The 111,558-nt window shown below is 70.6% G+C and carries 103 protein-coding genes and 1 tRNA gene (2 of these 104 only partly in view); 59 read left to right on the forward strand and 45 right to left on the reverse strand.

Going from position 1 to position 111,558, the window contains the following annotated elements; all coding sequences use genetic code 11:
- From dxs to ACEJ41_RS04425, 5 genes are all read right to left on the reverse strand, one after another.
- Positions 1-200: the 5' end (the start) of a 1-deoxy-D-xylulose-5-phosphate synthase gene (gene dxs, locus ACEJ41_RS04405; protein WP_374013577.1), read on the reverse strand. It extends 1,729 nt beyond the left edge of the window; only the first 200 of its 1,929 coding nucleotides appear in the window; the start codon lies at positions 198-200; the stop codon falls past the left edge of the window.
- Between the two features lie 163 nt (positions 201-363).
- On the reverse strand, positions 364-1,014 hold the full coding sequence (locus ACEJ41_RS04410) for an HNH endonuclease (RefSeq protein WP_374013578.1): 651 nt from the start codon (positions 1,012-1,014) through the stop codon (positions 364-366).
- Positions 1,015-1,066: 52 nt separating this feature from the next.
- Positions 1,067-1,543: a hypothetical protein gene (locus ACEJ41_RS04415; protein ID WP_374013579.1), complete on the reverse strand. Its 477-nt coding sequence runs from the start codon at positions 1,541-1,543 to the stop codon at positions 1,067-1,069.
- A gap of 32 nt (positions 1,544-1,575) precedes the next feature.
- On the reverse strand, positions 1,576-2,133 hold the full coding sequence (locus ACEJ41_RS04420) for a lipocalin family protein (protein ID WP_374013580.1): 558 nt from the start codon (positions 2,131-2,133) through the stop codon (positions 1,576-1,578).
- 149 nt (positions 2,134-2,282) lie between these two features.
- A tRNA-Phe gene (locus ACEJ41_RS04425) sits at positions 2,283-2,358 on the reverse strand.
- 152 nt (positions 2,359-2,510) lie between these two features.
- Between ACEJ41_RS04425 and ACEJ41_RS04430 the strand changes: the two genes are divergently transcribed.
- A complete protein-coding gene (locus ACEJ41_RS04430) occupies positions 2,511-2,984 on the forward strand; it encodes a DUF6491 family protein (protein ID WP_374013581.1) in 474 nt (157 codons plus the stop codon).
- 66 nt (positions 2,985-3,050) lie between these two features.
- Here ACEJ41_RS04430 and ACEJ41_RS04435 read toward each other — a convergent pair whose 3' ends face one another.
- From ACEJ41_RS04435 to ftsY, 3 genes are all read right to left on the reverse strand, one after another.
- On the reverse strand, positions 3,051-3,326 hold the full coding sequence (locus ACEJ41_RS04435) for an oxidative damage protection protein (RefSeq protein ID WP_374013582.1): 276 nt from the start codon (positions 3,324-3,326) through the stop codon (positions 3,051-3,053).
- A gap of 9 nt (positions 3,327-3,335) precedes the next feature.
- Positions 3,336-4,391 carry an A/G-specific adenine glycosylase gene (mutY, locus tag ACEJ41_RS04440; RefSeq protein WP_374013583.1) on the reverse strand — a complete coding sequence of 352 codons (1,056 nt, stop codon included), beginning with the start codon at positions 4,389-4,391 and terminating at the stop codon, positions 3,336-3,338.
- A 65-nt stretch (positions 4,392-4,456) separates the two neighbouring features.
- On the reverse strand, positions 4,457-5,671 hold the full coding sequence (gene ftsY / locus ACEJ41_RS04445) for a signal recognition particle-docking protein FtsY (protein WP_374013584.1): 1,215 nt from the start codon (positions 5,669-5,671) through the stop codon (positions 4,457-4,459).
- 140 nt (positions 5,672-5,811) lie between these two features.
- On the opposite strand from ftsY, the gene rsmD reads away from it, so the two are divergent.
- From rsmD to ACEJ41_RS04480, 7 genes are all read left to right on the forward strand, one after another.
- Positions 5,812-6,420, forward strand: coding sequence for a 16S rRNA (guanine(966)-N(2))-methyltransferase RsmD (gene rsmD / locus ACEJ41_RS04450; protein ID WP_374013585.1), 609 nt, complete (start codon positions 5,812-5,814; stop codon positions 6,418-6,420).
- A gap of 40 nt (positions 6,421-6,460) precedes the next feature.
- Positions 6,461-6,964 carry a pantetheine-phosphate adenylyltransferase gene (gene coaD, locus ACEJ41_RS04455; protein WP_374013586.1) on the forward strand — a complete coding sequence of 168 codons (504 nt, stop codon included), beginning with the start codon at positions 6,461-6,463 and terminating at the stop codon, positions 6,962-6,964.
- Between the two features lie 26 nt (positions 6,965-6,990).
- A complete protein-coding gene (locus tag ACEJ41_RS04460) occupies positions 6,991-7,494 on the forward strand; it encodes a hypothetical protein (RefSeq protein ID WP_374013587.1) in 504 nt (167 codons plus the stop codon).
- Between the two features lie 57 nt (positions 7,495-7,551).
- On the forward strand, positions 7,552-7,833 hold the full coding sequence (locus ACEJ41_RS04465) for a YfhL family 4Fe-4S dicluster ferredoxin (RefSeq protein ID WP_374013588.1): 282 nt from the start codon (positions 7,552-7,554) through the stop codon (positions 7,831-7,833).
- Positions 7,830-9,575, forward strand: a complete 1,746-nt coding sequence (ggt, locus tag ACEJ41_RS04470) for a gamma-glutamyltransferase (protein ID WP_374013589.1) — start codon at positions 7,830-7,832, stop codon at positions 9,573-9,575. The genes ACEJ41_RS04465 and ggt overlap by 4 nt, the downstream gene beginning before the upstream one ends.
- Before the next feature lie 61 nt (positions 9,576-9,636).
- Positions 9,637-10,527: an MBL fold metallo-hydrolase gene (locus ACEJ41_RS04475; protein ID WP_374013590.1), complete on the forward strand. Its 891-nt coding sequence runs from the start codon at positions 9,637-9,639 to the stop codon at positions 10,525-10,527.
- 93 nt (positions 10,528-10,620) lie between these two features.
- Positions 10,621-12,360, forward strand: coding sequence for a glycoside hydrolase family 9 protein (locus tag ACEJ41_RS04480; protein WP_374013591.1), 1,740 nt, complete (start codon positions 10,621-10,623; stop codon positions 12,358-12,360).
- Here the strand turns inward: ACEJ41_RS04480 and ACEJ41_RS04485 are convergent.
- Positions 12,357-13,838 (reverse strand): aminotransferase class III-fold pyridoxal phosphate-dependent enzyme, encoded by a 1,482-nt coding sequence (locus tag ACEJ41_RS04485; protein WP_374013592.1) that lies wholly within the window; start codon positions 13,836-13,838, stop codon positions 12,357-12,359. The two genes, ACEJ41_RS04480 and ACEJ41_RS04485, sit on opposite strands and share 4 nt — an antisense overlap.
- A 122-nt stretch (positions 13,839-13,960) precedes the next feature.
- On the opposite strand from ACEJ41_RS04485, the gene ACEJ41_RS04490 reads away from it, so the two are divergent.
- The 5 genes from ACEJ41_RS04490 (at position 13,961) to thrC (ending at position 20,909) form a co-directional block, all read left to right on the forward strand.
- Positions 13,961-14,392: an Lrp/AsnC family transcriptional regulator gene (locus ACEJ41_RS04490; RefSeq protein ID WP_374013593.1), complete on the forward strand. Its 432-nt coding sequence runs from the start codon at positions 13,961-13,963 to the stop codon at positions 14,390-14,392.
- Positions 14,393-14,447: 55 nt separating this feature from the next.
- Positions 14,448-15,503 carry a tRNA preQ1(34) S-adenosylmethionine ribosyltransferase-isomerase QueA gene (gene queA, locus ACEJ41_RS04495; RefSeq protein WP_374013594.1) on the forward strand — a complete coding sequence of 352 codons (1,056 nt, stop codon included), beginning with the start codon at positions 14,448-14,450 and terminating at the stop codon, positions 15,501-15,503.
- 639 nt (positions 15,504-16,142) lie between these two features.
- Positions 16,143-18,644: a bifunctional aspartate kinase/homoserine dehydrogenase I gene (gene thrA, locus ACEJ41_RS04500; protein ID WP_374013595.1), complete on the forward strand. Its 2,502-nt coding sequence runs from the start codon at positions 16,143-16,145 to the stop codon at positions 18,642-18,644.
- Positions 18,641-19,570, forward strand: a complete 930-nt coding sequence (locus tag ACEJ41_RS04505) for a homoserine kinase (RefSeq protein WP_374013596.1) — start codon at positions 18,641-18,643, stop codon at positions 19,568-19,570. The genes thrA and ACEJ41_RS04505 overlap by 4 nt, the downstream gene beginning before the upstream one ends.
- 49 nt (positions 19,571-19,619) lie before the next feature.
- Complete coding sequence (thrC, locus tag ACEJ41_RS04510) at positions 19,620-20,909, forward strand: threonine synthase (protein WP_374013597.1); 1,290 nt, start codon at positions 19,620-19,622, stop codon at positions 20,907-20,909.
- Between the two features lie 611 nt (positions 20,910-21,520).
- Here the strand turns inward: thrC and ACEJ41_RS04515 are convergent.
- The 4 genes from ACEJ41_RS04515 to queG form a co-directional block, all read right to left on the reverse strand.
- Positions 21,521-22,030: a phosphatase PAP2 family protein gene (locus ACEJ41_RS04515; RefSeq protein ID WP_374014065.1), complete on the reverse strand. Its 510-nt coding sequence runs from the start codon at positions 22,028-22,030 to the stop codon at positions 21,521-21,523.
- 73 nt (positions 22,031-22,103) lie between these two features.
- Positions 22,104-23,261, reverse strand: coding sequence for a glycosyltransferase family 4 protein (locus ACEJ41_RS04520; protein WP_374013598.1), 1,158 nt, complete (start codon positions 23,259-23,261; stop codon positions 22,104-22,106).
- 84 nt (positions 23,262-23,345) lie between these two features.
- Positions 23,346-24,704 (reverse strand): exodeoxyribonuclease VII large subunit, encoded by a 1,359-nt coding sequence (xseA, locus tag ACEJ41_RS04525; RefSeq protein ID WP_374013599.1) that lies wholly within the window; start codon positions 24,702-24,704, stop codon positions 23,346-23,348.
- A gap of 83 nt (positions 24,705-24,787) precedes the next feature.
- The gene (queG, locus tag ACEJ41_RS04530; RefSeq protein ID WP_374013600.1) at positions 24,788-25,894 is read right to left on the reverse strand and encodes a tRNA epoxyqueuosine(34) reductase QueG; all 1,107 of its coding nucleotides are present in this window, start codon (positions 25,892-25,894) and stop codon (positions 24,788-24,790) included.
- Between the two features lie 82 nt (positions 25,895-25,976).
- Here queG and ACEJ41_RS04535 point away from each other — a divergent pair, with 82 nt between their 5' ends.
- From ACEJ41_RS04535 to ACEJ41_RS04560, 6 genes are all read left to right on the forward strand, one after another.
- Positions 25,977-27,461, forward strand: a complete 1,485-nt coding sequence (locus tag ACEJ41_RS04535; RefSeq protein WP_374013601.1) for an NAD(P)H-hydrate dehydratase — start codon at positions 25,977-25,979, stop codon at positions 27,459-27,461.
- On the forward strand, positions 27,458-27,943 hold the full coding sequence (gene tsaE / locus ACEJ41_RS04540) for a tRNA (adenosine(37)-N6)-threonylcarbamoyltransferase complex ATPase subunit type 1 TsaE (RefSeq protein ID WP_374013602.1): 486 nt from the start codon (positions 27,458-27,460) through the stop codon (positions 27,941-27,943). Before ACEJ41_RS04535 ends, tsaE begins: the two co-directional genes overlap by 4 nt.
- Before the next feature lie 75 nt (positions 27,944-28,018).
- Positions 28,019-29,503 carry an N-acetylmuramoyl-L-alanine amidase gene (locus ACEJ41_RS04545; protein WP_374013603.1) on the forward strand — a complete coding sequence of 495 codons (1,485 nt, stop codon included), beginning with the start codon at positions 28,019-28,021 and terminating at the stop codon, positions 29,501-29,503.
- A 100-nt stretch (positions 29,504-29,603) separates the two neighbouring features.
- Positions 29,604-31,418 carry a DNA mismatch repair endonuclease MutL gene (gene mutL, locus ACEJ41_RS04550; RefSeq protein WP_374013604.1) on the forward strand — a complete coding sequence of 605 codons (1,815 nt, stop codon included), beginning with the start codon at positions 29,604-29,606 and terminating at the stop codon, positions 31,416-31,418.
- Positions 31,397-32,359, forward strand: coding sequence for a DUF1684 domain-containing protein (locus ACEJ41_RS04555; RefSeq protein ID WP_374013605.1), 963 nt, complete (start codon positions 31,397-31,399; stop codon positions 32,357-32,359). Before mutL ends, ACEJ41_RS04555 begins: the two co-directional genes overlap by 22 nt.
- Before the next feature lie 32 nt (positions 32,360-32,391).
- Positions 32,392-33,300 (forward strand): TraB/GumN family protein, encoded by a 909-nt coding sequence (locus tag ACEJ41_RS04560; RefSeq protein ID WP_374013606.1) that lies wholly within the window; start codon positions 32,392-32,394, stop codon positions 33,298-33,300.
- A gap of 34 nt (positions 33,301-33,334) precedes the next feature.
- Here ACEJ41_RS04560 and rnfB read toward each other — a convergent pair whose 3' ends face one another.
- The 3 genes from rnfB to ACEJ41_RS04575 form a co-directional block, all read right to left on the reverse strand.
- The gene (rnfB, locus tag ACEJ41_RS04565; protein WP_374013607.1) at positions 33,335-33,781 is read right to left on the reverse strand and encodes an Rnf electron transport complex subunit RnfB; all 447 of its coding nucleotides are present in this window, start codon (positions 33,779-33,781) and stop codon (positions 33,335-33,337) included.
- A 50-nt stretch (positions 33,782-33,831) separates the two neighbouring features.
- Positions 33,832-35,913: a methionine--tRNA ligase gene (metG, locus tag ACEJ41_RS04570; protein ID WP_374013608.1), complete on the reverse strand. Its 2,082-nt coding sequence runs from the start codon at positions 35,911-35,913 to the stop codon at positions 33,832-33,834.
- Positions 35,914-36,060: 147 nt separating this feature from the next.
- Complete coding sequence (locus ACEJ41_RS04575) at positions 36,061-36,510, reverse strand: DUF2147 domain-containing protein (protein ID WP_374013609.1); 450 nt, start codon at positions 36,508-36,510, stop codon at positions 36,061-36,063.
- 207 nt (positions 36,511-36,717) lie between these two features.
- Here ACEJ41_RS04575 and apbC point away from each other — a divergent pair, with 207 nt between their 5' ends.
- From apbC to ACEJ41_RS04600, 5 genes are all read left to right on the forward strand, one after another.
- Positions 36,718-37,791 carry an iron-sulfur cluster carrier protein ApbC gene (gene apbC / locus ACEJ41_RS04580; protein ID WP_374013610.1) on the forward strand — a complete coding sequence of 358 codons (1,074 nt, stop codon included), beginning with the start codon at positions 36,718-36,720 and terminating at the stop codon, positions 37,789-37,791.
- A gap of 95 nt (positions 37,792-37,886) precedes the next feature.
- Complete coding sequence (dcd, locus tag ACEJ41_RS04585) at positions 37,887-38,462, forward strand: dCTP deaminase (protein WP_374013611.1); 576 nt, start codon at positions 37,887-37,889, stop codon at positions 38,460-38,462.
- A 722-nt stretch (positions 38,463-39,184) separates the two neighbouring features.
- Positions 39,185-40,768, forward strand: a complete 1,584-nt coding sequence (locus ACEJ41_RS04590) for a serine hydrolase (RefSeq protein ID WP_374014066.1) — start codon at positions 39,185-39,187, stop codon at positions 40,766-40,768.
- A gap of 75 nt (positions 40,769-40,843) precedes the next feature.
- Complete coding sequence (locus ACEJ41_RS04595) at positions 40,844-41,191, forward strand: GFA family protein (RefSeq protein WP_374013612.1); 348 nt, start codon at positions 40,844-40,846, stop codon at positions 41,189-41,191.
- Entirely contained in the window at positions 41,188-41,964 is a 777-nt protein-coding gene (locus ACEJ41_RS04600; protein ID WP_374013613.1) for a DUF4349 domain-containing protein, read from the forward strand. Before ACEJ41_RS04595 ends, ACEJ41_RS04600 begins: the two co-directional genes overlap by 4 nt.
- A 49-nt stretch (positions 41,965-42,013) precedes the next feature.
- On the opposite strand, the gene ACEJ41_RS04605 is transcribed toward ACEJ41_RS04600, so the two are convergent.
- The 3 genes from ACEJ41_RS04605 to ACEJ41_RS04615 form a co-directional block, all read right to left on the reverse strand.
- A complete protein-coding gene (locus tag ACEJ41_RS04605) occupies positions 42,014-44,188 on the reverse strand; it encodes a methyl-accepting chemotaxis protein (RefSeq protein WP_374013614.1) in 2,175 nt (724 codons plus the stop codon).
- A 413-nt stretch (positions 44,189-44,601) separates the two neighbouring features.
- Positions 44,602-44,895 (reverse strand): hypothetical protein, encoded by a 294-nt coding sequence (locus ACEJ41_RS04610; RefSeq protein ID WP_374013615.1) that lies wholly within the window; start codon positions 44,893-44,895, stop codon positions 44,602-44,604.
- A gap of 134 nt (positions 44,896-45,029) precedes the next feature.
- Positions 45,030-45,938, reverse strand: a complete 909-nt coding sequence (locus ACEJ41_RS04615) for a peptidylprolyl isomerase (RefSeq protein WP_374013616.1) — start codon at positions 45,936-45,938, stop codon at positions 45,030-45,032.
- 152 nt (positions 45,939-46,090) lie between these two features.
- Here ACEJ41_RS04615 and ACEJ41_RS04620 point away from each other — a divergent pair, with 152 nt between their 5' ends.
- Both ACEJ41_RS04620 and ACEJ41_RS04625 read left to right on the forward strand, forming a co-directional pair.
- Positions 46,091-46,456, forward strand: coding sequence for a PadR family transcriptional regulator (locus ACEJ41_RS04620; RefSeq protein ID WP_374013617.1), 366 nt, complete (start codon positions 46,091-46,093; stop codon positions 46,454-46,456).
- Positions 46,453-47,373 (forward strand): sensor domain-containing protein, encoded by a 921-nt coding sequence (locus ACEJ41_RS04625; RefSeq protein WP_374013618.1) that lies wholly within the window; start codon positions 46,453-46,455, stop codon positions 47,371-47,373. Before ACEJ41_RS04620 ends, ACEJ41_RS04625 begins: the two co-directional genes overlap by 4 nt.
- A 99-nt stretch (positions 47,374-47,472) precedes the next feature.
- Here the strand turns inward: ACEJ41_RS04625 and ACEJ41_RS04630 are convergent, their stop codons facing one another.
- Complete coding sequence (locus ACEJ41_RS04630) at positions 47,473-48,720, reverse strand: polyhydroxyalkanoate depolymerase (RefSeq protein WP_374013619.1); 1,248 nt, start codon at positions 48,718-48,720, stop codon at positions 47,473-47,475.
- A gap of 104 nt (positions 48,721-48,824) precedes the next feature.
- Positions 48,825-49,535 (reverse strand): deoxyribonuclease V, encoded by a 711-nt coding sequence (nfi, locus tag ACEJ41_RS04635; RefSeq protein ID WP_374013620.1) that lies wholly within the window; start codon positions 49,533-49,535, stop codon positions 48,825-48,827.
- 158 nt (positions 49,536-49,693) lie between these two features.
- Here nfi and gpmA point away from each other — a divergent pair, with 158 nt between their 5' ends.
- On the forward strand, positions 49,694-50,443 hold the full coding sequence (gpmA, locus tag ACEJ41_RS04640; RefSeq protein WP_374013621.1) for a 2,3-diphosphoglycerate-dependent phosphoglycerate mutase: 750 nt from the start codon (positions 49,694-49,696) through the stop codon (positions 50,441-50,443).
- A gap of 147 nt (positions 50,444-50,590) precedes the next feature.
- Positions 50,591-52,153, forward strand: coding sequence for a phospholipase D family protein (locus ACEJ41_RS04645; protein WP_374013623.1), 1,563 nt, complete (start codon positions 50,591-50,593; stop codon positions 52,151-52,153).
- Positions 52,154-52,330: 177 nt separating this feature from the next.
- Here the strand turns inward: ACEJ41_RS04645 and mfd are convergent, their stop codons facing one another.
- Positions 52,331-55,906 carry a transcription-repair coupling factor gene (mfd, locus tag ACEJ41_RS04650; protein WP_374013624.1) on the reverse strand — a complete coding sequence of 1,192 codons (3,576 nt, stop codon included), beginning with the start codon at positions 55,904-55,906 and terminating at the stop codon, positions 52,331-52,333.
- 57 nt (positions 55,907-55,963) lie between these two features.
- Positions 55,964-56,503, reverse strand: a complete 540-nt coding sequence (locus tag ACEJ41_RS04655; RefSeq protein WP_374013625.1) for an N-acetyltransferase family protein — start codon at positions 56,501-56,503, stop codon at positions 55,964-55,966.
- Between the two features lie 80 nt (positions 56,504-56,583).
- On the opposite strand from ACEJ41_RS04655, the gene ACEJ41_RS04660 reads away from it, so the two are divergent.
- Positions 56,584-57,498 carry a cation diffusion facilitator family transporter gene (locus ACEJ41_RS04660; RefSeq protein WP_374013626.1) on the forward strand — a complete coding sequence of 305 codons (915 nt, stop codon included), beginning with the start codon at positions 56,584-56,586 and terminating at the stop codon, positions 57,496-57,498.
- Positions 57,499-57,507: 9 nt separating this feature from the next.
- Here the strand turns inward: ACEJ41_RS04660 and ACEJ41_RS04665 are convergent, their stop codons facing one another.
- Positions 57,508-58,356, reverse strand: coding sequence for a 23S rRNA (adenine(2030)-N(6))-methyltransferase RlmJ (locus ACEJ41_RS04665; RefSeq protein WP_374013627.1), 849 nt, complete (start codon positions 58,354-58,356; stop codon positions 57,508-57,510).
- A gap of 28 nt (positions 58,357-58,384) precedes the next feature.
- On the reverse strand, positions 58,385-59,074 hold the full coding sequence (locus ACEJ41_RS04670) for a response regulator (protein WP_374013628.1): 690 nt from the start codon (positions 59,072-59,074) through the stop codon (positions 58,385-58,387).
- Positions 59,075-59,210: 136 nt separating this feature from the next.
- Here ACEJ41_RS04670 and rlmD point away from each other — a divergent pair, with 136 nt between their 5' ends.
- Positions 59,211-60,524, forward strand: coding sequence for a 23S rRNA (uracil(1939)-C(5))-methyltransferase RlmD (gene rlmD / locus ACEJ41_RS04675; RefSeq protein ID WP_374013629.1), 1,314 nt, complete (start codon positions 59,211-59,213; stop codon positions 60,522-60,524).
- A gap of 555 nt (positions 60,525-61,079) precedes the next feature.
- Here the strand turns inward: rlmD and epmB are convergent.
- Positions 61,080-62,132 carry an EF-P beta-lysylation protein EpmB gene (gene epmB / locus ACEJ41_RS04680; protein WP_374013630.1) on the reverse strand — a complete coding sequence of 351 codons (1,053 nt, stop codon included), beginning with the start codon at positions 62,130-62,132 and terminating at the stop codon, positions 61,080-61,082.
- Positions 62,133-62,238: 106 nt separating this feature from the next.
- Here epmB and efp point away from each other — a divergent pair, with 106 nt between their 5' ends.
- From efp to folE2, 8 genes are all read left to right on the forward strand, one after another.
- Positions 62,239-62,805, forward strand: a complete 567-nt coding sequence (gene efp, locus ACEJ41_RS04685) for an elongation factor P (RefSeq protein WP_374013631.1) — start codon at positions 62,239-62,241, stop codon at positions 62,803-62,805.
- Between the two features lie 121 nt (positions 62,806-62,926).
- Entirely contained in the window at positions 62,927-64,267 is a 1,341-nt protein-coding gene (locus ACEJ41_RS04690; protein WP_374013632.1) for a TRZ/ATZ family hydrolase, read from the forward strand.
- A gap of 245 nt (positions 64,268-64,512) precedes the next feature.
- Positions 64,513-65,247: a bifunctional 2-polyprenyl-6-hydroxyphenol methylase/3-demethylubiquinol 3-O-methyltransferase UbiG gene (ubiG, locus tag ACEJ41_RS04695; protein ID WP_374013633.1), complete on the forward strand. Its 735-nt coding sequence runs from the start codon at positions 64,513-64,515 to the stop codon at positions 65,245-65,247.
- Positions 65,248-65,287: 40 nt separating this feature from the next.
- Positions 65,288-65,968: a phosphoglycolate phosphatase gene (gph, locus tag ACEJ41_RS04700; RefSeq protein ID WP_374013634.1), complete on the forward strand. Its 681-nt coding sequence runs from the start codon at positions 65,288-65,290 to the stop codon at positions 65,966-65,968.
- 80 nt (positions 65,969-66,048) lie between these two features.
- Complete coding sequence (locus ACEJ41_RS04705) at positions 66,049-66,639, forward strand: hypothetical protein (protein WP_374013635.1); 591 nt, start codon at positions 66,049-66,051, stop codon at positions 66,637-66,639.
- Positions 66,636-67,331 carry a hypothetical protein gene (locus ACEJ41_RS04710; protein WP_374013636.1) on the forward strand — a complete coding sequence of 232 codons (696 nt, stop codon included), beginning with the start codon at positions 66,636-66,638 and terminating at the stop codon, positions 67,329-67,331. The genes ACEJ41_RS04705 and ACEJ41_RS04710 overlap by 4 nt, the downstream gene beginning before the upstream one ends.
- 41 nt (positions 67,332-67,372) lie before the next feature.
- A complete protein-coding gene (locus ACEJ41_RS04715; RefSeq protein WP_374013637.1) occupies positions 67,373-68,098 on the forward strand; it encodes a phytoene/squalene synthase family protein in 726 nt (241 codons plus the stop codon).
- A gap of 199 nt (positions 68,099-68,297) precedes the next feature.
- Positions 68,298-69,236 carry a GTP cyclohydrolase FolE2 gene (gene folE2, locus ACEJ41_RS04720; RefSeq protein WP_374013638.1) on the forward strand — a complete coding sequence of 313 codons (939 nt, stop codon included), beginning with the start codon at positions 68,298-68,300 and terminating at the stop codon, positions 69,234-69,236.
- Between the two features lie 41 nt (positions 69,237-69,277).
- On the opposite strand, the gene ACEJ41_RS04725 is transcribed toward folE2, so the two are convergent.
- From ACEJ41_RS04725 to ACEJ41_RS04735, 3 genes are read right to left on the reverse strand one after another with little or no spacing between them, the layout of a single operon-like run.
- Complete coding sequence (locus tag ACEJ41_RS04725; RefSeq protein WP_374013639.1) at positions 69,278-69,442, reverse strand: LiaI-LiaF-like domain-containing protein; 165 nt, start codon at positions 69,440-69,442, stop codon at positions 69,278-69,280.
- Between the two features lie 32 nt (positions 69,443-69,474).
- Positions 69,475-69,885, reverse strand: a complete 411-nt coding sequence (locus tag ACEJ41_RS04730; RefSeq protein WP_374013640.1) for an HIT family protein — start codon at positions 69,883-69,885, stop codon at positions 69,475-69,477.
- Entirely contained in the window at positions 69,882-70,580 is a 699-nt protein-coding gene (locus ACEJ41_RS04735) for a dienelactone hydrolase family protein (protein ID WP_374013641.1), read from the reverse strand. Before ACEJ41_RS04735 ends, ACEJ41_RS04730 begins: the two co-directional genes overlap by 4 nt.
- Before the next feature lie 211 nt (positions 70,581-70,791).
- Between ACEJ41_RS04735 and rimO the strand changes: the two genes are divergently transcribed.
- Positions 70,792-72,153, forward strand: a complete 1,362-nt coding sequence (rimO, locus tag ACEJ41_RS04740; RefSeq protein ID WP_374013642.1) for a 30S ribosomal protein S12 methylthiotransferase RimO — start codon at positions 70,792-70,794, stop codon at positions 72,151-72,153.
- Positions 72,154-72,169: 16 nt separating this feature from the next.
- Here the strand turns inward: rimO and ACEJ41_RS04745 are convergent, their stop codons facing one another.
- The 4 genes from ACEJ41_RS04745 to ACEJ41_RS04760 form a co-directional block, all read right to left on the reverse strand.
- Positions 72,170-72,565: a VOC family protein gene (locus ACEJ41_RS04745; RefSeq protein WP_374013643.1), complete on the reverse strand. Its 396-nt coding sequence runs from the start codon at positions 72,563-72,565 to the stop codon at positions 72,170-72,172.
- A gap of 6 nt (positions 72,566-72,571) precedes the next feature.
- On the reverse strand, positions 72,572-73,582 hold the full coding sequence (locus ACEJ41_RS04750) for a DegV family protein (RefSeq protein WP_374013644.1): 1,011 nt from the start codon (positions 73,580-73,582) through the stop codon (positions 72,572-72,574).
- A 192-nt stretch (positions 73,583-73,774) separates the two neighbouring features.
- Positions 73,775-74,278 carry a transcription elongation factor GreB gene (gene greB, locus ACEJ41_RS04755; protein WP_374013645.1) on the reverse strand — a complete coding sequence of 168 codons (504 nt, stop codon included), beginning with the start codon at positions 74,276-74,278 and terminating at the stop codon, positions 73,775-73,777.
- A gap of 42 nt (positions 74,279-74,320) precedes the next feature.
- Complete coding sequence (locus ACEJ41_RS04760; RefSeq protein WP_374013646.1) at positions 74,321-75,880, reverse strand: helicase HerA-like domain-containing protein; 1,560 nt, start codon at positions 75,878-75,880, stop codon at positions 74,321-74,323.
- 149 nt (positions 75,881-76,029) lie between these two features.
- On the opposite strand from ACEJ41_RS04760, the gene ACEJ41_RS04765 reads away from it, so the two are divergent.
- From ACEJ41_RS04765 to ACEJ41_RS04775, 3 genes are all read left to right on the forward strand, one after another.
- Complete coding sequence (locus ACEJ41_RS04765; RefSeq protein WP_374013647.1) at positions 76,030-77,595, forward strand: transglycosylase SLT domain-containing protein; 1,566 nt, start codon at positions 76,030-76,032, stop codon at positions 77,593-77,595.
- A 47-nt stretch (positions 77,596-77,642) separates the two neighbouring features.
- Positions 77,643-78,794 (forward strand): GDSL-type esterase/lipase family protein, encoded by a 1,152-nt coding sequence (locus ACEJ41_RS04770; RefSeq protein ID WP_374013648.1) that lies wholly within the window; start codon positions 77,643-77,645, stop codon positions 78,792-78,794.
- 238 nt (positions 78,795-79,032) lie between these two features.
- Positions 79,033-80,403 carry a class II fumarate hydratase gene (locus ACEJ41_RS04775; RefSeq protein WP_374014067.1) on the forward strand — a complete coding sequence of 457 codons (1,371 nt, stop codon included), beginning with the start codon at positions 79,033-79,035 and terminating at the stop codon, positions 80,401-80,403.
- 45 nt (positions 80,404-80,448) lie between these two features.
- On the opposite strand, the gene ACEJ41_RS04780 is transcribed toward ACEJ41_RS04775, so the two are convergent.
- From ACEJ41_RS04780 to ACEJ41_RS04795, 4 genes are all read right to left on the reverse strand, one after another.
- Positions 80,449-81,168: a hypothetical protein gene (locus tag ACEJ41_RS04780; RefSeq protein ID WP_374013649.1), complete on the reverse strand. Its 720-nt coding sequence runs from the start codon at positions 81,166-81,168 to the stop codon at positions 80,449-80,451.
- A 73-nt stretch (positions 81,169-81,241) separates the two neighbouring features.
- Positions 81,242-82,243, reverse strand: a complete 1,002-nt coding sequence (locus ACEJ41_RS04785; protein WP_374013650.1) for an ABC transporter permease — start codon at positions 82,241-82,243, stop codon at positions 81,242-81,244.
- Positions 82,240-83,130 carry an ABC transporter ATP-binding protein gene (locus ACEJ41_RS04790; RefSeq protein WP_374013651.1) on the reverse strand — a complete coding sequence of 297 codons (891 nt, stop codon included), beginning with the start codon at positions 83,128-83,130 and terminating at the stop codon, positions 82,240-82,242. Before ACEJ41_RS04790 ends, ACEJ41_RS04785 begins: the two co-directional genes overlap by 4 nt.
- Complete coding sequence (locus ACEJ41_RS04795; RefSeq protein ID WP_374013652.1) at positions 83,127-83,492, reverse strand: GntR family transcriptional regulator; 366 nt, start codon at positions 83,490-83,492, stop codon at positions 83,127-83,129. Before ACEJ41_RS04795 ends, ACEJ41_RS04790 begins: the two co-directional genes overlap by 4 nt.
- 356 nt (positions 83,493-83,848) lie before the next feature.
- Here ACEJ41_RS04795 and ACEJ41_RS04800 point away from each other — a divergent pair, with 356 nt between their 5' ends.
- The 11 genes from ACEJ41_RS04800 (at position 83,849) to recJ (ending at position 96,498) form a co-directional block, all read left to right on the forward strand.
- Positions 83,849-84,412 (forward strand): glutathione peroxidase, encoded by a 564-nt coding sequence (locus ACEJ41_RS04800; protein ID WP_374013653.1) that lies wholly within the window; start codon positions 83,849-83,851, stop codon positions 84,410-84,412.
- Between the two features lie 95 nt (positions 84,413-84,507).
- Complete coding sequence (locus ACEJ41_RS04805; protein ID WP_374013654.1) at positions 84,508-85,440, forward strand: FKBP-type peptidyl-prolyl cis-trans isomerase; 933 nt, start codon at positions 84,508-84,510, stop codon at positions 85,438-85,440.
- 31 nt (positions 85,441-85,471) lie between these two features.
- Positions 85,472-86,839, forward strand: coding sequence for a UDP-glucose/GDP-mannose dehydrogenase family protein (locus ACEJ41_RS04810; RefSeq protein WP_374013656.1), 1,368 nt, complete (start codon positions 85,472-85,474; stop codon positions 86,837-86,839).
- A gap of 17 nt (positions 86,840-86,856) precedes the next feature.
- The gene (locus ACEJ41_RS04815) at positions 86,857-87,087 is read left to right on the forward strand and encodes a SlyX family protein (RefSeq protein WP_374014068.1); all 231 of its coding nucleotides are present in this window, start codon (positions 86,857-86,859) and stop codon (positions 87,085-87,087) included.
- Positions 87,088-87,171: 84 nt separating this feature from the next.
- Entirely contained in the window at positions 87,172-87,870 is a 699-nt protein-coding gene (locus ACEJ41_RS04820) for a DUF2058 family protein (RefSeq protein WP_374013657.1), read from the forward strand.
- A 92-nt stretch (positions 87,871-87,962) separates the two neighbouring features.
- Positions 87,963-88,715 carry a 4-hydroxy-tetrahydrodipicolinate reductase gene (gene dapB, locus ACEJ41_RS04825; RefSeq protein ID WP_374013658.1) on the forward strand — a complete coding sequence of 251 codons (753 nt, stop codon included), beginning with the start codon at positions 87,963-87,965 and terminating at the stop codon, positions 88,713-88,715.
- Between the two features lie 185 nt (positions 88,716-88,900).
- Positions 88,901-90,037 (forward strand): glutamine-hydrolyzing carbamoyl-phosphate synthase small subunit, encoded by a 1,137-nt coding sequence (gene carA / locus ACEJ41_RS04830; protein ID WP_374013659.1) that lies wholly within the window; start codon positions 88,901-88,903, stop codon positions 90,035-90,037.
- Position 90,038: 1 nt separating this feature from the next.
- A complete protein-coding gene (gene carB / locus ACEJ41_RS04835) occupies positions 90,039-93,281 on the forward strand; it encodes a carbamoyl-phosphate synthase large subunit (protein ID WP_374013660.1) in 3,243 nt (1,080 codons plus the stop codon).
- Positions 93,278-93,754: a transcription elongation factor GreA gene (gene greA, locus ACEJ41_RS04840; protein ID WP_374013661.1), complete on the forward strand. Its 477-nt coding sequence runs from the start codon at positions 93,278-93,280 to the stop codon at positions 93,752-93,754. Before carB ends, greA begins: the two co-directional genes overlap by 4 nt.
- A gap of 36 nt (positions 93,755-93,790) precedes the next feature.
- Positions 93,791-94,738, forward strand: coding sequence for a phosphoglycerate mutase (locus ACEJ41_RS04845; RefSeq protein WP_374013662.1), 948 nt, complete (start codon positions 93,791-93,793; stop codon positions 94,736-94,738).
- A complete protein-coding gene (gene recJ / locus ACEJ41_RS04850) occupies positions 94,735-96,498 on the forward strand; it encodes a single-stranded-DNA-specific exonuclease RecJ (RefSeq protein ID WP_374013663.1) in 1,764 nt (587 codons plus the stop codon). Before ACEJ41_RS04845 ends, recJ begins: the two co-directional genes overlap by 4 nt.
- A gap of 40 nt (positions 96,499-96,538) precedes the next feature.
- Here recJ and ACEJ41_RS04855 read toward each other — a convergent pair whose 3' ends face one another.
- From ACEJ41_RS04855 to ACEJ41_RS04865, 3 genes are all read right to left on the reverse strand, one after another.
- Entirely contained in the window at positions 96,539-97,615 is a 1,077-nt protein-coding gene (locus ACEJ41_RS04855) for a DUF1176 domain-containing protein (protein WP_374013664.1), read from the reverse strand.
- Positions 97,616-97,625: 10 nt separating this feature from the next.
- Complete coding sequence (locus tag ACEJ41_RS04860) at positions 97,626-99,572, reverse strand: diguanylate cyclase domain-containing protein (protein ID WP_374013665.1); 1,947 nt, start codon at positions 99,570-99,572, stop codon at positions 97,626-97,628.
- An 88-nt stretch (positions 99,573-99,660) separates the two neighbouring features.
- Positions 99,661-100,866: an acyltransferase family protein gene (locus ACEJ41_RS04865; protein WP_374013666.1), complete on the reverse strand. Its 1,206-nt coding sequence runs from the start codon at positions 100,864-100,866 to the stop codon at positions 99,661-99,663.
- A gap of 182 nt (positions 100,867-101,048) precedes the next feature.
- Here ACEJ41_RS04865 and ACEJ41_RS04870 point away from each other — a divergent pair, with 182 nt between their 5' ends.
- The 3 genes from ACEJ41_RS04870 to ACEJ41_RS04880 all read left to right on the forward strand — a co-directional run bounded on the left by ACEJ41_RS04870 (position 101,049) and on the right by ACEJ41_RS04880 (position 104,585).
- Positions 101,049-101,936 carry a LytTR family DNA-binding domain-containing protein gene (locus ACEJ41_RS04870; RefSeq protein ID WP_374013667.1) on the forward strand — a complete coding sequence of 296 codons (888 nt, stop codon included), beginning with the start codon at positions 101,049-101,051 and terminating at the stop codon, positions 101,934-101,936.
- A 139-nt stretch (positions 101,937-102,075) separates the two neighbouring features.
- Positions 102,076-103,629, forward strand: coding sequence for a fumarate hydratase (locus ACEJ41_RS04875; RefSeq protein WP_374013668.1), 1,554 nt, complete (start codon positions 102,076-102,078; stop codon positions 103,627-103,629).
- 320 nt (positions 103,630-103,949) lie between these two features.
- Positions 103,950-104,585: a glutathione S-transferase family protein gene (locus ACEJ41_RS04880; protein ID WP_374013669.1), complete on the forward strand. Its 636-nt coding sequence runs from the start codon at positions 103,950-103,952 to the stop codon at positions 104,583-104,585.
- Positions 104,586-104,652: 67 nt separating this feature from the next.
- Here the strand turns inward: ACEJ41_RS04880 and arsC are convergent, their stop codons facing one another.
- From arsC to ACEJ41_RS04895, 3 genes are all read right to left on the reverse strand, one after another.
- Entirely contained in the window at positions 104,653-105,009 is a 357-nt protein-coding gene (gene arsC / locus ACEJ41_RS04885; protein ID WP_374013670.1) for an arsenate reductase (glutaredoxin), read from the reverse strand.
- The gene (locus ACEJ41_RS04890; protein ID WP_374014069.1) at positions 105,009-106,133 is read right to left on the reverse strand and encodes a phospholipase A; all 1,125 of its coding nucleotides are present in this window, start codon (positions 106,131-106,133) and stop codon (positions 105,009-105,011) included. The genes arsC and ACEJ41_RS04890 overlap by 1 nt, the downstream gene beginning before the upstream one ends.
- An 80-nt stretch (positions 106,134-106,213) precedes the next feature.
- Entirely contained in the window at positions 106,214-106,699 is a 486-nt protein-coding gene (locus tag ACEJ41_RS04895) for a DUF456 domain-containing protein (RefSeq protein WP_374013671.1), read from the reverse strand.
- A 235-nt stretch (positions 106,700-106,934) separates the two neighbouring features.
- Between ACEJ41_RS04895 and ACEJ41_RS04900 the strand changes: the two genes are divergently transcribed.
- Positions 106,935-107,144, forward strand: coding sequence for a cold-shock protein (locus tag ACEJ41_RS04900; protein WP_374013672.1), 210 nt, complete (start codon positions 106,935-106,937; stop codon positions 107,142-107,144).
- Positions 107,145-107,265: 121 nt separating this feature from the next.
- On the opposite strand, the gene ACEJ41_RS04905 is transcribed toward ACEJ41_RS04900, so the two are convergent.
- Together ACEJ41_RS04905 and ACEJ41_RS04910 are read right to left on the reverse strand one after the other, a co-directional pair.
- Positions 107,266-107,730 (reverse strand): glycine zipper 2TM domain-containing protein, encoded by a 465-nt coding sequence (locus tag ACEJ41_RS04905; RefSeq protein WP_374013673.1) that lies wholly within the window; start codon positions 107,728-107,730, stop codon positions 107,266-107,268.
- Between the two features lie 130 nt (positions 107,731-107,860).
- Complete coding sequence (locus ACEJ41_RS04910) at positions 107,861-108,295, reverse strand: hypothetical protein (RefSeq protein ID WP_374013674.1); 435 nt, start codon at positions 108,293-108,295, stop codon at positions 107,861-107,863.
- An 88-nt stretch (positions 108,296-108,383) separates the two neighbouring features.
- On the opposite strand from ACEJ41_RS04910, the gene ACEJ41_RS04915 reads away from it, so the two are divergent.
- Together ACEJ41_RS04915 and ACEJ41_RS04920 are read left to right on the forward strand one after the other, a co-directional pair.
- Positions 108,384-109,178 (forward strand): ThiF family adenylyltransferase, encoded by a 795-nt coding sequence (locus ACEJ41_RS04915; RefSeq protein ID WP_374013675.1) that lies wholly within the window; start codon positions 108,384-108,386, stop codon positions 109,176-109,178.
- Positions 109,179-109,618: 440 nt separating this feature from the next.
- A protein-coding gene (locus tag ACEJ41_RS04920; RefSeq protein WP_374014070.1) for an alpha-2-macroglobulin crosses the window boundary here: on the forward strand, positions 109,619-111,558 show its start. The gene runs 3,031 nt beyond the window's last position; 1,940 of the gene's 4,971 nt are visible here — the first part of the coding sequence; its start codon is at positions 109,619-109,621; its stop codon lies off the right edge, out of view.

The raw sequence follows: 111,558 nt of genomic DNA on the forward strand, positions 1-111,558 counted from the left end.
TCGTAGAGCCAGTGCAGGGCCACGGTCAGCTCGACCACGCCCAGCCCGGCGCCGAAGTGGCCGCCGCTGCGGCCCACCGACTCGATCAGGTAGGCGCGCAACTCCTCGGCCACGGCCGGCAGCTCGGCCTCTTCGAACAGGCGCAGGTCGGCGGGCGTATCGATGCGCGACAGGCGCGGATAGCGGGCGGAATCGATCATTGCAACGGGCGCCATACGGGCGGCCATTGTCCTCCCCGGGGCCGTGACGGGGCAAGCAAGACGGTTCAGGCACGTAGCCCGTGCGCCGCCATTGCCGCTGCCGCCGCGGAGCGTTGCGCCGTCGGGGCCAGGGCGCCTTTCGCGCCGCCCCGGGCCATGAATGTTACGCCACCAGCTTGGAGCGCTTGGGCAACTGCGCCTTCAGGAAGGCCATCTGGTCGGCCAGGATGCTGCGGTTGGACAGGATCAGGTGCTCGATCCAACTGGGCCGGTACGGCACCGCCAGCAACGGCATGCGCGCCTGCTGCGGGGTGCGGTCGCTCTTGCGCGAGTTGCACTGGACGCAGGCGGTGACCACGTTCTCCCATACGTCACGGCCGCCCCTGGACAACGGCTTGACGTGATCGCGGGTCAGGTGCGGGCGGGCGAACTGGCGCCCGCAGTACAGGCACAGGTGCGCGTCGCGCGCGAACAGGGCGTTGTTGGACAGGGCCGGTGTGGGGTCCAGTGCACGCGGATGGGCCTGGCCGCGGGTGGCGACGATGGGATGCAGGTCGATGAAGCTGCGCGCGCCGCTGGCGCGGGCGATGCCGCCATGCACGCGCAGGCAGGGCACGCCCAGGGTCCAGGCCACCGCATCGCGCGCGTAGAGGCAGGTCGCATCCTGCCAGTGGATCCAGTCCATCGCACGCCCGTAGGCGTCCAGGGAAAGCACGCGCAGCGCCGGTGCCAGGGAGCGCACCGGAGAAGTCGATACGGCCGGTGCGGGCGCCCCGGTGCGGATCAGGCCTGACGTGGCTGTGTCCGTCTCCATCGGGAAAACAGCTTATACCCGATCGATGGCGGTTTGGGTACGCGCACCCGGCTCAGCGCAGCACGCCGTCCAGGCCGGGGGCAGGGTTGATCGAGCTGCGGTAATCGACCTCGAACTCGCGTTGCTTCCTGGCCTCCTCCGGCAGGGCCTGGACCTTGCCTTCGAGCCGGTAGGCGAGGGTGCGGCGTGCGGACAGCGCATCGGCCACCACGATCCGGGCCACGCCCTCGGGCTTGAACGTGGCCTTGACCACGTCGGCCGAAGTCGGGCCGATGGAGATGCCCGGGGTGGCGCGCAGGGTGCCGGCCGCCTGCTCGTCCACGCTCAGCGCAAGTTGCAGCCCCTCGAAGCGCATCGAGACGCTGCTGAAGTTGTGCAGGCGCAGGTCCACCACCCAGTCGCCGTTGGCCTGTACCGCCACCTGCTGGATCGATACCGATGGCGGAGACACCCGGCGGGTGTTCTTGCCGCACCCGGCGAACAGCGCAACAACCATGGCCAACGCGAACAATTGCAGGAAACGCTTCATGCAGCCTCCGGATCGCCGAGTGCGGCAGGATACTACGGCGCAGCCGGCGGCTCGCGCAGCGGGGCGGCGATCACCAGCGGTGCCAGGTCGTAGCCCATCGCCTGCGCGCGCGTGCGCAGGCGCTCGAACAGCCCGCGATCCATCGACGGCTCGCGCGACAGGATCCACAGGTACTTGTGCCCCGGTTCGCCGACCATGGCCCACTGGTAGTCCGGGTCCAGCTCAAGCACCCAGTAGTCGGCCCATACCAGCGGCAGCCAGGACAGCCAGTCGGGCACGAAGCGCACCTGCAGCCGGCCCGGGTGCCCGTCCACCGTGCGTGCCACGCCCAGCGCTTCGTCCATCTTGCCGTCGCGGTTGCGGCAGGCGTTGCGCACCCCGATGCCGCCATCGGCACGGAGGGTGTAGGCCACGGTCAGGTCGCTCGCGCAGCGGCGCTGGAACGACACCGGCAGATGCGCGATCTCGTACCACTGCCCCGCATAGCGCGACAGTTCCAGTTCCGGCACGGCGGTCACCGGAATCCGGGCCAGGGCCGGCGGCGGCAGCATCGCCAGGCACAGCACAAGCAGCAGCGGAATGACACGCATCGTGGCCTCCGGTGGCGGCAAGGGGGCGGATGCTAGCACTGCGGCGGTAAGGAACCGCTGGTGGGTGCGCGCCTTCGATCCTGCACGCACTTGGGAGAAGAACAAAAAAAGGCGCCCATGGGCGCCTTTCTTGCAGGTCCTGATGCAAATGGTGGCCGGGGAGGGAATCGAACCCCCGACACGGGGATTTTCAATCCCCTGCTCTACCAACTGAGCTACCCGGCCACGCGCTGCGGGCTTGGCCGCGGCGAGGGGCGGAATGATAGCGGGGAGCGCCGAATCCGACAAGCCGTGCGGCGGCGGGGGCGGCACCGGGATTCATCGCACGTCTGTGGGGCAGGGTGGATGATCGGTGCATTCCCCCTGGAGGGCGTTCGATGAACAAGATGCGCGTGATCCTCTTGCTGGCCGCCGCTGCCGTCATTGCAGGCTGCGCCGGCACGCCGCGGATGAGCGATGCGGACCGGCTGGCCTTGTACCAGGCGCATGCGGGCGAGCCGGTGCGCGGGTTCTCGCTGTTCGGTGGCCTGTATGGCTGGTCGCCGCTGGGCAACCGGGCGATGGTGGTGTGGACCCGGCCCAACCAGGCCTGGTTGCTGGACCTGGCCGGCCCTTGCTACGACCTCGACTACGCCACCGCGCTGGCGATCTCCAGTTTCGGCGGCCGGGTGCAGGCGCGCTCGGACAGTGTCACGCCGCTGGGTTCGATGGTCGGGCAGGTGGGGCGGGTTCCGTGCCGGATCGACCGGGTCCGCCCGGTGGACGCCAAGGCGGTGAAGCAGGCCGAGCAGGACGTGCGCCAGGCCAGCGTGCAGCCACGCCAGGCCGAGGAAGCCAGCGGCGCCGAGTGATGCCTGCGCGGGTCCAGGCACGGTGGGCGTGTGCGCCTGCGTGCGCCCTGGTGCGCGGCGCGCTGCTCAGTTGCCGGTGGGGGGCACGTAGCCGGCCGGCGCTTCCGCACCACCGCCGAACAGGAACTTCTCCATCTCCCCTTCCAGGAACGCGCGGTGCTTGGGGTCGCGTGGGGACAGGCGGTTCTCGTTGATCAGCATGGTCTGGTGCGCAAGCCACGCGGCCCAGCCGGCCTTGCCGATATTGGCGTGGATGCGCTGGCCCAGCGGGCCGGGCCAGGGGATGAAGTCCAGGCCTTCGGCGTCGCGTTGCTGGTACTGGCAGAAGACGGTGCGGGACATGGCGTGGGCTCAGAGGGAATCGAGCAGCTTGCGGATCGGCGCCGGCAGGCCCAGTGTGGCCAGTTCGTCGCGCGCGATCCAGCGCAGGTCCTCATTGTCGCCCACCCGGTCGCGCGGCGCGACCTTGCGCAGGCGCAGTGCACGCAGGTGCAGCCGGTAGTGGCTGAAGGTGTGGACGATGGGCGGCAGTTCCTCGGCCGCGTCGTAGTCGCCGTGGGCCTGGTGTGCGAACCACTGGCGCATCAGTGCATCGGTGTCGGCTTGCGGCAGGGTCCACAGTGAGGCCCAGATGCCGGTAGGCGGGCGTCGCTGCAGCAGCAACTGGCCGTGGGTGTTCTCCAGCAGCAGGGCTACCGCTTCGCGTTCTGGCAGGGGCTTGCCGGGACGCGGCGTGGGCAGGGTATCCACCCGGCCTTCGCGCAGGGCGATGCAGTCAGCCTGCACCGGGCAGTGCAGGCAGGCGGGATTGGCGCGGGTGCACAGGGTCGCGCCGAAATCCATCTGCGCCTGGGTGTAGTCGGCCATGCGCCCGGCCGGCACGTGTTCCAGGTGTGCCTGCGCCAGCAGCCACAGCCGTTTCTCCACGGCCGGGCTGCCGGGCCAGCCATCCACGCCGTGCAGCCGGGCGAGCACGCGCTTGACGTTGCCGTCGAGGATCGCGCAGCGCTCGCCCCAGGCCTGGGCGAGGATCGCGCCGGCGGTGCTGCGGCCGATACCGGGCAGGGCGTGTAGGGCCTCGAACCCGCACGGCAACGCGCCATCGTGTTGCGTCACGCACAGCTTTGCCGCCGCATGCAGGTTGCGGGCGCGGGCGTAGTAGCCCAGGCCGGCCCAGTGCGCCATCACCTCGTCGGTGGAAGCGGCGGCCAGGTCGGGCAGGGTCGGGAAGCGCTCCACGAAGCGCAGGAAATACGGAACCACCACCGCGACCTGGGTCTGCTGCAGCATGATTTCCGACAACCACACCCGGTATGGCGTGCGCGGATGCTGCCAGGGCAGGTCGTGGCGGCCGTGGCGATCAAACCAGGCCAGCAGGCGCGGCGGGTAGGCGGAAGGCTGGCTCATGCTGGCCGCAGGGGTCCGGGGCCGGGTCGCCGCCGCAGGCAGGCCGTGCTTGCGCGGGCCGGCACCTAGGCGCCCAGCGCCTCGGGCAGCAGTGCGTCGACGAAGGCTTCGGGGTCGAACACGCGCAGGTCTTCGGGCCGCTCGCCGATGCCGGCATAACGGATCGGGATGCCGAACTCGCGCGCCAGCGCGAACAGCACGCCGCCCTTGGCGGTGCCGTCCAGCTTGGTCACCACCAGCCCGGTGACGCCCACGGCCGCATGGAACTGGCGCAGCTGGCTGAGCGCGTTCTGGCCGGTGGTGCCGTCGATCACCATCAGCACTTCGTGCGGTGCGGCCGGGTCGATCTTCTGCAGCACGCGCTTGATCTTGCCCAGCTCGTTCATCAGCCCGACCTGGGTATGCAGGCGGCCGGCGGTATCGGCGATCAGCACGTCGGCGCCGCGCGCACGAGCCGCCTGCAATGCGTCGAACGCGACCGAGGCCGGGTCGGCGTCCTGGCCCTGGGCGATCACGGTGACGCCGTTGCGCGCGCCCCAGGCCTGCAACTGGGCCACGGCGGCGGCGCGGAAGGTGTCGCCGGCGGCCAGCATCAGGCCGTGGCCCTCTTCCTTGTAGCGTCGGGCCAGCTTGCCGATGGTGGTGGTCTTGCCGACGCCGTTGACGCCCACGGTGAGCAGCACGAATGGCTTGGCGCTGCGGTCGATCTGCAGCGGGCGGGCCACCGGCTGCAGCATTGCCACCAGGTCGGCACGCAATGCGGCCAGCAGCGCCGCAGCGTCGGCGAACTCGCGGCCCTTCATCCGCTTGCGCAGGCCCTCGACCAGGGCGGTGGTGGCGGTGACCCCGACGTCGGCAGTGAGCAGGGCCGTCTCGATCTGCTCCAGCAGATCCTCGTCCAATTGCGGGTTGCCGGAGAACAGGCCGCCGAAGCTGCGCGCGAAGGCGCTGTTGCGCAGCCGTTCGCGCCAGCCCGGCTTGCCGGGCGCGGCCGCCGGCTGCACCGCCTGGCCGCCATCGACCACGGTGCCGGGGCTGTCCACGCTGACGGCCTGGCTGGCATCGGCCACGCTTTCCAGAACCACCACCGCCTCCGGTTCCACGCGCACCGCACCGGCGGCCCGGTCGATGCCGCCATCGGCGGGGACCGGCCCGGCGGGGGTGTCCGTAGCCGACGGCGCCTGCGGAAACGCGGCCGCCAGTTCGTCGGCGCTCAGGCGCCCGGAAGCGGGGGGAGTGGAGCCGGATTCGGGCTTCTTGCGGCGGAAGAAACTGACCATTGCACGCGGATGTCGGACAATGCGCACATGCTAGCACCGCACCCTGCGCCCGCCCCTGCACATGGGGTCCAAGCCGCCTTGCCCGCACCCTGGCGTGCACCGGGTGCGCCGTGGGTTGCACGCCGCAGGGGGGCGCACCGATGAAGCGGCGCATCGCCGGCGGCAACGCGGCAGGTGCGCGGGCGGGCGCTGGCGGCAGCGTGCGCATCATCGGCGGACACTGGCGCGGCACGCGGTTGCCCGTGCCTGATCGGCCCGGCCTGCGTCCCACCTCCGACCGGGTCCGCGAAACCCTGTTCAACTGGCTGATGCCGGCCCTCCCCGGCGCGCAGGTACTCGACCTGTTTGCCGGCAGCGGTGCACTGGGGCTGGAGGCGGTTTCGCGTGGCGCCGCGCAGGCCACCCTGGTGGAGCGCGATGCGCAGCTCGCCTCTAACCTGCGCACGCATGTGCAGCGGCTCGGCGCGCAGGACCGGGTGCGGGTGGTGGAGGACGATGCCCTGCGCTGGCTGGCGCAGGCTTCCGGGCCGCCATGCACCATCGCTTTCGTCGACCCGCCATTCGCCGACGGGCTGTGGCAGGCGGTGTTGCCGGCGTTGGCGCCGCACCTGGCACCCGCGGCGTGGGTCTACGTGGAATCCCCGCCTGCGCTTGCGCCGCCGCTCCCGCCCGGCTGGCAGCTGCACCGCGAGCTGCAGACCGCGCAGGCGCGGGCGGCGCTGTACCGTGGCCCGGAGGCGGGACGCTGATACACTCGACAGTACCCGTCCGGCCCCATAGAGCGTCCGAGTGGTCAACCGCCGCACCGCCGTCTATCCCGGCACCTTCGACCCGATCACCAACGGCCACATCGACCTGGTCGAGCGCGCCGCGCCGTTGTTCGACCGCCTGATCGTCGGTGTCGCGGCCAGCCAGTCCAAGGGCCCGACGTTGCCGCTGGAATTGCGCGTGCACCTGGCCCGCGAGGCACTGGCCGCGCATCCGCACGTGGAGGTGCGCGGCTTCGACTCGCTGCTGGCGCATTTCGTCCGCGACGTCGGCGCCGGCGTGCTGCTGCGCGGCCTGCGCGCGGTGTCGGATTTCGAATACGAGTTCCAGATGGCGAGCATGAACCGCCACCTGATCCCGGAGGTCGAGACCTTGTTCCTGACCCCGGCCGAGCAGCACAGCTTCATCTCATCCTCGCTGGTGCGCGAGATCGCCCGATTCGGAGGCGATGTCTCGGGTTTCGTGACACCAGCGGTGGCCGCGGCCCTGCGCGATGCCAGGCGGGGCGATGCAGTTTCCGAATGACACTTGAGAACAACGGGAGGTTCCACATGAACAAGACCACGCGCGCCCTGGCGCTCGCCTGCATGCTGATGCCGCCGCTGCTGCTGACGGCGTGCAAGAACGAGGTGCCGGTGACCAACGCGGCGTCCGAGAAGCAGGCCCTCAGCGCACCTGCCAAGGACGACGATGCGGCATGGAAGGCCTACCTGCCTGCAGTTGTGCAGGAAAACATGGGCACCATCACCAACAACCCGTTCCTGTACTACCTGCCGCCGGAATCGGACCCCGAGTTCGATGCCAAGTACGAGCGCCAGGTCGAGGCGGCCACCACCGCCGTGGGCCGCGGCATCCAGAAGAACAACATGCTGGCGTTCGGCTCGCCGGCATCGGCCAGGATGGCCGACATGATCGAGGTCGCGTTCAAGGACGTGCCCGCCGACACGCTGGAGGGCGTGCGCATCCTGTTCATCGGCGAGGCGGCCGACAACGACCGGGTCCGGGCCGTGCTGGCCCCCACCGGTGCCGAGTACGTGTTCATCGAAGCCAAGTAACCGTCCCAGCGCCCGGCCAATCATGGCCGGGCGCCTGCGGGACGGCCGTGCCCCCGCATGTCCCTGAAGATCAACGAACTCTGCGTCAACTGCGACGTCTGCGAGCCGGCCTGTCCGAACCAGGCCATCTCGATGGGCGAGACCATCTATGTGATCGATCCTGCCCGCTGCACCGAGTGCGTGGGGCATTTCGACGAGCCGCAATGCGTGGTGGTCTGCCCGGTTGAATGCATCGACCCTGATCCGGAACACCCGGAAAGCCAGGAGATGCTGCTGGCCAAACTGCTGCGGCTGCGGCAGGAACATCCCGAACTCCATCTCGACGAGGCGGTTCCATGACCCTGTGCGTGCGGCTGTTGCTGGCCTTGCTGTTGCTGCCTGCCGTGCCGGCATTGGCCGACTCCGCGGGGCAGCGGCCCGCGGGCGCGCCACCGCAAGGCGCGGCCATCGCCAGCGCGCATGCGCTGGCCACCGATGCCGGGTTCGAGGTGCTGGAGCAGGGCGGCAATGCCTTTGATGCAGCCGTCGCGGTGTCGGCCGCGTTGTCGGTGGTGGAGCCGATCAGCTCGGGCCTGGGTGGCGGCGGCTTCTTCCTGCTGCACCGGGCCAGCGACGGCCGCGACGTCTTCCTGGACGCGCGCGAAACCGCGCCAGCGGCCGCCACCGCCGACCGCTACCGCGACGCGGACGGGAAGCTGGATCGCGAGCACTCGCAGAATGGTCCGTGGTCGGCGGCCATTCCCGGCCTGCCGGCCGCGCTGGTGCACCTGGCCGGCGAATACGGGCAGTTGCCGCTGTCGGTGAGCCTGGCACCGGCCATCCGCCTGGCCCGCGACGGCTTCCCGGTGTACGAGCGGCTGGAGCGTGGCTATGCGGCGCGGCGCGAGGTCATGGAGCGTTACCCCGGTACCCGCGCGGTGTTCCTGGCCGGTGGCCAGCCGCCGCGGGTCGGGCAGACCCTGCGGCAGCCGGACCTGGCCCGTACCCTGGAAGCGCTGGCCGCGCGCGGTTTCGACGGCTTCTACCGCGGCCAGGTGGCGAAGGACCTGCTGGCAGGCGTGCGTGCGCAGGGCGGGCAGTGGACCGCGGCCGACCTGGCCGGCTATGCAGTCAAGGAACGCGAACCGCTGCGCTTCGGCTACCGCGGCTGGGAGATCGTCACCGCGCCGCCGCCGTCCTCCGGGGGCGTGGCCCTGGCGCAGATGCTGCAGGTACTGGCCGGCTGGGACCTGTCGCGGCAGGCGCCGGCGCAACGCGCGCACCTGACCGTCGAAGCCATGCGCCGTGCCTTCCGCGACCGCACCTTCTACCTGGGCGATCCGGACTTCGTGCACGTGCCGGTGGACGTGCTGACCAGCCCGTACTACGCCGCCGGGCTGCGCGCGACCATCCACCCGGACAAGGCAACGCCCAGTGACGTTTTCTCCGGCCGGCCCACGCCGCTGGAGGACGAGGAAACCACCCACTTCTCGATCATCGACGCGCAGGGCAACCGGGTCGGCGCCACCCAGACGGTGAACCTGCTGTTCGGTTCGGGCCTGGTGCCGCCGCGGACCGGGGTGCTGCTCAACAACGAGATGGACGATTTCGCGTTGCTGCCCGGGCAAGCCAACGCCTTCGGGGTGATGGGCTTCGAGGCCAATGCGCCGGAGCCGGGCAAGCGCCCGCTCAGCTCGATGACCCCGACCTTCATGCTCTCGCCGGACAAGGTGGCGGTGCTGGGCACGCCGGGCGGCTCGCGCATCATCACCATGGTGCTGCTGGGCGTGCTCGGCTATGCCGACGGGCTCGGCGCACAGCAGGTCGCGGCGCTGCCGCGCTACCACCACCAGTGGTTGCCCGATGTGGTCCTGGCCGAGTCCGGCGCGTTCGATGCGGAGACCGCTGCGCGGCTGCGCGGCATGGGCCATGTGCTGCAACTGCCGGGGGATACCGTGTCCGGGCGTGGCTCCAGCCATTCATGGGGCAACCTGCAGACGGTGGCGCTGGACCGGCGCACGGGCGAGTTGAGCAGCGGATCCGATCCGCGCAACCCGGGCGGGAAGGGCGAAGTGCGCGCGCTGGAAGCTGCGGGCAAGTAACGCGTCGCGTGCGCAGTGCAGGGTTCCGGATTCTTAACCGCGGCGGCGCTAGCATTTGCGCATGAAACTCTGGTCCATCCGCGGCAATTCGCAGAAGCTCGACGGCGGCTCGATGTTTGGCAACGCGCCGCGGGCGATGTGGGAAAAGTGGGCCACGCCCGACGCGCACAACCGCATCGACCTGGCCTGCCGCGCGCTGCTGGCCAGCCCGCTGGCAGGCAGGACGGTGTTGTTCGAGACCGGCATCGGCGCGTTCTTCGAGCCGCGCCTGCGCGAGCGCTACGGCGTGCAGGAAGACCGCCACGTGCTGGTGGAGTCGCTGCGCCAGGCCGGCTTCGAGCACGAGGACATCGACGTGGTGGTGCTCAGCCACCTGCATTTCGACCATGCCGGCGGGCTGCTGGCGCCGTGGGCGGAAGGGCGCGCGCCGGAACTGCTGTTTCCCAACGCCACCTACCTGGTGGGTGCGGCGCACTGGGAGCGGGCCCGGAACCCGCATCCGCGCGACCGCGCCAGCTTCATCCCCGAACTGCCCGGGCTGCTGCAAGCCAGCGGGCGGCTGGAGATCGTCGATGGCCCGCGCTCGCGTGCGCTGGGCGACGCGGTGCGCTTCAGCTTCAGTGATGGCCACACCCCGGGCCTGATGCTGGCCGAGATCGCCGGGCCGCGGATGGTCGGCGGGCATCCGCACGGCGGGGTGGCGTTCTGTGCCGACCTGATCCCGGGGCGCTCGTGGGTGCACCTGCCGATCACCATGGGCTACGACCGCAATGCCGAATTGCTGATCGACGAGAAGCGCGCGTTCCTCGAGGACAAGCTGGCCCGCAACGTGCGGCTGTTCTTCACCCACGACCCGGAATGTGCGCTGGCCGAGGTGGTGCGCGCGGACAACGGCCGCTTCGGCACCGCGCACGAGGTGGCCGAACTGCGCGCGCGCCCGCTGGCGGCCTGAGCGGCAGCGCGCAGCCAGGCGCGGACCGCACGGGTTGCAGCGCGGCGCCGATGCAGCCAGCATCGCCCTGTCATCCACGTACAGGCCGCAGCCGTGCATCGACTCCCGGACATCCTCCTGTTCACCGCGCTGACGACGCTGGCCGTTGCCGCGCCCGTGGCCTGCAGCGCGCGCGCCGTCGCCACGCCGGCGATCCATCTCAACCAGCTCGGCTTCCTGCCCGGCGCCAGCAAGGTGGCGGTGGTCGAAGGCATCGCCGGCGGGCGCTTCGAAGTGGTGCGCGAGCACGACGGTGCGGTGGTGCTGGCCGGCGACCTGGCGCAGGCATCGGTGTGGCCGGCGTCGGGACGCGCCGCGGCGGCGGTGGACCTGGGCGCGCTGGATGCACCGGGCCGCTACCGGGTGCGGGTGGGCGGCCACGTCTCCGATCCGTTCCCGGTCGGCGCCGATGCCTATGCCGCGCTCGGCGACGCCGCGCTCAAGGGCTATTACTTCAACCGCACCGGTACCGCGCTTGCGCCCGAACACGCGGGCCGGCATGCGCGCGCCGGCGGGCACCCGGATACCCAGGTCAGGATCCACGCATCGGCCGCATCTGCGGCCAGGCCGGCCGGCAGCGTGATCTCCGCGCCCGGCGGCTGGTACGACGCCGGCGACTACAACAAGTACGTGGTCAATTCCGGAATCACCACGCATACGCTGCTGGCGGCCTGGGAAGACTTTCCCGAGGTGTTCGGCGGGCGCGACATCGGCATCCCCGAAAGTGGCGACGCGGTGCCCGACCTGCTCGACGAGGCGTGGTGGAACCTGCGCTGGATGCTGGCGATGCAGGACCCGGCCGACGGCGGCGTGTACCACAAGCTGACCAACCTGCGCTTCGACGGCATCGTGATGCCGGATGCGGCGCGCGACAAGCGCTACGTGGTGCAGAAGAGCACCGCCGCCGCGCTCGATTTCGCCGCGGTGATGGCCCAGGCCAGCCGCATCTACGCCGGTTACGAAGCGCATTTCCCGGGCGTGCCGGCGCGCATGCATGCGGCGGCCGAGGCGGCCTGGCGTTGGGCACAGGCCAACCCCGACGTCATCTATCGGCAGCCGAAGGACGTGTCCACCGGCGCCTATGGCGACAGCCACCTGGATGATGAGTTTGCCTGGGCCGCGGCCGAGTTGTTCGTGCTCACCGGTGACGAGGCCTATCTGCGCGCGTTCGATCGCCACGCCGCCGAACCCGGCGTGCCGGCGTGGGCGAACGTGGGCGGCCTGGCATGGGCCACCCTGGCACGCCATCGCGAACGCCTGCCCGATGCGGCGCTGCGCACGCGGGTGACCGATGCGGTGCTCGGCCTGGCGCAGCGGCTTGCAGCGCAAAAGCGCGATTCGGCCTGGCAGATCGCGATGCAGCCGGAGGATTTCGTCTGGGGCAGCAGCGCGCAGGCGCTCAACCAGGGGCTGATACTGGTCCAGGGCTATCGCCTAGGCGCGCACCGCGATTACCTGGACGCTGCGCAGGCGCAACTGGACTACGTGCTCGGCCGCAATCCGCTGGGCGTGTCCTTCGTCACCGGGCATGGCGTGCGCACGCCGATGCAGATCCACCACCGCCCGTCGATGGCCGATGGCATCGACGAGCCGGTGCCCGGGCTGCTGTCGGGCGGGCCGAATCCGCGCCAGCAGGATGCCCGCGACTGCCCGGTGGCGTATGCATCGTCGCAGCCGGCGCTGTCGTGGATCGACCACGACTGCAGCTACGCCAGCAACGAGATCGCGATCAACTGGAATGCGCCGCTGGTGTACATGACGGCGGCGATCCAGGCGTTGACGCCGGCGCCCTAGCCGCGCTGCGGCGCCTCGCGCAGCGCGCGGCCGACCAGGCCCAGCAGCAGGTCCAGCTCCTGCGCATCGATCCCGAAGTGCGGGGTGAAGCGCAGCGAGTTCTCGCCGCCATGGATGACATTGGCGCCGTGGCGGCGCAGCCACTCCTCGATCGAGCCGGCGCCGTAGCACTTGTACCGCGGCGCCAGTGCGCAGGAGAACAGCAGGCCGGTGCCCTGGACCCTGGTGATCGCGTCGCCCAGCTCGTCCTTCAGCTGCTCCAGCCCGCGCAGGGCCTGCGCACCACGCTCGCGGATGTTGTGCCGCAGTTGCGGGGTCAGCAGCTCCAGGGTGGCGCAGGCCACCTCGAGCGCGCGCGGGTTGGTGGTCATGGTGTTGCCGTACACGCCCTTGCGGTACAGGCCGGCCGCATGCGCGGTGGCGGCCAGCACCGACAGCGGAAACTGGGCCGCGTTGAGGGCCTTGGAATAGGTCTCCATGTCCGGCGGCTCCACGCCCTCGAAACCGGGGTAGTCCACCAGCGACAGCACGCCATGGGCACGCATCCCGGCCTGGATCGAATCGACCAGCAGCAGGCTGCCGTGGGCGCGGGTCAGTTCGCGCGCCACGCTGTAGAAGGCCGGGGGCACGGCCCGGCCCGGGTCGCCTTCGCCCATCACCGGCTCCAGGAACACGGCCTCGATGAACCAGCCCCGCTGCTGTGCGTCGGCGAAGGCCTGGCGCAGCGCGGCCTCGTCGTACGGCGGGATCACGATCACCGAGTCCTCGCCGCGGTAGCTGGCCAGGTGTTGCACGTAGGCACGGCGGCTGGAATCGGAATACAGCCCGGGCCGGTCGGTGCGGCCGTGGAAGCTGCCCTTGACCACGACCCGCTTAATCACGGCGCCGGCATGGCGTGCCCCGGCATCGGTCTGCAGCTTGGCATTGATGTCGGCAATGCGCGCAGCCAGGCCCACCGCTTCGGAGCCGGAATTGAGGCACATGAAGCGCGCGAACGGGCAACCGCCGCGGGTATGGCCGATCTCACGGCGCAGCGCCCCGGTGAAGCGGCGCTGGGCAAGGTTGGGCGTCATCACGTTGGCCATCGGCTGCGGCCGGGCCAGTGCGTCGAGCACGCTTGCCGGGGTGTGGCCGAAGCCGAGCATGCCGTAGCCGCCGGCGTCGTACACCACCGCGCCCTTGAGCGTCACCACCCAGGGGCCGCGTGCGGCCAGGGCGACATAGGGGCTGACGCAGTCGTCGGGATAGAAGTTCACCAGGTCCGCCTGCATGGCCTGGACCTGGTCGGCCTCGTCCATGTCGAGCAGGTCGGCATCGGTGTGGCGCGCGCGCGCGTAGGCGTCCGCGGCAGCGGCGATGGCTGCGGCCAGGTCCGGATGCGAGGCCGCCAGGCGGATGATGTGGGCATCGTCCAGGCCGGTGGTCAGGCGCTGGCCGTGGTGGGCACGCAGCGGGGCCAGCGGGGCGAGGATGGACATGGGGTGCTCCTCAGCGCGGGTATGCCTCCATTATGTGCAAGGTATCGTCGTTTTACAGATATGATCCGCGCAATGAACGGGCAAATGTCGTCGAATCGACGAAACCCATGGTGGCCGGCGGCATGAAGATCACCGAGGCCGACGTGCAGCTGCTGTCGCTGCTGCGCGAGGATGCGCGCGCATCCACCGCGCAGATCGCCCGCCGCCTGGGCCTGTCGCGTACCACGGTGCAGAGCCGGATCGACCGGCTGCAGCGCCAGGGCGTGATCCGCGGCTACACCGTGCGGATCGACGACGGCGTGGAGCATGCGCGCATCCGCGCCCACATCATGATCACCGTCTCGCCCAGGAAGATGGCGGCGGTGGTCAAGGCGTTGCATGCGATCCCGGAGGTGCGCACGCTGCAGTCGGTCAGTGGCCCCTACGACCTGGTTGCGCTGGGCGTGGTCGGTGACGTGGGCCAGATGGACGTGCTGACCGATCGCATCGGCGCGGTCGACGGGGTGGAGCGCACGTCCTCGGCGATCGTGCTGTCCACCAAGTTCGAGCGCTGAGCGGGCGCGCCGCCGCCGCTACAATGGCCGGCTCCCGCGCGCGCCGGCCGCTGCCTTGAAGACATCCGATTTCCAATACGACCTGCCCGAGGAACTGATCGCGCAGGCGCCTTTGCCGGAACGCTCGGCCAGCCGGCTGCTGCTGGTGCCGCCGGCCGGTGGCGAGCTCGCCGACCTGCAGGTGCGTGACCTGCCGGGCCTGCTGCAGCCGGGCGACCTGCTGGTGTTCAACGACACCCGGGTGATCCCGGCGCGCCTGTCCGGGCGCAAGGACAGCGGTGGCCAGGTGGAGATCCTGATCGAGCGCTTGCTGGCGGATGCCTGCGCGCGCGCGCAGGTGCGCGCCAGCAAGTCGCCGCGGGCTGGTACGCGGATCCGGCTTGATGGCGGGGGCCATGCCGAGGTGCTCGGGCGCGAGGGCGAGTTCTTCGTGTTGCGCTTCGAGGTGGATGCGCCGCTGGAGCAGTGGCTGGTGCGGGCCGGGCAGTTGCCGTTGCCGCCGTACATCCGGCGCGCGCCGGACCGCGAGGATGCGGCGCGCTACCAGACGGTGTTCGCGCGGCGCGATGGTGCGGTCGCGGCGCCGACCGCGGGCCTGCATTTCGATCCGCCGCTGTTGGAGGCGTTGCGCGTGCGCGGCGTGGAGACGGGGCGGGTGACGCTGCACGTGGGTGCCGGCACGTTCCAGCCGGTGCGGGTGGACGATGTGCGCGCGCACACGATGCACAGCGAGTGGCTTGAGGTGGATGCGGCGCTGGTGGAGCAGGTGCGGCGCACGCGGGCTGCCGGTGGCCGGGTGGTGGCGGTGGGGACGACGGTGGTCCGTGCGCTGGAGAGCGCGTGGCACCGGGGCGAGGATGTGGCCGATGGCGGTGAGTTGCGGCCGTTCACGGGGGAGACGCGGATTTTCATCTATCCGGGCTATCGCATCCGCAGCGTGGATGCGCTGGTCACCAATTTCCATCTGCCGCAGAGCACGTTGCTGATGCTGGTGTCGGCGTTTGCGGGCAAGGAGCGTGTGCTGGAGGCTTACCGCCATGCGGTGCGGCAGCGTTACCGGTTCTTTTCCTACGGCGATGCGATGTTGTTGTGGGGGCAGGCGTCGTCTTGAGCGGGTGCGGCGGTCGTGTCGGGAGTGTGCCACTTCATAAGCGCTCCACTTCGGAGACGGCCACTTCGGACGGAGCCGCGCCGGTGCCGGGGTATCGCTCTCCCCTCGGGCGGGCTTCCTGCCCGCACTCGGGGTCGCGGCACATCCATGTGCCGCTTGCCGCGATACCCCGGCACCGTCGCGTCTTCGCGGCGTTGGGTGGGTGGGGTTCGTTGGGGTGTGCTTGCGGCGATGAGGTGGCACCGACGCGTCTTCGCGGGTGTTGGGTGGGTGGGGTTCGTTGGGGTGCGCTTGCAGCGATGAGGTGACACCGTCGCGTCTTTGCGGGTGTCGGTTTCCTTGGAAACGGAAGGACATGTGGCACTGCAGCACTTGACAGGGAGGCATGCCATCGTGTCCCCTTGCAGGCCATGTCGAAGCCTTGCGCCAGCTACCTGCGATCCGTTCCGCCGCTGCGGCGGCAGGGCGCGTGCGCGCCGGCCATCGGCATCATCACGATTACCGCCACCGGCATTATCTGCCCGGTGCGGTCGGTCGTGGTCGAGTAACCAACGAAACCACGGCCCCGCACCCGAATCCCGGGCGCGGGTACACCCGCTTCCGGATGCGCGTGCAGGGCCTCGAACCCGAGGTCCATCCATGTCGTCGTCCGCCGCCGCAAACGTTCCTTCCGACGCCGCACCGGCGCGTACCGTGGTGCACAAGTTCGGCGGCACTTCCGTTGCCGATGCCGACCGTTACCGCCACGTCGCCACGCTGCTGCGTGCGCGGGGGGAGACGCTGCAGGTCACCGTGGTCTCGGCGATGAAGGGCGTGACCGATGCGTTGATCGAGCTGGCGCAGGCTGCGGGGGCGGATGCGCCGGAGTGGCGCGGGCGCTGGCAGTTGCTGCGCGAGCGGCACCACGAGGCGGCCGGGTCGCTGCTGGGCGAGGGTGCGGGGCCGTTGCTGGAGTGGCTGGACCAGCGTTTCGAGGAGCTGTTGCGGGTGCTGCAGGCGCTGGGTGTGATCGGCAGCCTGCCGGAGGAGGTGCTGCAGCGGGTGCAGGGGCTGGGCGAGGTGTATTCGGCACGCCTGCTTGGCGAGTACCTGTGCGCGCTGGGCGAGGACTGCGCGGTACTGGATGCGCGCGAGGTGCTGGTGGTCAGCCATGGCGAGCTGGGCGTGGACGTGGACTGGGAGCGCAGCGCGCAACGCCTGCAGCAGTGGCGCCAGGCCAATCCGCAGCGGCGGGTGGTGGCCACCGGCTTCGTCGCCCGCGATGGGCAGGACCGCATCACCACCCTGGGCCGCAATGGCAGCGATTATTCGGGTGCGATCTTCGCCGCCCTGTTCGAGGCCGACGAACTGCATATCTGGACCGACGTGGATGGCGTGCTGTCGGCCGATCCGCGGGTGGTGCCCGAGGCGGTGCAGCTGGAGTCGCTCAGCTACGACGAGGCCTGCGAGCTGGCCTATTTCGGGGCCAAGGTGGTGCATCCGCAGACCATGGCGCCGGCGATCGAGCGCGGCTTGCCGATCATCATCCGCAACACGTTCCATCCCGATCATCCGGGCACCCGCATCGCGGCCCGGCACGACGTCAACGGTCCGGTCAAGGGCCTGACCCTGAGCCCGGGCCTGGCCCTGCTCAACCTGGAAGGGACCGGCCTGATCGGGGTGCCGGGCACGGCCGAACGGGTGTTTGCCGCGCTGCGCACCGCCAAGGTGTCGGTGGTGATGATCTCGCAGGGCTCGTCCGAGCATTCGATCTGCTGCGTGGTCAAGCAGGCCGACGCCGAACGTGCGCAGGCTGCGCTGGCAACGGCGTTCACCCACGAGCTGGCCGGCGGCCAGGTGCAGCGGGTGCAGTACCTGCCGGGGATCAGCGTGCTGGCGGCGGTTGGCGATGGCATGGCCGGGCAGCCGGGCGTGGCCGCGCGCCTGTTCCAGTCGCTGGGACGGGCGCAGGTGAACATCCGCGCCATCGCCCAGGGCTCGTCCGAGCGCAACATCTCGGTGGCCATCGACAGCGAGCAGGCCACCCGCGCGCTGCGTGCCGCGCATGCCGGCTTCTATCTTTCGCCGCAGACCTTCGCGGTGGGCGTGATCGGGCCGGGCAACGTGGGTGCCGCGCTGGTGGACCAGTTCCTGGCAGCGCAGGGGCCGTTGCTGACGCGCGCCAACCTTGACCTGCGCCTGCGCGGCATCGCTTCCAGCCGTCGGCAGGTGCTGGACGTGCGCGGCATCGGCACCGACTGGCGCGAGCGCCTGGCCAGCAGCGAGGAGCCCGCCGACCTGGACCGCTTCACCGAGCAACTGCTCGACTCGCACCTGCCGCACATCATGATCGTGGACTGCAGTGCCAGTGCCCAGATCGCCGACCGCTACCCGCAGTGGCTGGCCGCCGGCATCCACGTGGTCACGCCCAACAAGCAGGCCGGCGCAGGCCCGCTGGCGCGCTACAAGGTCATCCGCAAGGCTGCTGCCGCCAGTGGTGCGCGCTTCCGCTACGAGGCCACGGTGGGTGCGGGCCTGCCGGTGATCTCCACCCTGCGCGACCTGCTGGACACCGGCGACGTGGTGACTTCGATCGAGGGCATCTTCTCCGGCACCCTGGCCTGGCTGTTCAACAAGTACGACGGCAGCGTGCCGTTCTCGCAGCTGGTGGCGCAGGCGCGCGCGCAGGGCTATACCGAGCCGGACCCGCGCGAGGACCTGTCCGGCACCGACGTGGCGCGCAAGCTGGTGATCCTGGCGCGCGAGGCCGGCTGCGACCTGAGCCTCGAGGACGTGCAGGTGGAAAGCCTGGTGCCCGAAGCGCTGCGCCAGGCCAGCGTGGAGGATTTCATGGCGCGGCTGCACGAGGTCGACGCCGGCTTCGCCACCCGCCTGGCCGATGCCCGCGCGCAGGGCAGCGCCCTGCGCTACGTGGCACGCCTGGATGGGCAGGGGCGCGCCAGCGTGGGCCTGGTGGAACTGCCGGGCAGCCATGCCTTCGCCAACCTGCGCCTGACCGACAACGTGGTCCAGTTCACCACGCACCGCTACTGCGACAACCCGCTGGTGGTGCAGGGCCCGGGTGCAGGCCCGGAGGTGACCGCGGCGGGCGTGTTCGCCGATGTGTTGCGGGTGGCTGCCGGTCGCGGGGCGCGCCTGTGAGCCCGGCCCAGCGCGATGCCACCGCGTTCTCGCCGGCCTCGGTCGGCAATGCCGCGGTGGGCTTCGACATCCTGGGCTTCGCCCTTGCCGGTGTCGGCGACACGGTCACGGTACGCCGCATCGCCGAGCCGCTGGTGCGCATCTCCGCCATCCGCGGCGCGCCGTTCCCGCTGCCGCTGGAGGCCGAGCGCAACACCGCCGGCAAGGCGCTGATCGCGATGCGCCAGGCGCTGGAGCTGGAATACGGCTTCGAGCTGGAAATCGAAAAGGGCATCGCCCTGGGCTCGGGCATGGGTGGCTCGGCCGCGTCGTGCGTGGCCGCGCTGGTGGCGGCCAACGCACTGCTGGACACGCCGCTGACCCGGCATGCGCTGTATCCGTTCGCGATGGCCGGCGAGGAAGTGGCCAGCGGCGGCCGCCATGGCGACAACCTGGGCCCGATGCTGCTGGGCGGTCTGGTGCTGGCCACCGCCGACCGGCTGGTGCGCATCCCGGTGCCGTCCGCGTGGCACAGCCTGGTGGTGCATCCGGAGGCGGTGCTGGAAACCCGTCGCGCGCGCGACGCGCTGGCTGGCAGCTATGCGTTGAAGGACTTCGTCGCCCAGAGTGCAAACCTGGCGCTGGTGCTGGCCGGCTGCCATGCCGGCGATGAGGTGCTGGTCCGCGAGGGCCTGCGCGATGTGCTGGTGGAGCCGCGGCGGGCACCGCTGATCGGCGGCTTCGACCTGGCCAAGGCGGCGGCGCTGGATGCCGGTGCCATGGGTGCAAGCATTTCCGGTGCCGGGCCCAGCGTGTTTGCCTGGTTCCCCACCCGCGACGATGCGCTGGCGGCGGCGCCATCGGTGCAGGCTGCGTTCGCCAGGGCCGGCTTCGACAGCCAGGCCTGGGTGTCGCCGCTGGACAGCCCCGGCGCCGCGCTGCTGTAACGCCTGTCGCGCACCCACGATCCAAGACAACGACGATACGGAACCGACCATGGAATTCATCTCCACCCGCAATGCCTCCCCGCCGGCGTCACTGAGCCAGGCCATCGCCGCCGGGCTGGCACCCGATGGCGGCCTGTACGTGCCGGCCAAGTTGCCGGCAGGGCGCGCGCTGGAGGCCGGTGCAAGCCTGGCCCAGACCACGGCCTCGCTGCTGGCGCCATTCTTCGAGGGCGATGCACTGGCCCCGGCGCTGCCGGCCATCTGCGCCGAGGCGCTGGATTTCCCGGTGCCGCTGAAGCCGCTGGCAACGCCGGGTGACCATGTGCTGGAGCTGTTCCATGGCCCCACCGCCGCGTTCAAGGACGTGGGCGCGCGCTTCCTCGCGGCCACGCTGGCGCGTATCCGCCACGGGCAGACGCAGCCGCTGACCATTCTGGTGGCCACATCCGGCGATACCGGTGCAGCGGTGGCGGCGGCGTTCCACGGCCAGCCGGGCCTGCGCGTGGTGGTGCTGTATCCGGATGGGCGGGTATCGCCGCGCCAGGCGCACCAGTTGGGCTGTTTCGGCGACAACGTCAGCGCGCTGCGCGTGGCCGGCTCGTTCGACGATTGCCAGGCGCTGGTCAAGCGCGCGCTCAACGACGCGGAACTGCAGGCGCAGGTGCCGTTGAGTTCGGCCAACAGCATCAGCCTGGGCCGGCTGCTGCCGCAGATGAGCTATTACGCGCACGCGGCGCTGAGCCACCACGCGGCCACCGGCAAGCGCCTGAACTTCGTGATCCCCACCGGCAACCTTGGCAATGCGCTGGCCGCGATCCTGGCCCGCGCCCAGGGCGTGCCGCTGAATCGCATCGTGCTGGCCACCAACGCCAATCGGGTGCTGCCGGAGTTCTTCGCCGGCGATGCCTACGTGCCGCGCGCCAGCCTGGCCACCACCGCCAATGCGATGGACGTGGGCGCGCCGAGCAATTTCGAGCGCCTGCGCTGGCTGTACGCCGGCGACGATGCGGCGTTGCGCGCGGCCTACACCGCCATCTCGGTGGACGATGACACCATCCGGGCGACCATCCGTGCCCGCTGGGAGCGGCATCGCGAGGTGTTCTGCCCGCACACTGCCACGGCGGTGCATGTCCTGCAGACCTTGCGCGGGGACGGTGCCGATGGCGATTGGGCAGTGGCGGCCACCGCGCATCCGGCCAAGTTCGAGGCAGTGGTCGAGCCGCTGGTCGGGCACGCGGTGGAGGTGCCGCCGGCGCTGGCCGAGTTGCTGGCCCGTCCGGCCCATGCCACTCCGGTGCAACCTGAGTACGACGCCCTGCGCGCGCACCTGCTGGGCTGATCGCGGAACGATCAGGACGGACGCCGCTGCAGTGCTGCGGCGCTCGGGCGCGTTGCGTGCGGGCACTGGTCAAGGCACTGCGACAGGTTCTGCTGCACGCTGCAGTGTCAGCGGAAGCGGAAGCGGAAGCGGAAGCGGAAGCGGGAAGCGGAAGCGGAAGCGGGAAGCGGGAAGCGGAAGGGCGGGGGGGCTTGGTCGCGACGGCGCGGTGCGATGCCTGCTGCCGCTCATGTCCCCCGGCTGCAGCCTGCGGCCGCAGCCTCCTCCTTGACTTCCCGTCAGCAGGCATCGCACCACGCCGTGTCACGATCATCGGCCGCCGTATGTAGGAGCCGGTCTTGCCGGCGACCTGCCGCATGCAGGAGCCAGTCTTGCCGGCGACCTGCCGCATGTAGGAGCCGGTCTTGCCGGCGACCGCGGTGCAGGGACTTCCCGTCAGCAGGCATCGCACCACACCGTGTCACGATCATTGGCCGCCGCCTGTAGGAGCCGGTCTTGCCGGCGACCGCGGTGCGGGGTGGTGTGTCGCGATGCCGCAGCCTGCGTCGGGTCGCCGGCAAGGCCGGCTCCTGCAAGACGTCCACGCCCATCGGCCGCCGTGCCCGTCCGCTTTATCCGGGAGCCTGCGCCAGGGCCGGAACCAGCGGGCCCAGCCAAAGCGAGGCCCCTGCCAGCAGCGCGCCGATGCCGGTGGCGGCCAGCACGTCGCTGGGATAGTGCAGGCCCAGCACCACCCGCGATACCGCCACTGAAGCGGTGAATGGCACCAGCACCATCGCCAGCCACGGGTAGTGGGCCAGGGCCACGATGGTGAACGCCACCGCGTGCAGGGTGTGTCCGGAGGGAAAACTGAACTCGTCCAGCGGCGCCACCCAGGCGCGGATGCGGCCGTCGGCGGCGAACGGGCGCGGCCGCCGCGTCCAGCGTTTCAGGCCCTTGTACAGCGCCAGCGCCACCAGCCCGGTGAGCGCCAGTTGCAGCGCCGCGGCCAGCCCATCGCGGCCGTCCCCCAGCATCATCAGGCCCATCAGCGCGTACCAGAACGCCCCGTCGCCCAGGCGGCTGACCAGGGAGAAATAGCGCCGTACCGCGCACCGTGCGCCCCAGCGGTTGGCCTGCATGCACCAGCCATGGTCGCGCGCGTGCAGCACCGCGGCGCGACGGCGTGGTGGCGCGCCGGCGGCCACGGCCGGTTCAGGCGGCGAGGGCGGCATCGTCTCCTCCCCGGCGGACCAGGGCCGCCAGCAATGCGTCGAAATCGGCTGCGACCTGTTCCGGCCGCAGCCGCAGGACTGCCTCGCGCGCCGCCCGGCCCATCGCGCGGCGCGCTGGATCGTCGCCGGCCAGGCGCAAGGTGGCCGCGATGAAGCCGCCCTCGTCGTCCACCCGCGCGCCATGGATGCCGTCGCGCAGGTGCTCGCGCGCCGCGCCCGAGTCGAAGGCCACGGTCGGCACGCCGCTGGCCATGGCTTCCAGGGTGACGTTGCCGAAGGTTTCGCTGCGGCTCGGGAACAGGAACAGGTCGGCGCTGGCGAAATGCCGCGCAAGGTCGCCACCGCGGCGGGTCCCGCAGAACACGAAGTCCGGGTTGGCACGCTCCAGTGCCGCGCGTGCGGGACCGTCGCCGACCCACACCATGCGCGCATCCGGGCGCCGCGTCTGCAACGCGCGGAAGGCGCGCACCGCCAGGCCCAGGTTCTTCTCCGGGGCGATCCGGCCGACGTGGATCGCCACCAGGGTCGCCGCGCCCGCGCCCCAGGAACGGCGCAGCCCGGCATCGCGCAGGGCCGGTGACAGCTGCGCGGTGTCCACCGCGCGCGGCAGCCGCTGCACCCGCTGGAATCCGCGCGCCTGCAGCAACAACAGCAGTTCCTCGGTGGGCACCAGGGTGGCGTGGGCGCGGTTGTGGAAGCGGCGCATCCAGGCCAGCGCGGCGCCTTCCAGCCAGGGCATGCCGTAGTCGCGCATGTAGTGGTCGAAGCGGGTGTGGAAGCCGGAGGCCACCGGGATGCCCAGGCGCGTGGCCGCGCGCAGCGCCGACCACCCGAGCGGACCCTCGGTGGCGATGTAGACCGCATCCGGTGGACGGGGCATCCAGTGACGCACCAGCTGGCCGCTGGCCGGCAGGCCCAGGCGCAGGCCGGGATAGCGCGGCAGCGCCGCGCCACGGGTGCGCAGGGTGGCGATGGCCGGTTCCCGGCCGGCCTCGTCGCCGGTCTCGCCGGGCTGGTGCGGGCGCACCACTTCCACCGCGTGGCCGCGCGCGCGCAGCCCCAGGGCCAGGCCCTGCACGGTCAGGGCGACGCCGTTGACTTCGGGCGGGTAGGTCTCGGTGACGAGGGCGTAGCGCATGCGCGGCAGCTCCGGTTTCGGGCCAGCCTGCATCGCCTGCATGCAGCGCCGGTGACGCTGCGATGACGCTTGTGTGACGCGGCCCTAGTCGCTGCCTTGCACGGGCGCCGGCTGCACCGCGTCCACCGACAGCAGCAGCGAACCGTCGCTCAATCGTGCCTGCAGGCGCGCGCCTGGCGTGGCCTGGCTCACCGACTGGACCAGGCTGCCGTCGGCTGCGGTAAGGATGGTGTAGCCGCGGGCGACCGTGGCCAGCGGGCTGCAGGCTTCCAGTGCACGCGCCAGCGCGCGCAGTTTCAAGGCATCGCGCTGGAGTACGCGTGCGATGGCTGCTTGTGGTCGCGGCCGCAGGCGCTGCAGGCGGGCCTGCGCCTGTGCCAGCCGGCGCAGCGGATGGTGCGCGCGCAGCACCGCGGCGGCATGCCGCAGGCGTGCCTGTCGCTGCTGCAGGCGTTGCCGCCACAGCGCGTCGAGCCGTTGCCCCAGCGCCTGCTGGCGCTGCCGCAGCATGCGCAGGCGGGCCTGCGGCGAGTGCGCCTGCAGGCGCAGCCAGGCGCGGTCGGCGCGCTGGATTGCCTGGGCCAGGCGGTGGCGCTGCGCGGCCTGCGCGCGTCCATGCAGGCCACGCAGGCGCGTGCGCAGGTCCTGCGCGTCGGGCACCAGCAGTTCGGCGGCCACCGATGGCGTGGGTGCGCGCAGGTCGGCGGCAAAGTCGGCCAGGCTGAAATCGGTCTCGTGGCCCACGGCCGATACCACCGGCACCGGGCAGGCGGCGATGGTGCGGGCCAGGTGCTCGTCGTTGAACGCCCACAGGTCCTCGAGCGATCCGCCGCCGCGTGCCAGCAGCACCGCGTCGTAGCGGCCGCAGGTGCCGGCGCGCTGCAGCAAGTCGGCGATCTGGGCCGCGGCGGTGTCGCCCTGGACCAGGCTGGGCAGCACGTCCACCTGCAGCAGCGGCAGGCGCCGCGACAGTACGCTGAGCACGTCGCGTACCGCCGCGCCGGTCGGCGAGGTGATCACGGCAAGGCGGCGCACATAGGCGGGCAGGGGGCGCTTGCGCGCCGGGTCGAACAGGCCTTCGGCCTCGAGCCTGGCCTTGAGCGCGTCGAACGCGCGGCGCAGCGCGCCCTCGCCGGCCTCTTCCAGGTGCTCCAGGATCAGCTGGCAATCGCCGCGCGCCTCGTACAGGGTGAGGCGCCCGCGGCCGAGCACCTTCATGCCCTCGCGCGGCACGAACATGAGCCGCTGGCTCTTGGGCTTGAACATGGCGCAGCGCACCTGCGCGCGCGCATCCTTGAGGGTGAAATACAGGTGCCCGGAACCGGGGCGGGTGACGCTGCCCAGTTCGCCTTCGACCCACACCTGCGGGAATGCACTTTCCAGCAGGTCGCGCGCCAGCGTGTTGAGCTGGCTCGGGGTGAGGACGGGATTGTGCTCGGACATCGATGCGCGTGCGGGGCGGCGGGACAGGATAGCGCGGGGTGTGCGCATCGGGCGGACCTTCCGGGGAAGGCGCGCCATCCTGGTCAGGATGAAGCCCGTTGCCCTTCCAACCGCGCCAGCGCCCACTGCACGTGCTCGCGCACCAGGGCGGAGGGATGGTCGCGGCGGGATGCCAGCGCGGCCAGGACCCCGGGAGTGGATGGTGCGTTGCCCAGGGCCACGGCGATGTTGCGCAGCCAGCGTTCATGGCCGCTGCGCCGGATCGGGCTGCCCTCGGTGCGGCGCAGGAATTCCTCCTCGTCCCAGGCGAACAGTTGCGCCAGGCTGGCGGTGTCCAGGTTGTTGCGGGCGCGGAAGTCGGGTTCGTCGGTGCGCTTGGCGAACTTGTTCCACGGGCATACCAGCTGGCAGTCGTCGCAGCCGAAGATGCGGTTGCCGATGGCCGGCCGCAGGTCCTCGGGAATGGCGCCCTCGTGCTCGATGGTGAGGTAGGAAATGCAGCGGCGCGCATCCAGCCGGTACGGCGCGATGATGGCGCCGGTGGGGCACACCTCGATGCAGCGCGTGCAGGTGCCGCAGTGGGCGCTGGCCGGTTCGTCCACCGGCAGCGGCAGGTCCACGTAGATCTCGCCGAGGAAGAACCAGGAGCCGCCGTCGCGATCGATCAGGCAGGTGTGCTTGCCGATCCAGCCAAGCCCCGCGTTGCGCGCCAGCGCGCGCTCCAGTACCGGCGCCGAATCCACGAATACCCGGTGCCCGAACGGGCCGATCTCCTGCTGCACGCGCGTGGCCAGCGCCTGCAGGCGGTTGCGCATCAGCTTGTGGTAGTCGCGCCCCAGCGCATAGCGGGCCACGTAGGCGCGCTCGCCGTCGCGCAGGGTGTCCCAGGCCTCGTCGCCATCGTTGCGGCCGTAGTCCAGGCCCACCGAGATCACCCGCACGGTGCCGGGCACCAGCTCCGGTGGCCGCGAACGCTTGTCGCCGTGGCGCGCCATCCATTCCATGGTTCCGTACAGGCCACGCGCAAGCCAGTCGCGCAGGTGCTCTTCGTCCGGGCCCAGTTCCACCCCGGTGATGCCGCAATGCTGGAAGCCCAGTTCACGTGCCAGCGCGCGGATGCGCCGTGCCACCGCCGCCGGTTCGAAGGCCGCGGTGCGGTGCGCCGGTGCATCGGGCAGGTCGCTGGACATGGAACGGGACTCTCGCGGTCGGGCACGTGGAAATCCACCCGGTTCCTGCTGCGCCAGCGGTGGGCGCGCTTAGAATCCGTGCATGGACCACCCCGACGCATTGTACGCCGCCGCTTCGGCGCGCCAGCTCGACCGCCTGGCCACCGCGGCGCTGGGCGGTGACGGTTACGTGCTGATGCAGCGCGCAGGCCAGGCCGCATGGCGCACGCTGCTGCAGCAGTGGCCGCAGGCGCAGCGCGTGGTCGTGGCCTGCGGCAGCGGCAACAACGGCGGCGACGGCTACGTGCTGGCGCGGCTGGCGCTGCAGTCGGGCCGCCAGGTGCGGGTGGTGCGCGCGGCCGATGGCGATCCGCGCACGCCGCTGGCCCGGCGCGCGTGTGCCGACTACCTGGCTGCCGGCGGCCAGGTGGACCTGTTTCCCGCACCACTGGACCAGGCCGACGTACTGGTCGATGCGCTGTTCGGGATCGGACTGGAGTGCGCGCCGCGCGCGCAGTCCGCAGCCCTGATCGCCGCCCTCGACGCCGCCGCCGCACCGGTACTGGCGCTGGACGTGCCCAGCGGCGTGGATGCCGACCGCGGCAGCGTGCCGGGCGCGGCACTGCGCGCGCAGTGCACCGTGCAGTTCATCGTCGCCCATGCCGGCCTGTACACCGGCGCGGCGCTGGACCACGCCGGGCAGTTGCTGCTGGACCATCTGGACGTGGACGCCGGCCACTGGGCGGATGCGGCGCCTGCGGCGGCCACGTTGCTGCACGCCGGGCACCTGCGCGCCTGGTTGCCACCGCGTCCACGCGACACCCACAAGGGGGCATCCGGCCGCGTGCTGTGCGTGGGCGGCGACCACGGAGGCGGCGGAGCGGTGCTGCTGTGCGCCGATGCGGCACTGCGCTGCGGCGCCGGGCTGGTCACGGTGGCGACGCGCGCGGCGCATGTCGCCGGCTTGCTTGCGCGGCGGCCCGAAGCGATGGCCCGTGCAATCGACGATGCCGATGCGGTGCAGCCGCTGCTCGATGCCGCCGATGTCATCGCCTGCGGGCCCGGGCTGGGTACCGGACCCTGGGGTGCGGCGCTGTACCGGCATGCATTGGCGTGCGGGCGGCCCCTGGTGCTGGACGCCGACGCGCTGAACCTGCTGGCCGCCGATCCGCGCCCGGTTGGCGATGCGGTGCTCACCCCGCATCCGGGCGAGGCCGCGCGCCTGCTCGGAACCGACACCGCCAGCGTGCAGCGTGACCGCTACGCCGCTGCCGCCGCGCTTGCCGCGCGCCATCGCTGCACGGTGGTGTTCAAGGGTGCCGGCACGATAGTCGCTGCGCCCGGGCAGGCCCCATGCGTGCTGGGCGCGGGCAACCCCGGCATGGCAACCGGCGGCATGGGCGACCTGCTCACCGGCGCGATCGCGGCGATGCGCGCGCAGGGCTTGCCCGCCTTCGAAGCGGCATGTGCGGGCGCGCTGCTGCACAGCCTGGCCGGCGACGCCGCGGCCACCGACGGGCAGCGCGGCCTGCTGCCCTCCGACCTGCTGCCCTGGATGCGGCGCCTGGCCAACCCGGAGACCGAATGATGCAGATCATGCTGGCCGACCCGGAGGCGACCGACGCCCTGGGCCATGCATTGGCCGACACCCGGCCGCAGCCGGCGGTGGTGCACCTGCGCGGCGACCTGGGCGCCGGCAAGTCCACCCTGGCACGCGCGCTGCTGCGCCGGCTGGGCGTGCAGGGACCCGTGCGCAGCCCGACCTACACCCTGGTGGAGCGCTATCCGGTTCCCGGTGGCGAGGCGTGGCACCTGGACCTGTACCGGATCGGCGACGCCGGGGAGCTGGATTTCCTCGGCCTGGACGGCGACGAGGCCACGCTGTGGCTGGTGGAGTGGCCCGAACGCGGTGGCCAGGGCTTGCCCCACGCCGATCTGCGGATACAGCTGGCCCAGGAAGGGCAGGGCCGCCTGGCCCGGCTCGAGGCGGCGTCAGCGGCGGGTCGGAGCTGGCTGGCCGCACTGCAGGAAGCGGGCCGCTTGCAGGGACTTGTTGCCACGCCACCCTAGGAAGGTGGCACAGGTTGCGGATTATTAAGGGAAAACCTCTTGCAATCACCGGAAAGCGGTGCTTGAATCCGCTGCATGCGCCTCGAAATGGCCCGGATCGGACGGTGGTGGGCGGGCTTCGTGCTCGCCGCCGGCGCATGCCTGGGCACCGCCTCGGCCGGCGAGATCGACACCATCGTGGTGGAGCAGGGCGCAGCCGGCACCCGCGCCGAAGTGCGCCTGCAGGGGGCAGGCAGCTACCGCACCCTGTCGCTGACCGGGCCTCACCGGCTGGTGCTGGACCTGCCTGATTCGCGGGCTGCGCAGGCGCTGCGCGTGCCCGCGCCCGCCGGCCTGGTGACCGGCGTGCGCACCGGCCATCCGGTCCCGGGAACCTTCCGCATCGTGTTCGAGCTCGCCGCGCCGGTGGCCGCGCTGCCACTGCGCATGGAGCCGGCGCCCGGCGGCGCCCGGTTGCTGATCGAATGGCCCGGCGATGGCCCGGCAACCGCCGCCAGCACCACACCCGCACCGGTCTCGACCGCACCGCCCGCAGCCGCAGCCACTGCGGCTGCGCCGGCGGCTGACCCGCATGGCGATGCGGCGCGCGCCACGGCGCTGCTGACCGCGCAGGCGACCCAGGCCAGCACCACCACGGCCGCCGCTGCAACCGCGACCCCCGGCCCTTCGCCGCAGGCAATCCTCGAAGGGCGGGTGCCACCGTCACCGGCCACGCCGGTCGCAATCACCGCGCCGCCGGCCAGCACCGTTGCGGCGCCGCCAGCGCAGGTCGCGCCGACGCCGCCTGCCGCCATCACCGGCCGTCCGTTGATCGTGGCCATCGATGCCGGGCATGGCGGCCAGGACCCTGGCGCCATCGGCCCCACCGGCAAGCGCGAGAAGGACGTCACCCTGGCCATGGCCCGCGAACTGGCCAGGCAGGTCAACGCCACCCCGGGGCTCAAGGCGTTCCTGGTGCGCGACAGCGACGTGTTCATCCCGCTGCCGATGCGTGCCCAGCGCGCGCGCGCGGCCAAGGCCGACATCTTCATCTCCATCCATGCCGATGCGGCCGAGAACCGCAACGCGCGCGGCTCGTCGGTGTACGTGCTCTCGACCAAGGGCGCCTCGTCGCAGCGCGCGCGCTGGCTGGCCGACAAGGAAAACGCGGCCGACCTGGTGGGCGGCGTGCGCCTGCAGCAGACCGAGGCGGTGCTGGCCAACGTGCTGCTGGACCTGGCCCAGAGCGGCCACATGCGTGCCTCCGAGGACGCCGCCCAGCACGTGCTCGGCGGGCTCAAGCGCGTGGGCAACAACCACAAGCCGAACATCGAGCGCGCCAATTTCGCCGTGCTGCGCACCTCGGACATGCCGTCGATGCTGGTGGAGACCGCGTTCATCTCCAACGCCGACGAGGAGAAGCGCCTGGTCGACCCAGCGTTCCAGCGCAAGGTCGCCGGTGCGGTGCTGGACGGCGTGCGCACCTACTTCACCCGGCAACCGCCGCCGGGCACCCTGTTTGCCGCGCGTGCCGAGGCCGAGCAGGTGGCCATGGCCGGCGGCGTCGGCGGCACGCCCTGAGCCTGCGCGTGCCTGGGCCGTCGCTGCCGGGTGGGAGCGGCATCGGCGCAGGGCTATCATCCATGCACCTTCCCTGTTGCGGCGTGCGCCGCCGCTGCCCGTGCCGATCCGTCCGCTGCCCGACACCCTGATCAACCAGATCGCCGCCGGCGAAGTCGTCGAGCGTCCGGCCTCGGTGGTCAAGGAGCTGGTGGAGAACGCGCTGGACGCCGGCGCCCGCCGGGTCGACATCGATCTGGAGGAGGGCGGCATCCGCCTGATCCGGATCCGCGACGACGGCGGTGGCATCGCACCGGAAGAATTGCCGCTGGCGATCAGCCGCCACGCCACCAGCAAGATCGCCTCGCTCGACGACCTCGAGGCGGTGGCCACGCTGGGCTTCCGCGGCGAGGCACTGCCCTCGATCGCCTCGGTCAGCCGGCTGCAGCTTGCCTCCCGTCGCGCCGGCGATGCGCACGGTGCGGCGTTGCAGGTCGATGGCGGGCGCGTGGGCGAGGTGGTGCCCAGTGCGCACGCGACCGGCACCACCGTGGAGGTGCGTGACCTGTTCTACAACGTGCCGGCGCGGCGCAAGTTCCTGCGCGCCGAGCGCACCGAACTGGGCCACATCGAGGAATGGCTGCGCTCGCTGGCGCTGGCCCGGCCGGACGTGGAACTGCGGGTCAGCCACAACGGCAAGCCGTCGCGCCGCTACCGCCCCGAGGCCGAAGATGGCGCCGACGCACCTGCCGGTGCGCGCCTGGGCCAGACCCTGGGCGATGATTTCGCCGGCAGCGTGTTGCGCGTGGAGCACAGTGGCGCCGGCCTGCGCCTGCATGGCTGGATTGCGCAGCCGCACTATTCGCGCGCCAGCACCGACCAGCAGTACCTGTATGTCAACGGCCGGCCGGTGCGCGACCGCAGCGTGGCCCACGCGGTGAAACTGGCCTACCAGGACGTGCTGTTCCACGGGCGCCAGCCCGCTTACGTGCTGTTCCTGGAACTGGACCCGACCCGGGTGGACGTCAACGTGCATCCGGCCAAGCACGAGGTCCGCTTCCGCGATGCGCGCCTGATCCACGATTTCGTGTTCCGCACGCTGCAGGAGGCGCTGGCGCATACCCGGGCCGGCACCACGGTCGGTGCATCGGCCGCCGGCGACGCGGCTGCGGCGATGCCCGGCGGCCAGGCGGCACCGGCATGGACGCCACGGCCGCAGCCACTGGGGTTGCGCGTGGACGAAGCACTGGGCGCGTACACGTCGCTGTATGCACCGCCGCCGGGCGATGCCTTGGTGTCCGCAGCGGTGCCGGAACATGCGGCCGCCGCGCTGCCGGCAGGCGATGGCCAAGTCCCGCCGCTGGGCTATGCCATCGCCCAGTTGCATGGCATCTACATCCTGGCCGAGAACGCCGAAGGCCTGGTGGTGGTGGACATGCATGCCGCCCACGAGCGCATCGGCTACGAACGCCTGAAGACGGCGCACGATGGCATCGGCCTGCGCGCGCAGCCGCTGCTGGTGCCGATGGTGCTGGCGGTGGGCGAGCGCGATGCCGATGTGGCCGAGCGCGAGGCGCCAACCCTGGCCGCGCTGGGCTTCGACGTCACCCGCAGCGGGCCGCAGGCCCTGGCCGTGCGCAGCGTGCCGGCGCTGCTGGCGCACGCCGACCCGGACGCACTGCTGCGCGACGTGCTGGCCGACCTGCGTGAGCACGGGGCCAGCCGGAGGGTGGCCGCCGCGCGCGACGAATTGCTGTCGACCATGGCCTGCCACGGCGCGGTGCGTGCGAACCGGCGCCTCACCATTCCCGAAATGAACGCCCTGTTGCGCGACATGGAAGCCACCGAGCGCTCCGGGCAATGCAACCATGGCCGCCCGACCTGGGCGCGCTTCAGCCTGGGGGAGATCGATCGATGGTTCCTGCGCGGACGATGAAGGCGGCCTGCGCCGTCACCACGATGCTGCTGCTGGCGGCGATCGCCGGCTGCGGCGACAAGGGCGGTGAGCCGGCACCGGCGGCCGCGCCGCAGGTGGATGCGGCATTCGCATCGGCTCAGCAGGCCTGGCGCGACCAGCGCCGCGAGGACCTGCTGCGTGCCGATGGCTGGACCAGCCTGGTCGGCCTGCACTGGCTGGACCTGAAGGCGCATTACGTCGGCAGCGGCGAGCGCATCGGCAATGGCGTGCGCTTCGCGTTCGGCCCGGAGCGGATGGGCATGCTGTCGCGCGACGCACGCGGCAACTACTGGTTCACGCCCGAAACCGGCCTGGAGCTGACTTTGAATGATGCGCCGCTGAAAGGCCGGGTTGCATTGCACGGCGACCACCAGCCGGAACCCGGCGTGATCGGCTTCGACGAGGGCAAGGGCCAGGTGAGCCTGATCCGGCGTGGCACCCGCCATGCGTTGCGGGTCAAGCATGCCGATGCACCGACCCGGCTGCAGTTCGCCGGCCTGGAGTACTGGCCTGCCGATCCGGCGTGGCGCATCGAGGGGCGGTTCCTGCCGCATCCGGTCGGCCAGACCCTGCCCATCGGCGACATCATCGGGGTGCAGAGCGATTCGCCCAATCCCGGCGTGGTGGAGTTCGAGCACGAGGGCAGGATCCATCGGCTGGAAGCGCTGGGCGAGCCGGGCCGGGACCTGTTCTTCGTCCTTGCCGACCGCACCAGCGGACACGGCAGCTATCCTGCCGGCCGCTTCCTCGACGCGGCGTGGCCGGGCCCGGACGGCAAGGTGGTGCTGGATTTCAACCGCGCCTACAACCCGCCGTGCGCCTTCACCCTGTTTGCCACCTGTCCGTTGCCGCCGCCGCAGAACCGGCTCGACCTGGCCATCACCGCCGGCGAGAAGACCTACGTCTCGCCGGTGCACTGAGCACCGTGGCCGGATCCACCCTGGGAAACCCGATGTTCCGATTGCCGCACCGCCTGTCCGTTGCGTGTGTCCTGCTGCTGGCACTGGCGTGGCCGCTGCGTGCCGAGCCGCCGGTGCCTCTGTTGTGGAAGGTGTCCGACGCCGACAACGCGGTCTACCTGCTCGGCTCGTTCCACCTGCTGCACGCCGATGACTATCCGCTCTCGGCGGACGTGAAGGCCGCCTTTGCCGATGCCGAGGATCTGTTGTTCGAGTTGTCGCCCGAGGAGGCGACCTCGCCCGGCCTGCCGGCGCAGATGGCGCAGGCGGCCATGCGCCGCCGCCCCGGCGACCTGCGCCAGGACCTGGGCGCCGAGTTGTGGACGCAATTGCAGGCCTACACCGCGGCCAACAACCTGCTGCTGGCGGCACTGCAGGGTTTCGACCCCTGGTTCGTGGCCCTGACCGTGGGCCTGCGCGAGATGGCCAGGCAGGGCCTGGACCCGGCGCTGGGCCTGGACCGGCATTTCATGGATGCGGCACGGCGCACGGGCAAGCCGGCGGCCGGGCTGGAAGCGGCCAGCGCGCAGATCGCGGTGCTGTCCGGCATGAGCCTGGCCGAACAGCGGCAGATGCTGGCCGAGGCGCTGCAGCAGGCGCACGAGGGTCCGGCGCAGTCGCGCAAGCTGCACGCGGCCTGGCGTGCCGGCGATGCGCGGCGCCTGTGGGACGAGATGGCCGCGCAGATGAAGCGCGACTACCCGGCGCTGTACGCGCGCATCAACGTGGCCCGCAACGATGCATGGCTGCCGCTGCTGGAGCAGCGCCTGGCGCGCAAGGACCGCGACACCCTGGTGGTGGTCGGTGCCCTGCACCTGCTGGGCGATGACGGCGTGGTGGACAAGCTGCGCGCGCGCGGTTACCGGGTGGAGCGGATCTGCTCGGCATGCAGGCAGCCCTAGCAGCACGGCGCGCATCGCACCATCACGCATCGCGCTATCGTGCCGCCGCCACCGGCTCCATCACGATGCAGTCCACCGGGCACGCCGGCACGCACAGTTCGCAGCCGGTGCACAGCGGGTCGATGACCACGTGCATCAACTTGGCCGCGCCGATGATCGCGTCCACCGGGCAGGCCTGGATGCACTTGGTGCAGCCGATGCAGTCCGCTTCCACCACCACTGCCACCTGGGTGTCCTTGCACTCGCCACGGCTGCGGTCATACGGCTGCGGCGGCACTCCCAGCACCCGTGCCAGCGCGCGCGCACCGGCGTCGCCGCCCGGCGGGCAATGGTCGACGCCGGCCTGGCCATGCGCCATCGCTTCGGCATACGGACGGCAGCCGGCATAGCCGCACTGGCCGCATTGGGTTTGCGGCAGCAGGCGGTCAAGGCGTTCGACCAGGTCGATGCTGGGCATCATCGGCGGCAGTGGCCTGCACATGTGGCGGGTGGCGCATTATGGCGCCCGCCTTCAACCCGGGCACCCGCGCTTCAGCGCACCGGCATGCCCGGTTGTGCGCCGGCGTCCACGTCCAGCAGCGCAAGTGCGCCGCCGTCGAAGCCGGCCGACAGGATCATTCCCTCGCTGGTGCCGAAGCGCATCTTGCGCGGCGCCAGGTTGGCCACGAACACCACGTTGCGCCCGACCAGCGTTTCCGGTTCGCCGTAGCTGGCGCGGATGCCGGAGAAGATCTGGCGCTGGCCAAGCTCGCCGGCGTCCAGCAGGAAGCGCAGCAGCTTGTCCGATCCGTCGATGAAGCCGCATTCGAGCACCTTGCCGATGCGCAGGTCGAGCTTGGCGAAATCCTCGATGCCGATGGTGGCGGCCGCGCCACTTGCTGCCGCGGCGGGTGCGTCCTTGTGCTTTTCCGGTTTGGCCGGCTTGGCCTGCACCGCTGCAGCCGGCGCCGCGCCGCCGCCGGCCATGGTCTCCTTCGACCCGTCCACCATGGCCGCGATCTGCTTGGGATCGATCCGGGTGAACAGGGGGTCGTAGGCGTTGATCGCGTGTGCCAGCAGCGGTGCATCCAGGTCGGGCCAGGCCTGGACCGGCGCGGCCAGGAAATCAGCCGCCTGGGTGGATGTGCGCGGCAGCACCGGTGCCAATGCGGCGGCCAGCACCCGGAACAGATTCAGGCCCTGGGTGCAAACGGCCTGCAGCCGCGCCTCGGCGCCGGCTTCCTTGGCGATCACCCACGGCTTGTGCTCGTCGATGTACTTGTTGGCCTCGTCGGCCAGCGCCATCACCTGGCGCAGTGCCGCGGCCGCGTCGTTGCGCTCGTAGGAGTCGCGCACGCCATCCAGCGCGGCCACGAAGCGGTCGTACTGCGCGGCGTCGGGCAATGCGTCGGCCAGCCTGCCGTCGAAGCGCTTGTGGATGAAGCCGGCGCAGCGGCTGGCCAGGTTGACGAACTTGCCGACCAGGTCGGCATTCACCCGTGCGCTGAAGTCGGCCAGGTTGAGGTCCAGGTCGTCCACGCCGCCGGAGGACTTGGCCGCGTAGTAGTAACGCAGCGCCTCAGGGTCCAGGCCTGCATCCAGGTAGGTGCGGGCCATGATGAAGGTGCCGCGCGACTTGGACATCTTGGCGCCGTCCACGGTCAGGTAACCGTTGACGTGCAGCCGGGTGGGCGCGCGCAGGCCGGCGCCGTGCAGCACCGCCGGCCAGAACAGGCCGTGGAAGTTGACGATGTCCTTGCCGATGAAGTGGTGCAGCTCGGCCTGGCTGTCCGGGGCGAGGAAGGCGTCGTAGTCGGCGCCGTTGCGTGTGCACAGGTTGCGGAAGCTGGACAGGTAGCCGATCGGCGCGTCCAGCCACACGTAGAAGTACTTGCCCGGCGCGCCGGGGATCTCGAAGCCGAAGTAGGGCGCATCGCGGGAGATGTCCCAGGCGCGCAGCCCGCCTTCGCCGTCCAGCCATTCGCGCAGCTTGGCCTTGACCCCCGGCACGGCCACGTCGCCATCCAGCCACTGGCGCAGGAAGCCCTCGAAGCGGCCGACCTCGAAGAAGAAGTGCTCCGAATCGCGCAGCTCCGGCGCGGCGCCGGACAGCACCGAGCGCGGGTCCTTCAGGTCGGTCGGGGAATAGGTGGCACCGCAGGATTCGCAGTTGTCGCCGTACTGGTCGGCGGTGCCGCAGTTGGGACAGGTGCCCTTGATGTAGCGGTCGGGCAGGAACATGCCCTTGGCCGGATCGTAGAACTGCGCCACCGAGCGCCGCGCGATGTGGCCGCCGGCCTCCAGGCGCGCGTAGAACTGCTCGGTCAGTTCGCGGTTGGCGGCCGAATGGGTGGAGTCATAATGGTCGAACGCCACGCCGAAGTCGGCGAAGTCGCGCTCGTGGCTGGCCTGCATCCCGGCGATGAAGGCTTCCGGGGTCACGCCTGCCTTCTCGGCCGCCAGCATGATCGGGGTGCCATGGGTGTCGTCGGCGCAGACGTAGTGCACGGTGTCGCCGCGCATCCGCCGTGCCCGCACCCACACGTCGGCCTGGATGTAGCCGACCAGGTGGCCCAGGTGCAGCGGGCCGTTGGCGTAGGGCAGGGCGTTGGTGACGAGTGCGGAGCGGGACATGTCGGGGCCGGACGCGAAAGGACCGGCGATTATCGCATGCGCGCGGGTGCGGCCCCGCCTGCGCTCCCGCTGCCTGCGCCCGATGGCGCGGCCGTGGTGTGCGCCGCCACGCGGGGCCGGCGGCGCCTCGCTCCCTGGCGCCTGGCGCTATTGCCGCTGCCAGGCCTGCGACTTGCAGATGAACGCGATGCAGCCGGACACCTGCAGGGTGCGGCCGCCGTCCACCAGCTCCATCTTCGACTTGTAGACCTTGCCCTCGTCGGGCTTGAGGATGGTGCCGCCGGCGTAGCGGCCGTCGGTTCCGGGCTTCATCCCGCGGATGATCTGCATCCCGGTGATCGGCTTGCCCTTGCGGTCGTCCTTGCACTTGTCGCAGGCCGGGTCGGGCTTGCTTGGATCGATCAGCTCGACGATCCGGCCACTGATGGTGCCGTCGGCGGCCTGGGTGATGTGGACGATGGACTTGGCCTTGCCGGTGTCGTCATCGATGGTCTTCCAGTGGCCGGTTACGGGATCGGAGGCCAGGGCGCTGCCGGCGGCCAGCAGCAGGGTGGCCACCAGCGCGGTGCGCAGCGTGCTTGAACCGGTGCGTTGCATGTCGTTACCTCCGGGTGGGGATGGCCCGGGGCGGGGCCGGATCGGGGTGTGCGCCCGACTCTAGCGCAGAAGCCCGCCCTTGCATACGCATGCGCATGGTCGCTGGCCGGGCACGGCCCTGGAACGGGCGCCGGGGCCCGGCACCCGGCCCGGCGCGTGGATATTTGCCACAATTGGCCGATCCCCCGCTCGAAACGGTATTGCGCCATGGACCCCGCCGCCGCCCTGGTCAACGACCTCCAGCTCCTCGACGACCCGGTCGCCGGACTGCCGCTGGCGCCGCCGCAGGCGCGCTGGGACGTGCGCGTGGACGGCGGGCGCTGCCAGGTGGACCTGCTGCTGGGCTACCCGATGCAGGACCAGGCGATCGAGGCGGCCGGCCGCCGGGTGGGCGAGGCAGCGCAGCGGCACGGACTGGCCCTGGCCGGTTTCCAGGTGCGGCACCGGATCGCGGCCCACGCGGTGCAGGGCGGGCTGTCGCCGCACCCGCGGATCCGCAATGTCATCGCCGTCGGCTCGGGCAAGGGCGGGGTCGGCAAGTCCACCACCGCAGTCAACCTGGCCCTGGCGCTGCAGCGGCTCGGGGCCCGGGTGGGGGTGCTGGATGCGGACGTGTACGGCCCGAGCGTGCCGGCGATGCTGGGCCTGTCCGGGCGCCCAGACAGCCCGGACGACAAGTCGATCGAACCGCTGCGCGCGTTCTCGGTGGAGGCCATGTCCATCGGCCTGCTGGTGGACACCGACACCCCGATGATCTGGCGCGGGCCGATGGCCACCTCGGCGTTGACCCAGTTGTTCACCACCACCTTGTGGGGCGACCTGGATTACCTGCTGATCGACCTGCCGCCGGGCACCGGCGACATCCAGTTGACCCTGGCCCAGAAGATTCCGGTGGCCGGCGCGGTGATCGTCACCACCCCGCAGGAGATCGCCACCCTGGATGCGCGCAAGGCGCTGAAGATGTTCGAGAAGGTGAACGTGCCCACGCTGGGCATCGTCGAGAACATGGCCGTGCACGTGTGCAGCAACTGCGGCCATGTCGAGCACCTGTTCGGCCAGGGCGGTGGCCAGGCCATGGCCGAACATTACGGCGTGCCGCTGCTGGGTGCGCTGCCACTGGACCTGCGCATCCGCGAGCAAGGCGACGCCGGCACGCCGGTGGTGGCCGCCGCGCCGGACTCGGCTCCGGCGCAGGCCTACCTGGCGGCGGCGCAGGCGATGGCCGCGCGGCTGGCACAGCGGCCGCGCGCGTCTATCCCGATCGCCTCGACCCTGGCCTGAGTGCCCGCGGCAGGTGCGCCGCGGCAAGGTGCCCCCTACAATCGCCCCCCTTACAACTGCGCGGTCATTGGCCGACGCGCCAGAGAGAACACTGCATGAGCATCAAGAGTGACCGCTGGATCCGCCGCATGTCCGACCGGCCCGACGGGATGATCGAGCCGTTCGAGCCGGGCCAGGTCAAGCAGGTCAATGGCCAGCGCATCGTCAGCTACGGCACCTCCAGCTACGGCTATGACGTGCGCTGCTCGCCGGAGTTCAAGGTGTTCACCAACATCAATTCGACCATTGTCGACCCCAAGCACTTCGACCCGAAGAGCTTCGTGGACATCGTCGGCGACGAATGCATCATCCCGCCCAACTCGTTCGCCCTGGCGCGCACGGTCGAGTATTTCCGCATCCCGCGCGACACCCTGGTGGTGTGCCTGGGCAAGAGCACCTACGCGCGCTGCGGGATCATCGTCAACGTGACCCCGCTGGAGCCGGAGTGGGAAGGCCACGTGACCCTGGAATTCAGCAACACCACGCCGCTGCCGGCGCGCATCTACGCCAACGAGGGCGTGGCCCAGATGCTGTTCTTCCAGTCCGATGCCGACGACGTGTGCGAAACCTCGTACAAGGACCGCGGCGGCAAGTACCAGGGCCAGACCGGCGTGACCCTGCCGCGCACCTGAGCGCGCGCGTCCTGCAGGAGCCGGTCTTGCCGGCGACCCGACGCAGGCTGCGGCATCGCGACACACCACCCCGCACCGCGGTCGCCGGCAAGACCGGCTCCTACATGCGGCGGCCGATGCGCGTGACACGATGCGGCGGCCGATGAACGTGACACGGTGGCGGCCGATGATCGTGACACGGCGTGGTGCGATGCCTGCTGACGGGAAGTCAAGGAGGAGGCTGTGGCCGCAGGCCGCAGCCGGGGGACATGAGCGGCAGCAGGCATCGCACCGCGCCGCCGCGACCATGCCTCCCGCCGCCGCGACCATGCCTCCCGCCGCCGCGACCATGCCTCCCGCCGCCGCGACCATGCCTCCCGCCGCCGCGACCATGCCTCCCGCCGCCGCGACCATGCCTCCCGCCGCCGCGACCATGCCTCCCGCCGCCGCGACCATGCCTCCCGCCGCCGCGACCATGCCTCCCGCCGCCGCGACCATACCTCCCGCCGCCGCGACCATGCCTCCCGCCGCCGCGACCATGCCTCCCGCCGCCACGACCATGCCTCCCGCGCCCCGCGATCAGGCCTCCCGCGCCGCTGTTTCAGGCGGTGAGGCTGCATCCATCCCCTCACCGGGAGATGCGCCTAGAATCGGGGCGCCTGCCGGAGAACCGCATGTTTCCGACTCCAAGATCGTCCCTGTGCTGGCGCCTGCTGTTGTGCGGGCTGTGCCTGCTGGCACCGATGCCGGTGCCGGCCGCGGGCATCGGCGATGCGGCCACGTCCGCCGATGCCTCCGATGCCACCGCCACGCCGCCGGCATTCGACCCGGCCGCGTTCGACCGCCACGTCGAGCGGGTACGTGCGCAGTTCGAGATACCCGGCATCGCAGTGGCCATCGTCAAGGACGGGCAGGTGGTGCTGGCGCGCGGCTGGGGCGTGCGCGAGCTGGGCAGCCCCGAGCCGGTGGACGCGCACACCCTGTTCGCCATCGCCTCCAACACCAAGGCCTTCACCGCCGCGGCGCTGTCGATGCTGGCCGACGAGGGCAAGCTGACGCTGGACGACCGCGTGGTCGACCACCTGCCGTGGTTCCGCATGGCCGACCCTTATGTCACCGCGCAGATCCGCATCCGTGACCTGCTCACACACCGCAGCGGCCTGGGCCTGGGCGCCGGCGACCTGCTGTTCTGGCCCGGCAGCGACTACACCACCGAGGAGGTCGTGCGCCGGCTTGCGCACGTGCCGCTGAAGACCGGCTTCCGCGAGCGCTACGCCTACGACAACATCCTCTACGCGGCCGCCACCCTGGTGGTGGAGCAGGCCTCGGGGCAGTCGTACGCGCAGTTCCTGCAGCAGCGCATCTTCGATCCGCTGGGCATGCATGCCACCCGCATCAATGCCGACGCGCTGCAGTCCGGCGACATCGCCGCCAGTGGACATGCCAGGGCCGACTTCACCCGCCTGCAGCCGACTTTCCCGCTTACCTGGCACAACGCGTCCGGGGCCGGCGGCATCTATTCCAATGCCCACGACATGGCGCGCTGGGTCGCCGCGCAGCTGGCCGGCGGCGTGCACGTGGACGCGCAGGGGCGCGAGCACCGGCTGTTCTCGACCGCCCGCCAGGAGCAGATGTGGTCGCTGCAATCACCGATGAACATCTCCGCACCATCGGTGCCGGCGCTGGAAGCGGCGCGCCCGGATTTCCTGGGCTACGGCGAAGGCTGGATCGTGTCCTCCTACCGCGGGCGCAAGCTGGTGTGGCATACCGGCGGCTGGCCGGGCATGGTCTCGCGGGTCACCCTGGTTCCGGCGCTCGGCCTGGGCGTGGTAGTGCTGACCAACCAGGAATCGGGCGCGGCGTTCAATGCGGTGACCATGCAGGCGCTGGATGATTACCTGGCGCCGGACCAGCGCACCGACTGGATCGCCGCCTATGCCGCGGCCGCCGACAAGGCCCGGGCCCGTGCCGAGGACGCGTGGGCGTCGCGGCTGCGCGCACGCACGCCGCAAACCCGGCCGTCGCTGCCGCTGTCCGCTTACGCGCGCACTTACCGCGATGCGTGGTACGGCGACGTGGACGTGGTCCAGGCCGGCGACGGGCTGCGGATGCGCTTCACCCGCAGCCCGCTGCTGGCCGGCGAACTGCAGCACTGGCACCACGACACCTTCCTGGTGCGCTGGGACGAACGCACGCTCAATGGCGATGCGCTGGTCACATTCGAACTGGATGCCGACGGCCAGGTACGCCAGGCGCGGATGGAGGCGGCCTCGGAGCTGACCGATTTCAGCTTCGACTTCCAGGACCTGGTGTTGCGGCCGCGCTGAGCTGCGCGGCGGCGGGCTACCGCTGCGCGCGCCCGAGCCTTAGGCTTGGCCCCTGCACAGGCCCCGGGAGCATCCATGAAGTACCAAGGCAGTTGCCATTGCGGCGGCATCGCGTTCACCGCCGAAGGCCAGATCGACCAGGTGATCGACTGCAACTGTTCCATGTGCCGGCGCCGCGGCGGCCTGCTGTGGTTCGTGCCGGCGTCCGCGTTTGCCCTGCACACCCCGCGCCAGGCCCTGGCGACCTACCAGTTCAACAAGCGCCACATCCAGCACCATTTCTGTCCCACCTGCGGCATCGCCCCGTTCGGCGAAGGCACCGCGCCCGATGGCAGCACCATGGTCGCGGTCAACGTGCGCTGCCTGCCGGAGATGGACCTGGCGTCCGTGCAGGTGGTGCCGTTCGACGGTGCACGGCTGTGAGGGGTGCAGGCTGGCTGGCGGCCCTGGCCTGCCTGTGGCTGGCCGGCTGCAGCGCACGGCATGGCGCCGAGGGCGGCGTGGCGAGCGCGGCCGACGCGCACGCGCCGACAGGCCAGGCACTGGCCTACGAGCACGAGGTGGAGGTGGTGCTGGATGGCGACAGCCTGCAGTCACGGCTTGCCCAATCGCAGGCCGCCTGCCAGGACGCAACCTTCGGTGCGTGCGAGGTGCTGGCGGTGTCCCGCCACGGCGGCAACTGGCCCAGTGCGCGGCTGGCGGTGCGGATCGTGCCGGCCGGGGTGGAGCCGTTGATCGCGCGGGCCAGCGAAGGCGGGGAGGTCGGCAGCCGGGTCACCCGTGCCGAAGACCTGGCCCAGGCCGTTGCCGATACTGCGCGCACGCGCGAGCGCCTGCAGCGCGAGCAGTCGCGCCTGCTCGAATTCCAGCAGCGGCCCGACCTGGCCGTGGCCGACATGATCGCGCTGTCGCGGCAGATGTCCGAGGTGGACACGGCGCTGGAGGCCGCCGCGCAGGATTCGGCCCAGCAGCAGCGTCGCATCCAGACCCATCTGGTGACCCTTGATTTCCGCGTCTCCGGACAGGATGGTGGCAGCGGCCAGATCCGCCAGGCGCTGGGTGATTTCGGCCAGATCCTGGGCACGGGCACTGCATGGACCATCCGTTCGGTGGCCTTCCTGATTCCGGTCGGCGCCGTGGTCGCGGTGCTGGTGCTGGCCTGGCGCCGGCTGCGCCGCCGCCGCCGCGCCGGCTGACCGAATCCATCCTGGCGCCGCGCGACCGGCCGGCGCCAGGATCGTTGCATCAGGCGTAGCGCCTGAGCGGCGCGTCGGCGTTGGCCGGCTCCTCGCCAAGCTGGAACATGGCCGTGGTCCGGGCCAGCTCGGCCGCTTCCTCCTGCAGTGCGTGCGCGGCGGCGGTGGCCTCTTCCACCAGCGCGGCGTTCTGCTGGGTCGCGTGGTCCATCTGCACCACCGAGCGGCTGACCTGTTCGATGCCCAGTGCCTGCTCCTTCGATGCGGCGGTGATCTGGCCCATGATCGCCGCCACCTGCTGCACCGATCCCAGGATGCCGGTCATGGTCTGTCCGGCCTCGCGCACCAGGGTCGAACCGGCGCCCACCTTGTCCACCGAATCCTGGATCAGCGCCTTGATTTCCTGCGCCGCGCCGGCCGAGCGCTGGGCCAGTGCGCGCACTTCGCCGGCCACCACGGCAAAGCCGCGGCCCTGCTCGCCGGCACGCGCCGCTTCCACGGCCGCGTTCAGCGCCAGGATGTTGGTCTGGAAGCTGATCCCGTCGATGATGCCGATGATCTCCGCGATCCGGCGCGAGGCCGCTTCCACCTCGTCCATCGTGGACACCGCCTGGCGCGCCACCTGTTCGCCGCGCCCGGCCACCTCGGCGGTTCCCTGCACCAGGGTGTTGGCCTGGCTGGCGTTGTCGGCATTCTGGTGCACGGTGGAGGTCATCTGCTCCATGGTCGCCGCGGTTTCCTGCAGGCTGGCGGCCTGCTGCTCGCTGCGCCCGGACAGGTCCTGGTTGCCGGCTGCGATCTCGCCGGCGGCGGTGTCGATGCGTGCCGAGGCGCTTTGCAACTGACCCACGATCCAGGCCAGGCGGTCGGCGGTGGCATTGGCATCGGTCTTCATCTGGCCGAAGTCGCCACCGAACTCGCGCTCGATGCGCTGGCCCAGCCGGCCTTCCGACAGCGCCGACAGCAGGTTGCGCACTTCGCGCACGCTGTCCTGGGTGGTTTCCAGGAAGCGGTTGATGCCCTCGGCCAGGGTGACGAAGAACGCAGAGCTGCCCGCGACCTGCAGCCGCTGGCCCAGGTCGCCGGCGCCGGCGGCGTCGACGATGCGGAAGATCTCGCCTTCAAGCTTCAGCTCGTCGGTGCGGTCGTGCCATTCGACCACGAAGCCAAGCGACTCGCCGGCCGCGCCGCGCACCGGCGTGATCATCTGCGCGAAATGGGCATCGCCGACCCGGATGCGCCCGTCGTGGCGGCCCTGCAGGGTGTCTAGCAGGTGGCGGATGCGGTCCGGGTCCACATGGAACTGGTGGATGCTGGTGCCGATCAGCGCATCCGCATCGAAATCCGGGAACTGGCGGCGCAGTTGTTCCTGCTGGTTGCGCAGCATGTCCAGCACCGCGTGGTTGGCATAGCGGATGACGTGGTGCTCGTCGGTGATCATCAGGCCGGTGCGCGATACGTCCAGCGCAACGCGGGTGCGTGCGTTGTGTTCGTTGATGGCGCGTTCCTTGTCGCCGTCCTCGACGATGCGCGTGCGCATCTGCACCAGCGCGCTGGCCAGCGAGCCAGGCGGCAGGGCCAGCGCTTCGAGCTCGGCCGGCACCGGCTTGCCGTCGGCCACGCCGCGCGCCAGTTCGGCCAGCCTCCGCGGCCCGTGCCCGAGTGCGACCAGTTGCTGGCGCAGGTAGACGGCCATCACGCAGACGAAGCCCGTTTCCACGACCACGTAGAGCATGTGGATGGCCACGGTGCCGAAGCCGGCATCGGGCGGGAAGGCGTGGACCGGCAACCCGGCAGCCTGCATCCAGAACAACACGAGGTGGTGCACGGCAATTGCAGCTGCGGCCACCACCACCGGCAGCCAGTCGCGGTAGTACAGCAGCAGCGCGATCACCACGAACACCCCGAAGTGCGCCTCGGCGCGGCCACCGGCCTGCTCCATGGTCGCGGCCACCATCGCCATCAGGCCCAGTGCCGCGGTGATGCTGGCGCCGCGGGTACCGGGGTGGCGCAGCACGTGGAAGGCGATCGCCGCCAGCGCGGGCAGGATCAGGACCAGGAACGGCAGCCATCGGCCCAGCGACAGCGCCATCACCAGCGAGGCGATCGCCAGCACGCCGGCAAGCCACAGGAACATCCGGTCGGCCGCGGATGCCAGCCGGCGGGCATAGGCGAAATGGTTCAGTCCCTGGGGCGGGGCGGGGGAGATGCGGGCTTCGGACACGTCGGCTTCTCGATCGGAAAGTGGAGCAGCCAGCGTGGCTGGCGGCGGGGATGGCACGAGGAGGGGAGGGGTGGAGTGAACCGGCCCGGGCTGCGGTGCACGGCCGCGGCATGCCGGCCGGCACGGGTGGCCAGCGGCGTCGCGGCGGGGATGCCGGTGCCTGCGGCGCATGCGCGGCTGCGCCAGTGCATGGGCGGACATGGAGAGCTGCGAACGCCGGACAAGACCACACCTGCTGCGGGGAGAGGAGGGCATCGCCGCCACGGCGGACAGTGCCTGCGTCAGGTGTATCGGCCGCGGTGCGGCGTTCTGGAGGCGTGCGCCTGCTGGAGGCGTGCGCGCATGCCCAGGCGCCGGCCGGCGCATGCGTGGCCAGCCGGCGCCAGGTGTGTTCGCGCAAACGCCGGTGGCGGTTATTCGCGCTCGGGCTCGAACTCGGCGGCCACGCCCAGGCGGATCGCCAGTTCCTCCACCGCTGCGCGCACGCGGTTGGCGGTGTAGGTATTGGGTGCGTCCACTTCCAGCTCGTGCACGCCGGGCCCCAGGTCGTCGGACAGGCCGGCGGAGCTGGAGTCCTCGTCATCCATGCGCGGCATCAGGTCGGCCACGTCTTCCACGTGTTCGATGCCCTCGATGCTTTGCAACAGGTCGGCGAAGGCGCGCAGGTCGTCATCGCTGCCGATGATGCGGATGCGGAGCAGGGGCATACGGAGTCTCCGGAAAGGAACGACGCCGCCAGCCTGCCGCCGCCGCGATCAACGCCGGGTGATGCCGGGGCAGCGCGGGACCGTGCATCGCCGGAAAACCCCGTCCCCGGGCATGCCGCGATGCGCTGCCAGGCTCAGGGTGCCGGCGTGCGCCGCACCGGCAACGGCACGTTGCACAGGTCGATGTGCCCGGCCGGCCGCTTGTAGAAGCCATCGCGCCGGTTGCGGCGCGACTCCACCAGTTCGGCGAAGGTGGGCGTATCGGTGCGCAGCACCTGCAACGCCACGTGCTGCGCTTGCGGGACCGTGCTGGCCAGGCGCAGCGCACGGATCGGGGTGCGCTGGGCCGCTTCGGCGTAGAACCCCATGGGCGCCGGGCCGCGCGGCAGTGCACTGAGCCACTCGATGCCATCGACCACCCGGCCCACCACGGTGATGTTGCGATCCAGCTGGCGTGGCGACTGGCCGATCACCACGTACAGCTCGGCGCCCAGGCTGCTGTCGTCGGCCATGCTGCGCGCCGCGCCCACCGCGCCGTAGCAATGCGCCAGCCAGGCCATGCCGGTGGCCGGATCGCGCGCGGCGGGGAAGCCGGCCACGAAGCCGGCCTGCGGTGCCCAACCATCCGCATCCGGCAATGGATCGAAGGCCAACCCGGCCGCTGCGCGTTCGAACTCGGCCGGCAGTTTGCGTGCGGCGCTGCCCAGGTCACGCGCCAACGCCGGGTCATCGCCCTCGGCATCTCCAAACTGGGCCACGAAGTTGTCCTGGACCCGGTAGACCGAGGTGCCGTCCCAGAAGCCTTCGCGCGCCAGGGTGCGGATGTTGTCCACGTGCGCGGGGGCGAATTCCGGTGCCAGCTCGATCACCACCCGGCCGGCGTCCAGCTCCAGGTACAGCGTGCGCTCGGGATCCAGGCTGCGCCAGGCCTCCGCAGGTGCGCCGTCGATGATCTCCTGCATGCCGCGGGTGGGGGCCTGGGCGAAGACGGTGGCGGTGGCGGCGCACAGGGCGCAGGCGAGCAGGGCGGGGAGCAGGCGCATGGGCAGGTCCGGGGCATGGGAGCGCCCGATTCTCGCCCGTGCGACGTGGTGCGGCCAGCCAGCACGCAATGCCGGGGTGACTATCGGCACATCCACTATAGCGAACTTGAGAATAGATTGGCCCAACGGCACCTATGCCGGAGGAGCCGCCCATGGTGGATGTCGATGCCCAGCTGAAGAAATTCCAGAAGGAACTCAGTGCCGGTGTCGTGTCACTGACCCTGCTGGCGGTGCTGGCCCGGGCCAGCGAGCCGCTGTACGGCTACCTGATTGCCAAGCGCCTGGAGCAGGTGGGTGCGGGCGTGCTGTCCGGCAAGCAGAGCGCGCTGTACCCGGTGCTGCGCAACATGGAGGCGGCCGGGTTGCTGGAAAGCCATGTCGAGCCGTCCGATGCCGGGCCGCCGCGCCGCTGCTACCGCATCACCGCCGTGGGCCATCAGGTCCTGGCGCAATGGGCCGGCGCCTGGCGCGCCACCCGCGATTCCGTCGATTCCATCCTGGAGGGGATTCCCGCATGAACGCCACCCTGGGCCGGCCCCTGCCGACCACCATCCCGCAGTACCTGGAGCAATTGCGCGATGCGCTGCGCGACGCCGACCCGGCCATGGTCCAGGACGCGCTGTACGACGCGGAGGAGTACCTGCGTTCCGAACTTGCCGAGCAGGCCGGGCGCGACGAGGCCGAAGTGATCGCCGCGGTCGCCGGCAGCTACGGCGCCCCGGAGGAAGTGGCCGACATCTACCGCCAGACCGAGGTCACGGTGAACCGTGCGCTGCAGGCGCCACGCCCGCCGCGCCGGCCCTCGCTGGCCGGACGCTTCTTCGGCGTGGTGGCTGACCCGCATACATACGGCTCGCTGTTCTACATGCTGCTGTCGCTGGCCACCGGCGTGTTCTATTTCACCTGGGTCGTGACCGGCGCCAGCCTGTCGGCCGGCCTGCTGGTGCTGATCGTCGGCGTGCCGTTGCTGCTGCTGTTCCTGATGTCGGTGCGGCTGCTGGCACTGGTGGAGGGCCGCATCGTGGAGGTGCTGCTGGGCCAGCGCATGCCGCGGCGGCCGCTCTACACCCAGCGCGACAAATCCTGGCTCAAGCGCATCGGCGAACTGTTCACCGACGGCCGCACCTGGACCGCCACCGCCTACCTGTTGCTGATGCTGCCGCTGGGCACGGCGTACTTCACCGCGGTGGTGACCCTGCTGTCGCTGTCGCTGTCGCTGTTGCTGGTTCCGGTGGCGGCCCTGCTCGGGTTCGGCGGGGCGAGCATCCACCTGCAGGGTCTCTACGTGGACCTGGCCGGCTCCTGGTGGCTGGCGTCGCTGTCCTTCCTGGTGGGCGTGGTGCTGCTGTTCGTCAGCCTGCACGTGGCGCGCCTGGTGGGCCGCTTCCACGGCTGGCTGGCCAAGCACCTGCTGGTACGCAGCCCGGTGCTGTAGCGCCACGCCAGGTCGGCGCGCGCTGCGCACGCCGCCCCCCGCGAACGCGAACGCCCCGCACATGGCGGGGCGTTCTTGCGTGTCCGTGCGCGGCGTGGCTCAGTCGCGCGCGTAGCGGGCAATGAAGTCCCGCACCTGCGGATACACCTTCTCGCGCCAGCGCCTGCCGCTGAAGATGCCGTAGTGGCCGGCGCCCTCCACGGTCAGGTGCTGGTGCTTTGCCTTGGGGATGCCGGTGCACAGGTCGTGGGCGGCACGGGTCTGGCCCAGGCCGGAGATGTCGTCCAGCTCGCCTTCGATGGTCATCAGCGCGCTGTGCCTGATCGCCGCCGGCTGCACCAGCTCGCGGCCGACGTTCCACTTGCCGCGCGGCAGCAGGAATTCCTGGAACACGGTACGGATGGTGTCCAGGTAGTACTCGGCGGGCATGTCCAGCACCGCGTTGTACTCGTCGTAGAACTTGCGGTGGGCCTGCGCATCCTGCAGGTCGCCCTTGACCAGGTCCGAGTAGAAATCCCAGTGCGACATAAAGTGGCGGCTCTGGTTCATCGCCAGGAAGCCGGCGTGCTGCAGGAAGCCCGGGTACACCGCGCGGCCCTGGCCCGGGTACGGCGGCGGCACGGTATGGATGACGTTGTTCTCGAACCACGACAGCAGGTTGCGCGTGGCCAGGTTGTTGACCGCAGTCGGGCTCAGGCGTGCGTCCACCGGGCCGCCCATCAGCACCAGCGAGCGCGGCGCCGGCTCACCGCGGCTGGCCATCAGCGATACCGCCGCCAGCACCGGCACCACCGGCTGGCACACCGCGATCACATTCAGCGTTGCGGCGCCGATGTGGCGGATGAAATCCTCCACGTAGGCGATGTAGTCGTCCAGGCCGAATGCGCCGTCTTCCACCGGCACCATGCGCGCGTCGATCCAGTCGACCACGAACACCTTGTGGTCGCGCAGCAGGGTGCTCACGGTATCGCGCAGCAGGGTGGCGTGGTGCCCGGACAGCGGCGCCACCACCAGCACCACCGGATCGTCCTTGAGTGCGGCGATGGTGGCGGCGTCATCGGTATAACGCTTGAACCGCACCAGCCGGCAGAACGGCTTGCGCAGCACCTCCTGCTCCAGCACCGGCACCTTGTGGCCGTCCACCTCGACCTCGTGGATGCCCCAGGCCGGCTTTTCGTAATCCTTGCCCAGCCGGTGCATCAGCTCGTTGCCGGCGGCGATGCGCTCGGCGCCAGGCAGCGAGGATGCCCAGCTCGCCTGGTCGGAAAAGATGCGGGAGTTGGCCTGGGCCAGATGGATCCAGGGCGCCATCATCGCCCTGTTCAGTTCGTGCAGTTGATAGAGCATCGTCAGGCCACGCTGTCGTGGGATTGTTGCATTGCGTCATCCTAACGGATTCGGACGGGCTGTCGATGGATGCGTCGCAGGGCGGCTGAGACGGCAATCGTGGTCTAGCCCCCGGGCGGGCGCGCCGGGCGCCGATGGTCGCGGCGCGAGGCCAGCCGGTCAGCCAGGCGGGTGGGCTCGGGCAGGCGATAGCCGGCCAGCCAGCCCGGCACCAGGGCCGCCGCGCTGTCCAGGCACACGCGATGGCCGGGCGAGACGATCAGCGGCCTGCAGCGCGGCTTGCTGCGCAGGACCCAGCCGATCTGCCGGCCCTGGTGCAGCAGCGGGCAGCGGTCGCCGCGTTCGGGCCCGGGCTCCAGGTGCTGGCCGACCAGCACGCTCTTGCCTACGCCCAGGCTTGGCAGCCCGGTGGCCACGCCGAAATGGGCGGCAATGCCGAGCCCGCGTGGATGGGCGATGCCATGGCCGTCGATCACTGCCAGGTCGGGCGGGTGCTGCAGCATGGCCAGCGCTTCCAGCAGTGCCGGCAACTCGCGGAAGCTGAGCAGGCCGGGCACGTACGGCATGCGGGTGGGGATGCGCGCCACGTGCGATTCCAGCGGTTGCAGCGTGCGTGCATCCAGCATCACCACCGCCGCCCGGGTCACGGCGCCATGCTCTTCGAAGCCGACGTCGAACCCGGCCACGGTCCGCAGCGGCGCATGGAAGCCATCCTCCAGGCTGACCCGTGCGGCCAGTCCGGCCTGCAGCCTGCGCGCACCGGCGAGGGTGCCGTCCCAGCCGGGGAAGGGATCGGTCGTGGTGGATGGGGCCATGGCCGATGATGGGCGCTGCCCGCGTGAAGCAGGGGCGAAGCGCGGCGCATGCTACGGCGCGGGGCACCATGCCGGTACGCCATGCCGCTACGCCATGCCGGTACGCCATGCCGGTACAATCGCGGCCTGTCCCATCGTCCGCACCGGAGAACCCTACAGTGACCCGCAAGCTCGTCCTGCTGCGCCACGGCCAGAGCCAGTGGAACCTCGAAAACCGTTTCACCGGCTGGGTCGATGTGGACCTGACCGAGCAGGGCCGCGCCGAAGCCGCTGCCGGTGGCAAGGTCATGCGCGAGGAGGGCCTGCAGTTCGACGTGGCCTACACCTCCACCCTCAAGCGCGCCATCCGCACCCTCAACCTCGCCCTGGGCGAGCTGGGCCAGGACTGGTTGCCGGTGCACAAGAGCTGGCGCCTCAACGAGCGCCATTACGGTGCCCTGCAGGGCCTGGACAAGGCGGAAACCGCGGCCAAGCATGGCGAGGAGCAGGTCAAGATCTGGCGTCGCTCCTACGACGTGCCGCCGCCGCCGATGGCCCTGGACGATCCCGGCCACCCGGCCAACGACACCCGCTACGCCGGCCTGGATCGCAATGCGCTGCCGGCCACCGAGTCCCTGGCCACCACCCTGGATCGGGTGCTGCCGTACTGGCACGACGCCATCGCGCCGCAGCTCAAGGCCGGTCGCACGGTGCTGGTGGCCGCGCACGGCAACTCGCTGCGTGCCCTGTACAAGTACCTCACCGGCGTGTCCAGGGAAGCGATCCTGGAACTCAACATTCCCACCGGCATCCCGCTGCTGTTCGAGCTGGACGATGAGCTGAAGGTGGTGTCGCACCGCTACCTGGGCGATCCGGAAGCCGCGCGCCGCGCCGCCGAGGCGGTGGCCAACCAGGGCAAGGCAAAGTAGCGCCAGACCCGGCATCGACACGTGGAACACCCGGCTACGGCCGGGTGTTCTCGTTGCGCCATCCGTTATCGCGTGTCGTTGTGGCCGGGGGATGGCCGGGCCGCGGTGGCCTACAATCAACCGCACCGAAGGCACTGCGGGACGACGATGGGGAGCAGGGCGCTCAAGTGGATCGGCATCGCGCTGGCCGTGTTCACCGCGGCCTCGCTGCTGTCGCTGTACGCCTATGGCCGATTCGCCGAGCGCGTGCGCGGGCCGCAATCGCACGCGCTGGAACTGCAGGTCAACGGCACCGTGCTGGACCGGGCGATCGCCCCGATGACCGCGGCCCGCCCCGGCCAGACCGGGATGCTGATCCTGTCCGACAACCTCGACGCCTTCGCCGCGCGCGCGGCCACCGCGCGGATGGCCGGCCGCAGCCTGGACCTGCAGTACTACATCTGGCATGCCGACTTCACCGGCAACCTGATCTACAACGAACTGCTGCGCGCCGCCGACCGTGGCGTGCGGATACGCCTGCTGCTGGATGACCTGAACGTGCACGGCAGCGATTCGGTGCTGGCCTCGCTGGACAGCCATCCGCTGGTCGAGGTGCGCCTGTTCAACCCGACCCGTGCGCGCGAAGGCACCGTGGCCCGCGGCGTCGAACTGCTGCTGCGGTTCCTGAGCCTGAACCGGCGCATGCACAACAAGACCTGGATCGCCGACGGCCGCCTGGCCATCGTCGGCGGGCGCAACATCGGCGACGAATATTTCGACGCGGCACCGGACGTCAACTTCATGGATACCGACGTGGCGGTCGTCGGCCCGGCGGTGGCGCAGTCCGAGGCGATCTTCGACGCCTACTGGAACAGCGCTTCGGCGATCCCGCTGGAGGCGCTGGTCCAGGCCAGGCCCGGCGCGCTGGAGAAGCTGCGTGGCGGCATCGATGCCGGGCTGCAGTCGGTGCGTGCCGCGCCCTACGCGCAGCGCCTGCGCCAGTCGCCACTGGTGCAGGCGTTGAACCAGGGGCGCACGCGGATGCACTGGACCACCGAGGCGGCCGTGGTATCCGACCCGCCGGAAAAGGCCGAAGGCGCCACGCCCGAGCCGGACTGGATGACGCCGATCCTGCTGGAGCACGCCTCGCGTGCGCAGCGCGAGCTAAAGGTCGTGTCCCCGTACTTCGTGCCCGGCGACAACGGGGTCGAATGGATCGCCGGGCTGCGCCAGCGTGGCGTCGAGGTCGGCATCCTCACCAACTCGCTGGCGGCCAACGACGTGATGGCGGTGCACGGCGGCTATGCCAACTACCGGGTGCCGCTGTTGCGCAGCGGGGTGTCGCTGTTCGAACTCAAGCCGCAGGGCCGGGTCGATGGCAGCCTGTTCGGTTCCAGCGGCGCCAGCCTGCACACCAAGGCCTTCATCGTGGATGGCAGTGGCGGCTTCATCGGCTCGTTCAATCTCGACCCGCGCTCGATCAACCTCAATACCGAGATGGGCCTGCTGTTCGATTCGCCCGCCGCCGCCGCCGAACTGGAAGCGCTGTACCAGGCCAAGACCGCAGCCGACACCAGCTACCGGCTGCAACTGATGGATGACGGCAGCCTGCGCTGGCACGACGATGCCGCACAACCGCCCGAGGTCTGGGACAAGGAGCCGGAAGCCAGCATCTGGCGCCGCGCCGGTGCCTGGCTGGTGGGCTGGCTCCCGGTGGAATCGCAACTGTAGGAGCCGGGCTCGCCGGCGACCGCGGCGCGGCGTGGTGTGGCGTGTCGCGATGCCGCAGCCTGCGCCGCGGTCGCCGGCAAGTCCGGCTCCTACAGGAATCGTGCCGCTCGATTCCCTGCGCAAACGCACCCGCGATGCCAGCGCTCAGCCCGGTGTCATCGCCCGCGATGGCAGCGCTCAGCCCGGCGTCAGCGTGGTCATCAATGCGCGCGCGGCGTTGAAGCGGTCCGCCGGTTCCGGCAGCGGCACCCGGATGCGCAGCTTCTCCGGGCCTTCCATCGCGTACAGCTTCGGCTGCTGCTGGATCATCCGGATCACCGACATCGGGTCGACGCGGGGTTTGGCCTCGAACACGATCCGTCCGCCGCTCTCGCCCAGTTCCAGCTTGCGGATGCCCAGCGCCCCGGCCTGGCGCTTCAGCTCGGCGATGGCGAACATGTGCTTGACCGGATCCGGCAGCAGGCCGAAGCGATCGATCATCTCCACCTGCAGTTCGCGCAGGGCCTCGTCGTCGCGCGCGCTGGAGATGCGCTTGTACAACGTGAGCCTGGTGTGCACGTCGGGCAGGTAATCCTCCGGGATCAACGCCGGCACGTGCAGTTCGACCTCGGCGCCGCGCGCTTCCTCGCCCGCGTCCAGGTCGGGCAGGGTGCCCTGGCGGATGCTGCGTACCGCCCGCTCCAGCAGTTCGGTGTACAGGCTGAAACCGACCTCGGCCATCTGCCCGCTCTGGTCCTCGCCGAGCAGTTCGCCGGCGCCGCGGATCTCCAGGTCGTGGGTGGCCAGGGTGAAGCCGGCGCCCAGCTCGTCCATCGAGGCGATCGCCTCCAGCCGCTTCTCCGCATCCGGAGTCATCGCGCGCCGGTCCGGTGGCACCAGCAGGTAGGCGTAGGCGCGATGGTGCGAGCGGCCGACGCGGCCGCGCAGCTGGTGCAGCTGGGCCAGGCCGAAGCGGTCGGCGCGGTTGATGACGATGGTGTTGGCGTTGGGGATGTCGATGCCCGATTCGATGATCGTGGTCGACAGCAGCACGTTGAAGCGCTGCTTCTGGAAGTCCACCATCACCCGTTCCAGCTCGCGCTCCGGCATCTGTCCGTGGGCGATGCCGATGCGCGCCTCCGGCACCAGTTCGGACAGCTGGCGCTGCATGCGGCCGATGCTTTCCACGTCGTTGTGCAGGAAGTACAGCTGGCCGCCGCGCGCCAGCTCGCGCTGGAACGCCTCGCGCAGCTGCGCATCGTCCCAGGGCACGACGAAGGTCTGCACTGCCAGCCGGTTCGGCGGCGCGGTGGCAATGATCGACAGGTCGCGCAGCCCGGCCATGGCCATGTTCAGCGTGCGCGGGATCGGGGTGGCGGTGAGGGTGAGCAGGTGGACATTCGCACGAAGGGCTTTCAGCGCCTCCTTCTGGCGCACGCCGAAGCGCTGCTCCTCGTCGACGATGACCAGGCCCAGGTCCTTGAACTTCACGTCCGCCTGCAGCAGGCGGTGGGTGCCGACGATCACGTCGATCTCGCCACGCGCCACCTTCTCCAGCTCGGCCTTGATCTCCTTGGTGCTCTTGAAGCGCGACAGCACCTCCACCTTCAGCGGCCAGTCGGCGAAACGGTCGCGGAAACTGCGGAAGTGCTGCTCGGCCAGCAGGGTGGTCGGCACCAGCACGGCCACCTGGCGTCCGCCGCTGGCCGCGGCGAAGGCCGCGCGCACGGCGACCTCGGTCTTGCCGAAGCCCACGTCGCCGCACACCACCCGGTCCATCGGCTGGCTGGATTGCAGGTCGCGCAGTACCGCTTCGATCGCCGCGTGCTGGTCCGGGGTTTCCTCGAACGGGAAGCCGGCGGCGAAGCCTTCGTACATGGCCCGGTCGATATCCAGCGCCAGGCCGGCGCGGGCCTGGCGCCGGGCCTGGATCTCCAGCAGCTCGGCGGCCACGTCGCGGACCTTTTCCTGCGCCTTGCGCTTGGCCTTGGCCCACTGTTCGCCGCCGAGCGAATGCAGCGGCGCGGTGTCCGGCGAGGCCCCGGAGTAGCGGCTGACCAGGTGCAACTGGGCCACCGGCACGTACAGGCGGTCGCCCTTGGCGTACTCGATGTCCAGGAACTCGCCGGGCATGCCGCCGATGTCCATCGCGACGAGTCCTCGATACCGACCGACGCCATGGTCCTCGTGGACGATGGGCGCGCCTTCGGTCAGCTCGCCCAGGTCGCGGATGATCGCTTCCGGTTCGCGCCCGGCACGGCGCGCGCGTCGCGGCAGCGCGGCGCGCTCGGGGAACAGCTGGCGCTCGGTGAGGACCACGAACTGCGGCGCGTCGATGGCGAAGCCATCTTCCAGCGGCGCCACGGTGAGGACGAAGTCCGTGTTGTCCGGCGGCTGCGCCGCCGGATCAACTGCCGCCGTTGGAGCAGCGCTGTCGCGTCGCTCAACGCCGGCGGGAGTGGCTGCGAGGAACGAGGGAAAGTCCGGGACAATGCGCGGCCGCAGGCCCGCTGCCTGCAGAACGTCCAGCAATGCCTCGCGGCGACCGGGTGAATCGGCGGCCACCAGCACCCGGCCCGGGTAGCTGGCCAGGAAACTGCGCAACGCCTCGCCGGCGCGCGCATGGTCGGGCCCGGCCACCGGCAGCGACGGTGCAGGCTGGTCGCCCAGTGCGGCGGCCTCGGCGGTGTGGGTGTGCTCGGCACCGCAGACTTCCACGCGGATGCCGCGGTTGAGATGTTCGCGCAGCGCGTCCGGTGGCAGGTACAGCTCGGCCGGCGGCAGCACGGGGTGCTCGACATCGTGCCTGCGCTGCTCGTAACGGTTGCCGGTCTGCTGCCAGAACGCATCGGCCGCGGCGCTGGCGCCGTCGGCCAGTACCGGCAGCGCGCTCACCGGCAGGTAGTCGAACAGGGTGGCGGTCGCGGGCGAGCCATCGCGCGCCGGGGGAAAGAACAGCGGCAGGTAGTACTCGATGCCGGCCGGCGCCAGGCCGGCCTTCAGGTCCTGGTACAGCGCGCTGCGCCGGGTGTCCAGGTCGAAGCGCTCGCGCAGCACGTCCAGCACGCGCGCGATGCTGGCATCGTCCATCGGCAGCTCGCGACCGGGCAGCATGTGCACCGCGTCGATGCGCTCCAGCGAGCGCTGGCTTTCCGGGTCGAAGCAGCGGATCGAGTCGATCTCGTCATCCAGCAGCTCGATCCGCAGCGGCGCATCGGCGCCCATCGGGTAGACGTCGAGCAGGCCGCCGCGCACGGCGAAGTCGCCCGGGTCCAGCACCTGCGGCACGTTGCGGTAGCCGGCCGACTCCAGCCGGCGCTTTTCCGCATCCAGGTCCAGGCGCTGGCCGCTGCCCAGGTCGAAGCTGCCGCCGCTGATGTAGCGCAGTGGCGGCAGGCGCTGGAGCAGGCTCTGCACCGGCACCACCACGATCCCGCGCTGCAGCTGCGGCAGCCGCTGCAGCGCGGCCAGGCGCTGGCTGACGATGTCCGGGTGCGGGCTGAAACGGTCGTAGGGCAGGGTTTCCCAATCCGGGAACGGCACCACCGGCAGGTCGGGGTCGGCACCGAGCAGGGTGTGCAGGTCCGCTTCGAGCTGGTGTGCGGACTGGTTGTCGCGGGCCACGAACAGCAGCGGCCCGGGGTGGGCGCGCGCGGCGTTGGCCAGGTGCCATGCCAGGGCCGACGGCGAGGCGGGCGCACGCCACCAGGCGCGGGCATGGCCGCGGCGCGGCAATGGGGGTGTTGGGGGCACGGAAACGGAAGCTGACGACATGGACCGCGCATTGTAGCCGTGCCGGCCAGGCCGGCCGTGGACGCGGGCGGCCTAGGCCTAGGGCGACAGGTCCAGCACCAGCCGCAGCAGGCCCGGCGGCACGCCCGGCTCCACGCTGGGGCGGAAGCCCATCGAGGCCGCCAGGTCCAGCATCGGCTTGTTGTTCTCCGGGGTATCGCCGTAGAGCCGGTCCAGGTAACGGCCGCGCGACCACTTCACCAGCTTTTGCATCAGGTGCCGGCCCAGGCCCAGGCCGGCCACGTAGCCGGCCAGCAGGATGGCGTACTCGGCCTGGCGGGTGCCGGGCACGATCCGCGCCCGTGCCAGGCCGGCGATCATGGCCTCGCCCGGCGGCAGCGGTTCGGCACCGACCAGGGTCAGCTCGGCGCGTGGATCGGGCCGGGCCAGTTCGGTGGCTGCCGCCTCGTCCAGGGCACCGCCGCCGGCGAAGCGCACGCGGATCTCGTCCGGGCCAAGCAGGTCGAACGCACCCAGCAGCGGAGCGGCGTCCTCTGGGCGGATCGGCCGGATCAGGATCGCCCGTCGGTTGGGCAGCACGAACTCTGCGTGCCAGGGGGGGAGCCGGTTGCGTGGCATGGGTCGATGTTCCCATATTCGCGCGGCCTTGGTGGCGGTGCCGTTAGAATCGGCCGCCACGCAACGAGGGAGGCAGGCCGATGGCAGGCAGCGGCGATTCCACCCGCGCGATCCTGTTCGCGCTTGGCGCCAATTTCGCGATCGCGGTGGCCAAGGGCGTGGCCGCCTTCGTCACCGGCTCCAGCGCGATGCTGGCCGAGACGGTGCACTCGGTGGCCGACTGCGGCAACCAGCTCCTGCTGCTGCTGGGCCTGCGCCAGGCCAGGCGGCCGGTTTCGCCCGAATACCCGCTGGGCTATGGCCGGGCGATCTATTTCTGGTCGTTCCTGGTGGCGGTGATGCTGTTCAGCGTGGGCGGCATGTTCTCGGTGTACGAGGGCGTGCACAAGCTGCGGCATCCCGAGCCGATGCAGCAGTGGTGGTGGGCGGTGGGCGTGCTGGTGTTCGCGATCGTCGCCGAGGCGATATCGATGCGCGCCTGCCTGCAGGAGGTGAACAAGGCCCGTGGCTCGCGCTCGCTGTGGCAGTGGTTCCGCGAGAGCCGCCAGGCCGAGCTGGTGGTGATCTTCGGCGAGGACCTGGCGGCCTTGCTGGGCCTGGTGCTGGCGCTGGTGGCGGTGGCCCTGGCGGTGGTGACCGGCAACCCGCTGTGGGATGCGGTGGGCACCATCGGCATTGGCGTGCTGCTGATCGTGATCGCGGTACTGGTGGCCATCGAGGTCAAGGCCATGCTGATCGGGCAGAGCGTGGATCCGTTCCTGCAGAAGCAGATCGGCGAGTTCCTGGCCGGCCGCCCGGAGATCGCGCAGGTGCTGCACCTGATCACGCTGCAGCAGGGCAGCGAGGTGCTGGTGTCGGTGCATGCAAGCATGCGCCGGGGCCATGACGGTGCGGCGATGCTGCGCGACATCGACCAGGTCGAGCGGGCGATGAAGGCGCAGTTCCCGGTGGTGCGCTGGAGTTTCTTCGAGCCGGAGGGCGCCGAGCCGGAGTGACCGGGCGGCTCAGCCGGCCTCGCGCTTGCGCCACTCCAGGCGGGTGGACGCGCCGGCCGCGCCCAGCGCCTGGCGCAGGAAGGGCAGTGCCGGGGCCAGTGCATCGTCGAGTTTCCACGGCGGGTTGAGCACGGCCATCCCGCTGCCGTTCAGGCGCAGCGGCGAGTCGTCGGGGCGGACCAGCAGTTCGGCCAGCAGCAGCGAACGTGCCGGCAGGTTTTCCAGCGATCGGAAGAACGGCTGCAGGCTGCGCCGCTGCTTGATCGGGTACCAGATGGCGCAGGTTGCCTGTGGCCAGCGTTCCAGTGCCTCGCGCACGGCGCGGGCCACCAGCGGGTACTCGGCTTCCTGGGCCTCGTAGGGTGGATCGACCAGGACCAGGCCACGGGCGTAGCGGGTGCCGTCCACGCGCGGCGGCAGCAGGGCGCGCACCGCCGCGTAGCCGTCGCGGGCATGCACGCCCACGCGCGGATCGGCGCTGAACAGCGCCTTGAGTGCGGCGGCCTCGTCGGGCTGCAGCTCGCAGGCGGCGAGCCGATCCTGCGCGCGCATCGCACCCGCCGCCAGCAGCGGCGAGCCGGGGTAGCTGCCGTCGCCGGTCGCCACCGCGTGCAGGTAGCGGGCCACGGCCGGGGGCGCGTCGTGCTCGCGTCCGGCCAGGGCGAGGATGCCGCCGATGGCCTCGCCGGTGCGGGCCGCCGCCTCGCCCTGCAGCGGGTAGCGGCCCCGGCCGGCGTGCGTGTCCAGGATGAAGAACGGCGATTGCTTGCGCAGCAGCGCGTCGATCAGCGCCAGCAGGACAATGTGCTTGAGTACGTCGGCGTGGTTGCCGGCGTGGAAGGCGTGGCGGTAGTTCATCCCGGCAGTGTAAGCCGGCGCCGCGGCCTCAACCGGTCAGGTCACGTGCGGCGTGGTCGAAGCGCTCCAGCGCCACGGACGACTCGGGCGCGCGGCGCAGCACGTCAACCGCATCGGCCAGGCGACGTGCGCCGACCAGCCCGCAACTGGCCTGCAGCCGGTGCAGGCGCGCGTGCAGGGTGGCGGTATCGCCCTTGAGCACGCTGTCCACCACTGCGGCGCGGGTATCCGGCAGTTCGGCCAGGAACAGCCGGCGCAGGACCTGCACGTTGGCCGCATCGTGGTTGAGGGCGCGTGCGGCGGCTGCGTTGTCCCAGTCCGGCGGCTGGGCCTGGCTGGCGAGGGCGGCGCGCACGGCCGCGGCCAGGTCGGCGGCCGGGATCGGCTTGACCAGCAGCCTGGAAAAACCGGCATCCAGTGCGGCGGCACGCTGGCGCGGGTCGCTGTCGGCGGTATGGGCCAGGGCCGGTGGCGGTTGCGGCCAGCGTAGCAGCAGCTGCGCCAGCAGTTCGGCACCGGTGGCGTCGGGCAGGCTCAGGTCGATCAGCCACAGGTCGTGGCGGATGCCGTCGGCCCGGGCCATGGCGCAGGCGGCGGTGGACACGGCGTCCACCCGCACCGGCAGGGCTTCGAGCACGGCATGCAGGTAGGCCTGGCTGATCGGGTCGTCCTCGACCAGCAGGACAATGGGCAGCGAGGCGGGATCGCACGGGTCCATCGGGGCTGACTCCTTGTCGGCTGGGGGCATCTTAGCGCTGCCGGCGGTGGATGGAAGTCGCGCCGGCCGCTGCGGCCGGCGGCGGCCGGCGATCTGAGACAATGGCCGGCCCCGTCCGCCTTGCAGCCCCAGCCACGTGGCCCGATTCGACCGCACGCCCTTCCAGATCCAGATCCTCGACCTGAGCCACGATGGCCGCGGCGTGGCCCGTCACGACGACGGCAAGGCGGTGTTCGTGTCCGGGGCGCTGCCGGGCGAGACCGTGCTGGCCGAGCCGACCGCGCGCAGCCGCCGCTTCGACGAGGCGCGCACGCTGGAGGTGCTGGATGCGTCGCCGGAGCGGGTGGTGCCGCGCTGCGGGCACTTCGGCACCTGCGCCGGTTGCGTGCTGCAGCACCTTGCCCAGGACCGCCAGATCGCGGCCAAGCAGCGGGTCCTGCTGGAGAACCTGGAGCGGATCGGCAAGGTAGCGCCGGGCGTGGTGCTGGCGCCGTTGACCGACCAGGCGTGGGGCTACCGGCGCAAGGGACGGTTCTCGGTGCGCCGGGTCAACAAGAAGGACCGGACCCTGGTCGGCTTCCGCGAGCAGGATCCGCGCTTCGTGGCCGATCTGGCGCAGTGCTACACGGTGGTGCCGGCGATCGGCATGAAGATCCAGGAATTGTCGGCGCTGGTGGATGGCTTGCAGGCGCGCGAGCACATCCCGCAGATCGAGTTCATCGCCGGCGACGATGCCATCGCGCTGACGGTGCGCCACCTGGTGCCGCTGGCCGAGGCCGACCGTGCCGCGCTGGCGGCATTCGGTCGCGAGCATGGTTTCGCCATCTTCCTCCAGCCCAAGGGCGTGGACAGCGTGCATCCGCTGGAGGAGCCGGCACCGGTGCTGTCGTTCCGGCTGCCGCAGTGGGATGTGGAGCTGGCGTTCGAGCCGCTGGATTTCATCCAGGTCAACGCGGGGCTCAACCAGAAGATGATCGCGCTGGCGCTGGAGTTGCTGGATACGCGTCCGGAGCACCGGGTGCTGGATCTGTTCTGCGGGCTGGGCAACTTCACCTTGCCGTTGGCGCGCCAGGTGCGCGAGGTGGTGGGTGTGGAGGGTGACGCGGGGCTGGTTGCGCGGGCGCGGGCCAATGGACAGCGCAACGGGTTGGGGAATGCGCGGTTCTTCGCTGCGGACCTGGCCACCGATCAGCGGGGTGCGCCGTGGATGCGGCAGGGTTTTGATCGGTTGTTGCTGGATCCGCCGCGGTCGGGTGCGGACGAGGTGCTCAGGCAGATGCCGTTGAAGGGGATCGATCGGATCGTCTATGTGAGTTGCCATCCGGGTTCGCTGGCGCGCGATGCGGGTTTCCTGGTGCACGAGCATGGGTATCGGCTGGTCAGCGCGGGGGCGATGGACATGTTCCCGCACACCGCGCACGTGGAAAGCATCGCGCTGTTCCAGCGCTGAGGACATGCCTGGTTGGCGGGCGCTGCAACCGCGCCTGCAACTGCAACTGCAACTGCGCCGGGTCGGGCTGGCTTTGGCTGGAGCCGCGGAGGACCGGCTGTGCCGGGGCCGCTTGGGCGCACATCCATGTGCGCACTCGCCGGCGCGGCCATCCATGGCCGCTGCCCCGCCACAACCGGCCCTCCACGTCTGCCGCGTGCGTCAGGTCCGTGATTTCTGCCGGGGCTGGTCGGGCCCATGGTTTCTGCCGGGGCTCTCGTGATCTGCCGGCTTGCTGGCGCCCTTGGCCATTGCAACTGCGCCGGGTCGGGCTGGCTTTGGCTGGAGTCGCGGAGGACCGGCTGTGCCGGGGCCGCTCGGGCGCACATCCATGGCCGCTGCCCCGACACAACCGGCCCTCCACGTCTGCCGCGTGCGTCAGGCCCGTGGTTTCTGCCGGGGCTGCACTTGTAGGAGCCGGTCTTGCCGGCGACCGCGGCGGGGGAGACGGTTGCGGGATCGGTCCTGATTGCGCTGGCGCTGGTGTTTTCTGCTTTGGGCGTCGGCGCGCGGGCGCTACAGCGGGCGCTTCCCGGTGTCGCCAGGGACTTCGCGTACCAGTCGTGGCACCAGATAGCCGGACAGGCGCGCGGCCAGGGCGGCGTGCAGGCTGCGGGCCTGCGTATCGGGGACTTCGAAATGGGCTACGCCCTGCACCCGGTCGAGCTGGTGCAGGTAGTAGGGCAGCACGCCGGCGGCGAAGCTGCGTTCGCTCAGTGCGGCCAGTGCGTCGACGCTGTCGTTGACGCCGCGCAGCAGCACCGCTTGGTTGAGCAGGCGTGCGCCGTTACCGCGCAGGCGTGCCAGTGCTGTGTCCACGCTGGCATCGAACTCGTTGGCGTGGTTGGCATGGATGACGAAGGCGACCGGCCAGGGCAGGGCAGACAGCCAGTGCAGCAGGTCGGCGTCCACGCGTTCGGGCAGGACCACCGGCAGGCGGCTGTGGATGCGCAGGCGCCGCAGGTGCGGGATGGCGGCCAGTTGCGTGGTCAGCTCGGCCAGCTTGGGCGTGGCCAGCGACAGCGGATCGCCGCCGGAGAGGATGATTTCCTCCAGTGAGGGGTCGGCGGCGATCGCAGCCACCGCGTCGCGCCAGCCGTCGCGGGCGGCGGTCTCTTCGGCGTAGGGGAAATGGCGGCGGAAGCAGTAGCGGCAGTTCACCGCGCAGCTCCCGGTGGCCACCAGCAGGGCGCGGCCGCGGTATTTCTGCAGCATGCCGTTGGCGGTCTTCGCCGCGCCGTCGCCTACCGCGTCCAGGCCGAAGCCGGGCACGATGCGGTCCTCGTCGTCCAGCGGCAGGACCTGGCGCAGCAGCGGGTCGTGCGGGTCGCCGTGGCGCATGCGGGCGATGAAGCCGCGCGGTACCCGCAGCGGGAACTGTGCGGCGGCCGCGTCCGACACGCGGGCGCTGATCTGCTCCAGGCCCAGCAGTGCCAGCAGCTGGCGCGGGTCACGCACCGCCTGGCGCCAGGCGTGCTGCCAGCGGGCGGCGGCGGGCACCGGCGCGGGCAGGGATGCGTCCGCCGGCATGGCGTCCGGCTGCATGGGCAGGGGGGCTGCAGGTATCATGTGGGGCCTGGGAGACAACGCCCGCCGGCTCCGGCGGGCGTTCCATTCTAGCCAAACCGCCACGGCCGCCGTTGCGCGTGCCGCCGTCATACCCCAAGGAGTTCCCATGGCCTCTTACGGCATGAACGACGTCAAGAACGGGATGAAGATCCTGGTCAACAATGAACCCGCGATCATCACCGACACCGAGTACGTCAAGCCGGGCAAGGGCCAGGCCTTCACCCGGGTGAAGTACCGCCAGATCCGCACCGGCCGGGTGCAGGAAGTCACCATGAAGTCCACCGACTCGGTGGATGCGGCCGACGTGGTCGATACCGACATGCAGTACCTGTATTCCGACGGCGAGTACTGGCACTTCATGCAGCAGGAAACCTTCGAGCAGGTGCAGGCCGACAAGGCCGGCATGGGCGGCGCCGAGAAGTGGCTCAAGGGCGAGGAGGGGTGCGTGGTCACGCTGTTCAACGGCGTGCCGATCCAGGTGACGCCGCCGAACTTCGTCGAGCTGAAGATCGTGGAGACCGATCCGGGCGTGCGCGGCGACACCTCCGGCGGCGGCGGCAAGCCGGCCACCCTGGAAACCGGCGCGGTGGTGCGCGTGCCGCTGTTCGTGGGCCAGGACGAGGTGATCAAGGTCGATACCCGCTCGGGCGAATACGTCAGCCGGGTCAAGTGACGCTCCGGCGCGCTTGCGCGCAGCGCAGGCGCCTTCGCCGACGCGTCATCCCCGCGCATGCTCCACGGCGGCCAAAGGGCTGATTACGCCGGGATCCAGTGACTTGGCTGTCGAGAACCACATGACCGATACCTCCCCCCAGCCCTGCGACCTGTTGATCGAAGCCGGCTGGGTGGTCCCGGTCGAACCGCACGGCGTGGTCCTTGCCGATCACGCCGTCGCTGTTTCCGACGGCCGCATCGTGGCCGTGCTGCCGACCGCCCAGGCGCGCGCACGCTTTGTCCCGGCGCAGACGGTGCAGCGCCCCGATGCGGCGCTGATCCCCGGCCTGGTCAATGCCCACACCCACAACCCGATGTCCCTGCTGCGCGGCATTGCAGACGACCTGCCGCTGATGACCTGGCTGCAGCAGCACATCTGGCCGGTGGAAGCGGCGGTGATCGGGCCGGACTTCGTCGCCGACGGGGTGGCCCTGGCGGTGGCCGAGATGCTGCGCGGCGGCACCACCTGCGCCAACGAGAACTACTTCTTCCCCGACGTGCAGGCCGCGGTCTACAAGAAGCATGGCTTCCGCGCCCTGGTCGGTGCGGTGGTGATCGACTTCCCCACGGCGTGGGCCAGCTCGGACGACGAGTACTTCGCCCGTGCGATCGAGTTGCACGACCAGTGGCGCGATGACCCGCTGATCGACACTGCGTTCGCCCCGCATGCGCCGTACACCGTGAGCGATGCCAACTTCGAGCGCATCCGCATGCTGGCCGACCAGATGGACCTGCCGGTGCACCTGCACCTGCACGAAACCGCGCAGGAGGTGGCCGATTCGTTGCGCGACCACGGCCAGCGGCCGCTGGCGCGGCTGGACCGGCTGGGCCTGGTCAACGACCGCCTGATCGCGGTGCACATGACCCAGCTCACCGATGCCGAGATCCACCTGTGCGCCGCGCGCGGGGTGTCGGTGGTGCACTGCGCCGAGTCCAACCTCAAGCTGGCCTCCGGCTTCTGCCCGGTCTGCGCACTGCAGCGCGCAGGCGTCAACCTGGCCATCGGCACCGATGGCTGCGCCAGCAACAACGACCTGGACATGTTCGGCGAGCTGCGCACTGCCGCGCTGCTGGCCAAGGCCGTGGCCGGCGACGCCACCGCGCTGGATGCGGCCACCACGATGCACGCCGCAACCCTGGGCGGCGCACGCGCGCTGGGGCTGGACCAGCGGATCGGTTCGATCGAACCGGGCAAGGAGGCCGACCTGGTGTGCGTGGACCTGTCGGCACTGGAAGCCCAGCCGCTGCACAACGTGCTCTCGCAACTGGTCTACGCCACCGGGCGCCAGCAGGTCAGCGACGTGTGGATCGCCGGGCGCCGCAAGCTCGACGCACGGGTACTGGTGGACATGGACATCGACGCGGTGGTCGCCAACGCCCGCCAATGGCGCCAGCGCATCGCCAGCCTCGCCCCCCTGTAGGAGCCCGCCTTGCGGGCGACCGCGACGGCCACGCCCTGCAGGCCACCCCATTGTAGGAGCCCGTCTTGCGGGCGACCGCGACCATCCGCACCGCCTGCCCTGACCGCACCGTCCTGTCGTCGCGGCCACGGCGCCTTGCCGTGCATCCGGCCAGACAAAACCCAACCCCATCGACGCCCCTGTCCCCATCAGGCCGGTGTCCTGGCCACTGCCCTACAATGGACGCTTGCCGGAGGCGATAGACGATGACGACCCAGGCCAACGTTGGCGCCAACTACCATCAGGCCGAGCTGGACAAGTTCGCGGCCCTGGCCAACCGCTGGTGGGACCCGGACGGTCCGCAGCGCGCCCTGCACGTGCTCAACCCGGTGCGCCTGGATTACCTGCACCAGCGCCTGGCGCCGGCCGCCGCGCACGGCCTGCAGGGAATCAAGGTGCTCGACGTCGGCTGCGGCGGCGGCCTGCTCAGCGAGGCCATGGCTGCCGCCGGCGCCCAGGTCACCGCCATCGACCTGGCCGACGAATTGATCCGGGTCGCGCGCCTGCACGGGCTCGAATCGGGGGTGAAGGTCGACTACCGGCTCACGCCGGTCGAGGCGCTGGCCGCCGAGCAGCCCGCTGGCTTCGACGCGGTGACCTGCATGGAAATGCTCGAACACGTGCCCGATCCGGGCGCGATCGTGTCCGCCTGCGCCGCGCTGCTGCGTCCGGGCGGGCGCCTGTTCCTGTCCACCCTCAACCGCACCCCGGCCGCATTTGCGCTGGCCATTGTCGGTGCCGAGTACGTAGCCGGGCTGCTGCCCAAGGGCACCCACCGCTATGCCGATTTCATCCGCCCCTCCGAACTGGCCGCCTGGCTGCGCGCGGCCGGGCTGCAACTGGAGGACGTCAGCGGCCTGTTCTACGACCCGCTGCGGCAGCGTGCGCGGCTGAGCCGGCGCACCGAGGTCAACTACCTGGCCTGCGCGGTGAAGCCGTGACCGCCTGCCGGTACCAGCCAGACAGAAGGGCAACGCGGTGATGACGGTCGGATTCCCGCGGGTGGCACTGTTCGACCTGGACGGCACCCTGCTCGACAGCGCGCCGGACATGGCCGCCACCGCCAACCGCATGCTCGCCGCCCGCGGCCGTCCGCCGGTGGATGCGGCGGTGCTGCGCCAGCACGTGTCCAAGGGCGCGCGGGCGATGGTGGCCGCCACCTTCCCCGAGCTCGATGGCCCCGCCCACGACGCGCTGGTGCCGGAGTTCCTGCAGGTCTATCGCGAGGAACTGGGCCGCCACAGCGTGCTGTTCGACGGCATCGACGCCATGCTCGACGCGCTGGAGGATGACGGCGCGCGCTGGGGCATCATCACCAACAAGGCCGAATACCTGGCCCGCGACGTGCTCGCCGGCCTGGGCTGGGAACAGCGTTGCGCGGTGCTGATCGGCGGCGATACGTATCCGCAGAAGAAGCCGCATCCGCTGCCGCTGTTCAAGGCGATGGAGCTGCTTGGTGCGCAGCCGGACGACTGCGTCTACGTGGGTGACGACGAGCGCGACGTGGTTGCCGCACGTGCCGCCGGCATGGCCTCGATCGCGGTGACCTGGGGCTACCGCCTGGATGGCGACGACCCCGAGACCTGGCAGGCCGATGCCATGGCCACGCGCCCGGCCGAGCTGCTGGACCCGGCCGTGTGGCCGCGCCTGCGCCGGGGCTGATCGGCCGCTGGCAGTTGCCGGCCGCTTCTTGCGGATGCGGAGTTGGCGACAGGCCGTCGCCGTTGTGCCAGGAGAATCCCATGCGCCTTTGCCTGCCGGCCCCGCTCGTGGCGGTCGCCCTGCTGCTGGTTGCCGCGTGGCTGGCGCCGGTGCTGCAGGCGTCGGCCACTCCGCCACCCACCGCTTACCGCCTGGAGCCCAAGCCGGTTCCGGACCTTCCGGCGGGGCGCGCATCCATGGTTCGGGGCAAGGCGTCGGCCACCGCGCAGCGCTTCTACGTCGAACACCTGCACATGATGGTGCCGGTCGTGGTGACCCTGCGTCCGCTGGACCGCAACGCCCGGCTGGACCTGGTGGTCGGCAAGTATCCGTGGGAGCCACCGCTGCGCCAGGGCACGGTGAAGGACGGGGAGCCGGTGAGTTTCACGTTCCGCACCCAGGGCGAGTTCCAGGTGGCGGTATCCAGTACGCATGAAGGCACCCCTTACAAGCTGCTGGTATGGGTGGGCGACGAGATCAAGCCCGCGCTCAAGCCGGTGGTGGTACCCGCATCGCAGTACCGCGAGGCCGGCGGGCGCTGGCCGATGGCAGTGATCGCCACCGCCGCGGGCGTGCTGCTGGTGCTGGCGGGCGTGGCGACCTGGCTGGTGCGCAGGAGGAAGCGGGCATGAACAGGATGATGATGCGGATCGGATTCGCGCTGGTGGCGGGCATCTGGCTGGTGGCGGTGCCGGCGTCGGCGCAGAGCCTGTTCTCCGGCACCCTGGAGAACTTCAGCAACGCCGACGTGGGCGGGGTGGCCGACGTGCTGGCCGGCGAAATGGACGGCCAGGCCGGCAAGTACGCCGGCTGGGGGGTTGCCATGATCACCTCGGCTGCCGACCTGGTGAGGGACGTCGGCCCACTCTCCGACGAGGATGGCGCCTACGACCCCATGGGCCTGGACGACGACTTCCAGGCACCATCGGAATGTGCGGAGGACGCAGCGTGCCTGCAGTGCTACGAGGAGGCGGTCGCACGCATCGACTTCAACCGCTACTACCTGCATCGCGCCTGGTCGATCACCGACCAGTACACGAAGTTCGCGGAAGGCGCGATGGCGTTCGGCGACTCCGCATCGGGCATCCACGGCATGGCCGGCATGAGCTGGCAGTTGCAGGGCAAGCCGCCGATCAAGCAGGCACTCGGCGGGCTGAGGAAGACCTACCGGGAAAAGTACAGCGCCTACGTCGAGGGCCTGGAGGGCTCGTTGAAGCAACTGGGCGAATGCGAGGCGCAACATGCCGGCGCGGACCGCTGGTTCGGCCGCTATGCGGGCATGTACGTGAGCATGGTCCGCGACCGCTACCGCATTGCCGACTGAACCGCCTGCGGGCCCTGCGCGGCGGCGCCTACAATGGGCGCATGAGCGGATCGCAGGCGCTGGACAGTTTCATGGACAAGTGGCGGGCACGCTGGCCGGAATGGGCCGTGGCCGAGGTATTCGTGCCGCCGCCGCAACGCTCGCTGGCGGTGGCGTGGTTCGCGCTGCTGCAGGAGATGGATGACATCCTCAACGTCCAGGGCGATCCGTTGCCGGCCGATGCCAAGCTCGGCTGGTGGGCGGTGGAACTGGGCGACTGGCAGGGGCACCGTTCGCGGCACCCGCTCGGGCGCCTGCTCGAGCCGGTGGACGCCCCGTGGCAACGGCTGGCCGAGGCGCTGCCCGGATTGCAGGACGCGCGCAAGCGCCCGCAGGATGGAGACGCAGCGCTGACGGCGCTGGCGGCCTATGCCGAGGCTGCGACCGCGGTTGAGGCGGCGCTGCTGGGCGGCCCGGCGGGTCCATCGCAGGCACTTGCCGCGCAGGTGCTGGCCACGCGCCTGGTCGAGGCCGGCCTGGATGCCGTACCGCAATCCCTGCAGCCACCGGCCGATTCAGGCGATGCGCACGAAGCTGCCCGGCGTGCCTGGGCCCGGCAACTGCTGCAGGCATGGCCGCCGCGGGCAGGGGGGCCGCGGGCGCGGCGGGTGTGGTCGGCGCTGGCCCGCCGGCGCCTGCAACTGCTGGCCCGCGGGCAGGCGCACCGCGCGGCGCAGCAGCCGCTGCGCACGCTCTGGCAGGCCTGGCGCGCCGCCGCCGGCAGCTGAGCGGGCGGCCTGCCCGGGCCATGCGCGTGCCGATGCGACACTTCGTTGCAGCCGGCAGGCCCGGTATCGCCCGCCGCAGCAGCTACAATCGCGTCCGCAACCGCGTCCACAATGGCCCTGATCCAGTGTCCGGGCCCGGACCCAGGCTGGCGCGCCACGCGCAGCCGCCCCCTCCCCACGACTTTCCCAGGCTGTTGTCATGTCTTCTGTTCCTGCCGCCGTAGCCGTCTCCCTGCCCGACGTGGCCCTGCAGCCCGCCGCCCTGGCGCGTGCGCTGGACTGGGTGGGCATGGAAGGCATCGCGCTGCCGCTGCGCGTGGCCGATGGCGCCGGCGGCTACCTGCAGGTCGCCGCCCAGGCCGACCTGGCGGTGGACCTGGACCAGGCCGATGAGCGCGGCATCCACATGTCCCGCCTGTACCTGCGGCTGCAGCAGGAGCTGGCCAGCAACGAGGCCAGCATCGAAGGCCTGCGCCGGATCCTGCAGGGCAGCATCGAATCCCAGGCCGGGTTGTCGACCCGTGCGCGCCTGCGCCTGCGCTACGAGGCGCTGCTGCTGCGCCGCGCGTTGCGCAGCGACAATGCCGGCTGGAAGCGTTACCCGGTGGAGATCGAGGCGCTGCTCGACGGCGCGGGGCTGTCCGTCACCCTGGGCTTCGACCTGGAATATTCCAGCACCTGCCCGTGCTCGGCCGCGCTTTCGCGCCAGGCCAACGCCGCACGCTTTGCCGAGGATTTTGCCGACGCCCGGCCGATTTCCACTGGCGTGGTGCGCGACTGGCTCGCATCCGAGCGCGGCATGGCCGCGGCCCCGCACGCGCAGCGCAGCCGCGCCCGGGTGCGCGTGCAATTGCGCCCTTCGCAGGATGGCGGGCTGCCGCTGGAGAGCCTGGTCGATGCGCTCGAACACGCCCTGGGCACGCCGGTGCAGACCGCGGTCAAGCGCGAGGACGAACAGGCGTTCGCCGAGCTCAACGCAGCCAACCTGATGTTCTGCGAAGACGCCGCGCGGCGGGTGGCGTCTGTGCTCTCTGCCGATCCGCGGATCGAGCACTACCACGCCACGGTGTCCCACTTCGAGAGCCTGCACCCGCACGATGCGGTGGCCAGCGTCAGCGGGCGCGGCCCCGCGGCCTGAGCCTTGGCAATTGCTGCGCGCCGCTCATCGCGGCACGGCGATCACTTGCGCCGCAGCAGCATGCCCACGCCCACCGCGACCAGCACCACCGGCCACCAGGTCGCCAGCAGGCTGCCCAGGCCGCTGTCGATCCAGCCCAGGTTGCGGGCCAGGAAAAACAGGCCCAGGACGATCAGGACAAGCGCGGCGAAGATGTTGGAGCCCATGGCGAGAAGACCGTGACGGTTGGCGACGCCCGCTATCCTAGCCGTGAACGCCAGCGCGCGGCAGCCGCTGCCAGCGCATCGGGCGCGTGCCGCACCGGCGCGCCATTGCCCCAGACCGGGCCAGGCCAGGCGGCATCGCCCGGATGACGGCCGACCAGGTGCACGTGGAGCTGGCGCACGATGTTGCCCAGCGCGCCGATGTTGAGCTTCTCCACCCCCGGCTCGATGCGCAGCAACTGCGCCAGCTGGTTGATCTCGGCCAGCAGCAGGCGCTGCTGGCTGCCATCCAGGTCGATCCATTCCGTTGCGCCTGGCACCCGCGGCACCAGCAGTAGCCAGGCAAAGCGGGTGTCATCCATCAGCCGCACCTGCGAGAGCGGGCCATCGGCCACGAACACGCTGTCGGCGGCCAGGCGTGGATCCAGCTCCAATGGCAGGCTCATCGCAGGTGGTCTGCAAAGAAGCCCAGGCTGCGCCGCAGGGCCAGGGCTGCGCTCTCCGGATGGAAGGCGCTGGGGTCGACGTCGCGGTTGAAGGCGTGGCCGGCAGGGTAGGTGCACACCTGCATCGACGGCAGCGCACGCCGGTGGGCCTGGACCGCGTCGGGCGGAATCGAAGGATCGTGCTCGCCAAAATGGAACATCACCGGCGCCTTCGGTGCCGATACCAGGTGCGGGTCATCCAGCAGTGGCAGGTTGCGCGCGCCGTAGTAGCTGACCGCCGGCAGGCCCAGCTCCAGTGCGGCCAGCAGGGCCACGGTGCCGCCCCAGCAGTAACCGACCACGCCCACCCTGGGCGGGGCGCCGATGCCGGCCAGGTACGCACGCAGCGCGGCGGCGGCGGTGTCGACGATGGCCAGCGCCGATTCCAGGCCCAGCTGGTCCACCAGTGCGCGCCCGCGGGCAAAGCCGGCCGCGTCGTAGTCCAGCTCCACCCCGGGCTGCAGCGGATCGAACAGGGCCGGCGCCAGCACCGCATAGCCCTCCATCGCATAGCGCTCGGCAACCGCGCGGATGTGGGCGTTGGCGCCGAAGATTTCCTGGATGACCACCAGGCCCGCCTCTGCAGGGGTCGACGGCAAGGCCTGCCAGGCAGACACCGCGCCATGCGGGGTTTCGAGGGTGATCCATTGGTCCATCAGGTGCCGCCTCCGGGTCCAGCAACCGCGCGATTATGGCGGCTGCGGCCTTCATGCCGCGTGATGCGCCGCGGTTGCAGGCCCGGTGCGCCGGGCGCGGCCGCCGCGCTGGCGAGCGGGGTGGCGCTGCCGGCGGGCGGGTGGCCGCTATAATCGCGCGCCATGCCGCGCACCACCCTGGCTGCCCGGCAACCCGCCTTCCCGAGTGTCCATGTCCGTGCACAATCCCAAGGTCGGCTTCGTCAGCCTCGGCTGCCCGAAGGCGCTGGTCGATTCCGAGCGCATCCTCACCCAGCTGCGGGTCGAGGGCTACGACATCGTGCCCAGTTACGACGCCGCCGACGTGGTGGTGGTCAACACCTGCGGGTTCATCGACTCGGCGGTGGCCGAATCGCTGGATGCCATCGGCGAGGCGATGAACGAGAACGGCAAGGTCATCGTCACCGGCTGCCTGGGCAAGAAGTCGGAGATGATCCGCCAGCACTACCCGGATGTGCTCTCGGTCTCCGGCCCGCAGGACTACGGCAGCGTGATGTCGGCGGTGCACGCGGCGCTGCCGCCCAAGCACGATCCGTTCCTGGACCTGCTGCCGGACTACGGCCTGAAGCTGACCCCGCACCACTACGCCTACCTGAAGATTTCCGAAGGCTGCAACCACCGCTGCAGCTTCTGCATCATCCCCTCGATGCGCGGCGACCTGGTGTCGCGCCCGGTCGACGAGGTGCTTCGCGAGGCCGAGCGCCTGGTCAAGGGCGGCGTGCGCGAACTGCTGGTGGTCTCCCAGGACACCTCAGCCTATGGCGTGGACCTGAAGTACGCGTCGCGCAGCTGGCGCGGCCGCGAGTATCAGACCCGGATGAAGGCGCTGTGCGAGGGCCTGTCCGAGCTGGACGCATGGAGCCGCCTGCACTACGTGTATCCGTATCCGCACGTGGACGACGTGATCCCGCTGATGGCCCAAGGCAAGGTGCTGCCGTACCTGGACATCCCGTTCCAGCACGCCAGCCCGCGCATCCTCAAGCTGATGAAGCGCCCCGGCGCGGTCGACAAGACCCTGGAGCGGGTGCAGCGCTGGCGCGCGATGTGCCCGGAGCTGACCCTGCGCTCGACCTTCATCGTCGGCTTCCCCGGCGAGACCGAGGCAGAGTTCGAGGAGCTGCTCGACTTCCTCGACGAGGCCCAGCTGGACCGCGTCGGCGCGTTCGCCTACTCGCCGGTGGACGGCGCGGCGGCCAATGCGCTGCCCGACCCGGTGCCGGAGGAGGTCAAGCAGGAGCGCCTGGCCCGTTTCATGGAGCGCCAGGGCGAGATTTCCGCTGCGCGGCTGGAGGCCAAGGTCGGCAGCGTGCAGCGCTGCCTGGTCGATGTGCTGGACGGCGAGCTGGCGATCGCCCGCTCGATGGCCGATGCGCCGGAGATCGACGGCGTGGTCCAGATCCAGGATGGCCGCGACGCCGGCCTGCAGGTCGGCGAGTTCGTCGACGTGCGGATCATGGGCAGCGACGAGCACGACCTGTACGGCGAAGTCGAGTACAACGACGTGGGCGAAGACCTTGGCTTGCGCGTGATCTGACGGCCCCTGCGGCGACTCAATCGCCGCAGTTGAGTTTCCAGGGCACGCCGAACCGATCCGTCACGATCGCATAGCAGCGCGACCAGAAGGTCGCCTGCGGGGCCAGGATGACCTGTCCCCCATCGCTCAGTGCCGCGAACGCCGAGCGCACCTGGTCTTCCGAATCCAGCCCGAGCAGGATGCAAAAGCCCTGCGGTGGCTGGTAGTTTTCGCTGCCCAGGTCCGCACCGGCCAGCTCGACACCGGCAATGCGGATGTTGGCGTGGACCACGCTGTGCGCTGGCAGGGACGGGTCCGGGGCAAACGGAGCGTCACTCACCCGAAGCAAGGTACCCACGCGTCCGCCGAGGTGCCGGGCGTAGTACGCGAATGCTTCTTCGCACTGCCCGTTGAAGTCGATATGAAACGACATTCCCACTCAGGGAGCCTCGCTGTGCGGCGGCCCGGAGAATGCCAGGGTCAGGCCGCCGGGGCCGATATTCATCATCCCGGTCATGCTCATCTGCAGCACGTGCAGGGCCACCTCGGCGTCCTCGCAGGCGGTGCGCAGCTGCGCCATCTCCGCGGTGCCGTACACGTCCGCCAGCGGGCCGGCGTAGGAGACGATCAGGTGCGGTGTGTACAGGCCGTCGGCCACCCGCTGCGCGGCGAACTTGAACAGCCGGCCCCAGGCTTCGGCGCGCCCGCGGTGCTTGCTCACCGGGTGGGTGTCGCCGTGGTAGCCGCGGATGATCGGCTTGATGTTGAGCGCGCCGCCGAGCATCACGCTGAGCAGGTTGATGCTGCGGTCGCCACGCACGCGCGAGCGGGTACGGGCGTAGCCGAGGTTGTCGGGCACGTAGTAGGTGTAGGTCGCGTCGATGATCCGGAACAGTTCGTCGCGGATGTCCTTGGGCTGCACATGGCGGCCGAGCAGGTCGCGCAGGGCCATGGCCGGGATGCCGGACCCGGCGAACATGTTCTTGGTGTCGATCACCCGGAACTGGAACGGGCGGTTGATGCCGGCCGTCTGCCGCATGTCGCGGATGTTGGCCATGGCCATCATGCTGCCCTGGCTGGCCGCATCGTGGATCGGGCTGCGGCTGGCGGTGATGGTCAGGCAGTAGACCGAGTCATAGTCCAGGACGAAGCGCTCGGTGAAGAAGTTGCGCATCTGCTCGGCGTCGAGCGGGATCGACTGGCCGTGCGCGCCCTCGCCGTTGGCGTTCTCCTGCATGTAGCGGGCGGTGGCTTCCGGGTCGTGCTGGTCGACATAGGTGGACTTGCCGATCCGGATCGGGATCGGGATCACCGCCACGTCCGGGTCGGCCAGGAAGGCCGGTGACACGTCGCACGACGCATCGATGACGATGCCGGCGCGGGCCAGCTTGCGCACGGTGGCGCCGTTGCCGGATGCGTGCAGCGTGGTGCCCGGTGCGGATGCCGACATGCCTTCACCCCCCCCCCTGAATACATGGCCCATGGACAAGAGCATGGGTCTGCGTCCGGGTCAACTCCGCGCGCATGCGTTCGCCCGCAGGGGCTGCTACAGGCTTGATTCCACGACGATGGGCGGGTTATTCCGTGCGCATGCGTACGTGGGAATTGCGCGGCCGGCCACGCCGGCGGGAGTGCGCCGCGGTCATGCGTCGTAGCCGATATCGACCACCACGAGGCGTGCCGCACCACCGGGCAGTTGCACCGCGACCTCCTCGTCGATGCGCTTTTTCAGCAGCGCGCGCGCCAGCGGCGAATCGATGCTGATCCAGCCGGCGGCCGCGTCGGTCTCGTCCGGGCCGACGATGCGGTAGCGGGCGATGTCGCCGCTGTCGATGTTTTCCAGTTCGATGGTGGCACCGAAGAACACGGCACCGGGATCGGATGGCGCCTGCTCAACCACCCGCAGCGCCGGCAGGCGCTTGCTCAGGTAGCGCACGCGCCTGTCGATCTCGCCCAACTGCTTCTTGCGGTAGCTGTACTCCGCATTCTCGGAGCGGTCGCCCTCGGCCGCGGCCGCGGCCAGCGCCGCGACCACTTCGGGCCGGCGCACCCGCCACAGTTCGTCCAGCTCGGCCTTCAGCCGTGCGTGGCCCTGGCGGGTGATCAGCGCGGTGCTTTTTTCCGGGGGAGGGCGCCAGCGGGACATGTCGTATCGGGCCTTGCAGGCACCCGGTGTGCAGGCGCCGGCTCAGCGCCGGCCGAAGATCTGGCCGAGGACGCCGCGCACCACCTGGTTGCCGATCTGGCCGCCGTACTTGCCGCCGGTCTTGCCGCCCACCGACTTGCCGATCGAGTTGCCGACGCTGCGGCCGATCGAGCCGCCGACGTTGCGCGCAGTCTGCTTGGCCACTGCTTCGACCGCACCCTGGCGGCGCTTGGTTCCGAACAGGAACTCGTGGACCTTCTGCCCGAAACCGCCTTCGCCATCCTGTCGCGCGGCGGGCGCATCGGCCTGCGTGCTGGCGGCCTGCACCCGCGCGGCCAGCAGTTCGGCCGCCGACTCGCGGTTGACCGGAGTGTCGTAGCGCATGCCCACCGGGCTGGCCGCGCGCACCTGCATCCGTTCCGGTTCGCTGATCGCACCCATGCGGCAGCGCGGCGGGGCGATCATGGTCTGCTGCACGGGCGCGGGCACGCCCTTGTCCTGCAGGGTGCTGACCAGCGCCTCGCCGGTGCCCAGCCGGGAAATGGCCGCGGCCACGTCCAGCTTCGGGTTGGGCACGAAGGTCTGGGCCGCGGTGCGCACCGCCTTCTGGTCGCGCGGGGTGTAGGCACGCAGTGCGTGCTGCACCCGGTTGCCGAGCTGGCCGAGGATGTCGTCGGGCACGTCGTCGGGAAACTGCGAGCAGAAGTACACGCCCACGCCCTTGGAACGGATCAGCCGTACCACCTGCTCGATGCGCTGCTTCAGCGCGGCAGGGGCGTCGTCGAACAGCAGGTGGGCCTCGTCGAACACGAACACCAGCCGCGGCTTGTCCAGGTCGCCGACCTCGGGCAGGGTCTCGAACAGCTCGGCCAGCAGCCACAGCAGGAAGGTCGCGTACAGGCGCGGCTTGAGGATGAGCTGGTCGGCGGCAAGGATGCCGATCACCCCGCGGCCGTCGTGGTTGACCCGCATGAGGTCGGCCAGTTCCAGCGCCGGCTCGCCGAAGAATGCCTCGCCGCCGTCGCGCGACAGGCGCAGCAGCGCGCGCTGGATCGCCGCCACCGACGGCGCGCTGACCAGGCCGTACTCGGCCGATACCGCCTTGCGCTCCTCGGCCACCACGCCGAGCAGGGCACGCAGGTCGTCCAGGTCCAGCAGCAGCAGGCCGCGGTCGTCGGCCAGCTTGAACACGATGTCGAGCACGCCGGACTGGGTGTCGTTCAATTCCAGGATGCGCGCCAGCAGAGTTGGCCCCATCTCGCTGACGGTGGTGCGCACCGGGTGGCCCAGCTTGCCGTACAGGTCCCAGAACACCACCGGGCTGGCAGCGGGCGCGTAGTCGGCCACGCCGATCTCGGCCGCGCGCCGGGCAAGCTTGTCGCCGCCTTCGCCGGCCACCGCAAGCCCGGCCACGTCACCCTTCACGTCGGCCATGAACACCGGCACGCCGATCCGCGAGAAGCCCTCGGCCAGGGTCATCAGGGTCACGGTCTTGCCGGTGCCGGTGGCGCCGGCCACCAGGCCGTGTCGGTTGCCGTACTTCGGCAGCAGGGTCACTGCGACATCGTCGGTCAGGCCCTTGCCCAGCAGGATCGGATCCATTGGCACCTCGTGAACGTGGCGGCGATGGCGGCCGCCATCGTGGTTGCCCGATTCTAAGGCTGAATCGGCCCGTCCTCCGCGTCGCGCTCCCCTTGCCGCCCGGCCGCGGCCGCGGCTAACCTGCCGGTCGCTTCTTCCCTGGTGTCGAAATGCTCTTGCGTTCGTTGTGGTTCCGGTCGCTGATGGCCGCCCTGCTGTTGTGCTGCGTCACCGCGCCCGCGCTGGCGCAGCGGGTTTCGGCCAAGGACCGGGCCGCCGCCGAGGAACGGGTCGCGCAGATGGCCGCCGCCGAGCGGCGTTACGAGGAAGCGCTGGTGCTGGTGGCCAACGGCGACCCCAAGGGCACCACCGAAAGCAACGCCGCCCTGGAGGACATGGAGGACGCGGTGGATGCCTGCGCCCGCCAGCGCGGCTGTCCGTTGTCGGACCTGCTGGCCACCTTCAAGCGCCTGCTCAAGGCCGGCGTGGATGCCCGCACCGCCGACCTGGAAGAAGAGCCGGAAGAACACGACGACATGCTCGACGCCGATCCGGCATTGGCCGCCGACGTGCCCGAAGCCCTGCGCGCCGCGCGCCTGCTCGGCGACGACCGGCGCCATGCCTTCGACCGCATGGTCAGCTTCAACCCGGCCGTCCAGGCCGGTATCCGCCGCTGGCTCACCGACATGCGTCCGCAACTGATGACCAGCTACGAGAACTACCAGGTCATGCGCCACCTGATGTGGCCGGAGTTCGAGCGCCGCGGCCTGCCGGAAGCGATGTTGTTCGGGATCCTGGCCAAGGAGTCCAACGGCCGCGTGCATTCGGTCTCGCGCGCCGGCGCGAGCGGGCCGATGCAGTTCATGCCGGCCACCGGGCGCCGCTTCGGGCTGGGCCCGGACGGCACCGGTTTCGACACCCGCTACGACCCGCGCAGCGCTGCCGAGGCCAGCGCCACGTACCTCAACGAACGCCTGCGCGAACTCAACGACGACGTGGAACTGTCGCTGGCCGGCTACAACGGCGGCGAGGGCAGGGCGCGGCGCGTGCACCGGCAAAGCGGCGGCTCCGGATTCTGGGAGGCATCGGTGTACGAGCAGTTCCCCGCCGAGACCCGCGACTACGTGCCCATGGTGATCGCCGCGGCGTGGATCTTCCTGCATCCGCGCCAGTTCGGGATCACCTTCCCCAAGGTGGACGCGCATCCGGCCACGCTCAAGCTGACGCGCCCGGCCAGCATCTACGAGCTGACCGTGTGCCTGGGCAACACCGGCAACCGCGACGGCTACATGCGCAGCCTGCGCAACCTCAACCCGCGCTACGACGCCGAAACTCCGATTCCGGCCGGGACCGTGCTGGCCGCCACCACCCGGATCGCCGGGCTGTACCACCGCCATTGCGAGAGCGGCACGCGCGCCGAGCTGGCACGTGCACTGGTCACTGCCGACGTCAATGCCGCCATCGTCCGCGATGGCATGGCCGGCAACGTGGCGGTGGGCCAGGTGACACCGCTGCCCGGCGTGGCGACCACCGTGGCCACCGGCACCGCGCAGCCGGCGCGGCCCAAGGCGCAGCAGGTACGCAGCTACCGCGTGGCCAAGGGCGACACCCTGGGCCGCATCGCCGAGCGGCATGGCTGTGCGCTGAAGGCGCTGGCGCGTGCCAACGGCCTCAGGGCGCCGGCCTATGCATTGCGCCAGGGCCAGCAACTGCGCCTGGAAGGCTGCAGGAAGTAGTGTCCAGCCCGCCACCGGCCGCGCATCGCAAAGGGAAGGGGAACGCCATGAAATCGTGGGGGCTGCTGGTGCTTGCATGCCTTGCAGCGACACCTGCAACGGCGCAGACCGTGTCGCGCGTGGACCCGGCCGATGTGGCCGGCTTCGACCGCGTGTTGCCAATGCGCATCGTGGGCAGGGTCGCGCCCGAACAGGGCGATACTCCCGGCCTGGTCCGCCGGCAATGGCCCGGGACCTATTTCGAGACCGCATTCGACGGGACCGAGGCCGCATTCCGGGTGGGGCCGGGCGAAGTGCACCTGCGTGTCGGCGTGGACGGCACGGCGATCCCGCTGCTGCGGCCGGCGCCGGGGCTGTACCGCGTCGCCGGGCTCGCGCCGGGGCCGCACCGGCTGCGGGTCGACGTGGTCAGTGAAAGCCAGGCCGGTGCCACCGTCTTCGGTGGTTTCCATGCGCGTGCCGGGACCACGCCCATCGCGCCCACCCCGCGGCCACGACAGATCGAGTTCATCGGCGATTCGCACACCGTCGGCTACGGCAACACCTCCGCCACGCGCAACTGCACCCGCGAGGAGGTATGGCGCACCACCGACACCTCGCAGGGCATCGCCCCGCGCGTGGCCCGGCACTTCGACGCCGACTACCAGGTCAACGCGATCTCCGGGCGCGGCATCGTCCGCAATTACGACGGCGGCCCCGGCCACACCCTGCCGCAGGCCTATCCGTACACGTTGTTCGAGGATGCGCAGCCGTACCTGGCGCAGGCGTGGTCACCGCAGGTCATCGTGATCGCGCTGGGTACCAACGACTTCACCACGCCGTTGCGGCCGGGCGAGCACTGGCCCACGCGCCAGGCGCTGCACCGCGATTTCCAGGCCGGCTACGCCGGTTTCGTGCGGGAACTGCGCGCGCGCAACCCGGCGGCCGAGGTCGTGCTGTGGGCCACCGACCTGGCCGACGGCGAGATCGCCGCGCAGGTCGAGCAGGTGGTGCAGGCGTTGCACGCCGCCGGTGAGCAGCGGGTCCAGTTCGTGCGGATCGGCGGGCTGCAGATGTCGGCCTGCGACTGGCACCCGGGATTGGCCGATGACCAGGCCATTGCCGCTGCGATCATCGCCGAGCTGGAGCGGCGGCCGGACACCTGGAGCCAGACCCCGCCGGGGTCCGATGCAGCGGCTGCATCGTTGCCGGGCAACTGACGCCGGCGCTGCGGCCCGGGCGTGCATCACGCCTGCAGGTGCGGGCAGCGCGTATGCTGGCCCGCCAGCCAGCGCGACCGGCCTGGCCCGGACGCGCGCCGTGGTCCCTCACTGGAGACGGTCGATGAGCAAGACACCCCGCCGCCCGCAAGCACGGGCGACCACCACCGGCACGCGTGCGGGCAAGCGCGGCGGCACCGCGCCGGCGCGTGCAGCGACCCGCACCGAACACGACAGCATGGGCGCGCTGCAGGTTCCCGCAGACGCCCTGTGGGGTGCGCAGACCCAGCGCGCGGTGCAGAACTTCCCGGTGTCCGGACGGCCGATGCCGCGCGGCTTCATCCGCGCCCTGGGCCTGGTCAAGGCGGCCGCGGCCGAGGTCAACGCCGGCCTTGGGCTGCTGCCCAGGAACCTGGCCGGCGCCGTGCGCGTCGCCGCACTGGAGGTGGCCGATGGCCGCCACGATGCGCACTTCCCGGTGGACATCTACCAGACCGGCTCGGGCACCTCGTCCAACATGAATGCCAACGAGGTCATCGCCGCGCTGGCCAATGCCTCGGGCAAGGCCGGCAAGCGCACGGTGCACCCCAACGACCACGTCAACCTGGGCCAGAGTTCCAACGACGTGGTGCCCACCGCGATCCGGGTGTCGGCGCAGCTTGCCGTGGTCGAGGACCTGCTGCCGGCGCTCAAGCACCTGCGCCGGACCATCGACGCACGGGGCCGCGCGCTGCGCCGCGTGGTCAAGACCGGCCGCACCCACCTGATGGATGCGATGCCGCTGACCTTCGCCCAGGAGTTCGGCGCCTGGGCCGCGCAGTTGAAGTCGGCCGAGGCACGCCTGCAGGATGCGCTGGTGCGGCTGCGCCGTTTGCCACTGGGCGGCACTGCCATCGGCAGCGGCATCAATGCCGATCCGCGCTTCGGCGCGCGTGCGGCCAAGGTGCTCTCGACCCTGGCCGGCACCCGGTTCGAGAGTGCGCAGGACAAGTTCGAGGGCATCGCCGCGCAGGACGACGCGGTGGAGCTGTCAGGCCAGCTCAATGCGCTGGCGGTGGCGTTGATCAAGATCGCCAACGACCTGCGCTGGATGAACGCCGGGCCGCTGGCCGGGCTGGGCGAGATCGAACTTCCTGCGCTGCAGCCGGGCAGCTCGATCATGCCGGGCAAGGTCAACCCGGTGATGCCGGAGGCCGTGGTGATGGTCGCCGCCCAGGTGATCGGCCACCACACCGCAATTACCATTGCCGGCCAGACCGGCAACTTCCAGCTCAACGTGACCCTGCCGCTGATCGCGGCCAACCTGCTGGACTCGATCCAGTTGCTGGCCAACATCTCGCGCCTGCTGGCCGATGCATCCATCGCCGGGCTGCAGGTGCGGCGCGAGCGGGTGCAGGAGGCGCTGGACCGCAACCCGATCCTGGTCACCGCGCTCAACCCGGTGATCGGCTACGAGAAGAGCGCGGCCATCGCCAGGCAGGCCTACCGCCAGGCGCGCCCGGTGCTGGAGGTGGCGATGGAAGTGACCGGCCTGCCGGAAAAAACCCTGCGGCCGTTGCTGGATCCGGCGCTGCTGACCCGCGGCGGCATCCACGGAAAGAGCGGCTGAGCCAGCGCCGCGTGCCGGCCAGCACCGCGCGCCGGGTGCCGTGCCTCAGGAAGCCGCTTCGACCTGGGCGGCAGCGGCTTCGGCTGCCTCGCGTTCCTTGTGGCAATCCTCGATGTCGGATGCATCCATCGTCGCGTAGGGGACGAAGGCCGGCAGCGCGGCAGCCAGCGCCTGCTGCGATTGCAGCAGCGCCGGCAACTGGTGGCAGATCTTCAACGCCTCGGCCTCGATCTTCTTGCCCTCGGCTTCCATCTGCTTCTCGAACGCTTCGGCATTGCCGCTGAACATGCTTTTCAGCGCGCCCGCAGCGGCCTTGGCGCCGAGGTCGGCACCCTGCATGCCCAGGCCGATGCCGGTCTCGGCGATGGCGATGATGTTGCCGCGGTGGGCCAGCAGCAGCTGGCGCTGCGTATCGTCCAGCGCGACGGCCTTGCCATCGATCAGCAGGTCGCCCTGCGGGGTGATCTCCGCGCGCGGCTCGCCGCTGCGGACGCCGCCACCGAACTTGTCGCCGAAGTTGATGCCGGCACCGTGCTGGCCGCCTACCGGGATGTTGCTGGTGGCCAGTTCCTGGCGGGCCTTGTCCAGGCCGCGGCGCACGGCCTGGCCGATCAGCGTGTCGCTGTTGCCGGTGGCGGTCGCGGCCGGGTCGGCCGGTGCCGGCTCGCGGCTGCAGGCGGCCAGCGGCAACAGGCACGCCAGCGCCATGGCCAGGGCCAGGCGCTGGATGGCGCGGCTGGCCGGAATGCGGGATGAAGGTTGCATGCGGGGACTCCCCTCGTGATGGTCAGGGTCAGGGCGCGCCACGCCGGGGCGGGGCGCGCCTGGTCAGGCCTGGTCAGGCTTCGTCGCGCCAGCGGCGCAGGTACACGGCCAGGGCGATGAAGGCCACGCCCACCGCCACGCCGATCCACAGGTCCGCGGTGGCGAAGATCTGCCAGCTGCGGGTCAGGTCGATGGCATCGACCAACTGGCCCGGGCTGGTGGCATGGATCGCCGGATCGACGACGTCGCCGTTCAGCGGCAGGTACCAGGTGCCGGGCAGGATGCTGAGCAGCCCCCGGTACAGGCCGGTGTACCAGACCAGATCGTGGGCGATGCGCACGCCGGGCAGGATCGCCATCATGCTGATCACCACGCAGGCCAGCACCGGCACCAGCACCGCCCACAGGAACGGCTTGGAGCGCGCGGCGGCCGAGCAGAACATCAGCCAGCCCACGGTGGGCAGGGCCCAGGCCACGTAGACCGGCAGCGTGGACAGCACGCCGCCGATGATCCGGAACGGGTGCGACTGGGTGAACACCGCCGCCGCCGCCGGCAGCCCGTTGATGGTGATGGTCAGGGCCGAGATCACCCACAGTGCCACGCCGATCAGCAGGCCCACGCCCAGCGCGTACAGCGGCGCCAGCACCAGCGCCCAGGTGGCCTTGGACAGGACCATGTCCAGGTCCGACACCGGCAGCGACTTCCAGAACAGCACGCTGCGGTCGCGGCGATCGTCGTACAGCGCGCCCAGTGCGTAGAAGAACACCACGAAGGCCAGGACCACGCATGCCAGGACCACGCCCGACAGCAGCATCGCGTCGCCGACCGCGCCCAGCATCCGGTTGAACTCCTCCGGCGGGACGCCATCGAGCTTGAAGCCGCTGTTGCCCATGCTGCGGCGCGCGGCGATGCTGCCGATCACGGCAAGGATCAGGTTCAGCACCACCACGATGATGCCGGCGATGGCCGGGGCCCAGACGAATCCGCCGCGGTTTTCCCAGTACTCGCGCTTGAGCAGCCAGGTGAACCGGGTCATCGCCCCGGTACGGGCCGGGGCGGCAGGCAAAGCGTTCATGCGTAGGTCCCCTTCATGATGGCGACGAACAGGTCGGCCAGGCCGGGCTTGCGTGTATCGCCCAGGTCGGCCAGTTGCGAGGGCGGCACGCCGTCGTACAGCAGCACGGTCTTGCCGAAGGGCAGGGCGCGCTCGTCGATGGGCTGCAGCGCGCGCGCGGCGTCCAGCGAGTGGGCGTCCACCTGCAGTTCGGTATAGCGCTCGGCGACATCGTCCATGTCCGCCGACAGCACGATCCGGCCGTCGCGGATGAACAGCACGTCGGTGAGGATGTGCTCGATCTCCTCCACCTGGTGGGTGGTGATCACGATGGTCTTGTCCTCGTCGAAGTAGTCCTCCAGCAGGCGCTGGTAGAACTGCTTGCGGTACAGGATGTCCAAGCCCAGGGTGGGCTCGTCCAGCACCAGCAGGCGCGCGTCGATCGCCATCACCAGGGCCAGGTGCAGCTGCACGATCATGCCCTTGGACAGCTCGCGCACCCGCAGCTTCGGGTTGAGCTGGGTGTTGGCCAGGAAGCGCTCGCACTTGGCGCGGTCGAAGCGCGGGTGCACGCCGGCGACGAAGTCGATCGCCTCCTTCACCCGGATCCAGCGCGGCAGCACGGCCACGTCGGCGATGAAGCAGACCTGGTTCATCAGCTCCTCGCGGCGGGTGCGCGGGTCCATGCCCAGCACGTCCAGGTTGCCCTCGAACGGGGTCAGGCCGAGGATCGCCTTGAGCGCGGTGGTCTTGCCGGCGCCGTTGGGTCCGATCAGGCCGACGATGCGGCCCGCGCCGATCTCGAAGTCGGCGCCGGCCACCGCCAGCTTGTGCTTGTAGGCCTTGCGCAGGCCGCGTGCGGAAATCACCCGACTGGCAGGTGCGGTTTCGTGTGCCGGGAGGTTCATCGGTCGTTCCCCAGGGAGTTGAGCAGTTCCTCGGGCGAGAGCCCCAGGCGCTGGATGCGTTCGGCCACGGCGGGCCACTCTTCGGCCAGGAAGCGTTCGCGTTCGCTGCTGCGCAGGGTCGCGGCTGCTTCCTCGGTGACGAACATGCCAAGCCCGCGGCGCTTCTCCACCAAGCCCTCGTCGGCCAGTTCCTGGTAGGCACGGGACACGGTGATCGGGTTGAGCCGGTACTCGGCGGCGACCTGGCGCACCGAGGGCAGGGCCTCGCCCGGCTTGAGCAGGCCGTCGAGCATCATCGCCACCACCCGCTCCTTCAGCTGCCGATAGATCGGAGCGCCATCGCTCCACTGGATATCGCTCATGGCTCAGCCTCCGGAGCGCAGGGCGCGGGCGAAGGAGAAATAGGGCATGGTCGAGGAGGCGCGGACGCGGCGCGTGGGGCGCTCGGCGTTCGCCGCTGATTCATGGCCTGCATGCTCCACTCCGGCCGGTCCATACTCGACGGGCGGGGACGGGAGCCAGCGGGCGGCCGCGAGCAGGGCCACTGCCAGGCCCATCGCCACCCAACCAGGACGGACCGCGTAGGAAGTGCGCTTCATGACTCCTCACCTGCATATCTGGTGTTGTATTCAACTATAACACCTAAACACGCTGCGTCAACCACTTCTGCACCCAACCAATGGCCTATGCTGGCCGTGCCCGATCCGGAGCCGCCATGATGTCCTTCAAGAGCTTGATCGTATTGGTCTTTTCCATGCTGCTGGTGGCTCCCGCCAGCGCCGCCGGGCCGGCCCTGCTGGACGTGGACTACCGTCCGTTGGCGGGCAAGACCCCCGTCAACCTGGCCCAACAGCACGCCGGCAAGGTGCTGCTGGTGGTCAACACCGCCAGCAAGTGCGGCTTCACCCCGCAGTACGAGGGCCTGGAAGCGCTGCACCAGCAGTACGGCGCGCAGGGCTTTGCGGTGCTCGGCTTCCCGTCCAACGACTTCCGCAACCAGGAATTGGGCAGCGAGGCCCAGATCCAGGAGTTCTGCACGCTCACCTACGGGGTCAAGTTCCCGATGTACGAGAAGGTGCATGTGCTCGGCGCGCAGGCCACGCCGCTGTACCAGCGCCTGGCCAGTGCCACCGGGACCCAGCCGGGCTGGAACTTCCACAAGTACCTGATTGGGCGCGATGGCCGCGTGGTCGGCAACTGGGCCAGCAAGGTCGAGCCGCAGGACCCGGCGCTGGTGGCGGCAATCGAGCGCGAACTGAAGGCCGGCGCGCCCGCCAACTGACCGCCTGCTGATCCGGTCGCGGCGCGTGCGTGCGACAATGCGCCCGCGCCGGCACGGCCGGTGGATCGATCCAACCTTGACGGAATCCTAGACGAATGAACAACCGCATGCGCGGCGCGCTGGCGTCGCTGGTGATGGGAGCAGGCATGATGACGACAGCAGCAGCGGCACAGGACAAGGCCGGGCTGGCCACCGAGAAGGACAAGGTGAGCTACGCCGTTGGCCTGGATGTGGCCCGCTCGTTCGAGTCCATTGCCAAGGACATCGACATGGTGGCGTTGCGCCGGGCGGTGGACAACGCCTTCGCCGGCGGCGAGCCGCTGCAGCCCGAAGCGCAGGCGCAATCCGTGCACGCGGCGCTGCAGACCATCGTGGCGGCCCGTTCGGGCCAGCGCGTGCCGGGCATGGCGCCAGGCAGCGAGCCGCAGGCGCCGCCCAGGGAGCAGGTGGGCCTGCTGCTGGGCGATCGCATGATCGGCCCGTCGCTGGCGCCGCTGAAGGACGACATCGACCTGGACGTGCTGTTCCAGGCGCTGCGCACGGCCTTTGACGGTGGCACTGCGCTGTTGAGCGAGCAGGACGCCATGGCTGCCCTGCAGGCCTACATGGGCCGCAAGCAGCAGGCCGCGGCCGAGCAGAACCGCGCCGATGGCGCCGCGTTCCTGGCCAGCAACCGCACCCAGAAGGGCGTGATGACCACGCCTTCGGGCCTGCAGTACATGGTCCTGCGCCAGGGCAGCGGCCCGCGTCCGATGCCCCGCGACCGGGTGCGCGTGAACTACGAGGGCAAGCTGCTGGACGGCACCGTGTTCGACAGCTCCTACGAGCGTGGGCAGCCGGCCGAGTTCGGCCTGGACCAGGTGATCGCCGGCTGGACCGAAGGCCTGGCGCTGATGCCGGTGGGGGCCAAGTACCGCTTCTGGATCCCGTCCGACCTGGCCTACGGCGCCAATGGTGCGCCGGGCGGCAAGATCGGCCCGGACGCCACCTTGACCTTCGACGTCGAGCTGCTGGGCATCGCCCAATAAGCCCGCGGCTGGCAACGGGAGCACGCACGCGATGCGCGTCGCCATCTTCGGCACCGGATACGTCGGCCTGGTCACCGGCACCTGCCTGGCCGAGGTTGGCCACGACGTGGTGTGCGTGGACGTGGATGCGGCCAAGATCGAAGGCCTGCGCAACGGCGTGGTCCCGATCTACGAGCCGGGCCTGGAGCAGATGGTCCAGGCCAACCACGCCGCCGGCCGGTTGCACTTCAGCACCGATGCGGCGGTGGCCATCGGCCACGGCGACCTGCTGTTCATCGCCGTCGGCACGCCGGCCGACGAGGACGGCAGCGCCGACCTGCAGCACGTGCTGGCCGTGGCCCGCACCATCGGCCGCCACATCGACGGGCCGGTGGTGGTGGTGAACAAGTCCACCGTGCCGGTGGGAACCGCCGACCAGGTGCGCCAGACCATTGCCGCCGAGCTGGAAGCGCGCGGCGCGGACGTCCCGTTCGACGTGGTCGCCAACCCCGAGTTCCTCAAGGAAGGCGACGCGGTGGCCGACTGCATGCGCCCGGACCGGATCATCGTCGGCGCCGACAGCCATGCCCCGGTCGCGCGCATGCGCCGCCTGTATGCGCCTTTCAACCGCAACCATGACCGCTTCGTGGTCATGGACGTGCGCTCGGCCGAGCTGACCAAGTACGCGGCCAACGCCATGCTCGCCACCAAGATCTCGTTCATGAACGAGATCGCCAACATCGCCGAGCGCGTGGGCGCGGACGTGGAAGCGGTGCGCAAGGGCATCGGTTCGGATCCGCGCATCGGCTGGCATTTCATCTATCCCGGGATCGGCTACGGCGGCTCGTGCTTTCCCAAGGACGTGCGCGCGCTGGCCCACACCGCCCAGCAGCATGGCTACGGCGCGCAGTTGCTTGAAGCGGTGGAGCAGGTCAACGAGCGCCAGAAGGGCCACCTGTTCGAACTGATCCAGCAGCACTACGACCGCGGCGAGGACGAAGGCGTGCGCGGCAAGACGTTCGCGGTGTGGGGCCTGGCGTTCAAGCCCAATACCGACGACATGCGCCAGGCCTCCAGCCGCAGGCTGCTGGCCCAGTTGTGGGATGCAGGCGCGCGCGTGCGCGCCTACGACCCGGAGGCAATGGACGAGGCCAGGCGGGTGTTCGGCGAGCGCCCGGACCTGGAGCTGTGCGACTCGGCCGCCGCCGCGCTGGAAGGCGCCGATGCACTGGCCGTGGTCACCGAATGGAAGGAATTCCGCAGCCCGGACTTTGCCGGCCTGCACGCCAGCGTGGCCGATGCGGTGGTGTTCGATGGCCGCAACCTCTACGAGCCCGAGGAAGTCGAAGCCGCGGGCCTGGCCTATTACGGCATCGGCCGCGGCCGCTCGCTGCGGCCGTCGGCGAGGACCGCACCATGAGCCCGGTGCAGGCAACCATGCAGGGCATGGGCGCAGGCGACGGCCTGGAGCGCCGCCTGATGGAGCTTGAAACCCGGCTGACATTCCAGGAGCAGGCCCTGTCGGAGATGAGCGAGGCGCTTGCCGACGCGCGCCTGGAACGTGCACGCAGCGATGCCCTGCTGCAGGCGGTGCTGGCCGACCTGCGTGGCCTGCGCGGCGCGCTGTATGCCGATCCGGCCAGCGAGCCGCCACCGCCGCATTATTGAGCCGCGGCGGGGCGTGCCGTCCCGCTGCATCCGCCTTCGTTGCCGACGCCCCGCCCGGGCGGCCGCCGTACCCCACTTACGCCCATGATCGACAGCCTTCGCGACCAGTTGCTCAACCTCGGCTTCAAGGCGCCGGAACCCGCACCCAGGCCGGCCTCGGTCAAGGGTGCAAACGCCGCAGGCAAACCCCCGCATCCGCGCGGTCCGGGCGGCAAGGGCGGAAAGGGCGGAAAGGCTGGCAAGGGTGGTGCGCCCGCACGTGCAGGCCAGCAGGCGCGCAGCGGCAAGCGCGAGCGCGGGGGGCGCCAGGGAGCGCCGCAGGCTGCGTCTGGCAAGTCCGGCTCGGAGATGGACCTGGGCAAGGCCTGGGCATTGCGCACGCAGCAGGAAAAGCAGGAGCGCATCGCGGCCGAGCGCGCCCGCCAGGAAGAGGCGCAGCAGCGCCGCCAGGCCCGGGCCAGGCTGGAAGAGTTGTTGCAGGGCAAGGCCTTGAACGACCCGGCTGCCGAGATCGCACGCCACTTCGAATACGGCGGCAAGATCAAGCGGATCTACGTCAATGAAGGCCAGCTCAAGGCGCTCAATGCCGGCGACCTGGGCGTGGTCCAGCTCAATGGCCGCTACCTGCTGGTCGATGCCGCAGTGCTGGCGCAGGCCGAGGCGGTGTTCGCGCAGGCAGTGGCGCTGAAGGGGCCATTCACGGCGCCGCCCACCGACGCCGCGCCGGCCGACGACCCGTATGTCGATCCGCGCTACCAGGTGCCCGACGACCTGGTCTGGTAGCCGGCCGCGATGCGCGTGCGCCATCGCGCACGTCCCGGTGGCGGTCGCGCGCGCTTGCCCGTGCGCCACGCGCCCGCTAGCCTGCGCTGGCCATGAACACCAAGCCCCTGCGAATCCTCATCCACGGCGCCTCCGGACGCATGGGCCAGGCCGTGTTGCGCCTGGCCGCCGATGTACCTGCACATGCACCTGCACCTGCACCTGCACCGTGGCAGGTGGTTGCCGCGGTAACCAGGCGCGCGCCGACCCAGCGCGTGGTGGATGGCGTGCCCCATTTCGCCGCCGCCGAACTTGCCGCGGCGCCGGAGTTCGACGTGGCCATCGACTTCAGCCTGCCCGAGGGCTTCGATCCCGTGCTGGCACTGTGCGCCGAGCGCGGCCGGGCACTGGTGTCGGGCACCACCGGGCTGGATGCTGACCAGCGTGGCGCGCTGGAAGCGGCCGCGCGGGTGATTCCGCTGCTGTGGGCATCCAACTTCAGCGTCGGCGTGGCGGTGCTGAACGAACTGGTCGAGCGCGCCGCCTGTGCCTTGCCCGGGTGGGACTGCGACATCGTCGAATCACACCACGTGCACAAGAAGGACGCCCCGTCCGGCACCGCCCTGACCCTGGGCGAGTCGGCCCGGCAGGGCGGCGCGCAGCCGCGCTACGCCAGCCTGCGCGCCGGCGACATCGTCGGCGAACACCTGGTCCAGTTCGCCGGCCAGGGCGAGCGCGTGGAGCTGGTGCACCGCGCCACCAACCGCGACATCTTCGCCCGTGGCGCGCTGCAGGCCGCCTCGCGCCTGCATGGCCGCGGGCCGGGCCTGTACACGATGCGCGGCCTGCTGTTCGGCGCGGGCTGAACCATCCCTGCCGGGCAGCGTCCCGGCCGCTGGCCGGCGTTTCCTTTTCGGGCCTTCGCCGGTACAATTCTCGCTCGCCTGTTACCCCCAGCCCCGGACCGGAGAGACACCGAGTCCGCGGTTTCTTGCAGCCCGGCTTCCGCCGCGGCCGGCGACAGGGCTCCTTCTACCTCAAGGCGAACCACGTGACTCAATCCGCAATCCTCGTCCTCGAAGACGGCACCGTGTTCGAGGGCGATTCCGTAGGCGCCAGCGGCCTTTCGGTTGGCGAAGTGGTGTTCAACACCTCGATGACCGGCTACCAGGAGATCGTCACCGATCCCTCCTATGCCCGCCAGCTGGTCACCCTGACCTATCCCCACATCGGCAACACCGGCTGCACCGGCCAGGACGACGAGGCCACCCAGGTGTGGTCGGCCGGGCTGATCGTGCGCGACGTGCCGCGTCGTCCCAGCAACTGGCGCAGCGAGGTGTCGCTGCAGGACTGGCTGGTGGCGCGTGGCGTGGTCGCCATCTCGGGCATCGATACCCGCAAGCTCACCCGCATCCTGCGCGAGCGCGGCGCCCAGAACGGCGCGCTGATGGCCGGCAGCGTCGACGTGGAGCAGGCGCTGGAAGCGGCGCGCAAGTTCCCGGGGCTGCGCGGCATGGACCTGGCCAAGGTGGTCAGCACCACCAAGGCCTATCCGTGGAGCGAAGGCCAGCTGGACCTGGACCGCAACACGTTCGAGCGCAGCGAGCCGCGGTTCAAGGTGGTGGCCTACGATTTCGGGGTCAAGCTCAACATCCTGCGCATGCTCGCCGGACGCGGCTGCGAGGTCACCGTGGTGCCGGCGCAGACCCCGGCGGCCGAGGTGCTGGCGCTGCAGCCGGACGGCGTGTTCCTGTCCAACGGCCCGGGTGACCCGGCGCCCTGCGATTACGCGGTTGCCGCCATCGGCGAGTTCGTGTCGCGCCGGATCCCGCTGTTCGGCATCTGCCTGGGCCACCAGTTGCTGGCCATGGCCAGTGGCGCCAGGACGATGAAGATGCCGCACGGCCACCACGGCGCCAACCACCCGGTGATCGACCTGGACAGCGGCAGGGTGATGATCACCTCGCAGAACCATGGCTTCGCGGTGGACGAATCCACCCTGCCGGCCAATGTGCGCGTCACCCATCGTTCCCTGTTCGACGGGACCAACCAGGGCATCGAACTGACCGATGCGCCCGCGTTCTCCTTCCAGGGCCACCCGGAAGCCTCATCCGGCCCGCATGACGTCGCGCCCCTGTTCGACAGGTTCGTCGCGCTGATGTCCGGCCAGCACGCAGCGAAGAACTGAGATGCCAAAGCGCAACGACATCAAGACCATCCTCATCATCGGCGCCGGCCCGATCGTCATCGGCCAGGCCTGCGAGTTCGATTACTCCGGCGCGCAGGCGTGCAAGGCGCTGCGCGAGGAGGGCTACCGGGTGGTGCTGGTCAACAGCAACCCGGCCACGATCATGACCGACCCGGACACCGCCGACGCGGTGTACATCGAGCCGATCAACTGGCAGACGGTCGAGAAGATCATCGCCAAGGAAAAGCCCGACGCGCTGCTGCCCACCATGGGCGGGCAGACCGCGCTCAACTGCGCGCTGGACCTGGCCGACAACGGCGTGCTGGAGAAGTACGGCGTGGAGCTGATCGGCGCCAAGCGCGACGCGATCCGCATGGCCGAGGACCGCGAGCTGTTCCGCGTGGCGATGCAGGAAATCGGGCTGGAGTGCCCCAAGGCCGCCGTCGCCAGGACCTTCGAGGAAGCGGTGGAGATCCAGGCCACCGTCGGCTACCCGACCATCATCCGGCCGTCCTTCACCCTGGGCGGCACCGGTGGCGGCATCGCCTACAACCGCGAGGAGTTCGAGGAGATCATCAAGCGCGGCCTGGAGCTGTCGCCGGTGGGCGAAGTCCTGGTCGAGGAGTCGGTACTGGGCTGGAAGGAGTTCGAGATGGAAGTGGTCCGCGACACCGCGGACAACTGCATCATCGTGTGCTCCATCGAGAACCTGGACCCGATGGGCGTGCACACCGGCGACTCGATCACCGTGGCCCCGGCGCAGACGCTCACCGACAAGGAATACCAGCGCCTGCGCGACGCCTCGATCGCGGTGCTGCGCAAGATCGGCGTGGATACCGGCGGCTCCAACGTGCAGTTCGGCATCAATGCCGCCACCGGCCGCGTGGTCGTGATCGAGATGAATCCGCGCGTGTCGCGCTCTTCGGCGCTGGCCTCCAAGGCCACCGGCTTCCCGATCGCCAAGGTCGCCGCCAAGCTGGCGGTGGGCTACACCCTGGACGAGCTGCAGAACGAGATCACCGGCGGCAAGACCCCGGCCTCGTTCGAGCCGGCCATCGACTACGTGGTCACCAAGATCCCGCGGTTTGCGTTCGAGAAGTTCCCGCAGGCCGACGCGCGCCTGACCACCCAGATGAAGTCGGTGGGCGAGGTGATGGCCATGGGCCGCACCTTCCAGGAATCGGTGCAGAAGGCCCTGCGCGGGCTGGAAACCGGCAAGGTGGGTTTCGACCCGACCGGCCTGGACCTGGCCAGCGAGGACGACCTGGCCGTGCTGCGCCGCGAGCTCAAGGCGCCCGGCCAGGACCGCCTGTTCTACGTGGCCGATGCGTTCCGCGCCGGGATGAGCGTGGAGGATATCCACGCACTGTCCTTCATCGATCCGTGGTTCCTGGACCAGATCGAGGAGATCGTGCAGGAAGAGCAGGCCGTGGCGGCCGAAGGGCTGGACTCGCTGGACGCCGCGCGCCTGCGCCGGCTCAAGCGCGCCGGTTTCTCCGACGCGCGCCTGGCGGAGCTGGCCGGCACCAACGAAGCCGGCATCCGCGCGCTGCGCCGCGCCCACAAGATCAAGCCGGTGTACAAGCGGGTTGATTCGTGCGCCGGCGAGTTCGCCACCAGCACCGCCTACCTGTACTCGACCTACGAGGACGAGTGCGAGGCGCAGCCGAGTGACCGCGACAAGATCATGATCCTCGGCGGCGGCCCCAACCGCATCGGCCAGGGCATCGAGTTCGACTACTGCTGCGTCCACGCCGCCCTTGCCCTGCGCGAGGACGGCTACGAGACCATCATGGTCAACTGCAACCCGGAGACGGTCTCCACCGACTACGACACCTCCGACCGCCTGTACTTCGAGCCGCTCACGCTCGAGGACGTGCTGGAGATCGTCGAGCTGGAGCAGCCCAAGGGCGTGATCGTGCAGTACGGCGGCCAGACCCCGCTGAAGCTGGCGCGCGCGCTGGAGGCCAATGGCGTGCCGGTGATCGGCACCAGCCCGGATTCGATCGACCTGGCCGAGGACCGCGAGCGCTTCCAGCAACTGGTCGACAAGCTGGGCCTGAAGCAGCCGCCGAACCGCATCGCGCGCAATGCCGACGAGGCGTTGCTGCTGGCCCGCGAGATCGGCTATCCGCTGGTGGTGCGGCCCAGCTACGTGCTGGGCGGCCGCGCCATGGAAATCGTCTACGGCGAGTCCGACCTGGCGCGTTACGTGCGTGACGCGGTCAAGGTGTCCAACGATTCGCCGGTGCTGCTGGACCGCTTCCTCGACAACGCGGTGGAAGTGGACGTGGACCTGATCGCCGATGCCGAGGGCAACACCCTGATCGGCGGGGTGATGGAGCACATCGAGGAAGCCGGCGTGCACTCGGGCGACTCGTCGTGCTCGCTGCCGGCGTACTCGCTGTCGGCCGCGACCCAGGACGAGCTGCGCCGGCAGGTCATCGAACTGGCCCGCGCGCTGAACGTGATCGGCCTGATGAATACCCAGTTCGCGATCCAGACCAACGAGGACGGGACCGATACCGTGTTCCTGCTGGAAGTGAACCCGCGTGCCTCGCGCACCGTGCCGTTCGTGTCCAAGGCCACCGGCGTGCAACTGGCCAAGATCGCCGCGCGCTGCATGGCCGGCCGCTCGCTGGCCGAACAGGGCGCCACGAAGGAAGTGGTGCCGGACTACTACTCTGTGAAGGAGGCGATCTTCCCGTTCGCCAAGTTCCAGGGCGTGGACCCGATCCTGGGCCCGGAAATGCGTTCCACCGGCGAAGTCATGGGCGTGGGCCGCAGCTTCTACGCGGCCATGGCCCGCGCGCAGGAAGCCGGCGGGATCAAGGCGCCGGCGCCGGGCAAGGCGTTCGTCTCGGTGCGTGACCCGGACAAGCAGCGCGTGGTGCCGGTGGCGCGTTCGCTGCTGGAGCGCGGCTTCAGCCTGGTGGCCACCCGTGGCACGGCCGCGTGGCTGCAGGAGCATGGCATCGAGTGCGGCGTGGTGAACAAGGTGGCCGAGGGCCGCCCGCACATCGTCGATTCGATCAAGAACGGCGAGATCGCCTACATCGTCAACACCACCGAAGGCCGCGCCGCGATTGCCGACTCGTTCTCGATCAGGCGCGAGGCACTGCAGCAGCGCGTGACCTATTCGACCACCATCGCCGGCGCCAAGGCGCTGGTGCATTCGCTGGAGTTCCGCGGCACCGGCCCGGTGTGGTCGCTGCAGGAGCTGCACAAGGAGCTGCAACCATGAGGGCCCCGATGACGCTCAAGGGCGCCCAGCGCCTGCGCGAGGAGCTGGAGCAGCTGAAGTCGGTGAAGCGGCCGGAGGTGATCGCCGCGATTGCCGAGGCCCGCGCCCACGGCGACCTCAAGGAGAACGCCGAGTACCACGCCGCGCGCGAGCAGCAGGCCTTCATCGAGGGCCGCATCAAGCAGCTGGAAGGCGAGCTCTCGCACGCCGACCTGATCGACGTGGCCAAGCTCAATGCCGGCAGCAAGGTGGTGTTCGGCGCCACCGTGACCCTGGCCGACGTGGAGACGGACGAGGAAGTGCGCTACCAGATCGTGGGCGACCTGGAAGCCGACATCAAGCAGGGCCAGATCGCGATCTCCTCGCCGGTGGCGCGTGCGCTGATCGGCAAGGAGGAGGGCGACGCCATCGTGATCGACGCTCCCGGCGGCAAGCGCGAGTACGAGATCGCCGGCGTCGAGTACCTGGGCTGATCGCGACGGCCGGGCCCGCGTCGTGATCCCGACCACATGACCTCGATCACGCTGCTGCTGCCGGAACGCCGGCGCCTGGGCGGCGCGTTGCCCGCCACTGCGGCGCAGGTCCTCGGCCGCGCCGCGCGCGAACAGTCAGGGCCGGGACGGCTGGCGCAGTTGCGCAGGCATTTCCGGCTGCTGCCGGACCATTGGCCGGCAGCGGCGCTGACCCGGGCGATCGATGCCGGCACCGATCCGGGCGAGGCCGGCACGGTGTGGCTGCGCGCCGACCCGGCGCATGTCGCGCCCGACCTCAACGGCGCGCGCCTGCTCGGCTGGGGCGAGGGCCTGGGCCTGGACACCGACGACGCACACGCGCTGCTGCCCGCGCTGCGGCCGCTGTTCGGCGATGCCGGCTTCCTGCTTGATGCACCGCATCCGGCGCGCTGGTACCTGCGGCTGCCCGCGGGCGTGCGCCTGCCGGACTTCGCCGCGCCGGAGGATGCCGTGGGCGAGGACCTGTTCCTGGCCCTGCCGCAGGGCGACGATCCGGTGGCACGGCGCTGGCGCGCGCTGATCACCGAAGTCCAGGTGGTGCTGCACCAGCATCCGTGGAACCTCGAGCGTGCCGGACGCGGACGGGTGGCGATCAACTCGCTGTGGTTCTGGGGAGCGGGTGTGGCACCCGACGCGGTGCAGTCGCGCTACATGAACGTGCGCAGTCCCGATGCCCTGCTGCAGGCACTGGCCCGCGCCTCGGGCGCGGCCACGGCCACGCCGCAGGCTGCGGGCGTGGCCACCGGCGACAGCCTGGTCGACCTGCGCCACCTGCATTCGCTGGACATGCTGGTGACCCAGGTGCTGCCGCCGCTGCTGGAATCGATGGCACGCGCGGAGTACGACGCCCTGGTCCTGGACTTCGAGGACGGTGCCTGCTTCCACCTGCGGCACGGGCAGCGCTGGCGGTTCTGGCGGCGACCGTTGCCGGCATTGGCGCCGTGAGCGTGCCGGACCGGCGGATCCTGCGGCGGCCGCAGGCGCGCGTGGCCGGTGCCTGGCCCGAGCGGGTGCCGCCGCTGCTGCGCAGGATCTACGCCGCGCGCGGCGCCGATTGCTACGAACAGGCGCAACCGAAGCTGACGATGCTGCTGCCGCCCGATGGCCTGTCCGGCCTGGATGCGGCGATCGACCTGCTGGATGCGGCGATCCGCGATGATCGCCATATCGTGGTGGTCGGCGATTTCGACTGCGATGGCGCCACCGCGTGCGCGGTGGGCGTGCGCGGCCTGCGCATGCTTGGTGCCCGCCGGGTTTCGCACGCGGTGCCCAACCGCATGGTGCATGGCTATGGCCTGTCCCCGGCGCTGGTGGAGGAGCTGGCGGCGCTGCAGCCCGACCTGCTGCTCACCGTGGACCACGGCATCGCCTGCCATGCCGGCGTTGCCGCCGCGCGCGCACGCGGCTGGCAGGTGCTGGTGACCGACCACCACCTGCCCGGCGAGGTGTTGCCGGCGGCCGACGCCATCGTCAATCCCAACCTGGCCGGTGATGTGTTTCCCAGCAAGATGCTGGCCGGCGTGGGGGTGATCTTCTACCTGCTGCTGGCGTTGCGGAGAAGGCTTCATGGCGATCATGCCGATCGCGACGTCAACGCAGCGGCCGTCGATGGCCGCGCGCCGCAACGGCAGCGCCCCGACCTGTCCCGATTGCTGGACCTGGTGGCGGTGGGCACCATCGCCGACCTGGTGCCGCTGGACGCCAACAACCGCGTGCTGGCCGCGGCCGGGCTGCGCCGCCTGCGCGCAGGCCACGGCTGTGCCGGGCTGCGGGCGCTGGTGGAGGTCTGCGGGCGCGACCCGGCCCGCCTGACCGCCACCGACATCGGCTTCGCGATCGGGCCGCGGCTCAACGCCGCCGGACGCCTGGAAGACATGGCCCTGGGCATCGAGTGCCTGCTGACCGACGACCTGGAGCGTGCGCGCGAACTGGCCGCGGTGCTCGACCGGATCAACGCCGAGCGGCGCAACGTGCAACGCAGCATGACCGACGAGGCCGAGGCCGCGCTGTCGGGCGCACGCCTGGAAGACGCGTCGGCGCTGGCGCCGTGCCTGTTCGACCCGGGCTGGCATCCGGGGGTGGTCGGGCTGGTGGCATCCAAGATCAAGGAGCGCCTGCACCGGCCGGTGGTGGCATTTGCGCCGGCCGAGCCCGGCTCGGCGCTGTTGCGCGGCTCGGCGCGTTCGATCCCCGGCTTCCACATCCGCGACGCATTGGCCGCGGTGGCCGCCTTCCATCCCGGCCTGGTGGAGCGCTTCGGCGGCCACGCCATGGCCGCCGGGCTGAGCCTGCAACGCGAAAAGTTGCCGCTGTTCGAACAGGCATGGCAGGCGCATGCGGCCGGTTGCCTGGACCCGGCCCTGCTGCAGGGCGAACTGCTCAGCGATGGCGAGCTGCTGCCGCAGGAGTTCGACCGTTTCCATGCCGAAGCCTTGCGTGATGGCGGCCCATGGGGGCAGGGCTTCCCCGAGCCGCTGTTCGATGGCCACTTCGATGTACTCGACTGGCGCACGGTCGGCGAGCGCCACCTGAAGCTGCAGTTGCGCCACCCTGCGCGGCGCGAACCGCTGGCGGCAATCCAGTTCGGTGCCTGGCAGGGCGTGGCGCCCGCGTCGCAGCTGCACCTGGCCTATCGGCTGACGCCGGATGATTACCGCGGCGGCAGCGCGATCCAGCTGGTGGTGGAGCACGCACTGCCGGGGTGACGGGGCGCGTGGAGTGAGGCGCGGCGTGCGCCCGCCGCCGTCAGTCGTCGACCACGTCCACCACAATGGTAGGCAGGTGCCACGCCCCGCCGACTCCGATCGCGCGGCACTTGCCCGTGGTGGCTTCCAGGGTCTGCACGAACGTGGTCCCGGTCCATGCCCATTCGGCGATGCTCAAACAGTCGCCCAGGCCGCGGCCCCTGTGCTCGGCGTGGATGCGGCCATCGCCATGGCCGCTGGCGTCGGTGGTGACCAGCTGTGCGCGATGGGGCGGCTGGTCGTCCACGATCCAGTAGCCCACGCCCTTGTTGTACGCGCCGCGCCAGCAGGTCGTGGATACCAGCACGCTGTCGGCGGAGAGGCGCTGGACCTCCAGCGGTGCCGGGATTTCCTCCAGGCCTTCGCAGCCGTGATCGGATCCCAGGGTGGCAACCAGCGCCTGGCGCACGGCCGCACCCGCCAGGCGCGCATCATCCGGCCGGCTGGCGGCAAACGGAACCACGCGCACGCTCGCCCGCGGTGGCGCCGCGCGTACCGCGCTCGGCTTGAGCTTGCCGCGCCTGACCAGTGCATCGGCGGTGAGCAGCCGGCCCTGGTATTCGTCCATCTTCAGCAGCACCGCCATCGCGCCGGCGGTGGACAGCGGCCAGCGCTGGCCCGCGTCGTCGATGAAGGCCACGTCCGGATCGTCGCGCACTGCATCCAGCAGCGCCTGCAACTGGGCCGGAGCGAGAGTGCCCAGGGTCGGGTTGGCCAGGGTCGGGGTGTGGACCACGCCCAGGTCGCGTCCATCGATCCGCAACCGCAGCGGCCCGTCGGGCCCTGGCCCGATCCAGTCGGCAAAGCGCACCTGGCCGGTGGGTGCCTGCCACGCGCCCGGCAGGCGCGTGACCAGGACACTGGCCCGGTACTCCTCGGGGCTGTCCAGCGCGCTGTAGCCGGCCGCCCGGCAGGTGCCGGTGGTGTCGCAGGCCAGTTCCCAATCGCGATGGCTGAAGTGCAGGCCGTCGCGCGTCGCCGCGCCAGCCGCACTGGCCAGCGCCAGCCAGGCAAGGCAGGTGATCCATGCCAGCAGGTGCGCACGCGCGCCGCCGGCGCATGCCGCCGATGATTGCATCCGGGCCATCTCAGGCCTGTGCCGCCAGCGCCAGCAGGCTGTGTTCGCGGGCCCTGGAAATGTCGCGCGGGCGGCTGGCCATGATCGAGATGATGCCGGTGGCCGCCTCCGGGAATTCCAGCACGGCTTCGGCGGTGGCGTCATCGGGCAAGCGCGCACCCCAGTAGCCGACCCAGCTGTCACGGTGTTCCTTGGCCGCATACAGCGCGCGGTCGGCCATGCGCAGGGCGTAGTCCCAGCGCCGCGCCGCGTGACCCTCCGGGGCCACGTCGAAGAACGGGATCGGCGCCATGCCCAGCGAGGCGGTGATGGTGCGGTGGCCGTCCACGGTTTCCAGCGTGTGGTGCATCGCCCGGCACAGGCGGTTGGCCATTGCCTGGGCTTGCGCAGGGTCGAGGTTGGCGCAGGCCACCAGGAACTCCTCGCCGCCCCAGCGCGAGACCAGGTCGTCCGGGCCGCAGGTGGCGCGCAGCCGTGCCGAGACGTCCACCAGCACCTGGTCGCCGGCGTGGTGGCCGTGCGTATCGTTGATCAGCTTGAAATGGTCGACGTCGATCAGGAACAGCACGTGGCGGGCATCGTCCTCGCTGCGCTGGGTGGCCAGCGCATTGAGCGCGGCGGTGGCGGCATGGCGGTTGGCCAGCCCGGTCAGGGCATCGCGTTCGCTCAGCTCGCGCAACTGGCGGTGGCGCCGTCGTTGCAGCAGGGCGAAGGTGATCGCCCCCAGCATCATCAGCAGCAGGAAGCCGAGCAGGGTGCTGCGCAGGACATGGGATTTCTCCTGCTCCAGGGACTGGATGCTGGCCTCGTAGCGCATCCGCTCCAGTTCGCGTTGGGCAGCCGCGTCGTGGGTACGTGCCTGCAGGTCGGCCAGCAGGTCCAGGCGCTGCCGGCGCAGTGCGTCCAGTTTCATCTCCTGCATCCGCTGCGCGTTTTCCAGCGCGGCGGCGGTATCGCCGCCCGCGGCGTGGGCATCGATCAGCGCCTGCAGCGCCTGGTAGCTTTCCTGTGGACTGTGTACGTGGGAGGCGCGTTCGACCGCGCGCCGCGCCGTCTGCAGTGCGGCGGCGGTGTCGCCCCTGTCGATGTGCAGGGTGGCGATGCGCGCCAGGGTCGCGGCTTCGCCGGCCGGATCGGGCAGGGTGCGCTGGTTGGCAAGGATCCCGCGCAGGGTGGCCAGGCGGGCCGGCGCGGCATGGCCCGGCCGAAGCGTGGCCAGGGCGCTGTCGATGCGCAGGCCCAACAGCTCGCTGCCACTGGCAGACTTGGCGGCACGCTCCAGCGCCTCAAGCGCCGCGTCCGGATCACCCAGGCGCAGCAGGTTGAGGGCGTGGTTGAAGGTCAACTGGGTGTTGGGGAGGTCGCTGGACTCGGCCAGGGCCAACGCCTCGCGGTAGTAGCGTTCGGCGTCGGCAGGGGAATCCAGGAAATCGGCGTGGATCAGGGCGATGTTGGTGAGCGTGGCGATCTGGGCGCGAACCGCATCGGTGCCGCCGATCTGCGCGCCCACGCGCACGGTTTCGCCATAGATCTTCTCTGCGAAGTAGATCTTTCCTGCGCCATGCAGGATGGCGCCGGCCTGGGACAGGGCGCGCATCCGGAACTCCGGGGGCAGTTCCGGATGCCGGCCCAGTTCGGCCAGGATCCGCTCGGCGATCGCCTCGGCACGGTCCGGGTTGCCAGCCAGGGTCAGCGCTATTCCCTGGCAGCTGAGCACCTTGATCCGCTGCTCCAGGTTCAGGTCCTCATCCAGCAGCCGCGCCGACAACTCCACGGCCATGCCCGGCTGGTTGCGGCGCAGGTCGAAGCAGCGCTTGATCCGCGATTCCACGTCGTCGACCGCCGCGGCCCCTGCAACCGGCGCCGACGGCGCTGCCAGCACCAGCACCAGCACCAGCAACGGTGCAGCCAGCAGTGGGGCCAGGAGGCGCAGGGTCGGGAAGCGCGTGACGGGCATCGGTGGCGGCCTGGTGGGTCGCCCATGCTAATGCAAGCGATGTGCCATTTGCCGCGCGGCGCTGCCGGTCGGGCGTGCCCGGGCCAGGTCAGGGTTCGGCGGGCGTGGTGGCCGGGTTGCCGGTCCGTTGTCCGGCCGGCTGTCGGCGCAGCCCGAACAGTGGCCGCAGGACGGGAATCCGGCGGATCAGTTCATAGCCGCCCAAGCAGCTGGCGAAGGTCAGGACCACCAGCAGCGGACCTTCGAACGCGGGCGCCAGCGCCAGCGGGCGCAACTGCCAGGCGGCCAACACGATGGCCGTCTGGTGGAGGATGTAGACCGGAAACACCGCCGGCACCAGGTAGCGCAGCACGGGTCCATCGCCCGGAGCCCACTGTCGGGCGAAGCCGAGCACGGCCACGATTGCGCTCCACTGGGCCAGGCCCCATGCCATGTGCAGGATCGGGCGCAGCCAGGCCGGTGGTCCGCCGGCCACCACATGCGCCGCCACCAGCACCGCCCAGCACCCCAGCCACAGCACCAGGGCGGTGCGGCGCGCACGCGCCATCGCATCCCACACCGGTGCCTGGTGGGCGATCAGGTAGCCGAACAGGAACACGGTGAAATACTGGGCATGGTTGTACCAGTCGTCCGCCAGTGCATGGGTTGAACCGAACCGCGGCGCCAGGCCCGCACGCACCAGCCCCAGGTACAGCGCCGGCCACGCCAGCACCGCGGCCGGATGGCACAGGCAGCGGCCCAGCATCGCGGCGGCGCGCCGCAGCCACGGCCGGCCCCGGCGCCACAGCGCCCACAGCACGGCGGTGTACACCCACAGGTAGGCGACGAACCACAGGTGGTTCCAGGTCGGCAGGACCAGGCATCCGTCGTCGTCGCAGAAGCTGCCGTCACCGCGCAGGTAGCGCGCCCAGAACGCCAGGAACCCGTCGTGGTAACCGCCCGGATAGCGCGAATCCAGCACCTCGAAATAGGATTGCGGCGGCACCACCACCAGCATGCCGAACAGCAGTGGCAGCAACAGGAACCTGGAACGGGCGGCGAGGAAGCGAGGCCGCGCGTGCGTGGCCCGGGACTCGGCCCCGGCGATGAGGAAGCCGGTGGCGGCACCGGAGACCAGGAACAGCAGCGACAGCCGCCACGGTGCGCTGGCCAGCATCAGTGGCTCCAGTGCCGGACCGGCATGCGGACTGTTCACGTGCCAGTCCCAGCTCACGTAATACATGCCCACGTGGTACAGGACCAGCAGGCCGAAGGCGCAGACCCGGACCCAATCGAGGTCGTGGCGGCGTTGCATCGAGGCGTCTCTCCGGTGGAGTCAGTGATCGAGGTTGCCGGCGTCGCCCGGCGCCGGCCATGGCGGGGGGATGGCCCGCGCGGTGGCGGGGACCAATGGCAGGGTCGCGGGGACGGATGCAGGTCGCCCGTGCAGGCCGTGCGGTGCGGGGTGCTGGCGCGAACCGTCGCTAGAATGGGCCGATGACCACGCCAGCCACGCTTTCCTACCGGAGTTACCTGCGCTGGCGGCGCTGGAGTGAAGCCGGATTCTGGGTGCTGGTGGTCGGGGTCAATGGCACGGTCAACAGCGTGGTCGCGGTGCTGGACCGGCGCCGCCAGGGGGCGCAGGTGCCGGTGTGGGAGCCGGCGGTGTGGGAGGCGAGCAGCGCATTGATGTGGCTGCTGGTGCTGATCCCGGCCATCGCTGCGTTCACCGCCCGCTTCCCGCTGCACTGGGATACCTGGCGCCGGCACCTGCCGCTGTATGCGGCAGCCAGCATGGCGCTGAGCCTGGTCCACGTGGCCGGGATGGTGGCGCTGCGGGTGCTGGCCTACGCCAGCCAGGGGATGGAGTACGACTTCGGTCCCTGGCCACGTGAGCTCGCGTACGAATACATCAAGGATCTGCGCAGCTTTGCCCTGATCGTGCTGACCATGGCCGGCTACCGGTTCCTGTTGCGGCGGTGGCAAGGCGAGGCGCGCTTGCTGGATGTGCCGGACGAAGGCCCGCCGCTGGAGCCGGTCGAGCGGCCGGAGCGGTTCCTGGTGCGCAAGCTGGGGCGTGAGTTCCTGGTGTCGGCCCGGGACATCGAGTGGATGCAGGCGGCTGGCAACTACGTCAACCTGCGCGTGCGCGGGCATGACTACCCGCTGCGCAGCACCATCGCCGGGATCCAGGAACGGGTGGATCCGCGCCGCTTCGTGCGCATCCACCGCAGCTACATCGTGGCCCTGGACCAGGTGGCTTCGATCGAGGCGCTGGACACCGGCGATGCACGCGTGCACCTGAAGGACGGGGGCGTGCTGCCATGCAGTCGACGCCATCGCCAGGGCCTGCGCGAACGGATCGACGGCGGCGCGGGCGGATGAGCGCCCGGCCCGCGCCGGGCCGCCGCGCAGCGGGCGGGTGCACCGGGCCGGCGACGGAACAGCGCGTGCCGCAGCCGGAGCCGGCCGGACGCGTGCTTTGCCCTAAAATGGCCGGGCTATCCGCATGCATGAGCCAGCCGTGACCACCTCCGCGCCGTCCACCCCGTCCAATACCCCCGCGTCCATCCGCCAGGAGGACCTGATCCAGTCCGTGGCCGATGCGCTGCAGTACATCAGCTACTACCACCCGGTCGATTACATCCGCAGCCTCGCCGCCGCCTACGAGCGCGAGGAGTCGCCCGCGGCCAAGGACGCGATTGCGCAGATCCTGATCAACTCGCGCATGTGCGCCGAAGGCCATCGCCCGATCTGCCAGGACACCGGCATCGTCACCGTGTTCCTGGAAGTGGGCATGCACGTGCGCTGGGACGACGCGACCATGGGCGTGGAGGACATGGTCAACGAGGGCGTGCGCCGCGCCTACAACCACCCGGACAACAAGCTGCGCGCCTCGGTGCTGGCCGACCCGGCCGGCAAGCGCCAGAACACCCGCGACAACACCCCGGCCGTGGTCAACATGAAGATCGTGCCGGGCAATACCGTGGACGTGATCGTCGCCGCCAAGGGCGGCGGCTCGGAGGCCAAGAGCAAGTTCGCCATGCTCAACCCGTCCGATTCGGTGGTGGACTGGGTGATGAAGACCGTGCCGACCATGGGCGCCGGCTGGTGCCCGCCGGGCATGCTCGGCATCGGCATCGGCGGTACCGCCGAGAAGGCGATGCTGCTGGCCAAGGAAGCGCTGATGGAGCCGATCGACATCCAGGAGCTGATCGCGCGTGGTCCGTCCAATCGCGCCGAGGAGCTGCGCCTGGAGCTGTACGAGAAGGTCAACGCGCTGGGCATCGGTGCCCAGGGCCTGGGCGGCCTGACCACGGTGCTGGACATCAAGGTCAAGGATTATCCGACCCACGCGGCCAACCTGCCGGTGGCGCTGATCCCCAACTGCGCGGCCACCCGCCACGCCCACTTCACCCTGGACGGCAGCGGCCCGGTCGCGCTGGGCCCGCCCTCGCTGGAGGACTGGCCCAAGCTCACCTACAACCCGCACAACGCGCGCCGCGTGGACCTGGACACGGTCACCCGCGAGGATGTGGCCAGCTTCAAGCCCGGCGAGGTATTGCTGCTCAACGGCAAGCTGCTGACCGGCCGCGACGCCGCGCACAAGCGCATGGTCGACATGCTCAACAAGGGCGAGCAACTGCCGGTCGATTTCACCAACCGCTTCATCTACTACGTCGGCCCGGTCGATCCGGTGGTCGGCGAGGTGGTCGGCCCGGCCGGCCCGACCACGGCCACCCGCATGGACAAGTTCACCCGGCAGATGCTGGAGCAGACCGGTCTGCTGGGCATGGTCGGCAAGGCCGAGCGTGGCGAGGCGGCCATCGATGCGATCCGCGACAACAAGGCGGTGTACCTGATGGCGGTGGGTGGTTCGGCCTATCTGGTGTCCAAGGCGATCCGCGCGTCGAAGGTGGTGGCGTTCGAGGACCTGGGCATGGAGGCGATCTACGAGTTCGAGGTCAAGGACATGCCGGTGACGGTGGCGGTGGATGCGTCCGGCGAGTCGGTGCACAAGACCGGCCCGCGCCATTGGCAGTCCAAGATCGGCAAGATCCCGCTGGTCGTGGCGTAAGCGCGGCGGCCTTTTGTAGGAGCCGGCCTTGCCGGCGACCGCGGCATGCAGGCCGGTCGCCGGCAAGGCCGGCTCCTACATGCGGCGGCCGATGAACGTGACACGGTGTGGTGCGATGCCTGCTGACGGGAAGTCAAGGAGGAGGCTTCGGCCGCAGGCCGGAGCCGGGGGACATGAGCGGCAGCAGGCATCGCACCGCGCCGCCGCGACAGACCCTCCTGCCCACCGATTTCTTGTGGACATGAGCGGCAGCCGCATCGCGGAGACGAGGGAGCCGCCCGGCAGCCACTACAATTCCGGTGTCCATCCCGGAGCCACCCATGTCCGTCATCCTCTACGGTTCGCCCAGCACTGCCTCGCTGGTCGTGCACTGGCTGCTGATCGAGCTGCGCATCGAGCACGAACTGCGCCAGCTCGACTTCGACGCGGGCGAGCAGAAATCGCCGGAATACCTGGCGATCAACCCGCGCGGGCGGGTGCCGGCCCTGCTGATCGACGGCCAGGTGCTGACCGAATCGGCCGCCATCGCCATGCACCTGGCCGACCTGCATCCGCAGGCCGGGCTGGCCCCGGCGCCGGGCACGCCCGCACGCGGCGATTACTACCGCTGGATGTGCTTCTGCGTGTACACGCTGATGCCGGCCTACCGCGGCTGGTTCTACCCGGACGAACCGGCCGGGCCGGACCAGGCCGAGGCGGTGAAGCAGCGCGCCCGCGTGCAGTTGGAGGACGCCTGGCAGCAGGTGGCCGACCATCTCGAAGGCCGGGGCCCCTATCTGCTCGGTGGCGAGCGCTCGGCGGCCGACTTCGTGCTGACCATGCTCATGCGCTGGTCGCGCAACATGCCGCGCCCGACCGACACCTGGCCCTCGCTGCAGGCGCATGCGCGGAAGATGAAGGCGCTGCCCAGCTTCGCCGAGGTCTATGCCCGCGAGGGCATCAGCGACTGGACCTGAGCGGTTGGACCAGGGCAGGCGGCGCGGCGCGCAGTCGCCGCATCCGGGCCGGGGCGGGGCGCGGCGATCAGTCCAGCAGTTCCAGCACCGTCTCCGGCGGCCGGCATAGCCGGGTGCCGCGGGCGGTGATCACGACCGGCCGGTTGATCAGCCGCGGGTGGGCCAGCATCGCGTCCAGCAGGGTTGCCTCGCCGGCATCGGCCAGGCCCAGTGCGGCGAACTCCGGCTCCTTGTCGCGCACCAGGCCGCGCAGGCCCAGGCCGCTGTCGGCAGCCACCCGCAGCAGGGTGGCGCGGTCCGGCGGGTTGGCCTGGTAGTCCACGACCAGTGGTTCGATCCCGCGCTCGCGCAGCAGTTGCAGCGCGCCGCGCGAATTGGAGCAGCGCGGGTTGTGCCAGATGGTGACGCCGGTACCGGCGGCCATCAGAACCACTCCAGCAAGGCAAAACCCACGCCGACGTACGTGGCCTTGTGGTTGTAGTCGATCAGGCTCTCGCCGTAGCCATCGAATACCTGCACGTGGCCGCGCAGCAGGTTGTTGATCGGGAAGCCCCAGTCGAACTGCAGCGATCCGTGCGCACGGTCGCCGCCGCGCAGCGAGTGGCGCGCGGTCAGGCTCAGCTCGTGGCCGTCGCGGCTGTACACCAGCAGCGCGTCACCGCGGCCGATGTAGTCCTCGATGTCCGGGTTGTTGTCCTCGCGCGAACCTTCCTTGATGCGGTACCACGGGCGCAGCACCAGCGCCCAGTTGTCGCGGTCCAGGCCCAGGTTGAGGATCACCCGGTTCCAGCTGCGCGACAGCGGGTCGCCGCGGCCATTGGACTGGTGGTTGATGGCGATGCCGGTCATCCGCCCCTTCCAGCCGAACAGGCTGTAGTTGTTGCGGAACACCAGCATCACTTCCGGCTCGTAGTTGGTTTCGCGGAACGGGCGCGAAAGTTCGGAGTTGTAGGCCTGCCAGCGCGAACTCTGGGTATAGCCGACCCACAGGTCGCCGTTGTCGCCGAACAGGTCCTGCACGACCTTGGTCTTGAAGCTCAACTGGAACTTGGCCTCGATGCGGTCCAGGTGTTCGGGGTCGGTCAGGGTGTTGTTCGGGTTGGGCGAGCTGGGGGTGGCATTGACCTGGCTGGTCCAGTACCCGGGCAGGACGTAGACCGGCTTGTAGGCACGCAACTGGTAGATGCCCAGCTTGGAATCGCGGGCCAGCTCCCAGCGGCTGTCCAGCAGCGAACCGCGCCCGGCGTTGGCAATGGTGGCGCGGGCCTGGTCGCCGGAGTGCAGGTCGCGGCCGAACAGCTCGCCTGCGCGCTGGCGCATCCGCGCAGCCGGACCGGCGTCATCCAGCGCGGCCGCCCGTTCGCGTTGCTGTTCCAGTTGCAGCTCCGCCTCCTGGGCGGCCTGGTCGGCCTGCTGCGGGGACGCGGCCGCGAAGCCCAGCGCGGCGTCGTAGCAGGCCAGGCGCTGGGCGCCGGAGGTGATCGCCAGGCACGCCTGGGCCGAGGCCGGCTGGGCCGTGATTTCCTGCGCTGCGGCGGGCGCGGCCATCGCCGCGGCAAGCGCGCACAGGATCGGGGCCGCGCGGGGTGTTGGGTTCAAGACATGCTCCGGGATGTGGTCGCGCCGCTTCAGAAGAACCATGCCAGCACGAACAGCCCGAGCATGGCGAAGGCCAGCGCCAGCTTCAAGACCGCACCCAGCAGCAGGCCGAGCCAGGTAGCCAGGCCGACATGGGCGGCATGCAGCAAGGCCCGGGTGTGCCACAGCTCGCCGGCCAGGGCACCGACGAACGGGCCCAGCAACAAGCCCAGCGGCCCGAACCACAGGCCGGCCAGGGTTCCCAGCGCCGCGCCCCATACCGCCAGCGGCCCGGCACCGACCCGGCGCGCGCCCAGCGCCGAGGCCAGCAGGTCCACCGCCAGCGACAGCAGGGTCAGCAGCCCCAGCAGCCCCAGGGCAAGCGCGCCGATGCGCTCGAATCCTTCGGCCCAGGCAGCCAGCAACATGCCGCCGAACATCAGCGGCAGCCCGGGCAGGGCCGGCAGCACCACGCCTGCCAGGCCAGCGAGGATCAGCACGGCCGCCAACAGGTACCAGAGGGTGGACAGATCCATGGGCAGGGGTCTTGGTGGATGGGTCGGTGTATGCACGTTCGCGCCCGGATTGCAATCCCCCCGGACGCGGGTTAAGTTCAGGGCCGCTGCGCTTGCCAAGGTCACCGTGGTCCGTGGCCTGATGCGGCAGGACCTCACGGCCTGGCCATCGTTACACCTCGCGTACTCCTTGCAACCTCAGCCGCCGCGGCAACGGCGTAACCACCACCCAGCAAAGTTCAAGGAGTCAGCAGTAATGGCAGAGCGCGAGACCGGCACCGTGAAATGGTTCAACGATGCCAAAGGATTCGGATTCATCAGCCGCGAGAATGGCGAGGACGTATTCGTGCATTTCCGTGCCATCCAGATGCAGGGCTTCAAGAGCCTGAAAGAGGGCCAGAAGGTCAGCTTCGTCGTGGTCCAGGGCCAGAAGGGCCTGCAGGCCGACGAGGTCCAGGAGGCCTGACACCCCGCCTGCATTCCCGTCGTACTGGAACGGCCCGCGCAAGCGGGCCGTTCCTTTTGCATCCCCGTTGTTCCATCCCCATTGGCCGTTGTCGCCGGCGCGGTGCCGGCTGGACGGGCGGTCAGCGCACCACGACCTTGCCGTTGACCACGCGCACGTAGGTGTTCTCGCGCACGCCATCGAGGTCACGCTGGTTGATCACCACCGTGCGGCCGTCGTCCATGCGCACGTGGATGTTGTGGGTGTCCGAGGTCACCCGGTTCTGGATGGCGTTGCCGGCCACCGCGCCGGCCGCTGCACCGGCGGCCGCGGCGATGTTCCTGTTGCCCTTGCTGCCGCCGGTCTTGTCCGAGATCTCGTGCCCGGCGACGGCGCCGACGATGCCGCCCAGCACCGCACCGGTGGCCGAGGGCGCGCTGCGGCCGGAGGCCAGGGTGTCGATCCGGGTGACGATGCCGCAGTCGGCACAGCTCACCTGGGAGGGGTAGGCCGGATAACCGGTGGACGAGCCGTAGCCGGGTGACGTGCTGCAACCGGCCAGGGCCAGGGTGCCGACAGCGGCGAGGCAGAGCAGGCGGGAATTCATGGCGCGTCTCCTTGGTATGCGGATGCAGGCGGCGCGGCGGTTCCTGCCGCGCCATGGCCGCATCCTCACGCCACCGGCGTGAATGCCGCGCAAATCGTGCCGCGACCGCGGCCGTGCCATCAGCGCCGGTTCAGCGGAAATCGCGATGGCAGGCCTTGCAGTCCTCGCTGATGCGCTCGACCACGGTGGTCAGCTGGGCGCAGTCCTGGGGCGGCGCGGCAAGGGCGGTGTCCAGGGTGGCACGCAGCCCGCTGCCGGCGGTGGCGAAGCGCTGGTCGTCGCGCAGGCCGGGGAAGGCGGTTTCCACGTCGTTGGCCATGGCCCGCAGCGATTGCAGCCGCGGCAGGGCGTCGTTGGCGGTGCAGCGGTTGGCCGCGGCGCTGGCGCGCAACTCGTTGCGCTGCTTCTCCATGACCTGCATCAGCGCCTTGGGGAAGGGGTCGGTCCGGGCCTGGAGTGCGCGCAGCAGCATCACCGTGCAGATGGCGCCGATGACCAGCCCGGTGACGAGCACGAACAGGTAGCGGGCGGCGGCGGAAGGGCGGCGGGGTTCCTGGCTTGCCATCAGGGCGGGCTCCGGGCGGGTGGGTCGGCCGCCATCATAGGCGCAGCGGTGGCCGCGGTGACAGGCACGGCTGGCTAGAATGACGGCGATGGACAACCTGTCAGAGCGCTTCGCCGGAATCGACCGGCTGTACGGCCGCGGTGCGGTGGAATGGCTGGCCGCGCGGCGGGTGGCGGTGGTGGGCCTGGGCGGCGTCGGCTCATGGGTGGCCGAGGCGCTGGCACGCTCGGCGGTCGGCGCGCTGGAGCTGATCGACGCCGACGACCTGTGCGTGTCCAACACCAACCGCCAGTTGCCGGCCATCGCCGGGCAGTACGGGCGCAACAAGGCCGAGGTGATGGCCGAGCGCTGTCGCGCCATCAACCCGGCCATCGATGCGCGTGCAGTGCCGGCGTTCCTGACCGCCGCCAATCTGGAATCCCTGCTCGGCGGCGGCTTCGACCTGGTGATCGATGCCTGCGACAGCTTCCGCAGCAAGGTCGAGGCGATCGCCTGGTGCCGGCGGCGCAAGCAGCCGGTACTCACCGTCGGCTCGGCCGGTGGCCGCATCGACCCGACCCTGGTGCGGGTGCGTGACCTCTCGCGCACCGAGCACGACGCGATGCTGGCGCTGGTGCGCAGGAAGCTGCGTGGCGAGTTCAACTTCCCGAAGGGGCCGCGCCGCTACTTCAGCGTTCCGGCCGTGTACTCGCTGGAGAACGTGCGCTACCCGCAGGCCGACGGCAGCGTCTGCGGCCTGCGTCCGGCGGCGGGCGCGGACGCGGCGCTGAAGCTGGATTGCGGCGCCGGCCTGGGTGCGGCCACCCACATCACCGGCGCCTTCGCCTTCGCCGCGGCCGGCAAGGCGCTGGACATGCTGCTCGCCCGCCGCCCGCTCGGGTAGCCGACTCCTGCGGTCGCCGGCAAGGCCGGCTCCTGCAACAGGGATGAGGCACAGACACGCCGAAGACGTGGACGTGCGGGTGTGTCTGGGTCGGCTTCGGATGGGGCCGCCGTCCGTCGGTGTATTGATGGCCCGGCTTCGTTTGCGAAGGCAACGGCGCACGCCAACTGCGCATCCCATCACCGACGTGTGCTGCACTCGTGTAGGAGCCGGCCTTGCCGGCGACCCGATGCAGGCTGTGGCATCGCGACACACCACACCACGCCGCGGTCGCCGGCAAGGCCGGCTCCTACAGCTGCCGCGCGGGGGCGCCGGGGGTAGCCGGGCGTGCATCCGCGGCAGCCGACGCCGGCATGGCGGCGATGGGGCAGGTGGGCACGTGGGCGTTGCCGCCGGCCCTATACTGCGGCCATCACGGATCGGAGCGTGGGCGCATGCGGATGGCGACGGGTGGGCGGATGACGGGACTCTGGCGCGCGATGGCGCTGATGCTTGCGCTGGCGATGGTGCTGTTGCCCGGCTGTCGACGCGACCCGGGCGGGCAATTGCCGCAGGCCGGGGGCGAGAAGCTGCAGGCCGAACGCGAGGAAGTCACCGGCTTCGCCCTGCTGCGCGCATGGCCGGACCAGAGCGAGGGCCGCCTGGCCATCGCGATGGAATTTTCCCGGCCGCTGGTCGGCACCCAGGATTTCGACAGCCTGCTGACGGTGGAGCCGGCCGCCAGCGACGACAGCGGCTGGTCGCTGTCCGATGACGGGCGCATCCTGCGTTACCCCTACGTGGAACCGGCGCGCGACTACACCGTGACCATCGCCGCCGGGCTGGCCGCCGCCGATGGCAGCCGCCTGGAACAGCCGCTCACCAGGACCGTGCACACCGGCGAACTGGACCCGGTCGCCGGCTTCGCGTCGCAGGGCAGCGTGCTGCCGGCGCGCGAGAGCCGTGGCCTGCCGGTGGTCTCGGTCAACGTGGCCGAGGTGGACGTGGAGTTCCTGCGGGTGCGCGAGGAAGAGCTGGGGCGGTTCTTTTCCGAGTACCAGCGCGGCGGCCAGCGCAGCGGCTGGGAGCTGGACCGCGCCTACGGCGACCACGTGCCGCTGCGCGCGATGGCCGACCCGGTCTATCTCAACCGCTTCGTCCTTGGCGGCGAGCGCAACGAGCGGGTGCTCAACTACCTGCCACTGCAGGAGATCGCCGAACTGCAGCAGCCGGGCCTGTACTTCGCGGTGCTGCGCCGGGTCGGCCAGTTCTCGGACCAGTACGACACCGCCTTCTTCACCGTCAGCGACATCGGCCTGCATGCGCGCGCATACCGCGACACCCTGTACGTGCATACGGCCTCGCTGCACGATGGCGCGCCGCTCAAGGGCGTGGAGCTGCGGGTGCTCGACGCCAAGGGCGAGGCGGTGCTGAAGTCTTCCACCGATGGCAACGGCAACGCGCTGCTGGACCAGCGCCTGGATGCCACGCACGTGCTGGTGGCCAGGCGCGGCAAGGACGTCTCGCTGCTGCCGTTCAACCAGCCTGCGCTGGACCTGTCCGAATTCGCGGTGGGTGGGCGCGCGCATGCGGACTTCGACGTGTTCGCCTGGTCCGGCCGTGACCTGTACCGGCCCGGCGAGGTCGTGCGCATTGCCGCGCTGCTGCGCGACAGCGACGGGCGTGCGTTGCCGGCGCCGGCGCAGGGCAAGGCGCAGCCGCTGTTCCTGCGCCTGAAGCGCCCGGACGGGCGGGTGTTCATCGAAACCCGGCTGGAGGCGAGCGCCCAGGGCCATTACGCCTTCGAACGCGAGATCCCCGCCGACGCGCCCACTGGCCGCTGGCAGGTGGAGTTCCGCACCGACCCGGCCGGGCGCGATGCGGTGCAGGGCATGAGCCTGCGGATCGAGGAGTTCCTGCCGGAGCGGATGAAGCTGGACCTGTCCGCGCCCAGGGAGCAGGACACGCTGGCACCGGGCCAGCCGCTGCAACTGCAGGCGCAGGCCGCCTACCTGTATGGCGCGCCGGCCGCAGGCAACCGCTTCAGCGCGACGATGTCGCTGGCCGTGGCCCGGCAGCCACTGCAATCGTTGCCGGGGTATTTCTTCGGCGACCCCACGGTGACCCTGCCGACCGACCCGCGCGATGTGCTCGATACCGAGTTCGACGCCCAGGGCCGGGTCGAGGCCAGGCTGCCGCTGCCCGAGGAAGCGGGCAAGGCCGCCACCCCGGTGCTGGTCACCGTGGCTGGCAGCGTGCATGAGAGCGGCGGGCGTCCGGTCAACCGCAACCTGCAGCGGGTGCTGTGGCCGGCGCCGGCGCTGGTTGGCGTGCGCCCGCTGTTCGATCCGGTGGACGGCGCCGATGCCAACGCCAGCGCGCGCTTCGAGCTGGTGCGGGT

The organism is Pseudoxanthomonas koreensis (assembly GCF_041890415.1).
Lineage (GTDB): Bacteria > Pseudomonadota > Gammaproteobacteria > Xanthomonadales > Xanthomonadaceae > Pseudoxanthomonas > Pseudoxanthomonas koreensis_A.

Bases quoted from the DNA above. Each gene is read 5' to 3' on its own strand.
- ACEJ41_RS04460 (WP_374013587.1), top strand. From the start codon at position 6,991: ATGAACAAGACCACGCGCGCCCTGGCGCTCGCCTGCATGCTGATGCCG.
- arsC (WP_374013670.1), bottom strand. From the start codon at position 105,009: ATGGCCGCCGGTACCGGCGTCACCATCTGGCACAACCCGCGCTGCTCC.
- ACEJ41_RS04815 (WP_374014068.1), top strand. From the start codon at position 86,857: ATGCAGGGCATGGGCGCAGGCGACGGCCTGGAGCGCCGCCTGATGGAG.
- ACEJ41_RS04515 (WP_374014065.1), bottom strand. From the start codon at position 22,030: ATGCAGGCCAACCGCTGGGGCGCACGGTGCGCGGTACGGCGCTATTTC.
- ACEJ41_RS04715 (WP_374013637.1), top strand. From the start codon at position 67,373: ATGAGCGGATCGCAGGCGCTGGACAGTTTCATGGACAAGTGGCGGGCA.
- ACEJ41_RS04625 (WP_374013618.1), top strand. From the start codon at position 46,453: ATGAACGCCACCCTGGGCCGGCCCCTGCCGACCACCATCCCGCAGTAC.
- ACEJ41_RS04790 (WP_374013651.1), bottom strand. From the start codon at position 83,130: ATGAACCTCCCGGCACACGAAACCGCACCTGCCAGTCGGGTGATTTCC.
- ACEJ41_RS04485 (WP_374013592.1), bottom strand. From the start codon at position 13,838: ATGTCCATCCTCGCCCCGCTGGCCCCGCTGCGTGCCCACCACGGCCAG.
- ubiG (WP_374013633.1), top strand. From the start codon at position 64,513: ATGACGACCCAGGCCAACGTTGGCGCCAACTACCATCAGGCCGAGCTG.
- metG (WP_374013608.1), bottom strand. From the start codon at position 35,913: ATGTCCCGCTCCGCACTCGTCACCAACGCCCTGCCCTACGCCAACGGC.
- ACEJ41_RS04610 (WP_374013615.1), bottom strand. From the start codon at position 44,895: ATGCCCCTGCTCCGCATCCGCATCATCGGCAGCGATGACGACCTGCGC.
- xseA (WP_374013599.1), bottom strand. From the start codon at position 24,704: ATGTCCGAGCACAATCCCGTCCTCACCCCGAGCCAGCTCAACACGCTG.
- ACEJ41_RS04900 (WP_374013672.1), top strand. From the start codon at position 106,935: ATGGCAGAGCGCGAGACCGGCACCGTGAAATGGTTCAACGATGCCAAA.
- queG (WP_374013600.1), bottom strand. From the start codon at position 25,894: ATGTCCAGCGACCTGCCCGATGCACCGGCGCACCGCACCGCGGCCTTC.
- ACEJ41_RS04535 (WP_374013601.1), top strand. From the start codon at position 25,977: ATGGACCACCCCGACGCATTGTACGCCGCCGCTTCGGCGCGCCAGCTC.
- ACEJ41_RS04660 (WP_374013626.1), top strand. From the start codon at position 56,584: ATGGCAGGCAGCGGCGATTCCACCCGCGCGATCCTGTTCGCGCTTGGC.
- ACEJ41_RS04670 (WP_374013628.1), bottom strand. From the start codon at position 59,074: ATGGACCCGTGCGATCCCGCCTCGCTGCCCATTGTCCTGCTGGTCGAG.
- ACEJ41_RS04430 (WP_374013581.1), top strand. From the start codon at position 2,511: ATGAACAAGATGCGCGTGATCCTCTTGCTGGCCGCCGCTGCCGTCATT.
- ACEJ41_RS04490 (WP_374013593.1), top strand. From the start codon at position 13,961: ATGAAGATCACCGAGGCCGACGTGCAGCTGCTGTCGCTGCTGCGCGAG.
- ACEJ41_RS04745 (WP_374013643.1), bottom strand. From the start codon at position 72,565: ATGTCGTTTCATATCGACTTCAACGGGCAGTGCGAAGAAGCATTCGCG.
- ACEJ41_RS04780 (WP_374013649.1), bottom strand. From the start codon at position 81,168: ATGCAACCTTCATCCCGCATTCCGGCCAGCCGCGCCATCCAGCGCCTG.
- ACEJ41_RS04555 (WP_374013605.1), top strand. From the start codon at position 31,397: ATGGTTCCTGCGCGGACGATGAAGGCGGCCTGCGCCGTCACCACGATG.
- folE2 (WP_374013638.1), top strand. From the start codon at position 68,298: ATGTCTTCTGTTCCTGCCGCCGTAGCCGTCTCCCTGCCCGACGTGGCC.
- ACEJ41_RS04725 (WP_374013639.1), bottom strand. From the start codon at position 69,442: ATGGGCTCCAACATCTTCGCCGCGCTTGTCCTGATCGTCCTGGGCCTG.
- ACEJ41_RS04615 (WP_374013616.1), bottom strand. From the start codon at position 45,938: ATGCGCCTGCTCCCCGCCCTGCTCGCCTGCGCCCTGTGCGCCGCCACC.
- carB (WP_374013660.1), top strand. From the start codon at position 90,039: ATGCCAAAGCGCAACGACATCAAGACCATCCTCATCATCGGCGCCGGC.
- efp (WP_374013631.1), top strand. From the start codon at position 62,239: ATGGCCTCTTACGGCATGAACGACGTCAAGAACGGGATGAAGATCCTG.
- ACEJ41_RS04865 (WP_374013666.1), bottom strand. From the start codon at position 100,866: ATGCAACGCCGCCACGACCTCGATTGGGTCCGGGTCTGCGCCTTCGGC.
- tsaE (WP_374013602.1), top strand. From the start codon at position 27,458: ATGATGCAGATCATGCTGGCCGACCCGGAGGCGACCGACGCCCTGGGC.
- ACEJ41_RS04520 (WP_374013598.1), bottom strand. From the start codon at position 23,261: ATGCGCTACGCCCTCGTCACCGAGACCTACCCGCCCGAAGTCAACGGC.
- ACEJ41_RS04820 (WP_374013657.1), top strand. From the start codon at position 87,172: ATGATCGACAGCCTTCGCGACCAGTTGCTCAACCTCGGCTTCAAGGCG.
- thrC (WP_374013597.1), top strand. From the start codon at position 19,620: ATGGAATTCATCTCCACCCGCAATGCCTCCCCGCCGGCGTCACTGAGC.
- ACEJ41_RS04690 (WP_374013632.1), top strand. From the start codon at position 62,927: ATGACCGATACCTCCCCCCAGCCCTGCGACCTGTTGATCGAAGCCGGC.
- ACEJ41_RS04575 (WP_374013609.1), bottom strand. From the start codon at position 36,510: ATGCAACGCACCGGTTCAAGCACGCTGCGCACCGCGCTGGTGGCCACC.
- ACEJ41_RS04435 (WP_374013582.1), bottom strand. From the start codon at position 3,326: ATGTCCCGCACCGTCTTCTGCCAGTACCAGCAACGCGACGCCGAAGGC.
- ACEJ41_RS04870 (WP_374013667.1), top strand. From the start codon at position 101,049: ATGACCACGCCAGCCACGCTTTCCTACCGGAGTTACCTGCGCTGGCGG.
- ACEJ41_RS04785 (WP_374013650.1), bottom strand. From the start codon at position 82,243: ATGAACGCTTTGCCTGCCGCCCCGGCCCGTACCGGGGCGATGACCCGG.
- ftsY (WP_374013584.1), bottom strand. From the start codon at position 5,671: ATGGTCAGTTTCTTCCGCCGCAAGAAGCCCGAATCCGGCTCCACTCCC.
- ACEJ41_RS04620 (WP_374013617.1), top strand. From the start codon at position 46,091: ATGGTGGATGTCGATGCCCAGCTGAAGAAATTCCAGAAGGAACTCAGT.
- ACEJ41_RS04630 (WP_374013619.1), bottom strand. From the start codon at position 48,720: ATGCTCTATCAACTGCACGAACTGAACAGGGCGATGATGGCGCCCTGG.
- ACEJ41_RS04910 (WP_374013674.1), bottom strand. From the start codon at position 108,295: ATGGCAAGCCAGGAACCCCGCCGCCCTTCCGCCGCCGCCCGCTACCTG.
- ACEJ41_RS04420 (WP_374013580.1), bottom strand. From the start codon at position 2,133: ATGCGTGTCATTCCGCTGCTGCTTGTGCTGTGCCTGGCGATGCTGCCG.
- ACEJ41_RS04895 (WP_374013671.1), bottom strand. From the start codon at position 106,699: ATGGATCTGTCCACCCTCTGGTACCTGTTGGCGGCCGTGCTGATCCTC.
- ACEJ41_RS04410 (WP_374013578.1), bottom strand. From the start codon at position 1,014: ATGGAGACGGACACAGCCACGTCAGGCCTGATCCGCACCGGGGCGCCC.
- apbC (WP_374013610.1), top strand. From the start codon at position 36,718: ATGGACCCCGCCGCCGCCCTGGTCAACGACCTCCAGCTCCTCGACGAC.
- ggt (WP_374013589.1), top strand. From the start codon at position 7,830: ATGACCCTGTGCGTGCGGCTGTTGCTGGCCTTGCTGTTGCTGCCTGCC.
- ACEJ41_RS04880 (WP_374013669.1), top strand. From the start codon at position 103,950: ATGTCCGTCATCCTCTACGGTTCGCCCAGCACTGCCTCGCTGGTCGTG.
- ACEJ41_RS04800 (WP_374013653.1), top strand. From the start codon at position 83,849: ATGTCCTTCAAGAGCTTGATCGTATTGGTCTTTTCCATGCTGCTGGTG.
- ACEJ41_RS04855 (WP_374013664.1), bottom strand. From the start codon at position 97,615: ATGCAATCATCGGCGGCATGCGCCGGCGGCGCGCGTGCGCACCTGCTG.
- nfi (WP_374013620.1), bottom strand. From the start codon at position 49,535: ATGGCCCCATCCACCACGACCGATCCCTTCCCCGGCTGGGACGGCACC.
- ACEJ41_RS04665 (WP_374013627.1), bottom strand. From the start codon at position 58,356: ATGAACTACCGCCACGCCTTCCACGCCGGCAACCACGCCGACGTACTC.
- rimO (WP_374013642.1), top strand. From the start codon at position 70,792: ATGTCCGTGCACAATCCCAAGGTCGGCTTCGTCAGCCTCGGCTGCCCG.
- ACEJ41_RS04465 (WP_374013588.1), top strand. From the start codon at position 7,552: ATGTCCCTGAAGATCAACGAACTCTGCGTCAACTGCGACGTCTGCGAG.
- ACEJ41_RS04655 (WP_374013625.1), bottom strand. From the start codon at position 56,503: ATGCCACGCAACCGGCTCCCCCCCTGGCACGCAGAGTTCGTGCTGCCC.
- ACEJ41_RS04735 (WP_374013641.1), bottom strand. From the start codon at position 70,580: ATGGACCAATGGATCACCCTCGAAACCCCGCATGGCGCGGTGTCTGCC.
- ACEJ41_RS04590 (WP_374014066.1), top strand. From the start codon at position 39,185: ATGCCGGTGCCGGCCGCGGGCATCGGCGATGCGGCCACGTCCGCCGAT.
- ACEJ41_RS04730 (WP_374013640.1), bottom strand. From the start codon at position 69,885: ATGAGCCTGCCATTGGAGCTGGATCCACGCCTGGCCGCCGACAGCGTG.
- ACEJ41_RS04795 (WP_374013652.1), bottom strand. From the start codon at position 83,492: ATGAGCGATATCCAGTGGAGCGATGGCGCTCCGATCTATCGGCAGCTG.
- epmB (WP_374013630.1), bottom strand. From the start codon at position 62,132: ATGATACCTGCAGCCCCCCTGCCCATGCAGCCGGACGCCATGCCGGCG.
- ACEJ41_RS04710 (WP_374013636.1), top strand. From the start codon at position 66,636: ATGAACAGGATGATGATGCGGATCGGATTCGCGCTGGTGGCGGGCATC.
- ACEJ41_RS04595 (WP_374013612.1), top strand. From the start codon at position 40,844: ATGAAGTACCAAGGCAGTTGCCATTGCGGCGGCATCGCGTTCACCGCC.
- ACEJ41_RS04775 (WP_374014067.1), top strand. From the start codon at position 79,033: ATGGGCGCGCTGCAGGTTCCCGCAGACGCCCTGTGGGGTGCGCAGACC.
- ACEJ41_RS04760 (WP_374013646.1), bottom strand. From the start codon at position 75,880: ATGGATCCGATCCTGCTGGGCAAGGGCCTGACCGACGATGTCGCAGTG.
- gph (WP_374013634.1), top strand. From the start codon at position 65,288: ATGACGGTCGGATTCCCGCGGGTGGCACTGTTCGACCTGGACGGCACC.
- dapB (WP_374013658.1), top strand. From the start codon at position 87,963: ATGAACACCAAGCCCCTGCGAATCCTCATCCACGGCGCCTCCGGACGC.
- greA (WP_374013661.1), top strand. From the start codon at position 93,278: ATGAGGGCCCCGATGACGCTCAAGGGCGCCCAGCGCCTGCGCGAGGAG.
- ACEJ41_RS04415 (WP_374013579.1), bottom strand. From the start codon at position 1,543: ATGAAGCGTTTCCTGCAATTGTTCGCGTTGGCCATGGTTGTTGCGCTG.
- ACEJ41_RS04645 (WP_374013623.1), top strand. From the start codon at position 50,591: ATGGGGAGCAGGGCGCTCAAGTGGATCGGCATCGCGCTGGCCGTGTTC.
- ACEJ41_RS04890 (WP_374014069.1), bottom strand. From the start codon at position 106,133: ATGGCCGCGCCCGCCGCAGCGCAGGAAATCACGGCCCAGCCGGCCTCG.
- ACEJ41_RS04705 (WP_374013635.1), top strand. From the start codon at position 66,049: ATGCGCCTTTGCCTGCCGGCCCCGCTCGTGGCGGTCGCCCTGCTGCTG.
- thrA (WP_374013595.1), top strand. From the start codon at position 16,143: ATGTCGTCGTCCGCCGCCGCAAACGTTCCTTCCGACGCCGCACCGGCG.
- mfd (WP_374013624.1), bottom strand. From the start codon at position 55,906: ATGTCGTCAGCTTCCGTTTCCGTGCCCCCAACACCCCCATTGCCGCGC.
- ACEJ41_RS04860 (WP_374013665.1), bottom strand. From the start codon at position 99,572: ATGCCCGTCACGCGCTTCCCGACCCTGCGCCTCCTGGCCCCACTGCTG.
- ACEJ41_RS04560 (WP_374013606.1), top strand. From the start codon at position 32,392: ATGTTCCGATTGCCGCACCGCCTGTCCGTTGCGTGTGTCCTGCTGCTG.
- ACEJ41_RS04810 (WP_374013656.1), top strand. From the start codon at position 85,472: ATGCGCGTCGCCATCTTCGGCACCGGATACGTCGGCCTGGTCACCGGC.
- ACEJ41_RS04750 (WP_374013644.1), bottom strand. From the start codon at position 73,582: ATGTCGGCATCCGCACCGGGCACCACGCTGCACGCATCCGGCAACGGC.
- ACEJ41_RS04805 (WP_374013654.1), top strand. From the start codon at position 84,508: ATGAACAACCGCATGCGCGGCGCGCTGGCGTCGCTGGTGATGGGAGCA.
- ACEJ41_RS04765 (WP_374013647.1), top strand. From the start codon at position 76,030: ATGCTCTTGCGTTCGTTGTGGTTCCGGTCGCTGATGGCCGCCCTGCTG.
- mutY (WP_374013583.1), bottom strand. From the start codon at position 4,391: ATGAGCCAGCCTTCCGCCTACCCGCCGCGCCTGCTGGCCTGGTTTGAT.
- rsmD (WP_374013585.1), top strand. From the start codon at position 5,812: ATGAAGCGGCGCATCGCCGGCGGCAACGCGGCAGGTGCGCGGGCGGGC.
- dcd (WP_374013611.1), top strand. From the start codon at position 37,887: ATGAGCATCAAGAGTGACCGCTGGATCCGCCGCATGTCCGACCGGCCC.
- ACEJ41_RS04545 (WP_374013603.1), top strand. From the start codon at position 28,019: ATGCGCCTCGAAATGGCCCGGATCGGACGGTGGTGGGCGGGCTTCGTG.
- ACEJ41_RS04770 (WP_374013648.1), top strand. From the start codon at position 77,643: ATGAAATCGTGGGGGCTGCTGGTGCTTGCATGCCTTGCAGCGACACCT.
- rnfB (WP_374013607.1), bottom strand. From the start codon at position 33,781: ATGTGCAGGCCACTGCCGCCGATGATGCCCAGCATCGACCTGGTCGAA.
- ACEJ41_RS04905 (WP_374013673.1), bottom strand. From the start codon at position 107,730: ATGAATTCCCGCCTGCTCTGCCTCGCCGCTGTCGGCACCCTGGCCCTG.
- greB (WP_374013645.1), bottom strand. From the start codon at position 74,278: ATGTCCCGCTGGCGCCCTCCCCCGGAAAAAAGCACCGCGCTGATCACC.
- ACEJ41_RS04475 (WP_374013590.1), top strand. From the start codon at position 9,637: ATGAAACTCTGGTCCATCCGCGGCAATTCGCAGAAGCTCGACGGCGGC.
- ACEJ41_RS04845 (WP_374013662.1), top strand. From the start codon at position 93,791: ATGACCTCGATCACGCTGCTGCTGCCGGAACGCCGGCGCCTGGGCGGC.
- ACEJ41_RS04915 (WP_374013675.1), top strand. From the start codon at position 108,384: ATGGACAACCTGTCAGAGCGCTTCGCCGGAATCGACCGGCTGTACGGC.